Source organism: Iamia sp. SCSIO 61187, assembly GCF_019443745.1.
Classification (GTDB): domain Bacteria; phylum Actinomycetota; class Acidimicrobiia; order Acidimicrobiales; family Iamiaceae; genus Iamia.
Map to the genome: position 1 here is coordinate 4,695,908 of NZ_CP050948.1, position 114,999 is coordinate 4,810,906.

Annotated in this window: 104 protein-coding genes, 2 tRNA genes and 1 other RNA gene (2 of these 107 only partly in view); 60 read left to right on the forward strand and 47 right to left on the reverse strand. The window is 74.9% G+C overall.

Annotated elements, in window-relative coordinates; translation table 11 throughout:
• The 3 genes from HC251_RS22645 to HC251_RS22655 form a co-directional block, all read right to left on the reverse strand.
• On the reverse strand, positions 1-261 hold the 5' end (the start) of the coding sequence (locus HC251_RS22645; RefSeq protein WP_219942891.1) for a beta-glucosidase. Its footprint begins 2,271 nt before the window's first position; 261 of the gene's 2,532 nt are visible here — the first part of the coding sequence; the start codon lies at positions 259-261; the stop codon falls past the left edge of the window.
• A gap of 92 nt (positions 262-353) precedes the next feature.
• The gene (locus tag HC251_RS22650; protein ID WP_219942892.1) at positions 354-1,064 is read right to left on the reverse strand and encodes a S1C family serine protease; all 711 of its coding nucleotides are present in this window, start codon (positions 1,062-1,064) and stop codon (positions 354-356) included.
• Positions 1,064-1,822, reverse strand: coding sequence for a hypothetical protein (locus HC251_RS22655; RefSeq protein WP_219942893.1), 759 nt, complete (start codon positions 1,820-1,822; stop codon positions 1,064-1,066). The genes HC251_RS22650 and HC251_RS22655 overlap by 1 nt, the downstream gene beginning before the upstream one ends.
• 231 nt (positions 1,823-2,053) lie before the next feature.
• On the opposite strand from HC251_RS22655, the gene HC251_RS22660 reads away from it, so the two are divergent.
• Positions 2,054-4,156, forward strand: a complete 2,103-nt coding sequence (locus tag HC251_RS22660) for a bifunctional diguanylate cyclase/phosphodiesterase (protein ID WP_219942894.1) — start codon at positions 2,054-2,056, stop codon at positions 4,154-4,156.
• A gap of 61 nt (positions 4,157-4,217) precedes the next feature.
• On the opposite strand, the gene HC251_RS22665 is transcribed toward HC251_RS22660, so the two are convergent.
• Positions 4,218-4,883 (reverse strand): alpha/beta hydrolase, encoded by a 666-nt coding sequence (locus HC251_RS22665; protein WP_219942895.1) that lies wholly within the window; start codon positions 4,881-4,883, stop codon positions 4,218-4,220.
• The gene (locus HC251_RS22670) at positions 4,880-5,845 is read right to left on the reverse strand and encodes an alpha/beta fold hydrolase (protein WP_219942896.1); all 966 of its coding nucleotides are present in this window, start codon (positions 5,843-5,845) and stop codon (positions 4,880-4,882) included. Before HC251_RS22670 ends, HC251_RS22665 begins: the two co-directional genes overlap by 4 nt.
• Positions 5,846-5,963: 118 nt before the next feature.
• On the opposite strand from HC251_RS22670, the gene HC251_RS22675 reads away from it, so the two are divergent.
• Genes HC251_RS22675 through HC251_RS22685 form a run of 3 tightly spaced genes read left to right on the forward strand, consistent with a single transcriptional unit; the run spans position 5,964 to position 9,042 of the window.
• Positions 5,964-7,349 (forward strand): lipopolysaccharide biosynthesis protein, encoded by a 1,386-nt coding sequence (locus HC251_RS22675; RefSeq protein ID WP_219942897.1) that lies wholly within the window; start codon positions 5,964-5,966, stop codon positions 7,347-7,349.
• Between the two features lie 10 nt (positions 7,350-7,359).
• Complete coding sequence (locus HC251_RS22680) at positions 7,360-8,187, forward strand: RNA methyltransferase (RefSeq protein ID WP_219942898.1); 828 nt, start codon at positions 7,360-7,362, stop codon at positions 8,185-8,187.
• Positions 8,188-8,238: 51 nt separating this feature from the next.
• On the forward strand, positions 8,239-9,042 hold the full coding sequence (locus HC251_RS22685) for a glucose 1-dehydrogenase (protein ID WP_219942899.1): 804 nt from the start codon (positions 8,239-8,241) through the stop codon (positions 9,040-9,042).
• 66 nt (positions 9,043-9,108) lie between these two features.
• On the opposite strand, the gene HC251_RS22690 is transcribed toward HC251_RS22685, so the two are convergent.
• Positions 9,109-10,764, reverse strand: coding sequence for a metallophosphoesterase (locus HC251_RS22690; RefSeq protein WP_219942900.1), 1,656 nt, complete (start codon positions 10,762-10,764; stop codon positions 9,109-9,111).
• A 131-nt stretch (positions 10,765-10,895) separates the two neighbouring features.
• Here HC251_RS22690 and HC251_RS22695 point away from each other — a divergent pair, with 131 nt between their 5' ends.
• The 3 genes from HC251_RS22695 to HC251_RS22705 all read left to right on the forward strand — a co-directional run bounded on the left by HC251_RS22695 (position 10,896) and on the right by HC251_RS22705 (position 14,009).
• Positions 10,896-12,479 carry an adenylate/guanylate cyclase domain-containing protein gene (locus HC251_RS22695; RefSeq protein WP_219942901.1) on the forward strand — a complete coding sequence of 528 codons (1,584 nt, stop codon included), beginning with the start codon at positions 10,896-10,898 and terminating at the stop codon, positions 12,477-12,479.
• A gap of 35 nt (positions 12,480-12,514) precedes the next feature.
• Positions 12,515-12,973, forward strand: coding sequence for an SRPBCC family protein (locus tag HC251_RS22700; RefSeq protein WP_219942902.1), 459 nt, complete (start codon positions 12,515-12,517; stop codon positions 12,971-12,973).
• A 64-nt stretch (positions 12,974-13,037) separates the two neighbouring features.
• Complete coding sequence (locus HC251_RS22705) at positions 13,038-14,009, forward strand: pirin family protein (protein ID WP_219942903.1); 972 nt, start codon at positions 13,038-13,040, stop codon at positions 14,007-14,009.
• Between the two features lie 12 nt (positions 14,010-14,021).
• Here the strand turns inward: HC251_RS22705 and HC251_RS22710 are convergent, their stop codons facing one another.
• Positions 14,022-14,420, reverse strand: a complete 399-nt coding sequence (locus tag HC251_RS22710; RefSeq protein ID WP_255566527.1) for an MmcQ/YjbR family DNA-binding protein — start codon at positions 14,418-14,420, stop codon at positions 14,022-14,024.
• 115 nt (positions 14,421-14,535) lie between these two features.
• Here HC251_RS22710 and HC251_RS22715 point away from each other — a divergent pair, with 115 nt between their 5' ends.
• Positions 14,536-16,557 (forward strand): protein meaA, encoded by a 2,022-nt coding sequence (locus tag HC251_RS22715; protein WP_219942905.1) that lies wholly within the window; start codon positions 14,536-14,538, stop codon positions 16,555-16,557.
• A gap of 141 nt (positions 16,558-16,698) precedes the next feature.
• Here HC251_RS22715 and HC251_RS22720 read toward each other — a convergent pair whose 3' ends face one another.
• Positions 16,699-17,043 carry a CrcB family protein gene (locus tag HC251_RS22720; RefSeq protein WP_219942906.1) on the reverse strand — a complete coding sequence of 115 codons (345 nt, stop codon included), beginning with the start codon at positions 17,041-17,043 and terminating at the stop codon, positions 16,699-16,701.
• Complete coding sequence (locus tag HC251_RS22725) at positions 17,040-17,414, reverse strand: CrcB family protein (protein ID WP_219942907.1); 375 nt, start codon at positions 17,412-17,414, stop codon at positions 17,040-17,042. The genes HC251_RS22720 and HC251_RS22725 overlap by 4 nt, the downstream gene beginning before the upstream one ends.
• 104 nt (positions 17,415-17,518) lie before the next feature.
• Between HC251_RS22725 and HC251_RS22730 the strand changes: the two genes are divergently transcribed.
• The 7 genes from HC251_RS22730 (at position 17,519) to HC251_RS22760 (ending at position 28,486) form a co-directional block, all read left to right on the forward strand.
• Entirely contained in the window at positions 17,519-18,469 is a 951-nt protein-coding gene (locus tag HC251_RS22730) for an oxidoreductase (protein ID WP_219942908.1), read from the forward strand.
• Positions 18,470-18,539: 70 nt separating this feature from the next.
• Positions 18,540-20,141, forward strand: a complete 1,602-nt coding sequence (locus HC251_RS22735; RefSeq protein WP_255566528.1) for a gamma-glutamyltransferase family protein — start codon at positions 18,540-18,542, stop codon at positions 20,139-20,141.
• A 213-nt stretch (positions 20,142-20,354) separates the two neighbouring features.
• The gene (locus tag HC251_RS22740; RefSeq protein ID WP_219942909.1) at positions 20,355-21,725 is read left to right on the forward strand and encodes a hemolysin family protein; all 1,371 of its coding nucleotides are present in this window, start codon (positions 20,355-20,357) and stop codon (positions 21,723-21,725) included.
• On the forward strand, positions 21,722-23,053 hold the full coding sequence (locus HC251_RS22745) for a hemolysin family protein (protein ID WP_219942910.1): 1,332 nt from the start codon (positions 21,722-21,724) through the stop codon (positions 23,051-23,053). Before HC251_RS22740 ends, HC251_RS22745 begins: the two co-directional genes overlap by 4 nt.
• 309 nt (positions 23,054-23,362) lie before the next feature.
• Entirely contained in the window at positions 23,363-25,795 is a 2,433-nt protein-coding gene (locus HC251_RS22750; RefSeq protein ID WP_219942911.1) for a bifunctional diguanylate cyclase/phosphodiesterase, read from the forward strand.
• 148 nt (positions 25,796-25,943) lie between these two features.
• Complete coding sequence (locus tag HC251_RS22755; protein ID WP_219942912.1) at positions 25,944-26,816, forward strand: 5'-3' exonuclease H3TH domain-containing protein; 873 nt, start codon at positions 25,944-25,946, stop codon at positions 26,814-26,816.
• A gap of 515 nt (positions 26,817-27,331) precedes the next feature.
• Positions 27,332-28,486 carry a sorbosone dehydrogenase family protein gene (locus HC251_RS22760; protein WP_219942913.1) on the forward strand — a complete coding sequence of 385 codons (1,155 nt, stop codon included), beginning with the start codon at positions 27,332-27,334 and terminating at the stop codon, positions 28,484-28,486.
• Between the two features lie 74 nt (positions 28,487-28,560).
• Here the strand turns inward: HC251_RS22760 and HC251_RS22765 are convergent, their stop codons facing one another.
• Together HC251_RS22765 and HC251_RS22770 are read right to left on the reverse strand one after the other, a co-directional pair.
• Positions 28,561-29,649: an ATP-dependent DNA ligase gene (locus HC251_RS22765; RefSeq protein ID WP_219942914.1), complete on the reverse strand. Its 1,089-nt coding sequence runs from the start codon at positions 29,647-29,649 to the stop codon at positions 28,561-28,563.
• A gap of 212 nt (positions 29,650-29,861) precedes the next feature.
• Positions 29,862-30,614 (reverse strand): maleylpyruvate isomerase N-terminal domain-containing protein, encoded by a 753-nt coding sequence (locus HC251_RS22770; protein ID WP_219942915.1) that lies wholly within the window; start codon positions 30,612-30,614, stop codon positions 29,862-29,864.
• 105 nt (positions 30,615-30,719) lie between these two features.
• On the opposite strand from HC251_RS22770, the gene HC251_RS22775 reads away from it, so the two are divergent.
• Both HC251_RS22775 and HC251_RS22780 read left to right on the forward strand, forming a co-directional pair.
• Entirely contained in the window at positions 30,720-32,270 is a 1,551-nt protein-coding gene (locus HC251_RS22775; protein WP_219942916.1) for an acyl-CoA carboxylase subunit beta, read from the forward strand.
• The gene (locus HC251_RS22780; RefSeq protein WP_219942917.1) at positions 32,270-32,461 is read left to right on the forward strand and encodes a hypothetical protein; all 192 of its coding nucleotides are present in this window, start codon (positions 32,270-32,272) and stop codon (positions 32,459-32,461) included. The genes HC251_RS22775 and HC251_RS22780 overlap by 1 nt, the downstream gene beginning before the upstream one ends.
• Positions 32,462-32,522: 61 nt before the next feature.
• Here HC251_RS22780 and HC251_RS22785 read toward each other — a convergent pair whose 3' ends face one another.
• Positions 32,523-34,592 (reverse strand): hypothetical protein, encoded by a 2,070-nt coding sequence (locus HC251_RS22785; RefSeq protein ID WP_219942918.1) that lies wholly within the window; start codon positions 34,590-34,592, stop codon positions 32,523-32,525.
• Positions 34,593-34,689: 97 nt separating this feature from the next.
• Here HC251_RS22785 and HC251_RS22790 point away from each other — a divergent pair, with 97 nt between their 5' ends.
• The 5 genes from HC251_RS22790 (at position 34,690) to HC251_RS22810 (ending at position 39,310) form a co-directional block, all read left to right on the forward strand.
• Positions 34,690-35,325 (forward strand): nucleoside triphosphate pyrophosphatase, encoded by a 636-nt coding sequence (locus HC251_RS22790; protein WP_219942919.1) that lies wholly within the window; start codon positions 34,690-34,692, stop codon positions 35,323-35,325.
• Entirely contained in the window at positions 35,322-36,464 is a 1,143-nt protein-coding gene (dusB, locus tag HC251_RS22795) for a tRNA dihydrouridine synthase DusB (protein ID WP_219942920.1), read from the forward strand. Before HC251_RS22790 ends, dusB begins: the two co-directional genes overlap by 4 nt.
• A 79-nt stretch (positions 36,465-36,543) precedes the next feature.
• The gene (locus tag HC251_RS22800) at positions 36,544-37,569 is read left to right on the forward strand and encodes a metallophosphoesterase (protein ID WP_219942921.1); all 1,026 of its coding nucleotides are present in this window, start codon (positions 36,544-36,546) and stop codon (positions 37,567-37,569) included.
• 33 nt (positions 37,570-37,602) lie between these two features.
• Positions 37,603-38,040: a hypothetical protein gene (locus HC251_RS22805; RefSeq protein WP_255566530.1), complete on the forward strand. Its 438-nt coding sequence runs from the start codon at positions 37,603-37,605 to the stop codon at positions 38,038-38,040.
• 97 nt (positions 38,041-38,137) lie between these two features.
• Positions 38,138-39,310 (forward strand): CaiB/BaiF CoA-transferase family protein, encoded by a 1,173-nt coding sequence (locus HC251_RS22810; protein WP_219942922.1) that lies wholly within the window; start codon positions 38,138-38,140, stop codon positions 39,308-39,310.
• Positions 39,311-39,426: 116 nt separating this feature from the next.
• Here HC251_RS22810 and HC251_RS22815 read toward each other — a convergent pair whose 3' ends face one another.
• From HC251_RS22815 to HC251_RS22840, 6 genes are all read right to left on the reverse strand, one after another.
• Entirely contained in the window at positions 39,427-40,497 is a 1,071-nt protein-coding gene (locus tag HC251_RS22815; protein WP_370651249.1) for an IS110 family transposase, read from the reverse strand.
• Positions 40,498-40,873: 376 nt separating this feature from the next.
• The gene (locus HC251_RS22820; RefSeq protein ID WP_219942923.1) at positions 40,874-41,680 is read right to left on the reverse strand and encodes a diguanylate cyclase domain-containing protein; all 807 of its coding nucleotides are present in this window, start codon (positions 41,678-41,680) and stop codon (positions 40,874-40,876) included.
• A gap of 115 nt (positions 41,681-41,795) precedes the next feature.
• On the reverse strand, positions 41,796-42,242 hold the full coding sequence (locus tag HC251_RS22825; protein WP_219942924.1) for a diguanylate cyclase domain-containing protein: 447 nt from the start codon (positions 42,240-42,242) through the stop codon (positions 41,796-41,798).
• Between the two features lie 232 nt (positions 42,243-42,474).
• Positions 42,475-43,176 (reverse strand): leucyl/phenylalanyl-tRNA--protein transferase, encoded by a 702-nt coding sequence (aat, locus tag HC251_RS22830; protein ID WP_219942925.1) that lies wholly within the window; start codon positions 43,174-43,176, stop codon positions 42,475-42,477.
• A 16-nt stretch (positions 43,177-43,192) separates the two neighbouring features.
• Complete coding sequence (locus HC251_RS22835; RefSeq protein ID WP_219942926.1) at positions 43,193-43,978, reverse strand: hypothetical protein; 786 nt, start codon at positions 43,976-43,978, stop codon at positions 43,193-43,195.
• 283 nt (positions 43,979-44,261) lie between these two features.
• On the reverse strand, positions 44,262-45,110 hold the full coding sequence (locus HC251_RS22840; RefSeq protein ID WP_219942927.1) for a 3-hydroxyacyl-CoA dehydrogenase family protein: 849 nt from the start codon (positions 45,108-45,110) through the stop codon (positions 44,262-44,264).
• Between the two features lie 122 nt (positions 45,111-45,232).
• On the opposite strand from HC251_RS22840, the gene HC251_RS22845 reads away from it, so the two are divergent.
• Both HC251_RS22845 and HC251_RS22850 read left to right on the forward strand, forming a co-directional pair.
• A complete protein-coding gene (locus tag HC251_RS22845) occupies positions 45,233-46,048 on the forward strand; it encodes a sulfite exporter TauE/SafE family protein (RefSeq protein WP_219942928.1) in 816 nt (271 codons plus the stop codon).
• A 177-nt stretch (positions 46,049-46,225) separates the two neighbouring features.
• The gene (locus HC251_RS22850) at positions 46,226-46,897 is read left to right on the forward strand and encodes a Type 1 glutamine amidotransferase-like domain-containing protein (RefSeq protein ID WP_219942929.1); all 672 of its coding nucleotides are present in this window, start codon (positions 46,226-46,228) and stop codon (positions 46,895-46,897) included.
• A gap of 57 nt (positions 46,898-46,954) precedes the next feature.
• Here HC251_RS22850 and HC251_RS22855 read toward each other — a convergent pair whose 3' ends face one another.
• Complete coding sequence (locus HC251_RS22855) at positions 46,955-47,875, reverse strand: peptidylprolyl isomerase (RefSeq protein ID WP_219942930.1); 921 nt, start codon at positions 47,873-47,875, stop codon at positions 46,955-46,957.
• A 149-nt stretch (positions 47,876-48,024) separates the two neighbouring features.
• Between HC251_RS22855 and HC251_RS22860 the strand changes: the two genes are divergently transcribed.
• The 6 genes from HC251_RS22860 to HC251_RS22885 all read left to right on the forward strand — a co-directional run bounded on the left by HC251_RS22860 (position 48,025) and on the right by HC251_RS22885 (position 55,248).
• The gene (locus HC251_RS22860; RefSeq protein ID WP_219942931.1) at positions 48,025-48,666 is read left to right on the forward strand and encodes a transcriptional regulator; all 642 of its coding nucleotides are present in this window, start codon (positions 48,025-48,027) and stop codon (positions 48,664-48,666) included.
• Positions 48,667-48,851: 185 nt separating this feature from the next.
• Positions 48,852-50,360, forward strand: a complete 1,509-nt coding sequence (lysS, locus tag HC251_RS22865) for a lysine--tRNA ligase (RefSeq protein WP_219942932.1) — start codon at positions 48,852-48,854, stop codon at positions 50,358-50,360.
• A complete protein-coding gene (locus tag HC251_RS22870) occupies positions 50,360-51,487 on the forward strand; it encodes a hypothetical protein (RefSeq protein ID WP_219942933.1) in 1,128 nt (375 codons plus the stop codon). Before lysS ends, HC251_RS22870 begins: the two co-directional genes overlap by 1 nt.
• 94 nt (positions 51,488-51,581) lie before the next feature.
• Entirely contained in the window at positions 51,582-52,805 is a 1,224-nt protein-coding gene (locus HC251_RS22875) for an aspartate kinase (protein WP_219942934.1), read from the forward strand.
• Between the two features lie 148 nt (positions 52,806-52,953).
• Positions 52,954-53,985, forward strand: coding sequence for an aspartate-semialdehyde dehydrogenase (locus HC251_RS22880; RefSeq protein WP_219942935.1), 1,032 nt, complete (start codon positions 52,954-52,956; stop codon positions 53,983-53,985).
• Positions 53,986-54,045: 60 nt separating this feature from the next.
• Positions 54,046-55,248: an LLM class flavin-dependent oxidoreductase gene (locus HC251_RS22885; protein WP_219942936.1), complete on the forward strand. Its 1,203-nt coding sequence runs from the start codon at positions 54,046-54,048 to the stop codon at positions 55,246-55,248.
• A gap of 60 nt (positions 55,249-55,308) precedes the next feature.
• On the opposite strand, the gene HC251_RS22890 is transcribed toward HC251_RS22885, so the two are convergent.
• The gene (locus HC251_RS22890) at positions 55,309-56,829 is read right to left on the reverse strand and encodes a catalase (protein WP_219942937.1); all 1,521 of its coding nucleotides are present in this window, start codon (positions 56,827-56,829) and stop codon (positions 55,309-55,311) included.
• 94 nt (positions 56,830-56,923) lie between these two features.
• A complete protein-coding gene (locus tag HC251_RS22895) occupies positions 56,924-57,346 on the reverse strand; it encodes a MarR family winged helix-turn-helix transcriptional regulator (protein ID WP_219942938.1) in 423 nt (140 codons plus the stop codon).
• Between the two features lie 38 nt (positions 57,347-57,384).
• Between HC251_RS22895 and HC251_RS22900 the strand changes: the two genes are divergently transcribed.
• Positions 57,385-58,203, forward strand: coding sequence for an amidohydrolase family protein (locus HC251_RS22900; RefSeq protein WP_219942939.1), 819 nt, complete (start codon positions 57,385-57,387; stop codon positions 58,201-58,203).
• A gap of 56 nt (positions 58,204-58,259) precedes the next feature.
• Here HC251_RS22900 and HC251_RS22905 read toward each other — a convergent pair whose 3' ends face one another.
• Positions 58,260-60,353 carry a RecQ family ATP-dependent DNA helicase gene (locus HC251_RS22905; protein ID WP_219942940.1) on the reverse strand — a complete coding sequence of 698 codons (2,094 nt, stop codon included), beginning with the start codon at positions 60,351-60,353 and terminating at the stop codon, positions 58,260-58,262.
• Between the two features lie 83 nt (positions 60,354-60,436).
• Here HC251_RS22905 and HC251_RS22910 point away from each other — a divergent pair, with 83 nt between their 5' ends.
• Positions 60,437-60,601: a hypothetical protein gene (locus HC251_RS22910; RefSeq protein WP_219942941.1), complete on the forward strand. Its 165-nt coding sequence runs from the start codon at positions 60,437-60,439 to the stop codon at positions 60,599-60,601.
• A 27-nt stretch (positions 60,602-60,628) separates the two neighbouring features.
• Here the strand turns inward: HC251_RS22910 and HC251_RS22915 are convergent, their stop codons facing one another.
• The 4 genes from HC251_RS22915 to HC251_RS22930 all read right to left on the reverse strand — a co-directional run bounded on the left by HC251_RS22915 (position 60,629) and on the right by HC251_RS22930 (position 63,744).
• Entirely contained in the window at positions 60,629-61,282 is a 654-nt protein-coding gene (locus HC251_RS22915) for a bifunctional 2-polyprenyl-6-hydroxyphenol methylase/3-demethylubiquinol 3-O-methyltransferase UbiG (protein ID WP_219942942.1), read from the reverse strand.
• Positions 61,279-61,674, reverse strand: coding sequence for a VOC family protein (locus HC251_RS22920; protein ID WP_219942943.1), 396 nt, complete (start codon positions 61,672-61,674; stop codon positions 61,279-61,281). Before HC251_RS22920 ends, HC251_RS22915 begins: the two co-directional genes overlap by 4 nt.
• 37 nt (positions 61,675-61,711) lie before the next feature.
• Complete coding sequence (locus tag HC251_RS22925) at positions 61,712-62,824, reverse strand: AI-2E family transporter (RefSeq protein ID WP_219942944.1); 1,113 nt, start codon at positions 62,822-62,824, stop codon at positions 61,712-61,714.
• Positions 62,825-62,904: 80 nt separating this feature from the next.
• Positions 62,905-63,744, reverse strand: coding sequence for a DMT family transporter (locus HC251_RS22930; RefSeq protein ID WP_255566769.1), 840 nt, complete (start codon positions 63,742-63,744; stop codon positions 62,905-62,907).
• A 128-nt stretch (positions 63,745-63,872) separates the two neighbouring features.
• Between HC251_RS22930 and HC251_RS22935 the strand changes: the two genes are divergently transcribed.
• Entirely contained in the window at positions 63,873-64,472 is a 600-nt protein-coding gene (locus HC251_RS22935) for a helix-turn-helix domain-containing protein (protein WP_219942946.1), read from the forward strand.
• 78 nt (positions 64,473-64,550) lie between these two features.
• Here the strand turns inward: HC251_RS22935 and hrpB are convergent, their stop codons facing one another.
• A complete protein-coding gene (gene hrpB / locus HC251_RS22940) occupies positions 64,551-67,082 on the reverse strand; it encodes an ATP-dependent helicase HrpB (protein WP_219942947.1) in 2,532 nt (843 codons plus the stop codon).
• 266 nt (positions 67,083-67,348) lie between these two features.
• Here hrpB and HC251_RS22945 point away from each other — a divergent pair, with 266 nt between their 5' ends.
• The 3 genes from HC251_RS22945 to HC251_RS22955 all read left to right on the forward strand — a co-directional run bounded on the left by HC251_RS22945 (position 67,349) and on the right by HC251_RS22955 (position 69,232).
• On the forward strand, positions 67,349-67,900 hold the full coding sequence (locus HC251_RS22945; protein WP_219942948.1) for a disulfide bond formation protein B: 552 nt from the start codon (positions 67,349-67,351) through the stop codon (positions 67,898-67,900).
• A complete protein-coding gene (locus HC251_RS22950) occupies positions 67,897-68,616 on the forward strand; it encodes a TlpA disulfide reductase family protein (RefSeq protein WP_219942949.1) in 720 nt (239 codons plus the stop codon). Before HC251_RS22945 ends, HC251_RS22950 begins: the two co-directional genes overlap by 4 nt.
• A gap of 91 nt (positions 68,617-68,707) precedes the next feature.
• Positions 68,708-69,232 carry a hypothetical protein gene (locus tag HC251_RS22955; RefSeq protein ID WP_219942950.1) on the forward strand — a complete coding sequence of 175 codons (525 nt, stop codon included), beginning with the start codon at positions 68,708-68,710 and terminating at the stop codon, positions 69,230-69,232.
• Positions 69,233-69,259: 27 nt separating this feature from the next.
• Here the strand turns inward: HC251_RS22955 and HC251_RS22960 are convergent, their stop codons facing one another.
• The 5 genes from HC251_RS22960 to HC251_RS22980 all read right to left on the reverse strand — a co-directional run bounded on the left by HC251_RS22960 (position 69,260) and on the right by HC251_RS22980 (position 73,563).
• Positions 69,260-70,255, reverse strand: coding sequence for an RNA polymerase subunit sigma-70 (locus tag HC251_RS22960; RefSeq protein WP_219942951.1), 996 nt, complete (start codon positions 70,253-70,255; stop codon positions 69,260-69,262).
• Positions 70,252-70,665, reverse strand: a complete 414-nt coding sequence (locus HC251_RS22965; RefSeq protein WP_255566532.1) for a VOC family protein — start codon at positions 70,663-70,665, stop codon at positions 70,252-70,254. The genes HC251_RS22960 and HC251_RS22965 overlap by 4 nt, the downstream gene beginning before the upstream one ends.
• Before the next feature lie 138 nt (positions 70,666-70,803).
• Positions 70,804-71,763, reverse strand: a complete 960-nt coding sequence (locus HC251_RS22970; RefSeq protein ID WP_219942952.1) for a TIGR03621 family F420-dependent LLM class oxidoreductase — start codon at positions 71,761-71,763, stop codon at positions 70,804-70,806.
• Positions 71,764-71,834: 71 nt separating this feature from the next.
• Positions 71,835-72,815 (reverse strand): hypothetical protein, encoded by a 981-nt coding sequence (locus tag HC251_RS22975; RefSeq protein ID WP_219942953.1) that lies wholly within the window; start codon positions 72,813-72,815, stop codon positions 71,835-71,837.
• 277 nt (positions 72,816-73,092) lie between these two features.
• Positions 73,093-73,563, reverse strand: coding sequence for a MarR family winged helix-turn-helix transcriptional regulator (locus HC251_RS22980; RefSeq protein ID WP_219942954.1), 471 nt, complete (start codon positions 73,561-73,563; stop codon positions 73,093-73,095).
• A gap of 69 nt (positions 73,564-73,632) precedes the next feature.
• Here HC251_RS22980 and HC251_RS22985 point away from each other — a divergent pair, with 69 nt between their 5' ends.
• From HC251_RS22985 to HC251_RS23000, 4 genes are all read left to right on the forward strand, one after another.
• On the forward strand, positions 73,633-74,010 hold the full coding sequence (locus HC251_RS22985; RefSeq protein WP_219942955.1) for a cupin domain-containing protein: 378 nt from the start codon (positions 73,633-73,635) through the stop codon (positions 74,008-74,010).
• A gap of 21 nt (positions 74,011-74,031) precedes the next feature.
• The gene (locus tag HC251_RS22990) at positions 74,032-74,622 is read left to right on the forward strand and encodes a hypothetical protein (protein WP_219942956.1); all 591 of its coding nucleotides are present in this window, start codon (positions 74,032-74,034) and stop codon (positions 74,620-74,622) included.
• Positions 74,623-74,721: 99 nt separating this feature from the next.
• The gene (locus HC251_RS22995) at positions 74,722-75,231 is read left to right on the forward strand and encodes a thermonuclease family protein (RefSeq protein ID WP_219942957.1); all 510 of its coding nucleotides are present in this window, start codon (positions 74,722-74,724) and stop codon (positions 75,229-75,231) included.
• Between the two features lie 389 nt (positions 75,232-75,620).
• Positions 75,621-76,679, forward strand: coding sequence for an IS110 family transposase (locus HC251_RS23000; protein ID WP_219941153.1), 1,059 nt, complete (start codon positions 75,621-75,623; stop codon positions 76,677-76,679).
• Positions 76,680-76,765: 86 nt separating this feature from the next.
• Here the strand turns inward: HC251_RS23000 and HC251_RS23005 are convergent, their stop codons facing one another.
• Both HC251_RS23005 and HC251_RS23010 read right to left on the reverse strand, forming a co-directional pair.
• On the reverse strand, positions 76,766-77,458 hold the full coding sequence (locus HC251_RS23005) for an ABC transporter ATP-binding protein (protein ID WP_219942958.1): 693 nt from the start codon (positions 77,456-77,458) through the stop codon (positions 76,766-76,768).
• A complete protein-coding gene (locus HC251_RS23010; protein ID WP_219942959.1) occupies positions 77,455-79,176 on the reverse strand; it encodes a hypothetical protein in 1,722 nt (573 codons plus the stop codon). The genes HC251_RS23005 and HC251_RS23010 overlap by 4 nt, the downstream gene beginning before the upstream one ends.
• 87 nt (positions 79,177-79,263) lie before the next feature.
• Between HC251_RS23010 and HC251_RS23015 the strand changes: the two genes are divergently transcribed.
• The 3 genes from HC251_RS23015 to mce are packed head-to-tail and all read left to right on the forward strand — an operon-like array spanning position 79,264 to position 82,009.
• Positions 79,264-80,916, forward strand: a complete 1,653-nt coding sequence (locus HC251_RS23015; RefSeq protein ID WP_219942960.1) for a copper resistance CopC/CopD family protein — start codon at positions 79,264-79,266, stop codon at positions 80,914-80,916.
• Positions 80,913-81,536, forward strand: a complete 624-nt coding sequence (locus HC251_RS23020) for a hypothetical protein (protein WP_219942961.1) — start codon at positions 80,913-80,915, stop codon at positions 81,534-81,536. The genes HC251_RS23015 and HC251_RS23020 overlap by 4 nt, the downstream gene beginning before the upstream one ends.
• A complete protein-coding gene (mce, locus tag HC251_RS23025; RefSeq protein WP_219942962.1) occupies positions 81,533-82,009 on the forward strand; it encodes a methylmalonyl-CoA epimerase in 477 nt (158 codons plus the stop codon). The genes HC251_RS23020 and mce overlap by 4 nt, the downstream gene beginning before the upstream one ends.
• Here the strand turns inward: mce and HC251_RS23030 are convergent.
• The 4 genes from HC251_RS23030 to HC251_RS23045 form a co-directional block, all read right to left on the reverse strand.
• Positions 81,987-82,394, reverse strand: a complete 408-nt coding sequence (locus tag HC251_RS23030; RefSeq protein ID WP_219942963.1) for an NYN domain-containing protein — start codon at positions 82,392-82,394, stop codon at positions 81,987-81,989. The genes mce and HC251_RS23030 overlap by 23 nt on opposite strands.
• Positions 82,395-82,398: 4 nt before the next feature.
• On the reverse strand, positions 82,399-83,037 hold the full coding sequence (locus HC251_RS23035; protein ID WP_219942964.1) for a LysE family translocator: 639 nt from the start codon (positions 83,035-83,037) through the stop codon (positions 82,399-82,401).
• Between the two features lie 180 nt (positions 83,038-83,217).
• Positions 83,218-84,558 carry a crotonyl-CoA carboxylase/reductase gene (ccrA, locus tag HC251_RS23040; protein WP_219942965.1) on the reverse strand — a complete coding sequence of 447 codons (1,341 nt, stop codon included), beginning with the start codon at positions 84,556-84,558 and terminating at the stop codon, positions 83,218-83,220.
• 50 nt (positions 84,559-84,608) lie between these two features.
• Positions 84,609-86,306 (reverse strand): RNA polymerase sigma factor, encoded by a 1,698-nt coding sequence (locus HC251_RS23045; protein WP_219942966.1) that lies wholly within the window; start codon positions 86,304-86,306, stop codon positions 84,609-84,611.
• A 357-nt stretch (positions 86,307-86,663) separates the two neighbouring features.
• Here HC251_RS23045 and HC251_RS23050 point away from each other — a divergent pair, with 357 nt between their 5' ends.
• Together HC251_RS23050 and HC251_RS23055 are read left to right on the forward strand one after the other, a co-directional pair.
• Positions 86,664-87,608 carry a DivIVA domain-containing protein gene (locus tag HC251_RS23050; protein ID WP_219942967.1) on the forward strand — a complete coding sequence of 315 codons (945 nt, stop codon included), beginning with the start codon at positions 86,664-86,666 and terminating at the stop codon, positions 87,606-87,608.
• A 179-nt stretch (positions 87,609-87,787) separates the two neighbouring features.
• The gene (locus tag HC251_RS23055) at positions 87,788-88,969 is read left to right on the forward strand and encodes an acetyl-CoA C-acetyltransferase (RefSeq protein ID WP_219942968.1); all 1,182 of its coding nucleotides are present in this window, start codon (positions 87,788-87,790) and stop codon (positions 88,967-88,969) included.
• Between the two features lie 278 nt (positions 88,970-89,247).
• Here the strand turns inward: HC251_RS23055 and recR are convergent, their stop codons facing one another.
• The 5 genes from recR to HC251_RS23080 form a co-directional block, all read right to left on the reverse strand.
• Complete coding sequence (gene recR / locus HC251_RS23060; RefSeq protein WP_219942969.1) at positions 89,248-89,847, reverse strand: recombination mediator RecR; 600 nt, start codon at positions 89,845-89,847, stop codon at positions 89,248-89,250.
• A 17-nt stretch (positions 89,848-89,864) separates the two neighbouring features.
• Entirely contained in the window at positions 89,865-90,344 is a 480-nt protein-coding gene (locus HC251_RS23065; protein WP_219942970.1) for a YbaB/EbfC family nucleoid-associated protein, read from the reverse strand.
• Positions 90,345-90,372: 28 nt separating this feature from the next.
• Positions 90,373-92,334 carry a DNA polymerase III subunit gamma/tau gene (gene dnaX, locus HC251_RS23070; RefSeq protein ID WP_219942971.1) on the reverse strand — a complete coding sequence of 654 codons (1,962 nt, stop codon included), beginning with the start codon at positions 92,332-92,334 and terminating at the stop codon, positions 90,373-90,375.
• An 88-nt stretch (positions 92,335-92,422) separates the two neighbouring features.
• Positions 92,423-92,521: signal recognition particle sRNA small type (gene ffs, locus HC251_RS23075), an RNA gene on the reverse strand.
• 161 nt (positions 92,522-92,682) lie between these two features.
• Positions 92,683-93,915, reverse strand: a complete 1,233-nt coding sequence (locus HC251_RS23080) for an IS256 family transposase (RefSeq protein WP_219942972.1) — start codon at positions 93,913-93,915, stop codon at positions 92,683-92,685.
• A 199-nt stretch (positions 93,916-94,114) separates the two neighbouring features.
• Between HC251_RS23080 and HC251_RS23085 the strand changes: the two genes are divergently transcribed.
• A tRNA-Ser gene (locus HC251_RS23085) sits at positions 94,115-94,202 on the forward strand.
• A gap of 224 nt (positions 94,203-94,426) precedes the next feature.
• Positions 94,427-98,404 (forward strand): S8 family serine peptidase, encoded by a 3,978-nt coding sequence (locus HC251_RS23090; RefSeq protein WP_219942973.1) that lies wholly within the window; start codon positions 94,427-94,429, stop codon positions 98,402-98,404.
• Positions 98,405-98,467: 63 nt separating this feature from the next.
• Here the strand turns inward: HC251_RS23090 and HC251_RS23095 are convergent, their stop codons facing one another.
• Complete coding sequence (locus HC251_RS23095) at positions 98,468-99,022, reverse strand: hypothetical protein (protein ID WP_219942974.1); 555 nt, start codon at positions 99,020-99,022, stop codon at positions 98,468-98,470.
• A gap of 118 nt (positions 99,023-99,140) precedes the next feature.
• On the opposite strand from HC251_RS23095, the gene HC251_RS23100 reads away from it, so the two are divergent.
• From HC251_RS23100 to HC251_RS23135, 8 genes are all read left to right on the forward strand, one after another.
• The gene (locus tag HC251_RS23100; protein WP_219942975.1) at positions 99,141-100,610 is read left to right on the forward strand and encodes a sensor histidine kinase; all 1,470 of its coding nucleotides are present in this window, start codon (positions 99,141-99,143) and stop codon (positions 100,608-100,610) included.
• Positions 100,610-101,260 carry a response regulator transcription factor gene (locus HC251_RS23105; protein ID WP_219942976.1) on the forward strand — a complete coding sequence of 217 codons (651 nt, stop codon included), beginning with the start codon at positions 100,610-100,612 and terminating at the stop codon, positions 101,258-101,260. Before HC251_RS23100 ends, HC251_RS23105 begins: the two co-directional genes overlap by 1 nt.
• A complete protein-coding gene (locus tag HC251_RS23110; RefSeq protein ID WP_219942977.1) occupies positions 101,257-102,168 on the forward strand; it encodes a hypothetical protein in 912 nt (303 codons plus the stop codon). The genes HC251_RS23105 and HC251_RS23110 overlap by 4 nt, the downstream gene beginning before the upstream one ends.
• 272 nt (positions 102,169-102,440) lie before the next feature.
• A complete protein-coding gene (locus tag HC251_RS23115; protein WP_219942978.1) occupies positions 102,441-103,256 on the forward strand; it encodes an ABC transporter ATP-binding protein in 816 nt (271 codons plus the stop codon).
• Between the two features lie 35 nt (positions 103,257-103,291).
• The gene (locus HC251_RS23120; protein WP_219942979.1) at positions 103,292-105,823 is read left to right on the forward strand and encodes an ABC transporter permease; all 2,532 of its coding nucleotides are present in this window, start codon (positions 103,292-103,294) and stop codon (positions 105,821-105,823) included.
• A 209-nt stretch (positions 105,824-106,032) separates the two neighbouring features.
• Positions 106,033-106,479 carry a nucleoside deaminase gene (locus tag HC251_RS23125; protein WP_255566534.1) on the forward strand — a complete coding sequence of 149 codons (447 nt, stop codon included), beginning with the start codon at positions 106,033-106,035 and terminating at the stop codon, positions 106,477-106,479.
• A 58-nt stretch (positions 106,480-106,537) separates the two neighbouring features.
• Positions 106,538-106,624 (forward strand) — tRNA-Ser (locus HC251_RS23130).
• A gap of 76 nt (positions 106,625-106,700) precedes the next feature.
• Positions 106,701-108,653, forward strand: a complete 1,953-nt coding sequence (locus HC251_RS23135; RefSeq protein ID WP_255566535.1) for an ABC transporter ATP-binding protein — start codon at positions 106,701-106,703, stop codon at positions 108,651-108,653.
• Between the two features lie 27 nt (positions 108,654-108,680).
• On the opposite strand, the gene HC251_RS23140 is transcribed toward HC251_RS23135, so the two are convergent.
• Complete coding sequence (locus HC251_RS23140) at positions 108,681-109,844, reverse strand: PQQ-binding-like beta-propeller repeat protein (protein ID WP_219942980.1); 1,164 nt, start codon at positions 109,842-109,844, stop codon at positions 108,681-108,683.
• A gap of 289 nt (positions 109,845-110,133) precedes the next feature.
• Entirely contained in the window at positions 110,134-110,814 is a 681-nt protein-coding gene (locus HC251_RS23145) for a DUF1361 domain-containing protein (protein ID WP_219942981.1), read from the reverse strand.
• Between the two features lie 64 nt (positions 110,815-110,878).
• On the opposite strand from HC251_RS23145, the gene xseA reads away from it, so the two are divergent.
• Both xseA and xseB read left to right on the forward strand, forming a co-directional pair.
• Positions 110,879-112,327: an exodeoxyribonuclease VII large subunit gene (gene xseA / locus HC251_RS23150; RefSeq protein ID WP_219942982.1), complete on the forward strand. Its 1,449-nt coding sequence runs from the start codon at positions 110,879-110,881 to the stop codon at positions 112,325-112,327.
• Positions 112,320-112,568, forward strand: coding sequence for an exodeoxyribonuclease VII small subunit (gene xseB, locus HC251_RS23155; protein WP_219942983.1), 249 nt, complete (start codon positions 112,320-112,322; stop codon positions 112,566-112,568). The genes xseA and xseB overlap by 8 nt, the downstream gene beginning before the upstream one ends.
• 315 nt (positions 112,569-112,883) lie before the next feature.
• Here the strand turns inward: xseB and HC251_RS23160 are convergent, their stop codons facing one another.
• Entirely contained in the window at positions 112,884-113,744 is an 861-nt protein-coding gene (locus HC251_RS23160; protein ID WP_219942984.1) for an SDR family oxidoreductase, read from the reverse strand.
• 121 nt (positions 113,745-113,865) lie between these two features.
• Between HC251_RS23160 and HC251_RS23165 the strand changes: the two genes are divergently transcribed.
• From HC251_RS23165 to HC251_RS23175, 3 genes are all read left to right on the forward strand, one after another.
• A complete protein-coding gene (locus HC251_RS23165) occupies positions 113,866-114,315 on the forward strand; it encodes an ATP-binding protein (protein WP_219942985.1) in 450 nt (149 codons plus the stop codon).
• A gap of 94 nt (positions 114,316-114,409) precedes the next feature.
• Complete coding sequence (locus HC251_RS23170; protein WP_219942986.1) at positions 114,410-114,820, forward strand: ATP-binding protein; 411 nt, start codon at positions 114,410-114,412, stop codon at positions 114,818-114,820.
• Between the two features lie 94 nt (positions 114,821-114,914).
• Positions 114,915-114,999, forward strand: the beginning of a protein-coding gene (locus tag HC251_RS23175) for a SigB/SigF/SigG family RNA polymerase sigma factor (protein WP_219942987.1). It continues 671 nt past the right edge of the window; the window shows 85 of its 756 coding nt (coding positions 1-85); it begins with the start codon at positions 114,915-114,917; the stop codon falls past the right edge of the window.

The window sequence follows — 114,999 nt, forward strand, 5'->3', positions numbered from 1 at the left end:
CTCGAGGAGGTCCACGTCCCACGAGGCGCCGAGGGCGGTCCCGCACGGGACGCAGACGGCGCGGAGCCCGCCCTCGCCGCGCGTGACCGGGCCCCGGGCCCCGTTGGGGCCGTCGGTGAGCCGCACCCGGGGCAGGCCGACCCGCTCGACCGGCAGCGTCGACCAGAAGTCGACGCCGGCGGTGAGCCCCGCCTTCTCGTCGAGCGTCATGGCGGCGACCATCTCGGTCACGCGGGCAGAGGGGCGGAGGGCGTCGGCCATGGTGCGACCCTACGGGCGCATTTCCCTGACCATCAAGTAAGCGAAATGACCTCGGGTCGGAGTGGGTCTGACCCACTCCGACCGCGCCCGGATCAGCAGCCTTGGACCGTCTCCACGCCCTCGTCGTTCTCCAGCAGGCGCTGGAGCGTGTCCACCGGGACGATGAGCGACTTCTCGGTGGCCACCTCGATGGCGTAGACGACGCCCACCACCTCGTTGCGCTCGTTGATGGCCGGGCCCCCGGAGTTGCCGGGGTGGATCTCGACCTCGGAGCGGATCACCTTCGACAGGTTCCCCAGCTGCGGGTCGGCCACGTAGTCCTCGACCTCGCCCTCGGTGACGGTGAGGACGCCGCCCTCGGGGTAGCCGAAGGCGCGGATGTCGTCGCCCGGCTCGGGGTTCACCGGCGCCAGCGTGGCGTGCGGGGCGTCCTCGCCCATCACCTCCTCCATGGAGGACGAGGCGTCGAGGCGCACGACGGCCAGGTCGGCCAGCAGGCCCTGGTTGGCCACCTCGACGGTGAGGTCGACGCCCTCGGACGTCTCGACCTCGAGCGTCTCGGCCCCCTCGACCACGTGGCGGTTGGTCACGATGGTGGTGCTGTCGATCAGGAAGCCGGACCCCACGCCCAGCCCCTCGCAGGTCTGGCTGCGGATGCGGACGGTGTAGAGGCCGGGGTCGACCTCGACCGGGGCGTCGATGGCGGAGGTGTCGACCTCGGGGTCGCTCGGCGGGGCGACGCACCCGGTCGCGACCCCGAGCACGACCAGGGCCACCACGGCGACAGCGAGACGGCGGCCCATCAGATCCCCAGCGCCTCGATGGCGGCCTCGAGCTCCTGGGCCTGGTCGAGGGCGTCCTCGCACACCTCGTTGACCTCGTCGGTGCGCTCCTGGAGGCCGGCGGCGTCCGGGGCGGGGTCGCCGAAGGCGGCGATGATGTCGTTGGCCAGGTCGGTGGTCTGCTGCTGGCAGTCGGCCAGGGCGGCGGTGACCTCGGGGGCCTGGGCGACGATGTCCGAGAGGATCCGGTTGCGGTCGGTCTCGCCCGCGTTCTCGTTGGCCAGGTCGCGCAGCCGGGTCCGGGCGTCCTCGAGCTCGGAGCTGGTGGCGTCGACCCGGTCGAGCGCCTCGCGCAGGTCGGCGTCGGCCGCCTCGCTGCGGTCCCGCCAGCGCTCGGCGCTGGAGCGGTTGACGAAGCCCCACGCGGTGGTGCCGGCCAGGGCACCGATCACGACGAGCACCAGCAGGGCCCGGCCCACGATCCGCCCCCGGGGGCGCCCCGGGCTGGGCCCGGGCGGCGGGGCCGACGACGGCGGGCCGGACGGCGCCTCCCCGGACCAGCCCGGTGCCGGCGCCGGGCCGACGGCGGGGTAGCCCTGCGGGACCGGACCGGTGGGCGGCCCGCCGCCGGCGGCGGACGGGTCCGCCCCCCACGCCGGGGCACCGGGCGTGCTCGGCGGCGGGGGCCCGGGAGGGACCGGCCCGGCCGGCCCCGAGGCGGGGAAGGCCCGGGTGGCGTCGTCGCCACCGGTCGGACCCGGCGCAGGCGGGTAGGTCATGGCTCGGCTCTCCGTCGTGGTCGTCGCCGCGCTCGGCGGCCGCCCGCAGTCTTGCCGCTGGCGACCGGCCCCACCCGCCCCGATGGCCACCTGGGTGCCCCCTCCCCGGCCCGACCCCCCGGCCGCGCCCGGCGCCCCCGCCGTGCGCTCTGCGTGCACCCACCCTCACCCAGCGCGGTCCTCCCCGACGCGTAGCCTGGGGCGCCACCCCGACGACCCAGGAAGACCGCGTTGCCCGCACCCGATCCGTCGCCGGAGACCGGCACCAGCCCGGCCGAGCGCCGCTTCCGCAAGCTCGTCGGCTACAGCTCCGACATCATCGTGGTCGTCGCGCCGGACACCCGGATCCGCTGGATCAGCCCCTCGGTGGAGGCGGTGCTGGGCTACACCCCCGAGGCGCTGGTGGGGATGCCGAGCGACACCCTGATCCACGCCGACGACGTCGGGCGGGCCCGCGAGCGGGTCGCCGGCGACGGCGACACGCCCTCGACCGAGCCGTTCCCGGTGCGGGCGACCGACGCCAGCGGCGGCTGGCACCACCTCGAGGTCCGCTTCGCCGACCTGTCCTCGGACCCCGACGTCGACGGCTTCATCTTCACCATCCGGGACGTCACCCGCGAGGTGGCGGCCGAGAGCGACCGCCAGCGCCTGTCGCTCGCCCTCGAGGCGTCGACGGACCTGGTCGGCACGCTGACCGTCGCCGACGGCCGGGTGTCGCTCAACCGGGCCGGGCTCGACCTGCTCGGCCTCACCGCACCCCAGGCGGACCTCGGCGCCATCGAGGCCCGGGTGCCGCCCTGGGTCCGCCACCGGGTGATGACCGAGGTCGTCCCCGCCCTCGTGGCCACCGGGCTGTGGGAGGGCGAGCTCGCCGTCCACGACGCCGAGGGCGACGCCGTGCCCCTGTCGGTGGTGATGGTCGCCCTGCGCGACGACGACCGCGGCCCGGGCGAGCCGGCGGACGAGACGGGCCGGATCGAGACCGTCGCCATCGTCGGCCGGGACATCAGCGAGCGCAAGGCGTTCGAGGACCAGCTCGAGCACCAGGCGACCCACGACCCGCTGACCGCGCTGCCCAACCGCACGCTGCTGCTCGACCGCCTCCGGGTGGCCGTCGCCCGCGCCGGGCGGCAGCAGACGCTGGCGGCCGTGCTGTTCCTCGACCTCGACAACTTCAAGATCGTCAACGACAGCCTGGGCCACGCCGCCGGCGACGCCCTGCTGGTCGAGGTGGCCACCCGCATCGAGGGCGCCGTCCGGCCCGGCGACACCGTGGCCCGCTTCGGCGGCGACGAGTTCGCCGTGCTGTGCGAGGACCTCACCGACCGGCGCGAGGCGCTCGAGATCGCCACCCGGGTGGAGCGGGCCGTGGCCCGCCCGCTCGTCCTCGAGGGGACCGAGGTGACGGTCACGGTGTCGATCGGCGTGGCCAGCAGCGACGGCAGCCAGGAGGCCGAGTCGCTCATGCGCGACTCCGACGCGGCCATGTACCAGGCCAAGGCCCGGGGCCGGTCCCGCACCGAGGTGTTCGACGCCGCCATGCACGTCCAGGTCGTCGACCGCCTCGAGCTGGAGCAGGGGCTCCGCCGGGCGCTCGACCGCCACGAGATGCGGCTCGTGTACCAGCCCCAGCTCGACCTCCGCACCGGCGCCGTGAACGGGGTGGAGTGCCTCGTCCGCTGGGAGCACCCGGAGCGGGGGATCCTCACGCCGGGCGAGTTCCTCCCCATCGCCGAGGAGACGGGGCTCATCGTCCCCGTCGGCAGCTGGATCACCGCCACCGCGGCGCGGGCCCTCGCCCGGTTCCGCGGCCTGTTCCCCGAGCGCTTCGGGAACCTGGTCATGAGCGTCAACATCTCCGCCCGCCAGCTGGCCTCGCCCCACCTGCTCGACGACGTGGCCGCCATCCTCGACGAGACCGGCCTCCCCCACGGCGCCCTGGTCCTCGAGATCACCGAGACCGACCTGATGGACGTGGAGGTCTCGGGCCTGGCCCTCGGGAAGATGCAGGACCTCGGCGTGCACGTCGCCGTCGACGACTTCGGCACCGGGTGGTCGTCGCTGCGCTACCTGCGCCAGTTCCCGGTCGACGTGCTCAAGATCGACAGGTCGTTCGTGGCCGGCCTCGGGCGCGACACCGAGGACGAGGCCATCGTCGCCGCCGTGATCGACCTGGCCCACGCCCTCGGGCTGAGCGCCGTGGCCGAGGGCGTCGAGGAGCAGATCCAGCTCGACCGGCTCCGAGCCCTCGGCTGCGACTCGGCCCAGGGCTGGCTGCTGGGCATGCCCATGGCCGAGGCCGACCTCATCGAGGTCCTCGAGCGCCAGACCTGACCCCCCGAACCTTGTCCGGAAGTCCCCCTCCTCGGCAGGGTTCCGGACAAGGTTGCGGGGGTCAGGGGGTGGAGTAGAGGGCGAGGGCCTCGTCGAGGGTGACGTCGGCGACCCCTGGGGAGCCGGCGACGGCCAGGAGCCACGGGGGGCGGACCGTGGCGGCGACGGCGAGCGGCGTCTCCAGGTCCGAGCCCTCGATCGCCTGGTGGACCCAGGACATGGCGTAGTCCGGCGGCCGGACGTCGCGGGTGAGCTCGACCAGGGCGAAGGGGTCGGGCGGGCCGTCGGGCAGCACCGCCCCGGCCACGACCATCGGCGAGCCCGGGGCCGGACCGCCACCGGCCAGGCCGGGCCCGTCGAGCAGGATCGCCCCCCGCACCTGCTCGGGGCAGGCGCCGGCGACGAGGAGGGCGACGTAGGCCCCGAGACCCCGGCCGACGACGGTCGCCGTGCCCAGGTGGTCGGTGGCGATGGCGGCGTCGGCCATCAGGATCTCAGCCGTGTAGCCCCCGCCCTGCGACGGGCTCGACGCCCCGTGCCCGGTCAGGTCGAGGCCCCACACCGGGCCCGGCCAGCCGTCGGTCCACGCCGGCGCCGCGTCGGGGGTGCGCTCGCCCAGACCGTGCAGCACCAGCAGGGCCCGCACCTCGTCGTCGACGGCGTCGCGCAGGTGGTGGAGCGCGAGCTCGACCCGGTTGTGCCGCAGCACCACGGTCTCGCCGGTCACGAGAGGTGCTCCAGGACGAGGTCGGCGATGGCCCGCGGCTGCTCGATGTGCACGAAGTGGCCCACGCCCTCCAGCCCGACGAAGCGGCCCCCCGGCGGCAGGTTGGGGACCACGTCCTCCGGCAGGGTGCCCCAGCCCATCACCTCGATCTCGCGGCCGAGGACGCAGAGGGTCGGCATGCCCAGGCTGGGCAGGCGCCACATCGACCACTCCGGCCGCCAGGGCCCGAACCCGCCCATCCGCAGCGTCGGGTCGATCTTCCACCGCCAGCCGTCGGCGGACCGCTCGGCCCCGATGGGCACGAGGTAGCGCAGCCAGGCCGGGTCGAGGCGGGGGTTCATCTTCCCCCGGCGCTCGGCCAGCTCCTCCAGGGTCCCCGGCCGGCGGGTCTTGCCGCCCGCGGCGCGCCGGTGGTCGAGCCACGAGGTCGTCTCCTTCAGGCGCATGCGGGCCCGGTGGTGCTCGGGCACGTCGGGCCAGCTGCGGGAGGAGGGCAGGCCGTCGAGGTTGACGACGGCGCTCACCATGTGGGGGCAGGACTCGGCCAGCTGGAGGATGAGGGCGCCGCCCTTGCTGTGGCCGAGCACCGGCATGGGCCGGGTGCCGAGCGTGGCCATGACGGCGACCGCGTCGCGGACGTCAGCCTCCCACGAGTACAGGGTCGGGTGGGCCGAGTCGCCGTGGCCCCGCTGGTCCCAGGAGACGACCCGCCAGCCGGCGTCGGCCAGGAGCGGGGCCAGGCCGTCGAAGGTCCCGGCGAAGTCGAAGCCGCCGTGGGCGCACAGGAGCGGCGGGGCCGACTCGTCGCCCCACTCCCAGACGCTGAGGCGCAGGCCGTGGCTCTCGAGCCAGCGGTGGCGGTCCGGGCGCCGGGCGCCCGGGTAGGCGTGGTCGACCCCGTCGGGCGGCGGCTCGGAGGCCAGCCGGGCCCGGGCCGGGGCGGACGGGTCGGTCGCAGGCACCGGGCGAGGCTACCCGCCACCCTTGACCCGCCGGTCAAGCCGGTGCCGGCGCGCCACCGGGTCCCCGGGAGGGACAGATGGCGACCGGATGGCCGATGACCGGTATCTTCTGGTGCCTGTGGCATCCGGGATCGCAAGGGCGCGCCTGAAGCGGGCCAAGCGGCACCGCCACCTCCTCGAGGGCTCCGCTCTGCTCGTCGTCGGGGCGGCCATCCAGGCCGGCTCCGGTGCGATCTTCTGGCTGATCGCGGCGAAGCTCGACGTCGAGGCCGATGTCGGCAGCGCCGCCAAGCTGTCGCAGTCGATCCTGTTCGTGACCTACCTCGCGAGCCTCGGCCTGCCCGTTGCTCTGGCCCGCTACGCCGCCGACCGCGACGACGACTCCGACACGACCTTCACCTGGGCGGTCATCGCCACGTCGACGATCGCCGGCATCCTCGGGCTCGGCTACGTCGCCGTGCTGCACTCGTCGGCGACCGACGTCCTGACCGACTGGGACGGGCTCCTGGGACCTCTGGTGTTCGCAGCGACGACCATCGGCGCCGCCCTGTCGATGATCGCCGACGTGCGCTGCATGACGGCCCGCCGCTGGAACCTGGTGATGTTCCGCATCACCCTCGTCGGGCTGGTCCGGTTCCCGCTCCTGTTCCTGGCCCGCGACCACGGCCACCGCGCCCTCTGGCTGTTCGTGTTCTCGTCGGGCCCGGTCGCCCTCTCGGGCTACGTCGGGGCCTTCCTGGCCCCCCGCTTCGCCGGCGGCCGGATGCGCCTCGGGCCCCGCCCCGCCGCCATGGCCCAGGCGATCCGCTACTCGGCCGTGAACTACCTCTCCACCCTGGCCTACCAGGCGCCGTACTTCGCCCTCCCGGTCATCGTCCTGGCCTCGGTCAGCTCCGAGAGCTACGCCAGCTTCAACGTGGCCTGGGGGATCGTCGCCGTGGCCTTCTACGTGCCGACGGCGCTCGGCCAGGCCCTCCTCGCGGAGGGCGGCCGCGACGGCGCCCGTCTCCGGTCTCAGGTGCGCCTCGCCCTCGTCCTGGCGCTCGGGCTGATGGTCGCCGGGGCCATGGTGACCGCCGTGGGCCGCGACATCGTCACCGCCGTGTACGGCGACGGGTACTCCGACGCGGCGCGCGTCCTGCCGGCCATGGTCGCGGCAGGCATCCCGTGGGCCATCACGTCGCTCCTGCTGTCCGAGGTGCGGATCCTCCACCGCCACTCGGCCACGGTCGCGATCACCCTCGCCCTCACCGCCGCCATCGTCATCCCGGCACTGCTGCTCGTGCCCGAGGGCGGTCTGTCCCCCGACGGCATCGACGGGGCGAGCATCTCGTGGCTGATCGGCAACGTGGTGGCGGCCGTGGTCGCCATCGCGGCGTCGCGCATCAGCCACGCCCGGGGCCAGGCCGACCCGACGGTGGACGACGACCCCGCCCTCGACGAGCCCGGCACGGCCGCCGACGCCACCGAGGTCGGGATCACCCTCGACGTGCACTCCGCCTGACCGGCGCCCCGTGCTGGACGACCCGACCGACCCGCGCCTGGCGGTGTTCATGGGCCTGCGCGACCACGACCTGCGCCGCCGCCGGGAGGCGCCCGGCGGCGACATGCAGGGCGTGTTCGTGGCCGAGGGCGAGCTGGTCGCCGGCCGAGCCCTGACCGCCGGCTACCAGGCCCTGTCGGCCATGGTGGACGGGGCGCGCGACGACCCGCTGCCCCCGGGGCTGCCCGCCGACGTGCCCGTCCACCGGGTCGGGCCGGCCGTCGTCGCCGCCGTCACCGGCTACCAGACCCACCGGGGCGCGCTGGTGGCGTTCGCCCGCCGCCGCCTGCCCGACCCGGCCGAGGTGCTGGCCTCGGCCCGGCGGGTGGTGGTGGCCGAGGGTGTGGTCAACCCGACCAACATGGGCGTGATCCTCCGCAGCGCCGCCGCCCTCGGCGTCGACGCCCTGCTGCTCGACCCGGCGTCGTGCGACCCCCTCTACCGGCGGGCCAACCGGGCGTCGATGGGGCTCGGCTTCGCCCTGCCCCACGCCCGGCTGCGGCCGCTGCCCGACGGCCTGGCCCCGGTGCGGGACGCGGGCTTCACGGTCGTCGCCCTGACCCCCGCGCCCGACGCCGTCGACCTCCACGCCTGGGCCGACGCCGTGGACGCCGACGCCCGCGTCGCCATGGTCCTCGGGTCCGAGGGCCCCGGCCTGACCGAGGCGACCGAGGCCGCCGCCGACGTGCGGGCCCGGATCCCGCTCGCCGTCGGGGTGGACTCGCTCAACGTCGGCGTCGCCGCCGGCATCGCCTGCTACGTGCTGGGTCGGGCCCGGTTCGACGGCCGAGCCCGTTAGGGTCCGCTCGACCTGACGACCCGTCAGATCGGCTCGACCCGGAGGTGCCCCGTGATCCTCGACCGCTTCCGCCTGGACAGGAAGGTGGCCATCGTGACCGGCAGCGGCCAGGGCATCGGCCGGGCCTGCGCCCTGGCCTTCGCCGAGGCCGGGGCCGACGTCGTCGTCTCGTCCCGCACCCCCGCCGACGTGGAGGCGGTGGCCGCCGAGGTGGAGGCGCTCGGCCGCCGGGCCCTCGCCCTGCCCGCCGACGTGATGGACGACGCCGCCCTGGAGGAGCTCGTCGGCCGGGCCGCGACCGAGCTGGGCCGGCTCGACATCCTGGTCAACAACGCCGGCGGGACGCCGCCGCGGGCGGCCATGGACACCAGCGCCGGCTTCATGGAGCGGGCCTTCCGGTTCAACGCCGTCCAGCCCTTCCAGCTGGCCAAGCTGGCGGCCCGGGCGATGGTCGACACCGCCGGCGAGGGGGCGATCCTGAACGTGTCGTCCCGGTCGAGCCAGCAGGTCGTCCCCGGCTTCACCGCCTACGGCACGGCCAAGGCCGCCCTCAACAAGATCACGACGAGCCTGGCGGTGGAGTGGGCGCCGCGGGTCCGGGTCAACGCCCTGTCGGTGGGGGCGGTGGCGACCCGGTCGCTCGACGTGGTGATGACCGACGAGGGCATGCGCACCGCCCTCGAGGCGGGGACGCCGATGGGTCGGGCCGGCGAGCCCACCGACATCGCCGCCGCCGCCCTCTGGCTGTGCTCCCCCGCCGGCGCCTGGATCACCGGCAAGGTGGTCGAGGTCGACGGCGGCGCCGAGACCACCGTCCTGTCGCTCCCCACGCCCCCGCTCGAGCCCACCCCCTGACGAGCTCGGGGGCAGATCCGGGACGAGCGTCAGACATCTGCCACCGACCGCGGCGGGCGACGGCGCTCAGCCCTCGGTGGTCGTGGTGGCGTCCCCGTCGTCGGGGTCCGGGCCCTCGTCGTCGGCCTGCGGGTCGTCCCCGTCGGCGTCCTCGTCAGGCGGGGCGACGACCTCGCGCTCGATGCGGACGTCGCTCTGGGCCACGCCGGCCACGGTGATGCCGTCGACGGCCCGCAGCGTCCCGTCGGTCCGGTCGAAGTAGAGGATCGAGGCCTGGAGCGGCACCGGCTCGTCCCGCTGGAGGCTGCGCAGGCCGGCCCCGCCGGTCGACCCCTCGACCCGGAGCAGGGTGCCGTCGCCCAGGTCGTCGACGGCGCGGCGGTGGGTGTGGCCGGCCAGGACCAGCGGCACGAGCCCGCCCAGCTCGGCGGCGGTGCGGGGGTCGTGCACCAGGGCCACGTCGACGCGCTGGACCCCGGCGGAGTCGCGCAGGCCGGCGGCGGTGTCGTCGGCGAAGGCGTCGGCCACCTCCTGCTGGTCCTCGCCGCTGCCGGCCCGCTCCTTGTCGGGCGTGAAGCGCGGGTCGCCGATGCCCCAGAAGCGCAGCCCGCCGACGGTCACGGTGCTGTCGTCGAGGACGAAGGCGTTCTCCTGCCGGCCCACGGCGCGCTGGGTCGCCAGCGAGTCGTGGTTGCCCCGCACGTAGAGGTAGGGCGCGCCCACGTCCTCGATCAGCTCGACGAACCGACCCTCGAGCTCGGTGCCCCAGTCGTTGATGTCGCCGGTGTCGACGACCACGTCGACGGCGAACTGGGCGACGACCCGCTCGATGAGGGTGAAGGCCTGCGGGTTGAGGTGGAGGTCGCTCACGTGGAGCACGGCCACGGTGCTGCTGTCGCGCTGGAACGAGCGGATCGAGTCACCCGCCTGGTAGAGCACGGCCACGTTCTCGACCAGCCCGGCGAGCTGGGCGCTGTAGTCGTCGAGCCGATCGAGCACGTCCCGGGCGTCGCCCACCGCCGTCGGGGCGAGGGCGAGGACGCCCGAGTAGCGGGGCTCGGCCAACGACTCGGAGCGCCACGTCCGGGCGGCCACGCCCATCGAGCCGACCGTGGCCAGCAGGGCCACGAGCCCGCCGATCAGCACCTCGCGAGGCCGGAACCGCCGCAGCCCGGACAGGACGGCCCCGCCGACGGTGGCGGTGACGACGATGCGGAGGGCCAGCCGCTGCACGGCCGACCGCACCTCGTCGTCGAGCTCGGCCTCCAGCCCCTCGAGCAGCGTCGGGTCCTCGGCGATGGCCCGGGCCTCGTCGGCCTGGAGCTCGTCGACCCGCAGGTCGAGGCCGAGCGGCCCGCGGTGGGAGTCGAGGGTGATCCGCCCCAGCGGGGCCAGGTGGACCTCGGTCCCCCCGGCGAGGGACGGTCGGGCCGAGAAGGTGGCGTCGAACGGCCCGACCTCGGCCGGGGTGTCGCCGAAGGCCATCACGCCGATGGTCCCGCCCACCACGGCGATGGCCACGGTGAGGGCGATCCGGCCCAGCCGACGGAGCCAGGCCGGCGGCGACGGGAGGCGGTCCCGCCGGGGCAGCCACCCCGGCCGCGACGGGAGGCTGTCTCGCCGGGGCAGCCACCCCGGCAGCGACGGGAGGCTGTCTCGCCGGGGCAGCCACCTCGGGAGCGACGGGACCCAGCGCCTGCGGCGGTCGTCGGCGTCGTCCACCGCCCCTGCCTACCGCACCGCCGCCGGACCTGCGATCGCACGTCCGGTGCCGATCGACGCCATCCCGGTGGCGTGAGGCACCGACCGGGGTGGACGCCACCCCGCCAGGTGCGGGCTGCCAGGCTGTCGCCATGCCCGTGCCGGTCACCGACGACGCCGTCGTCCACCCCGAGCACCGGCCCGGTCGCAACCGACCGGTGTCGACGGAGGCGGCGCAGGAGGGTCGCCTCCTGGTGTGGCGGGTCTCCACCGGTGTCGCCCTGTCGGTCGGGCTCACCAACCTGCTCGGCGCCGTGGCCGTGTTCGCCTTCGGGGTCTGGGTCCTGCCGTCCGGGCCGATCCCCGACGAGGACCACGCCGTCGCCGTCAACCTGGTGATGGTGTCCATCTGGGTGCCGATCGCCGTCCTGACCGGGACGCTGTGGGGCTCGCGCAGCCTGCGCCCGGCCCGTCGGTGGCTCCTGGAGGGGAGGAGGCCGACGCAGGCGGAGGAGGAGGCGGTCCTGCGCGGCCCCATCCGGCTGTTCCGGGTGCAGCTCCGGCTGTGGCTGGCGTCGGCGGTCGTCTTCGCCACGGTCAACGGCCTGATCGCCCCCCGCCTGATCTGGCGCGTCGGCCTCCCGATCGTGCTGGGCGGCCTGACGACGAGCACCCTCACCTACCTCATCACCGAGCGGAGGTTGCGACCGCTCGCGGCGCGGGCCCTGGCCGAGGGCAGCCTCGACCGGCCCCGGCTGCCCGGCGTGATGGCCCGCCAGCTGCTGACGTGGGCCCTGGGCGCCGGCGTGCCCGTCCTCGGGCTGGTGATCTCGGGGACCTTCGCCGCCGTCGAGTCCGACACGTCGCGCCTCTCCCTGGCCGTCACCATGATCACCCTCGGCAGCACCTCGCTGGCGGTCGGGCTGTGGGCCACGCTGCTGGGCGCCAAGGCCGTCTCCGACCCGATCCGCTCGGTCCGCCAGGGTCTGGCCCGGGTCGAGGCGGGCGACCTCGACGCCGAGATCCCCGTGTACGACGGGAGCGAGGTCGGCCTCCTCCAGGACGGCTTCAACCGCATGGTCGGCGGGCTGCGCGAGCGCGAGCGGATCCGGGACCTCTTCGGCCGCCACGTGGGCACCGCGGTGGCGGCCGAGGCCGTCGACCACGAGTCGTCGCTCGGCGGCGAGGTGCGCGACATCGCCGTCCTCTTCGTCGACATCATCGCCTCGACCCGGCTCGCCTCCGAGCAGCCCCCGGCGGTGGTGGTCGAGGTGCTCAACCGGTTCTTCGCCGTGGTCGTGGCGACCGTCGACGACCACGGCGGGTGGATCAACAAGTTCCAGGGCGACGCCGCCCTGGCCGTGTTCGGGGCACCCGGACCCCACGACGACCCGGCCACGTGCGCCCTCGCCGCCGGTCGGGCCCTGGCCGAGCGGCTCGCGGCCGAGGTGCCCGACTGCCGCGCCGGCATCGGCATCGCCGCCGGGCCGGCTGTGGCCGGCAACGTCGGGGCCGAGGAGCGGTTCGAGTACACGGTCATCGGGGACCCGGTGAACGAGGCCGCCCGCCTGACGGAGATGGCCAAGGAGGTGCCGGGCGGGATGGTCGCCTCCGGGTCGGCCGTGGCCGCGGCCGCGGACGCCGAGGCCCGGCTCTGGGAGGCGGTCGACACCGTGACCCTGCGGGGCCGCACGGCGCCGACCGTCCTCCACGTGCCCCGATCGGCCGACGGTTGAGGGTTGGGCCCGGCGGTCCGGGGGGAGCGACCGCCATGGCCCGCTACACCACCACCCAGACCACCGGCTGGGACCCCGACACCGCCTTCGCCTGGATGGCCGACCTCCGCCACCTCGCCGACTGGGACCCCAGCATCGAGGCGTCGGAGCAGGTCGTCGGGGACGGGCCGGGCGTCGGCTCCGAGTACGACGTGTCCGTGCGCGCCGCGGGCGGTGTGCGGACCATGCGCTACCGGATCGAGGAGTGGGAACCGGCCGCCCGTCGCCTGCTGGCGGTGTCGGAGACCCCGGTGCTCACCTCCTACGACCGGATCTCGGTCGAGGCGGTCGAGGGCGACGTCCGCACCACCGCGGTGACCTACGACGCCGACCTGGTCATGAAGGGCCCGGCCAAGGTCGCCGACCCGCTCGTCGCCCTCGGCTTCCGGAAGATGGGCGACGAGGCCGCCGTCGGCCTGGCCGAGGCGCTCCACCGGGCCGCCCCGCCGACCTGACCGGGAACACCGGGACCCTCCGGGACGTTAGTTGTCTGTGCAACTACTGTCCAGGAGGCCCCTGATGCCCGCCACCACCGTCGACGACCTCACCACCCTCGAGCGCATCCCGGCCGCCGACCGGGCCCACTCGCGCCCCGTCCGCTCGGTCACCACCGCCCCGACCGGCTACGAGGGCGAGGGGTTCCCCGTCCGGCGGGCCTTCGCCGGCGTCGACCTGGCCGACCTCGACCCCTTCGTCCACATGGACCAGATGGGCGAGGTCGAGTACGCCCCGGGTGAGCCCAAGGGCACCTCGTGGCACCCCCACCGGGGCTTCGAGACCGTCACCTACATGATCGACGGCACCATGGAGCACCAGGACTCCGAGGGCGGCGGCGGCGTCATCACCAACGGCGACACCCAGTGGATGACCGCCGGCTCGGGCCTGCTCCACGTCGAGCGCCCGCCGGAGGCGCTGGTGGCCAGCGGCGGCCTCTTCCACGGCATCCAGCTGTGGGTGAACCTCCCCAGCGGCCAGAAGATGGCCACGCCCCGGTACCAGGACCTGCGCTCGGGTGAGGTGGCCCTGGCCGGCTCGCCCGACGCCGGCGCCCTCGTCCGGGTCATCGCCGGCACCGTCGCCGGCCACCGCGGCCCGGGTTCGACCCACACCCCGATGGCCATGGTCCACGCCACCGTCGCCCCCGGCGCCGAGCTGGTGCTCCCGTGGCCCGAGGGGTTCAACGCCCTGGGCTACGTCCTGGCCGGCGAGGGCGACGTCGGCCCGGACCGCCGCCCCGTGTCGGCGGGCCAGACCGTGGTCTTCGCACCCGGACCGTCGGTCGCCGGCGAGCATGCGAGCGGCGCAGGTGGTCTCGCGGTGGGGGCCGCCGCCACCCAGGACAGCCGGACCGACGCCCTCGAGGTCCTGTTCCTCGGCGGCCGTCCGATCCGGGAGCCGGTCGCCTGGATGGGCCCGTTCGTCATGAACACGCGCGACGAGCTGCGGCAGGCCTACGAGGACTTCCAGAGCGGACGCTTCGGCCGCTTCTGAAGACGGAGGGGGTCAGACCCCGTCCGTCCGGTCGGGGCGGACCTGGCGGGCCAATGCCTTGGGGGCGACGCAGCAGTAGGCGTCGGCGACGATCCCCGCCACCTCGTCCCAGTCGACGTCGCGGTCGAGCCGGACGCCCAGCCAGCCCCGGTGGCCGACGTAGGGCGGGCGAAAGAACCGCTCCGGCTCGGCCTCCACGAGCGTGGCCTGGACCCCGTCGGGCGCCGCGCACCAGATCCCCAGGATGCCGTCCCCGTGGTGGTCGTCGAGGTACATGACGAAGGTCTTCTTCTCGCGGATGAAGAAGGTGGGCGAGCCGTGGCTCAGCCGCTCCGAGGTCTCGGGCAAGGCCAGGCAGATCTCCCGCAGCCGGGCGAGGGCACGGTGGTCGGTGTCGAAGGTCCACTCCACACCCCGATCATCGTCGCGACGGCCGGGTCTCCGCCGGGGGTGCGGGCGTCGACGTCCTCCGACCCCGCCCCCCGCCCTCTGGGGGCCGGCGATGCCGACGCCGTACTCTCGGACCATGAGCGAGGCACCCGAGCGCCAGGCCCACCAGCTCTACGACGCCGAGGGCAACCCCACCCGGGAGCGGCCGTGGATCATCCGCACCTACTCGGGCCACTCCAGCCCGAAGGCGTCCAACGCCCTGTACCGCCAGAACCTGGCCGCCGGGCAGACCGGGCTGTCGATCGCCTTCGACCTCCCGACCCAGTGCGGCTACGACTCCGACGACCCCATCGCCCGCCCCGAGGTCGGCAAGGTCGGGGTGCCGATCAACAGCGTCGACGACATGCGCGTGCTGTTCGACGAGATCCCGATCGAGGACATGAACACCTCGATGACCATCAACGGCACGGCCATGTGGCTCCTGGCCCTGTACATCGCCGTGGCCCGCGAGCGGGGCGTCGACGTCAGCCAGCTCACGGGCACGACCCAGAACGACCTCATCAAGGAGTACCTGGCCCGGGGGACCTACATCTTCCCGCCGGCCGACAGCCTCCGGATCATCGCCGAGATGTACGAGTTCTGCCTGGAGGAGGTGCCCCGCTGGAACGCCTCCAACATCTGCTCGTACCACCTGCAGGAGGCGGCGGCGACGCCGGTCCAGGAGCTGGCCTTCGCCCTGGCCAACGCCATCAGCCTCCTCGACCTGATCAAGGAGCGGGGCCACTTCGACGACGACCAGTTCGCCCGGGTCGTGGGGCGCATCAGCTTCTTCGTGAACTCGGGGATCCGGTTCGTCGAGGAGATGTGCAAGATGCGCGCCTTCGGCGAGCTGTGGGACGAGTACACCCGCGACCGCTTCGGCGTCACCGACCCGAAGTACCGCCGCTTCCGCTACGGCGTGCAGGTCAACTCCCTCGGTCTCACCGAGAGCCAGCCCGAGAACAACGCCTGGCGCATCCTGATCGAGGCCCTCGGGGTCACGCTCAGCCGTGACGCCCGGGCCCGGGCGGTCCAGCTCCCGGCCTGGAACGAGGCGCTGTCGCTGCCCCGCCCGTGGGACCAGCAGTGGTCGCTGCGCCTCCAGCAGATCCTCGCCTACGAGACCGATCTGCTCGAGTACCCCGACCTGTTCGAGGGGTCGGTCGTCGTCGAGTCCAAGGTGGCCGAGCTCAAGGAGCAGGCCCGGGCCGAGATCGAGTCGATCCTCGGCATGGGCGGCGTGATCCCCGCCATCGAGTCCGGCTACCTCAAGTCGGCGCTGGTGCGCTCGATGAGCGAGCGGATCAGCCGGATCAACAGCGGCGAGCAGATCGTCGTGGGCCTCAACAGGTGGACCGACGGCATCCCCTCCCCCCTGCTCGGCGGCGAGGACGGCGGGCTGTTCAAGATCGACGAGACCGCCTACGCCGACGCCGTCGAGGGCCTGGAGCGGGTGCGCGCCACCCGCGACGCCGCCCGCGTCGAGGCCGCCCTCGACGCCCTCAAGGCCGCCGCCCGCGACGGCAGCTCGATGATGGAGCCGTCGATCGAGTGCGCCCTCGCCCGGGTCACCACCGGCGAGTGGGCCGGGGCCCTGCGCGAGGTGTTCGGCGAGTACCGCCCCGCCACCGGCGTCGACGGCCAGCGCCTGGGCCTGGCCGGCGACCGCGTCGACGCCCTGCGGACCCGCATCCAGGCCCTGGCCGACGGGCTGGGCCGGCGGCCCAAGATCCTCGTCGGCAAGCCCGGCCTCGACGGCCACTCCAACGGGGCCGAGGTCATCGCCGTGTCGGCCCGCCACGTCGGCTTCGACGTCGTGTACTCCGGCATCCGACTGAGCCCGGAGGACATCGTGCAGTCGGCCGTCGAGGAGGGCGTCGACCTCATCGGGGCGTCGGTCCTGTCCGGCAGCCACGTCGAGCTGGCCCAGCAGATCACCGACGGCCTGGCCAAGCACGACGCCGCCCACATCCACCTGGTGGTCGGCGGGATCATCCCGAGCAGCGACGTCCAGAAGCTCGAGGCCGCCGGCGTGGCCCGCGTCTACACGCCGAGCGACTACGAGATCATCGACATCATGGAGTCGATCACCGACGTGATCGAGACCGCCAAGAGCTGACCCGCCTCGACCCCATCCCGTTCTGTCGCGGCAGGCGCTCATCCGTGAGCGCTCAGCGCGACAGAACCGAGAGCACCCGGGCCGACGGCGGTTCTGTCGCGGCAAGCGCTCATCGGTGAGCGCTCAGCGCGACAGAACCGATCAGGTCAGGGCCAGGCCGAGGGCGGCGGCGCCGAGGCCGAGGGCCAGCGAGACCGCCACCCGGGTGGCAGCGACCCGCCGCTCGCCCGCCCGCAGGTCCTCGGCGACGCCGTGGGCGAAGGCGGACCAGGTCGTCAGAGCACCGCAGAACCCGGTGCCGAGGACGGTGAGCGTCGAGGTCGAGAGGCGGCCGTCGAGCTGGGCGCCGACGAGAAGGCCCAGCAGCAGGCTGCCCACCACGTTCACCACGACGATGCCGGCCCCGTCGCGCCGGACCGCGGTCGCGACGAGGTGGCGGGCCACGGCCCCCAGGCCCGCGGCCACCGCGACGGCGAGGACCGTCACCGGTCCCCCGCTCCCACCCGGGCGCCGAGCGCGGCCAGCCCGACGCCGCCCACAAGGGAGGCGGCGAGCACCGCGAGCGCCAGCCCCGGTCGTCCGGCGGCGATGCCCCGGTCGGTCTCGACGGCCAGCGTCGAGAACGTCGTGAACCCGCCGAGCACGCCGGTCCCCAACCCGAGCCGGATCAGGCTGTCGGGCCCGAGCCGGGCGGCGAGCACACCGATCAGGAGGCAGCCGGCCAGGTTGACCGCCAACGTCCCCCACCCGACCCCACCCGCGGCCGTGGGCCACGTGGCCGTGATCGCCCACCGGGCCAGCGCCCCGGCCGCACCGCCGGCGCCCACCACGGCGAGCGCGGCCGGCCGGGTGTCCACGGGCCGAACCTACCGGGCGCCCTGCGGCGGACGTCCCTCGACGCGTCGGGACGGGCACGGCGCGCCGGCTCGCAGGGGGCGAGGTCCGGTGCGAGGCTCGGACCATGAGCGCACACCCGTGGACGGTCGACGACATCCCCTCGCAGGAGGGACGGACCGTGGTGGTCACCGGCGCCACCAGCGGGCTGGGCCTGGAGTCGGCCCTCGCCCTGGCCGGCGCCGGGGCCCGGGTGCTCCTGGCGGCCCGCAACGCCGAGAAGGCCGAGCGGGCGCGGTCCCAGGTCGCGGCGGTGGCGACCGGGCCCGAGCCCGAGGTGGTCGCCCTCGACCTGGCCGACCTGGCCTCGGTGCGCTCGGCGGCGGCCGACATCGCCACGCGGGCCCCGCAGCTCGACGTCCTCATGAACAACGCCGGCGTCATGGCCCTCCCCCACGCCGAGACGGCCGACGGGTTCGAGATGCAGCTCGGAACGAACCACCTCGGCCACTTCGCCCTCACTGGCCTGGTCCTCCCGCAGCTGCTGGCCGCCGACGCCCCCCGGGTCGTCACCACCTCGTCGGGCGCACACAAGGCCGGGCGCATGCGCTGGGACGACCTCCAGAGCACGAAGAGGTACCAGCGGTGGGTGGCCTACTCGCAGTCGAAGCTGGCCAACCTGCTCTTCACCTACGAGCTCGACCGTCGAGCCCGGGCGGCCAAGACGGCGCTCGCGTCCGTCGCCGCCCACCCCGGGTACGCGGCGACCCACCTCCAGGCCGCCGGGCCGGAGATGAGCGGCAGCACGGTCGGGGTCCGGGTCATGGAGCTGGCCAACCGGGTCGCCGCCCAGTCCGCCGCCGACGGTGCGCTGCCCCAGCTGTACGCCGCGACCATGCCCGACGTCCGCGGCGGCGAGTACTTCGGCGCCAGCCGGCTCTTCGAGACCCGCGGGGCCCCGACCCGGGTCGAGAGCACGAAACGCTCGCACTCCCGCGCCGACGCCTCCCGCCTGTGGCACGTCTCCGAGCAGCTCACCGACGTCCGCTACCCCTGGCCCGAGGGCGCGACCGCCTGATCCCAGCCCTGGCCGGGCCCGCCCCACGTCGGAGGCGAGCCGGGCGCGGAGGCGTCGGTAGCGTCGGGCCATGACGACGACACCCCCGACGACCCGGCGCTGGCCGACCACCTACGGGCCGGGAGGGATGGTCTGCTCGGTCGACCACCTCGCCTCGTCCGCGGGCATCGAGGTGCTGGCCGCCGGCGGGTCGGCCGCCGACGCCGCCATCGCCGCCAGTGCCGTCCTCACCGTGACCACGCCCCACATGTGCGGCATGGGCGGCGACCTGTTCGCCCTGGTGCACCACGAGGCGGGGCCGCCCGAGGTCCTCGACGCCGCCGGGCGCGCCGGCTCGGGCGCCGATGCCGCCCGGCTCCGGGCCGAGGGCCACGCGGTCATGCCCTTCACCGGCGACGTGCGGGCGGCGACCGTCCCCGGCTGCGTCGACGGCTGGGTCGCCCTGCACGAGCGCCACGGCCGGCTCACGCTGGCCGACGTCCTCGCCCCGGCCATCCGCCTGGCCGGCGACGGGTTCCCCGCCTCGCCGCTCCTCGTGTTCACCCTCGACCGGCTGGCCGGAGTCGAGGGGTGCGACGAGCTGGTCACCGCCCGCCCGGCGGTGGGCGGGCGGGTCGTCCGGCCCGAGCTGGCCCGCACCCTCGTCTCGGTGGCCCTCGGCGGGCGCGAGGCGTTCTACGAGGGCGCCTTCGGCCAGGCGCTGGTCGAGGTCGGGCGGGGTGAGTACGACCCGGCCGACCTGGCGACGCCCGGGGCGACGTGGGTCGACCCCGTCGGGCGCCGGGTCTGGGGCCACGACCTGTGGACCGTGCCGCCGGTGTCGCAGGGCTACCTGACGGTCCTGTCGGCGGCGATCGTCGAGGCCCTCGTCGGCGACGACCTGCCCGCCGCCACCACCCCCGAGTGGGCCCACCTCCTGGTGGAGGCGACGCGCCTGGCCGCCCACGACCGCCCCCGGCTCCTCCACGACGGGGCCGACGGGGCCGCCCTGGTGGCCGACGATCGGGTGGCGGCCGCTGCGGCCCGCTTCGACGCCGCGGCGCGCGCCGACGTCACCGCCCCCACCGCGGGCGGCGGCACGATCTACCTCTGCGCCGTCGACGGCGAGGGCATGGGGGTCAGCCTCATCCAGTCGAACGCCTCGGGCTACGGCGCCCACGTCGCCGTCCCCGGCACCGGCATCCTCCTCCACAACCGGGGCATCGGGTTCTCGCTCGAGGAGGGCCACCCCGCCGAGTACGCGGCCGGCCGCAAGCCGCCGCACACCCTGTCGCCCGCGCTCGTGACCCGGCCCGACGGGTCGCTCCGCCAGGTGATCGGCACCATGGGCGGGGACTCCCAGCCCCACGTGGTCCTCCAGCTCCTCGCCCGCACGCTCGTGGGCGGCGAGGAGCCCGGCACCGCCCTCGAGGCCCCCCGGTTCGTCCTCGCCTCCGGGACGGGCCAGGGCTTCGACACCTGGACCGCGCCCGACCAGGTCGTCCGGGTCGAGGCCCACGCCCCCGACGCCTGGGGCACCGGTCTGGCCGAGCGGGGCCACACGGTCGAGCGGGCGGCCCTCGACCCGGCCGGATTCGGCCACGCCCACGTGATCGAGGTCGGCGAGGACGGGATGCGCGCCGGCGCGGCCGACGTGCGCAGCGTCATCGGCGCCGCCGTGGCCACCACCTGACCGCTCGGCCACGGATGGTGCCAGGCACCATCCGTGTGCGGCGGCCGGATCGCCCCGACGCCAGGACGCACGGGTCCGACCGCGCCCGGCGCTACCGTGGCGACGACCATGCCAGCGACGACGGCCGCAGCCGCAGGCGACGAACCCCCCAGTCCCCAGCTCGCGCCGGATCCGGCTCGCGCCGCCGTCGCCCCCGCGGGGTCGTAGCGCACCGTGTGGACCGCCCTGGGCCTCCTGGCCGTCGTCGCCCTGATCCTGGCCAACGGGTACTTCGTGGCCGCCGAGTTCGCCTTCGTGGCGTCCCGGCGGGCGAAGCTGGAGGAGCGGGCCGAGGACGGTGACCGGCGGGCGCGCCACGCCGTCCGGGTCCACAAGCGGCTGAGCTTCATGCTCTCCGGTGCCCAGCTGGGCATCACGGTGACCTCGCTGGTCGTCGGCTTCATCGCCGAGCCGACCCTCGGCCAGGCCCTCGAGCCGGTCATGGGCGCCGTCGGCGTCCCCGAGCGGGCCCAGGCCGGCGTGGCCCTCTCGGTCGGCTTCGTCCTCGCCACCGCGGCCCAGATGGTCGTCGGCGAGCTGGCCCCCAAGAACCTGGCCATCGCCAAGCCCGAGCCCATCGCCCGGGCCCTGGCCGGCTCCACCCTGGTCTTCCTCCGTCTCGCCGGCCCGCTGATCCGGGTGTTCGACGGGTCGGCCAACCGCCTGCTGCGGGCCGTCGGCATCGAGCCCGTCGACGAGCTGGTCGGCGGGATCTCGGTCGAGGAGCTGGACATCATCGTCGAGGAGTCGGCCGAGCACGGGAAGCTCTCGGTGCGCCAGGCCGCGCTCATGGAGCGGGCCATCGACTTCGGCACCCTGCTGGCGGCGGCCGCCATGGTCCCGTGGAACCGGGTCAGCACCATCCCGTCCACCGACACCTGCGAGGACCTGCGGGGCAAGGTGCGCGAGGCCCACTCGCGGTTCCCGGTGGTCGACGAGGACGGGGGCGTCTTCGGCGTCGTCCACGCCAAGGACCTGCTCGACGTGGACGACGACGCCCTCCACACCACGCCCGTGGCCGCCCTGACGCGCCCGCCGCTGGTCGTCCCCGAGACGGCCACCCTCCGCACCGTGCTTGGCGAGCTGCGGAAGGAGGGCACCGAGATGGCCATCGTCGCCGACGAGCACGGCGGCCCCGCCGGGGTGCTCACCCTCGAGGACATCGTCGAGGAGCTCGTCGGCGACATCAGCGACGAGTACGACCCCGCCCTGCCCGAGGCCGAGGACGGGGGCGACGGCACCTGGACCGTCCCGGGCCGGCTGCGCCACGACGAGATCGCCCGCTCGACCGGCATCGAGCTGCCCGAGGGCGAGGGCTACGACACCGTCGCCGGGCTGGTCATGTCCCAGCTCCAGCGGCTCGGCCAGGTCGGCGACCGGGTCGAGGTCGCCGGCGTCGCCATCGAGGTCCTCGCCCTCGAGGGGTGGGCCATCACCTCGGTGCGCCTGACCCCGCTCGTCGTCGACGACGAGGGCCGGACGACACCGATCGCGGGCGCCTCGGCCCACGGCGCCTCGACCCCCGACGCGAAGGTGAGCCGATGAGCGCGCCACTGGCGCTGGCGGCCGCGGTCGTGCTCCTGGCCCTGAACGGCTTCTTCGTGGCGGCCGAGTTCGCCCTCCTCGCCGCCCGCCGCTCCCGCATCGAGCAGCTGGCCTCGGAGGGCGATCGACGGGCCCGCCACGCCCTCAACGGCATCCGGGAGCTGTCGCTGATGCTGGCCGGGGCCCAGCTGGGCATCACCGTGTGCTCGCTGCTCCTCGGGGCCGTGGCCGAGCCGGCCATCGCCCACCTCCTCGAGGATGTCATCGAGGGCATCGGCGAGGTGCCCGACGGGGTGCGCCACGGCATCGCCTTCGCCATCGCCCTCTCGATCGTCGTCTTCCTCCACATGGTGGTCGGCGAGATGGCGCCCAAGTCGTGGGCGATCGCCCACCCCGAGTCCTCGGCCCTCACGCTCGCCCGCCCGTTCCGCGCCTTCGCCCTGCTCTTCCGACCGGCGATCGCCCTGCTCAACCTCATGGCCAACGGGCTGGTGCGCCTGGTGGGTGTCGAGCCCCAACCCGAGCTGGCCACGGCCCACGCCCCGTCCGACCTCCTCCTGCTGCTCGAGGAGTCCGCCGGCCACGGCTCGATCGCCGCCGAGGAGCACCGCCTCCTCAGCCGGTCGCTCGAGCTGTCCGGCCTCGACGCCGGGGCGGCCATGACCCCCCGACGCGACATCGTGGCCGTCGAGGAGTGGGCCAAGGCCAGCGACGTGGCCGTCCTGGCCCGCACCTCGGGGCGGTCGCGGATCCTGGTCCACGGGGGCGACCTCGACCACGTCGTCGGCGCCGTCCACGCCAAGGACATCCTGCTCGTCGACCCGCCCGACCGGGCCGGGGTCACCGCCGGCGAGCTGGCCCGCCCCGTGCCCGCCACCCACGAGCACCACCGCCTCGAGGACCTGCTGGTGGAGATGCGGGCGGAGTCCCAGATGCTCACCGTCGTGGTCGACGAGCACGGTGTGGTCGTGGGCATCGTCACCCTGGAGGACGTGCTCGAGGAGCTGATCGGCGACTTCGAGGACGAGACGGACCGTCCCGGCCATCGCTCCCGCCGCCTCGGCGAGGGTGTGTTCGGCCTCGACGGGGGGCTGCGCCCCGACGAGCTGGAGGAGGACACCGGCGTGCGGCTCCCGGACGGTGACTGGGACACCGTCGCCGGCTTCCTCATGGCCACGCTCGACCGCGTGCCGGTGGTGGGCGACGAGGTCGACGTCGACGGCTCGACGCTGCGGGTGACCGGGGTCGACGGCTACGCCATCACCGAGATGCGCCTGGAGATGGGTCCGCCCCCGCCGCCGACGGAGCCGGACGACGAGGACGGCTGAGCGCCTCGACGGGGCGGTCCGGTCGGGACGGACCCCACCGACCGCCGAGCACCTAACGTGGGGACCCTCCTACGCGGAGCGTTGTGTCACTAGGTTGGACAGCACGCGACGTCCCCATCTGACCGTGGCCGCCCGATTGGTGCTGGCCGTCACCGTCCCCACCCTCGCGCTCTCGGTGATGGGCGGCCGCGTGATGGCAGACCGCCAGGACGAGGCGCGCACGGCGTCCGCTGGGCCGTCACCGAGAGGGTCCTGGTCGTCGACCAGCTGATCAACCTGCGGGCCGCGCTGTTCGCCGAACGGGTCGCGGTGGAGATCCTCGTCCCGGAGCGACGCCCGCCCGATGCCGTGCTGGCCACGACCGAGCTGGGACGGCAGATCCTCGACGGGCCCGCCCCGCTGGCGTCGGCCACCGACGACGCGCTCGCCCGGCTGGCCCCGGAGCACCGCCCGTTCGACCCGGAGGAGCTGGCTCAGATCCGAGCCGAGAGCGACGAGTGGGTTCGCTCTCCGGACACGATCCGCGCCCGGCTGGGGCCGCTGACGACCCGGACCGAGAAGGTGATGCTCCGCTACGCCACCGCGACGCGGTTCGCCGCGGTCGAGCTCGGCGACCTCGACCTCATCGCGGCCGGCACGACGTTCCAGAGGTCGATCCGCCTCCCCGACGCCGCCGGTGAGGTCGTCGCCTCGCTCAGCGACCTCTGGGCCGCCGGACCCGAGGACCGTCCGCGCCTGCAGTCGCAGGTCGCCGCGGGGGTGGCCCGCTTCACCACCCTCTCCGAGCTGTTCGCCGACTCGGTGACCGACCCGGACGGACCGGTGGCCGCGTACTGGTCCAGCACCGTCCAGGTGCCGCCGACCATCCGGAGCGTGCTGGACGAGGTGGAGTCCGCCTCCCTGTCCTCCCCGGACCGGCGCCCGGGCGAGCCTGCTGCGGTCGGCGCGGCCCTGCTCGAGGCGATCGACTGGACGATCGAGGCCGACGCGCTGCCCCTGATCGCGGCCGAGGTGATGATCGGCGTGGCCGACGACGTGGCCGACGAGGCCCGCGCCAACGAGCGCCTCACCGGTGGCCTGGTGCTCCTCGCCATCGCCCTGTCGGTGACGGCGGCCGTGCTCTTCGGGCGGTCGATCGTCACCCCGGTGCGCCGCCTGACCGACCACGCCGAGCGGATCGGTCGTGGCGAGCTGACCCTCGACCCGCTCCCGCTCGGGGGGCCACCAGAGGTGGCGACGGCCTCCGTCGCCTTCAACGACGTCGTCGGCACCCTGCGCCTGCTCGAGCAGAAGGGGCGAGCCCTGGCCGACGTCGACCTCGACCACCCGTCGCTGCACCAGGCGCTCCCGGGGGAGCTCGGCGCCGCCCTGCAGCGGTCCACCGAGGTCTTGTCGACGTCCATCGTCGAGCGCGAGCACCTCCGCTCCCAGCTGTCCCACGACGCGACGCACGACTCGCTCACCGGGCTCGCCAACCGCGCCGCGCTCATGGACGCTCTCGCCCAGCAGTGTGCGGGGCAGAGCCCCCGTGCCGCCGCGATCTTCATCGACCTGGACGACTTCAAGCGGATCAACGACCGGCTCGGCCACGCCGGCGGTGACCTCGTCCTGCAGGTCGTCGCCGATCGGATCGCCGCCCTCGCCCCGACCGGGAGCACCGTGGCCCGCCTCGGCGGTGACGAGTTCGTCGTCGTCCTCTCCGGCGCGACCATCGACGATGCGGCCGAGAGGGCCCGAGCGATGGTCGCAGCCGTCGCCCAGCCGATCCGCGCCGGTGGTCAGGCGAACAGGATCAAGGCCTGCGCCGGGGTCGCCGCCGAGGACGAGGCCTCGTCACCGCTCGCGGGTCCCACCGACCTGCTCCACCGCGCCGACCTGGCCGTCTACGACGCCAAGCGGGTCGGGCCCGGGACCGTGGTGTGCTTCGACGCCGGCTTCGGAGACCGGGTCGCCCACCAGAACGACGTGGAGGAGGCCCTCGCCGCCGCCCTGCGCCCGGGGGCCGACGAGCTGCGCCTCGTGTTCCAGCCCATCGTGGCCACCTCGACGGGGGCGCTCGTCGGCGTCGAGACGTTGATCCGCTGGCGTCGCGACGGCGCCTGGGTGATGCCCGACGACTTCATCCCGATCGCCGAGCGCTCGGGCCTCGTCGTGCGGCTCGACCTGTGGGTCCTGCAGGCTGCGACCGCGCAGATGGCGGCGTGGGCCGACGTCCCCGAGCTCGCAGACATGACCGTCTCGGTGAACCTGTCCGGCCGGACGCTGATGCGGCCCACCTTGCCGGCCGAGGTCGAGGCCGCCCTCCGCGCCTACGACCTCGCACCGAACCGCCTCATCGTGGAGGTCACCGAGACGGCCCTCATCACCGATCTCGACCTCGCCGCGGCCCAGATCGACCGGGTCCGGGCGAGCGGTGTGCGCGTCGCCATCGACGACTTCGGGACCGGCTACACCAGCATCGCCCAGCTGCGGGCGCTGCCGGTCGACGAGCTGAAGATCGACGGCAGCTTCATCCGCGGCCTCCCCGAGACGACCGACCGGGTCCTGCTCCAGATCGTCGAGGACCTGGCCGATCACCTCGAGCTGTTCACCGTGGCCGAGGGCGTCGAGACGGCGGGGCAGGTCGAGGAGCTCGCCGCCATCGGCTGCGGCGCCCTCCAGGGCTACTTCTTCTCCCGCCCGCTCGATCCCGACGCCCTGGCTCGATGGGCCGCGGGACGGATGGCCTCGTCGCCCCGGTGAGGTCGACGCCGCCCGAGAAGCCCGGCACGGGGGTCCACGCCACGCGGCCCCGAGCGACGGGTCGCCACCGCCGTAGGGTTCGGACCCGGGCCCCGGGCCCGGCTCCGCGCCGGTGGGGTGGATCGCTCGCAGAACAAGGACACGCGTCATGGAAGTGCACCTGGTCGACGGGACCTACGAGCTGTTCCGGCACTTCTTCGGGGCGCCACCGCACCTGACCGCCGACGGGCGGGAGGTGGGGGCGACCCGGGCGACGGTGGGATCGGTGCTGCGCATGCTGGAGGAGGGGGTGACGCACGTGGGGGTGGCCACCGACCACGTCATCGAGTCGTTCCGCAACGACCTGTGGCCGACCTACAAGGACGGCTCGGGCATCGACCCCGCCCTGACGTCGCAGTTCCCCCTCCTCGAGGAGGTGCTGGAGGCGGCGGGCATCTGCACCATGGCCATGGTCGAGCACGAGGCCGACGACGCCCTGGCCGCCATGGCCCTCCGGGCCGCCGAGGACGACGCCGTCGAGCGGGTCGTGATCTGCACACCGGACAAGGACCTGGCCCAGTGCGTGGGCGGCAAGGTCGTGCAGATGGACCGCCGGAAGGGGACGACCATCGACACCGCGGGGGTGGAGGAGAAGTACGGCGTGCCGCCGGCGTCGATCCCCGACTGGCTCGGCCTGGTCGGCGACTCGGCCGACGGCTTCCCCGGCCTTCCCGGCTGGGGCGCCAAGTCCGCCGCAGCCGTCCTGCGGGCGTTCGGGCGCATCGAGGACATCCCCGACGATCCGGCGCACTGGCACGTCAAGGTGCGGAGCGCGGGGGCGCTGTCGGCGACGCTCGAGGAGCGTCGGGCCGAGGCCATGCTGTTCAAGCGGATCGCCACCCTCGAGCTCGACGCCCCGGTGCCGACCTCGGTCGAGGCGCTCCGGTGGACAGGGCCCCGGGACGACTTCGCCGCCGTGGCCGCCGCCATCGACGCCCCCGGCCTGGCCGAGCGGGCCGAGGCCCTGGCCGCCTCCCGCTGAGGAGGATCCGCGCCGCGGCTCGCTCGGCGCCGGGGTGACCACGAGGGCGGTGGCTCGGAGCTCCCCTCCCAGCTCCACGCCATCGCCCTCGTGCTCGTCCCCCTGGTCCCCCCGGATCCCCCCGCGAGGTGCAGCTCGGTGGTGGAGTTGCCTCCACCACCGATCGACCGTCTCGGATCCCCCGAACCAAGATGATCGGATGGGCGGTTCGTGCATTGCGTGCGCTGCGTCACACCCACCTGCTGCGCACACTGTGCAAGAACCCGGCGGCGAATCCCATGGCTCGAACGGGTGGTTTCTGAACTAGTCATCAGGTTCGCGCACCTGTCGCCCGGCGCGCCACAAGCCCGACCTGGACCGGGTCGACGCACCGTGCACGATCAAGTACGGATCGTGGTGGAAAGTGGCAGTTTGTCGCCACAGACGGTGTGCCTGCGCCGGCGGGAACCCACGGTGAGCGTCGGTGTACGACGCGCGCGACGCTGGGGGGACCTCCGATCCCCCGAGGAGGGGCCATGCGCCCGACCCCCTGCCGCCTCACCCCCGCCCGGCGGCGCCCCCGCCGGCGGGCCCTCGCCCTCGCCGTCACCGCCGCCCTCGTGGCCGGGGCCGGCCTGGCCGGGTGCGAGCCGCCGGCCCTGGCGGCCCAGACGGTCGTCTCCGGGCGGTCCCACGTCTGGGAGATCGCCTTCACCCCCGCCGGGACCATGCTCTGGACCGAGCGCGGCGGACGGATCATGAAGCGCACCACCGGCGGTGCCGTCACGCAGGTGAGCGCCGACATGTCCGGCCTCTTCGTCTCGGGCGAGACGGGGCTGATGGGTCTCGCCGTCGACCCCGAGTTCGCCTCCAACCGGCGCATCTACACCTGCCAGGGCTGGACCGACGGGACCGCCCGGGACGTGCGGATCATCCCGTGGGTGTTCAACGGTCCCGGCACCGCGGTGGCCCGCCAGGCGCCGATCGTCACCGGCATCCCCGCCACGTCGGGGCGCCACGGGGGGTGCCGGCTCCAGTTCGACCAGTACCGGCGGCTCTACGTCGGCACCGGGGACGCCGTCGTCGGCACGAACCCCCAGTCCCTCGCCAGCATGGGCGGCAAGATCCTGCGGGTCGACCCCGACACCGGTGCCGGCAGCCCGCGCAACCCGTTCCGCACCAGCGCCAACGTCGCCACCCGCCGGATCTACAGCTACGGCCACCGCAACGTCCAGGGCCTGGCCTTCCGTCCCCGCGACGGGCTGCTCTGGTCGGCCGAGCACGGTCCCGACCGCGACGACGAGGTCAACCGCGGCACCGGCGGCAACTTCGGGTGGAACCCGGTCCCCGGCTACAACGAGGCCGTCCCCATGACCGACACGGCCGAGTTCCCGGACGCCGTCCGGGCCCGGTGGTCCTCGGGCTCCCCCACCGTCGCCCCCGCCGGCATCGCCTGGCTCGACGGCGAGCGGTGGGCGGCGTGGAACGACCACCTCGTCGTCGCCACCCTCAAGGGCCAGAGCCTGCTGCTGATGCGGGCCGAGTCGAACGGCCAGCTCACCCTGGTCCGCCGGCTCTACCAGGGCACCTTCGGCCGCATCCGCGCCGTGCGCCTCGGTCCCGACGGCAACCTCTACATCGGGACCTCGAACGGCTCCGGCGACCGCATCGTCCGCATCACCCCGAGCTGAGGCGAGCATCCCAGGAACGTCCTCCGAGAGCGCGCCCGTGCAGGAGGTTTCGGTCGAGGTCCGCGAGCACCTGATCAGGTGCGGCCCAGGACCTCGGCCAGCTCGACGGGGGGGACGACCTCGAGCTGGTCGTAGCGGCACGACTCGGGGTCGCGGTCGGGGCGCCAGCGGACGAAGGTGCTGGTGGCGCGGAACCGGCCGTGGTCGACCCGCTCGTAGGAGACCTCGGCCACCCGCTCGCAGCGGAGCGGGACGAACGACAGGTCCTTCTTGCCGTTCCAGCGCGACGGGCTGCCGGGCATGCGGCCGTCGGCGTGGGCGGCGGGGTCCATCCACTCGCTCCAGGGGTGCTGGGCGAAGGCGGCGTCGTCCGACGGGTCGATCACCAGGGGGGCCAGCTCGGCCAGCAGGGCCCGCCGGTCGGCGGCCTTGAACGAGGCGGCCACGCCGACGCTGTGGAGGCGCCCGTCGTCGTCGTGGATGCCGAGCAGCAGCGACCCGACGCCGTCGCCGTCCTTGTGGAGGCGGTACCCGGCGACGACGACGTCCGCCGTCCGCCGGTGCTTGACCTTCACCCAGCCCCGCTTGCCGGGCGTGTAGGTGCTGGCGACCGGCTTGCCGATCACACCGTCGAGGCCGGCGCCCTCGAAGCGGACGAACCAGTCGTGGGCGACCTCCCGGTCGTAGGTGCCCTGGTTGAGGTGGACCTGGGCCCCCGGTGCGATGGCCGCCTCCAGCCGGGGGCGGCGCTCGGTGAAGGGGAGGTCGATGAGGCTCTCGTCGCCCACGGCGAGGACGTCGAAGGCCACCACCTCCGCCGGCGTCTGCTCGGCCAGCATGTTGACCCGCGACTGGGCCGGGTGGATGCGCTGGCCGAGGAGGTCGAAGTCGAGGCCGTCGGGCGTCGGGACCACGATCTCGCCGTCGACCACCGCCCGGTCCGGCAGCGCCGCCTTCAGCGGCTCGAGGACCTCGGGGAAGTAGCGGGTGAGGGGCCGCCCGTTGCGGGAGGCCAGCTCGACCTCGTCACCGTCGCGCAGGACCAGCACCCGGAAGCCGTCCCACTTGGGCTCGAACCACCAGTCGCCCTCCTCGCCGGGTGGCAGCTCGCGACTGGCCTTGGCCAGCATCGGCGTGATCGGCAGGTCCAGCGGGAGGTCCACACAGAGAAGGTAGGGGGTCGGCGGAGCCGACGCCGTCAGGGCGGCGGGCGGGGTCGGAGGACGTGGTACGGGGTCGGCGGAGCCGACGCCGTCAGGGCGGCGGGCGGGGTCGGAGGACGTGGTACGGGGTCGGCGGAGCCGACGCCGTCAGGGCGGCGGGCGGGGTCGGAGGACGTGGTACGGGGTCGGCGGAGCCGGCCGCGCCGGGTCCCTCAGGTGACGTGGATCAGGTCGAGGACCTGCTGGGCCCGGTCGGCGTCGCCGACGACGTCGACATCGGCCAGGCCGGTCCGGTGCCAGACCGCGAGGAGCAGGTCGGAGGCGGGGCCGCGGAGGGCGGCGTCGCCCTTGGCGTGGGCCCGCTCGACCTCGCAGCCCTCGGCGGTCAGGCGCAGCAGCCACTCGCCGGCGCCCTCGGCCCGGTCCTCGTCGGTGCAGTGGATGTGGAGCGTGGCGCCGACCAGGTCGGCGGGGGTGCCGGCGCCCTTGTCGACCAGGAACCGGGGGACGAACAGGTGCAGCCACTCGTCGATGGCGTCGGCGGCCTGGACCGCGTCGAACGGGGCCGCCTCGCCGGGGGTGATGGCGTCCTCCGCGTCCCAACGGTGGACGGCGATCTCGTGGGCCTGGCGCCGGAACCAGAAGGCCACGTCGGCGGGACCGGCGAAGGTCGAGGCCGGCTCGGACGGGTCGTGCCGATCCAGCTCGGCCAGCAGGAGGTCGAGCGACTCGCGGTACCAGGCCAGCAGGTCCTCGCCCTCGGGCGGCCGCGGACCGCCGCTCGGCGCCTCGTCCCCGGCGAGGTGCCCGGCCGCCCAGCGGTGCACCCGACCGGTGTGGCGGACCACCTTGGCCACGTCCCAGCCCGGGCAGGCCCGGACCTCGGCGGCCAGACCCGAGGCCGGCACGGACGCGAGGGCGGCCCCCTCCCTGACGATGGCGGCGCGGTGGGCGGCAGGGTCCATCGTCGGCACACTACGAGGCCCTCACGGCCACCGGTCGCGACGATGGCGCCGTCTCCGGGCCGGCGGCGTTTCGTGAGCGCTCGGCGGCGGCGTAACGTCCGAGCCATGACCGCCCAACCGCTCAGCGAGCAGATCGCCGACCTGGCGAAGCTCAAGGAGGAGGCCCGCCAGCCCGGGTCCGAGCGCTCCATCCAGCGCCAGCACGACCGGGGCAAGATGCTGGCCCGGGAGCGCATCGAGTACTTCCTCGACGAGGGCTCGTTCCACGAGCTCGACATGCTCGCCCGGCACCGCAACCCGGCGATCCCCGAGCGCCCCCTCACCGACGGCGTGATCACCGGGTGGGGGACCGTCGACGGCCGCAAGGTCTTCGTGTTCAGCCAGGACTTCACCCTCTTCGGCGGGGCCCTGGGCGAGGTCTTCGCCGAGAAGATCCACAAGGTCATGGACCTGGCCCTGAAGGTCGGGGCCCCGGTCGTCGGTCTCAACGACGGCGCCGGCGCCCGCATCCAGGAGGGCCCGGTCAGCCTCGCCTCCTACGGCGGGATCTTCTACCGGAACGTCAAGGCCTCCGGCGTCACCCCGCAGATCAGCGTGATCATGGGCCCGTGCGCCGGCGGCGCCGTCTACAGCCCGGCCATGACCGACTTCGTGTTCATGGTCCAGGACACCTCGTACATGTTCATCACCGGCCCCGACGTGGTGAAGACGGTGACCGGCGAGGACGTCACCCAGCAGGAGCTCGGCGGCGCCCACGCCCACTCGGCCAAGTCCGGTGTCGCCGCCTTCACCGCCGCCGACGACCGGGCCGTCCTCGACGACGTCCGCTACCTCCTCGGCTTCCTCCCCGCCAACAACATGGAGGAGGCCCCCCGGGCGGTCCCGACCGACGACCCGGACCGCAGCTGCGACGAGCTGGCCGCCATGATCCCGGACAGCCCTAACCAGCCCTACGACATGCGCAAGGTCATCGAGGTCATCGTCGACGACGAGGACTACGTCGAGTACTTCGCCCCGTGGGCCCAGTCGATCACGTGCGGGTTCGCCCGCATCGACGGCCAGCCCGTCGGCATCGTCGGCAACAACCCGATGTTCTACGCCGGCGTCCTCGACATCGACTCCAGCGAGAAGGCGGCCCGCTTCGTCCGGGTGTGCGACTCGTTCAACGTCCCGCTCATCACCTTCGTCGACGTCCCCGGCTTCCTGCCCGGCGTGGGCCAGGAGCACGGCGGCATCATCCGCCACGGGGCCAAGCTCCTCTACGCCTACTGCGAGGCCACCGTGCCCCGCATCCAGGTCATCACCCGCAAGGCCTACGGCGGCGCCTACGTGGTGATGAACTCGAAGTCGATCGGTGCCGACCTGGCCTTCGCCTGGCCCAACGCCGAGCTGGCCGTCATGGGTGCCACCGGCGCCGTCGAGATCCTCAACCGGGCCGAGATCAACGCGGCCGAGGACCCCGAGGCCCGCAAGGCCGAGCTGGTCGAGGACTACTCCGAGATGTGGTGCAACCCGTACGTCGCCGCCGAGCGGGGCTACGTCGACGACGTCATCGACCCAGCCGAGACCCGCCGCAAGCTGGTCGAGGGCCTGGCCATGCTGCGGACCAAGCGCGAGGAGCTCCCGCCCCGCAAGCACGGGAACATGCCGCTCTGATGGCCGGGCACGGGGCGGCCCGCTCCATCACGCCGGATCCCACCGACGAGGAGGCGGCGGCCATCGTCGCCGCCATCGAGGGGGCCTGGCCCCGTGCGGCCGTCGCCGCCGAGGAGGCCCCGCAGCGATGGCGCTGGAGCGGGCGCTGGTGGTCGAAGCCGGTGCCCCTCCGCCGCCGTCGGCCCTGGTAGCTCCTCCTGCGACACTGGCACGTCCGGTTCCACCGACGTCGCGACGTGGTGCGGACCCCGGTCAGGTCGGGCAGCCGGCGGCGGCGAGCGGGCCCTCGATGCGGTACACCGAGGCGGCGTCGTCTCGGGCGACGAGGACGGCATCGGGGTCTCCGGACAGGACGACCTCCGGGGGGACGGGGTCGGGCACGAGTCCGAAGGCGGCGATGACGACGACGTCGTAGCGCTCGTCGAGGAGCCGGCGCCACCCGGCGCAGTCGCGCCGGGCCGGAGCCGCCCCGTGCTCGACGTGGTTCGACAGGTCGAGGCCGAAGAGCGGGTAGGTCTCGACGCTGCCGTACAGCGCGACGCGCTCCCCTGTGACGTGCCGCAGCGACTCCATGGGCACGTCGCTGGGCGGGAGCCCGGCGTCCACGTAGCGCTGCTCGGCCTGGTGCTCCTGGAGAGGCCAGCCCACCGCGCCCACCGCCACCACGAGGGCGACGGCGACGAGACGGGGCCAGGCGCCGGCCGGGTGGCGCCGGCGGAGCACGACGAAGGCGCTCGCGGCGAGGCCGGCGACGGCGACCGCAACCAGCGCCGCTGGGGTGGCGTCGGGCCAGGCCTCGACCCGCTCGACGTGGCCCTCGGTGGCCCCGGCGACGACCAGGGCCAGCCCGGCGCCGCCGACGACCAGCCGGGCCCGCGCTCCCTGCGGGGCGAGCAGCGGCACCGTCGCCGCGGCCACCACGAAGCCCGGGGCCAGGTAGCGGAGGTTGAACCCGAAGGTGACGCCGGCGGTGAGCGGCGTGGCCAGGTAGCCCACGACGGCGGCGACGACCACGACGCCGACGATGCGCTCGGCACGGTCACGGCCCCGGACGGCGAGAGCGGGCCCGGCCAGCACGATCGCCACCAGCAGCAGCGGCCAGGCCCGACCGAGGCCCTGCTCGAGGCCGGGCTGGTAGATCGTGTCCCAGACGTCCCGGCCGACGTCTCGCGCTCCGAGGAGCGACGGCGACCGCTCGTCGGCGACGGCCTCGCCGAACGGCGGCGGGAGGTCGAACCACGGCAGCGGGCTGCCGGTGATGACCCAGTTGCGACCGAACCAGAAGGTCCCGGTGGCGAACGAGCCCGCCAGCCATGCGATCGTCGCCGGCGCGCTCCGGCGGATCCCCGCCGTCACGGCCACCACGAGGAGCACGAGGACGGCCACCGGCACCGCGAGCGACACCTTGGTGCTGAGGGCGAGGCCGGCCGCCGCCCCGGCCAGGGCGAGCGGCGCCGGGCGCCACCGGCTCTCGAGGATGAGGGCCAGGGCGGCGAGGAGCAGGGCGCTGCACGCCATGTCGGTCGAGGCCTGCCCCGGGTGGGTGGCGGCCAGGATCGGAAGTCCGGTGGCGACCGAGGCCCACACCAGCGCGAGCGGCCCGGCGTGGCGACGCTCGCCGATGCACCACGCCGCCAGCAGGGCCAGCGCCAGCCAGGCCAGGTTGACGTAGGGCGAGAGCCAGTCGCGCCCGTAGGGCATCAGGAGCACGGTGTGCAGCAGGTGGGAGTCGAAGGGGAACCACCGGGCCGCCTCGTAGCCGACGCCGTCGAGGGTCGGGAAGGCGCCCTCCTGGGCGAACCGGGTCGAGAACGGCATGTGGTACCAGAGGGTGTCGGGGTGGACCATGCCCCGGCCGACGGCGTCGAGGGTGTGGCTCACCCACTGGGTGACCAGCACCCCGAGCGCCACGACGGCGGCCCCCACCTCCCACCGGTTCCGTCCGGCGAGCACATCCTCGTGGCCGTCCGCCGTCGGCCCGACGGCGTCGTCCCGACCCCCGGCGGCGGCCCGGTCCCCCGAGGGCCCGACCGCCTCGGCCGGTCCTCGCCGGCGGGCCACGAGACCGGTGGCCACCCCGACCACCCCTTGGCTGACCAGCACGACCGCCGGTCGCAGGAGGCCGACCGCCCCGGCGGCCTGGGCCACGCCGAGGCCACCGGCGAGGGCGAGGACCGCCGTGGCCAGGGCGGTGGGGGCAGCCCGCCACCCGGGCAGCAGGGACCGGACCACCGACCTCGCCCCCCACCCCAACGCTGCGAAGGCCGCACCCAGGCCGAGGGTGCCGAGCCCGTAGGAGGCCAACGACACGCCGTCCGCCACGGCGGCAACCTACCAACGGGTGCGGCGGGCCGCTCGGGCTGCGGGCCGGCCGGCGGCGGACGTCGGAGGACGGGCGGTGGGACGCCATCATGGGGCGGTGCCCGCCGCCCACCTCGTGCTCGCCTCCGCCTCCCCCGCCCGCCTCGCCCTCCTGCGCAGCGCCGGCATCGAGCCCGAGGTCGTCGTCAGCGACGTGGACGAGGACGCCCTGACCGCCGAGATCGGCACCGCCGAGCCCGACGTCCTGGTCAGCGCCCTCGCCCGGGCCAAGGCCGACGCCGTCGTGGCCGGGCGGGAGCCGGCGGCCGAGCCGGCCCAGCCCACCGTGGTGGTGGGCTGCGACTCGCTGTTCACCATCGACGGGACGACGTGGGGCAAGCCGGCGAGCCCGGCCGAGGCGGTGGAGCGGATCCGGGCCGTGCGCGGCGGCGAGGGCGTCCTGCGCACCGGCCACCACGTCGTGGCCGCCACCGACGGGCGCTTCGTCCACGGCGTGGCCCAGACCACGGTCCGGTTCGCGTCGATGACCGACGCCGAGATCGATGCCTACGTCGCCACCGGCGAACCGCTCCGGGTCGCGGGCAGCTTCACGCTCGACGGCCGCTCGGCCCCGTGGGTCGAGGGCATCGTCGGCGACCACACCAACGTGGTCGGCCTCTCCCTGCCGCTGCTGCGGGACCTGCTGGGCCGGCTCGACATCTCGATCGTCGACCTCTGGGACGACGCGCCGTGACCGCCGTCGGGACCGTGACCCGCGGCCTGCGGATCGGCCCGCTGGAGCTCGACGCGCCCGTCGTCCTCGCCCCCATGGCGGGGGTGACGAACCGGGCCTTCCGGCGGCTGTGCCGGGACTTCGGCGCCGGTCTCTACGTCAGCGAGATGATCACGGCCCGGGCCCTGGTCGAGGGCAACGCCCGCACCCTCGACATGGTCCGGTTCGACCCCGACGAGCGGCCGCGGAGCGTCCAGCTGTACGGCGTCGACCCCGGCGTGATGGCCGAGGCGGTGCGGATCCTCGTGGGCGACCACGGGGTCGAGCACATCGACCTCAACGTGGGCTGCCCGGCCACCAAGGTCACCCGCAAGGGCGGCGGCTCGGCCCTGCCCGTCCGACGGGTCCTCTTCGGCGCCATCGTCGAGGCCTCGGTGGGGGCCGCCGGGCCGGTGCCGTTCACGGTCAAGATGCGCATGGGCATCGACGACGAGCGCCTCACCTACCTCGAGGCGGCGCGCATCGCCGAGGACGCCGGCGCCGCCGCCGTCGCCCTCCACGCCCGCACCGCCGAGCAGCTGTACTCCGGCGCCGCCGACTGGTCGGCCATCACCCGCCTCAAGGAGACCGTCACGACGATCCCGGTCCTCGGCAACGGCGACATCCTCGAGGGCGGCGACGCCGTGCGGATGATAGCCGAGACGGGCTGCGACGGCGTCGTGGTCGGGCGGGGGTGCCTGGGCAAGCCGTGGCTGTTCCGCGACCTGGCCGACGCCCTGGCCGGCCGGCCGGTGGCCCCCACGCCCCGGCTGGGCGAGGCCGTCGCCGTCCTCCGTCGCCACGCCGACCTGCTCGTCGAGGTCTTCGGCCCCGTGCGGGGGGCGCGCGAGGTGCGCAAGCACACCGGCTGGTACCTGGCCGGCTACCCCGTCGGGGGCGAGGTGCGCCGGGCGCTGTCGCAGGTGGCCTCGATCGAGGAGATGAACGCGCGCCTCGACGCCCTCGACCCCGACCTCGTCGTGCAGCCCGGCTCCGAGCGCACCGTCCGAGGCCACACCGGCGGCCCCCGGCGGGTCACGGTCCCCGACGGGTGGTTCGCTCGCGTCGACGACCCGACCCCTCCGGGCCGCGACGCCGAGGCCGCCCTCTCCGGCGGCTGACCCCACCCCCGGCGATCTCGGTGGCAGATGTGGGATGGACACCCGACGGATGCCACCGCGCTCGCCCTAGGTTGCGGCCGTGACGACGATCCCGGTGGAGTCGATCGGCGAGCTGACGACGGTGGCCAGCCGGCACGCCGTCGTCCACGTCGGCACCGCTGTCCGCCGCTACGACGACCTGGAGCCCGACGCCGAGCACGACATCGACGGCTACGCCTTCCGCACCCTGCCCGAGCCGGGCGAGCTGCTGAGCGTGGTCGCCACCGTCAACGACGTCCACTTCGGCGAGACGGTGTGCGGCGTCATCGACGGCACCGACATGGGGCCGACCTTCTCCGTCGCCCCCGGCGACCCGCCGTACCCCGAGGTGATGAACGGCGGGGCCGTGGCCGAGATCGGTGCCCTCGACCCCGATGCCGTCATCGTCAAGGGCGACCTCACCGCCGCCGGCACCGACGCCGAGGTCGACGCCTTCCTCGCCGCCTACGCCCCCCTCGCCGACCGCCTGACCTGGGTGCGGGGCAACCACGAATCGCACCAGCACCTCCAGCGGGGGGCGACGCCCGTGCAGACCGTCGACCTCCCGGGCGTCCGCATCGTGGTGCTCGACACGTCGGTCGACGGGGTCGAGTACGGCGGGCTCGACGCCGACCAGCTGGACCAGCTCGACGCCCTCGCCGCCGACGCCGACCGGCCGGTCGTGGTGATGGGCCACCACCACGCCTGGAACCCGGACTCGGCCGAGCGCCCCGAGCGGTACTTCGGCATCACCCCCGACGACTCGGAGCGGCTCGTCGAGGTGGTCGCCCGCCGGCCCCGCATCGTGGCCGTGACCGCCGGCCACACCCACCGCAACCGGGTCCGCCGCTTCGCCGCCACCGGTGACGTGCCCTGGATCGAGGTCAGCTGCGTGAAGGACTACCCGGGGGCGTGGGCCGAGTACCGGGTGCACGAGGGCGGCATCCTCCAGGTGTTCCACCGGATCTCGACCCCCGAGGCCCTGGTCTGGAGCGAGTCGACCCGCCACATGTACGCCGGCCTCTACGCCGAGTACGCCTTCGGCACCCTCGCGGACCGCAACCTCGTGGTCACCCTCGACCGCTGAGTGCCCCGCCGCGGGGTGGATAGTGCGGCGGCCATGTCCGCCCAGGATCTCCCGCCCGACGACCCCCACCGCCGCCCCGACCGGGTCGACGACGCCACCGTCGAGGCCGTGGGCAAGGTCAGCGAGGCCATGGAGTGGGTCGAGCGGGCGCGCGGCCACCTCTACGAGCTGCACCAGCTGCTCGGCCACGCCGACCTCCTGTTCGGCGAGGCCGCCGACATGCTCGACGACGCCGGCCACGCCGCCCAGGCCGACGGGCTCCGCGAGGCGGTCGTGGGCCGCAACGTCATCGAGGGGCGGTGGACGTTCCAGCTCGTCGAGGACTTCGACGACGGCTACTGGAGCGACGCCCGCGACCAGGAGCGACGCATCCGCGACGACCTCATGGCGGGGCGGCGCCACGTGTTCGAGTCGGAGATGAAGGAGGACCGCCGGACCAAGGGCCGCCGCCACCACGAGTCCCGCCCCTGACGTCGGCCTCCCCTCCAACCTTGGCCGGCACCCCGCAGCATGGTGCGGTTGCCGTCCAGAGTTCGCCGCCGGCGGCGAGAGCGGCGAACATCGGTCGGTGGACGAGAGCCGGGACCGCTTCGCCGACGGGCCGTTGACGGGCCTGCGCGTGGTCGACTGCTCCACCGTGGTGGCCGGGCCGGGCTGCGCCCGCTACCTGGGCGACTTCGGGGCCGACGTGATCAAGGTCGAGCGGCCCGACGGGGGCGACACGACCCGGGCCATGGGGTGGCGGGACCCGGCCGACGACGTCACCCTCTGGTGGAAGTACGAGGGCCGCAACAAGCGGGCCATCGTGCTCGACCTCAAGGACCCGGACGACCTCGCCGTGATGCGACGGCTGCTCGCCACCGCCGACGTGCTGGTGGAGAACTTCCGGCCCGGGACCCTCGAGCGGCTCGGCCTCGGACCCGACGACCTCATCGCCGCCAACCCCCGCCTGGTGGTCACCCGGGTCACCGGCTTCGGCCAGGACGGGCCCTACGCCGGGCGGCCGGGCTTCGCCACCCTGGCCGAGGCCATGAGCGGGTTTGCCGGCGTGAACGGCGAGCCCGACGGCGGCCCGCTGCTCCCCCCGATCGCCCTGACCGACGAGATCACCGCCGTCGTCGCCGCCTTCGCCACCCTGGCCGCGGTCCACACCGGGGTGGGCCAGGTCGTCGACGTCAACCTCTACGAGTCGCTGCTGCAGATGATGGGCCCGCTGCCCGGCGCCAAGGCCCTCCTCGACTACGACCAGCCCCGCCTCGGGTCGGGCATCCCCTACTCGGTGCCCCGCGGCACCTACGAGGCCGGCGACGGGAGGTGGGTGGCGATCAGCACGTCGGCCGAGTCGGTGGCCCAGCGGGTCATGGAGCTGATCGGCCTGGGCGGCGACCCTCGCGTCGCCTCGTTCGCGGCCCGCGTCGAGCACCGCGAGATGGTCGACGAGGCCCTGGGGGCCTGGGTCGCCGAGCGCGACGCCGACGAGGTGCTCACCGCCTTCGAGGCGGCCCACGCCGCCGCCGCGCCGGTCCACACCATGGGCGACATCCTGGCCGACCCCCACCTGGCGGCCCGCGACGCCCTGCCCGTGCTCGACGGCGTGCCCATGCAGGGCCTGATCGCCCGCCTGTCGGCCACCCCCGGCCGCCTCCGCTGGGCCGGCCGTCCCCTCGGCGCCGACACCGAAGCAGTCAAGGCCGAGCTCGACGCACGAGACGACCCCCCGCTCCCCGGCGCCGCCGTCTGACCCCTGAAGCGGGTGCGGCCGAGCTGACCAGGTCTTCGCCCCAGACGGCCCATGCCGCCGACCCGGCCGCGTCTCCCGCGAGGCCCAGCCGCCCGGCGCAGATGCTCCTATGGATGTCAAGGCGAGGGGCAGGGGGCGGGGGTTTGTGTGAGGAGGCGCCAGATGCGGCGGGCGAGGTGGCGTTTGAGGGCGCGGATCGCTTCCTTCTTGGTCTTTCCCTCGGCGATTCGGCGGGCGATGTAGGCCTGGGTGGTGGGGTCCCATCGCATGCGGCACAGGGCGACGATGTAGAGGGCCCGGTTGGCTTGGCGGTCGCCGCCGCGGTTGAGCCGGTGTCGCTGGTGGAGGCCGCTGCTGGCATCGACGGGGCTGGCGCCCCAGGCGGCTGCGGCTGCTGCGTCGGTGGCCATGCGGTCGGGGTTGTCGCCGAGGCTGACGATGAAGACCGACGCAACATCGACGCCGATGCCGGGCTCATCGAGCAGTTGGGGGGCGGCGGCTTCGACGATGACCTTCAAGTCGATGTCGACCTCGTCGCGTTCGACGCTGGCTGCGAGCCACCGCCGAGCAAGGCGCCGCAGGGTGATGGCGGCCATGACGTCGGGGTTCGTGACCTCGCCCCCCGGGCGGGACCGGGCGGCCTCGGTGGCGATCTGCGAGATCGTCTTGTGCCGATAGCGGTCTCGGAGCGTCTCCGAGGCGGTGCTGTCGATCACCGCGTGGATCTGGTTGGCCAGCTTGGTGAGCTCCCGGGTGAGCGAGTCTCGGCTGATGCGAGCGAGACGGGCGGCCTCAGCAGGCCCGGTCCGGTCCTTCGGGACCGCCAGGCCGTCACCGGCCTGAACAGCCCGGGCAGCCGCCACAGCATCGGCAGGGTCGGACTTGCCGGTCCTGCGACGACGTTGACGGTTCGGGCGCCAGACCTCATGGACGGTGACCTGGGCCTCGCGCAGCGATCGACACAACCCGGCCCCCCAGGACCCAGTTCCTTCGACCCCGACAGCGTCCACGGTCCCGAACGAGCCCAACCAACCCCGCAGATCGACATGACCTGCACCCGTGGCCGGGAACTCCCTCACCCCCAACACCCCGCCCCGGCCATCGAGGGCGGCGGCCACATGGACGTGCTTGTGGGTATCGACGCCGCCCGTGACGCGCACCGGGTCGTCTGTCATCGTGGTCACCATTGCTGCTCCTTGTTCGAGGGACAGCGCCCGCCAGCCGGCAACGCGGACAAGACGGTGATGGGACCAGGCCAGGCTCCTATGAAGTCACGGACGCCAAGCCAGCAGGCGCAACCGGAGAAGCCCCCCGGGCGGCCGACAGATCTGCGCCAAGACACCCCCACAAGGGAAGGTCAGCCGCTGGGAGAGTCAGACCGCCCGGAGGGGCCTCTCCACCCACATCATCACCGCCGCTGGGGCGTGGGGGTCTCCCCCACACGAAGCGGCGTGGGCCCGAGGGACGAGGGCTCCGCCGCTGGGAAGGTCTTCAGCGCCGAGCGCAGCGAGGCACCTTCAGCTCGAGGAGCGGAGCGAGGCGCAGCCGAGCGAGTGACGAGACCTACTCATCCGGCAGGAGGGCGACCTCGATGCGGTCCTGGCGCCAGTCGCGGGCGGCGACGAGAGCGTCCTGGGCGGCGCCGAAGAGCTCCTCGGCGTCGAAGGCGTGGGCCGGGTAGCAGGCGATCCCGGCGCGGAGGGTCACGCCGCCGGCGCTGGCCGCCAGGCGTCGGCGCACCCGCTCGACGGTCCACACGGCGCCGTTCTCGGGGGTGTCCTCGAGGATGACGGCGACCAGGCCGGCGTCGAGCCGGCAGGCGATGTCGGAGTCCCGGAGGGTCTCGACGAGGCAGTCGGCCACGGGGCGACCGACCGCGGGCGACGGGTCGTCGTCGGCGACGCCGGTGACCGGTTCGAGCAGGGCCAGGGCCAGCGGTCGGAGGCCGCGCCGGGCGGCGGACACCCGCTTGTCGAGCGTCACCGCGAAGAAGGCGGTGTTGAACAGGCCGGTCTCGACGTCGGTGACCCGGGTGAGGTCGGCGGCCGAGGGCACGGACCCGGCGCCGCCGCCGGTGACGTCGACCGGGGCGTGCTGGCGGGCCAGGAGGGCCTCGGCCTCGAAGTGGGCGGCGCGGGCAGCCATGTCGGCGCTCTCGGCCCGGGCCGCCTCGGCCTCGCCCTGGGCCGCGTCGGCCTGGGCCCGGGCCCGGGCCAGGCGGTCGGCGAGCCCGAGCGTGAAGAGGCCGGCGGCCAGCGCGGCCACGCCGGCCGCCCCGGCCAGCCAGGCCTGCTCGGTGGTCATGGCGAGCACCGCCAGGACGAGCCCGAGGCAGCCGGAGATCACCCCCGGAGCAGCACGATGCGTCACGCGATGAGCATCGGCCGCATCACCCCGGACTCAAGCACTCGGCCCGGTCGGGTGGGGCGGCTCGTCCGGGCGCCCGAAGAGACTGGCGCACCCCCGGAGCGCCCACTGTCCTCGGTCAATCGGGGATGGGGGCGATGGCCACGCTGCCGTCGTGGGCCCGGGCCAGGGCCTGCTGGGCGACGTCGACGAGCTCCTCGGCCGAGATGGCGTGGGCCGGGTAGCAGGCGATCCCCGAGCGCATGTGGGCGTCGGGGTGGTCGGCGGCGATCTGGCGCTGGAGCCGCTCGACGACGACCAGGCAGCCGTCGCTGGGCGTGAACTCCAGCACGATGGCCACGGTGCCGTCGTCGAGGCGGGCGGCCATGTCGGAGTCGCGGATGGCCCGGCGCACCTCGGCGGCGACCTCGTCGGGGGTGGGTCCGCCGGTCACCGACACGAGGATGAGCCCCAGCTGGCGGAGGGTGCGGCGGGCCGTGGCCACCCGTGAGGGCAGGAGGGCCCGCAGCATCGCCTCGCTGAAGAGGCCCGAGATCGGATCGGAGACGAGTTGATCGGTGGTCATGGCTCTCCCGTGGCCGCCGGGGGTCGGCGTCGCACCCGTGATCTTGCCACCCTCGGGCGCATCCCCGGAGGTTCCCCGCCGACCAGGGGGACCGGGCGCCCGCCGGGGTTGCGTAGTCACTACTCATGTGAGGGGGATGGGACGTGCGTACCGTCACCCTCGTCGACCGGGTCGGTCGTGCGGGTCCGTCCGGCGCCTCGTGCGGGAGGTGTCGGGCGGGCCCGTCGACCGATCAGGGGCGGGAGGGCGGCGGCGGCCGGTCGGGGCGGGCCAGGGACGCCGGCGGCGGGCGGTCGACGGCGGCGGCCAGCCGGGCCAGGTACCCCGACCGGGGCACGTCGACGGCACCCAGCGAGGCCAGGTGGGGCGTCGTCCACTGGACGTCGAGCAGCGTGGCCCCGCCGTCGCGCAGCCGGTCGACCAACCCGACCAGGGCGACCTTCGAACCGTCGGTCTCGCGGTGGAACATCGACTCGCCGGCGAACAGGCCGCCGATGGACACCCCGTAGAGCCCCCCGGCCAGACGTCCGTCCTCGGTCCACGCCTCGACGCTGTGGGCCCAGCCCAGCTCGTGGAGACGGGAGTAGGCCCGACGGACGCCGCGGGTGATCCACCCCCCCGGGCGCCGGGGGTCGGCGCAGCTGGCCATCACCACGTCGAAGGCGGCATCGACCGTGGTGCGGTACCGGCGGACCGACCGGGCCAGCGACCGGCTGACGTGCAGCCCGTCGAGGGGGATGATCCCCCGGGGGTCGGGCGACCACCAGGCGAGCGTGCGCCCGCGGTGGACCGGCATGGGGAAGACGCCGGCCCGGTAGGCGGCGAGGATCGTGGCCGGCTCGAGGTCGGCGCCGATGGCCACCGGCCCCTCGGGGTCGGCCTCGAGGGGCGAGCCGAAGGCCCACCGCGACGGCCCCGGGTCCACCGCGCCCATCACGTCGCGCCGGGGGTCACGGGGGCGGGATGCCGAGGGTGCGGGCCATGTCGACGCCGAAGCGGCGGGTCAGCCGGCGGTTGAGCTCGCCGCCGGCCACGGCCCCGGCGAGCAGCGGCACGAAGGTGACCGTGTTCCGCCCGGCGCGGCGCATCAGCCGCCGACGGATCTGGAGGGCCAGCTGGTCCCGCGCCGACCGCCCCAGCATCTCCGATGCCGCCTGGGCCGCCATCCCCGTGCCGCCGGGGCGGACGAGCCGGGCCAGGTCGTCGGGGTCGATGCCCCGGGTCTCGGACCAGGCCCGGGCCAGCAGGGGGCCGTGGGCGCGCAGGTCGTGGGCGACCCGGTAGCCGGCGGCCTCGTGGAGCTCGCCGGCCAGCTTCATCTCGACGGCGACGACGATGAGCGTCTCCACGGCCAGCTCGAGCGGCAGCGTGGCCCACGTCGCCGGGCTGGCCTGGGACGCCGCCGCCAGCGCTCCGGTCGACGCCCCGACGGCACCCGACGCCAGGCTGGCGTTCCGGATGAGCGGGCGGGCCAGGTAGGAGCCCGACAGCCCGTCGTGGTGGGCGCGCAGCGTCGCCAGGTCGCGGAGGGGGATGTGGGCGGGGACGTCGACGGCGACGTCGGCCAGCCACCGCCCGGACGCCACCGCCCGGCCGCCGGCGGCCCGGGCCGATCGTCCGGCCAGGGCGGCGATGCGGCGGAGCTGCCCGGCGCTCAGCCGCTCGTCGCCCCCGGTCGCCTCGCCCAGCGCCCGGGCCAGCTCCTGGTCGGCCTGGGGGTCAGACGTCGGCTCCACGCCCCGCATCCTGCCCCCACAGCGATCCCCCGATCAGATCCGCCGGCGCATGCCGATCCACCATCAGATGGGGCGGGGTCCTCGACCAGGCCCGGCGACGAGACCGGGCGAGCAGCACCGAGGACCCGTCGCCCGGCGTAGCCGCTGGGGGTCTGGGGGTCTCCCCCCAGGAGGGACGGCCGGAGGCGAGGAACGAGGCGGAGGCCGTCAGAACGGCGCGAGCGCAGCGAGCCCCCTGAGTTCGAGGAGGAGATCGAGCGAAGCGAGATCTCCGACGAGAGGGTCAGTACTCGTAGAAGCCCTGGCCGGACTTGCGGCCGAGGTGGCCGGCGGCGACGAGGCGGCGGAGGGCGGGGGCCGGGCTGTAGTTCGGGTCGGCGAACTCGGCGTAGAGCGCCTCGAGGATCGACAGGGAGGTGTCGAGGCCGACCAGGTCGAGCAGGGCCAGCGGCCCCATCGGGAAGTTGCAGCCGCCCTTCATGGCCGCGTCGATGTCGTCACGGCTGGCGGTGCCGTTCTCGAGCATCCGGACCGCGTTGTTGAGGTACGGGAACAGCAGGGCGTTGACGATGAAGCCGGCCCGGTCCTTCACCTGCACCGGGTCCTTGCCGCAGGCCGAGGCGAAGGCGGTGACGGCCTCGACGGTGGCCTCGGAGGCGGTGAGCGGGGCGATGACCTCGACCAGGCTCATCATCGGGGCCGGGTTGAAGAAGTGCACGCCGACCACCTGGTCGGGGCGGCGGGTGGCGACGGCCATCTCGACGACCGGCAGGGTCGAGGTGTTGGTGGCGAGGATGGTCTCGGCCTTGCACACGTCGTCGAGCTCGGCGAAGAGGGCCCGCTTGACCTCGAGGTCCTCGACGACGGACTCGATCACCAGGTCGCAGCCGGCCAGGTCCCCGATGTGGTCGGTGGCGCTGACCCGGCCGAGCACGGCGTCGCGGTCCTCGGGGGACAGGCGCCCCTTGTCGACCTGCTTGGCCAGGCTCTTCTCCAGCCCCGCCACCATGGCCTGGGCCGTCTCCTGCTTGCGGGACCGCAGCACGACGGTGTGGCCGGCCTTGGCCGCCACCTCCGCGATGCCGGATCCCATGATCCCGGAGCCCACGATGCCGACGGTCTGGATGGCCATGGGCGACGAGGCTACCGATCGGTAACCCGGCGTTCCCAATGGCGGCCCGCACATCGCCCAGCCCGACCGTTCGTGATCGGCTCCCGTTGCGCGCATCGACCAGCCCGGCCCAACGTGGGCGGGTGACGACCGCCGCTCCCGCCCCGGCCCAGCCCGAGCGGGAGGCCATCCCGTGGGGGGCCGTGGTCGGGGCCGGGCTCGTGGCCGGGTTCACCTCCGGCCTGTTCGGCGTGGGCGGGGGCGTCGTCGTCGTGCCCGCCCTCACCCTGCTGGCCCGGTTCCCGCCCAAGCTCGCCACCGGCACCTCGCTGACCGCCATCGTCCCCATCTCGCTGGCCGGGGCGGTGGGCTACGCCACCGCCGGCGAGGTCGACCTGGCGGCGGCGGCCCTGGTGGCCATCGGCGCACTGGTGGGGGCGGTGATCGGCACCCGCTGGCTGGCGTCGATCTCGGCGCCGGTGCTCCAGCTGGCGTTCGCGGCGCTGATGGTGGTCACGGCGGTGCGGCTGGCCGTCGGGGGGGAGGCCGACGGCGCCGGGCGGGCCGAGCTCGACCTCGGCGCCATCGTCGCCCTCGTCGGCCTCGGCCTGACCGCCGGCATCCTGGCCGGTCTGTTCGGCGTGGGCGGCGGGATCGTCATCGTGCCCGCCCTGACCCTCGGCCTCGGGCTCCCGCTGGTGCTGGCCAAGGGCACCTCGCTGGTGGTCATCATCCCGACCGCCATCGTCGGCACCCTGCGGAACCGGAGGTCGGGCCTCACCGCGCTGCGCCCCGGCGTCGTGGTCGGCCTGGCCGGGGTGGTCTCGGCCGTGGGGGCGTCGCAGCTGTCGCTCGACCTGGACCCGACGCTGTCGGCCCTGCTCTTCGCCGCCCTCCTGGTGATCGTCGCCGCCCGGCTGGCCGTCACCGCCCGCCCGGCCGACGACGACGACACCTGACGACGCCGGCCTCGCACCCACCACCCTGACCGTGTCGGCTGCGCCGACGCCGTACCACGTCCTCCGACCCCACCCGCCACCCTGACCGTGTCGGCTGCGCCGACGCCGTACCACGTCCTCCGACCCCACCCGCCACCCTGACCGTGTCGGCTGCGCCGACGCCGTACTGTCGCTCGCATGCCTGGACCCCTGGCCCTGGTGGGCGGATCGCCGTTCCACGCCGACACCGCCGTCGAGGCCGAGCTGGCCGAGGCGGCCGGCGGGGGCGAGGTGCTCGTCCTCCCCACCGGCGCCGCCTACGAGCACCCGCAGCGCCTGGTCGATGCGGCCGTCGAGCGCTTCGCCGGCCTGGGCGCCACCGCCCGCGGGCTCGACGTGCTGCGCCGCCCCGACACCGCCGACCCGGCCAACGCCGAGGCCGTCCGCGCCGCCCGCGTCGTCTACCTGGCCGGTGCCTCCCCCATGCACGTGGTCTCGGTGCTGAAGGAGACCCCGGTGTGGGACGCCATCGTCGCCGCCTGGCAGGGCGGGGCCACCCTCGCCGGCACCGACGCCGGGGCCATGGTCCTGTGCGACCCCATGGTCGACCCCCGGGGCGGGGCCTTCACCGTCGGCCTGGGCCTCCTGCCCGGCGTGACGGTGATCCCCGGCTTCGACACCTGGTCCGAGGACGCCGTCCACCGCACCCGGACCCTGTCGCCGTCCGACGTGGCCATCGTCGGCGTCCACGCCGGCTGCGCCCTCGTCCGGGACCCCGACGGCTCGTGGCGCGGGTCGGGACCGGTCGCCCCGACGGTGTTCGTCGGCGGTGAGCCGGCGACCCTCGCCGACCTCCCCACCGGGGCCTGACCCACCCCTGCGGCGGGGGTCGGGGTTCGACCCGGTCGCGCCTCGCGGCAGGCGCCGTCAGGCGGGGCGGATGGTGATGTCGCGGATGACGTAGAGGGCGAGCGGTCCACCGTTGGTGGCGGGGTCGCCCTGGCTGGCCATCTCGGCGGCCAGCTCCAGGCCCTCTGTCACCCGGCCGAACCGGGGGTAGTTCCCGGCCTGGTCGAGGGCCTGGAGGGCGCTCTCGCTGGTGACGATGAAGAACTGGCTGCCGGACACCGTCTCGGCCCGGGCCATGGCCACGTCGCCCACGGCGTAGCCGTCCTCGGGGTGCTCGACGTCCTCGAGGTCGTAGCCGGGCCCGGTCGTGCCGTAGTCGGGGGCGCCGTCGGCGCCGGGGGCCCCGCTCCCGCCCACCTGGGCCACGAAGTCGGGCACCAGCCGGTGGAACGGGATGCCGTCGTAGAACTGGTAGCGCGACAGCACCACGAAGTTGTTGACCGCCTGGGGGGCGGCCTCGGCGTCGAGCTCCACCACGATGGTGCCCGCCGGCGTGGCCTCCCCGGCGTCGTCGACCAGGTCGACGGCGATCTCGGCCACGAGGGCCTGGCCCTCCTCGATGCAGGTGGGCGGGGCCTGGGCGAAGACGGCGACCCGCTCCTCGCTCCCGTCCTCGGCCGGGCACGGCGTCTCCCCCTCGATGGTGGCCCCCTCGGGGCCCGGCGGCAGGACGACCGGGGTCACCGGCACCGTCGTGCCGGCGTCGTCGGGCGCGGTGGTGTCGGTGGTCGTGGTGGCGTCGTCGGCGGACTCGTCGCCCGGGGGGTCGTCCTGGAGCAGCACGGCCACGACGGCCACCCCGAGGACGACCACGAGGATCCCGACGAGGATCCGCAGGACACGGTTGCGACGCCGGGCCCTGGCCGCGGCGATGCGGGCCTGCTCGACCCGCGACCGATGGCCCTCCTTGTGGCGCTGACGCTTCTCCAGGGATGTCACGGGCGGCGACGGTACCTCGCCGGCCGGCGCCGACGGGGCCGCCCCGGGCCCCCGCCCCGCCCACCTCGCGCTGCCCACCCAGCGCGCGCGAGCGAGCATCAAGGCACGAAGCGTCGCCGAACGGCCACCCGATGCGGCAGAATGGGGACATGGACACCGACCAGGGCGACGACCGGGGGGCCGACGACACCGCCGCGGACACCGCCGGCGACGCGGTCGACGCCCCGCACGACGAGGCCGTCAGCGAGGAGGACGCCTTCGCCTACCGGGTCGGTCAGCGCCTCCGGGCGATCCGCCAGGCCCAGGCCCTGTCGCTGTCCGACGTCGAGGAGCAGTCCGGCGGCCGCTGGAGCGCCTCGGCCGTGGGCGCCTACGAGCGGGGCTTCCGCAACCTGTCGCTCCCCCGCCTCAAGGCTCTGGCCGACTTCTACCGGGTGCCCGTCAGCGTCCTGCTGGGCGAGACCGGCCCCGCCGGCCAACCCGCCGACCGGCGCAAGCTGGTCCTCGACCTGGAGGCCCTCCGGGAGGTCGACACGGCCGAGCCCGTGCAGCGCTTCATCCAGTCGATCATCGAGGCGCGCGGCGACTTCAACGGCAAGGTCCTGTCGCTCCGCACCGACGACCTCAAGTCCCTGTGCGTCCTGTGCGGCGGCGACATCCCGACCGGCGTCGCCCAGCTCCGCGCCTGGGGCGTCTTGATCGACGGCCCCGAGGTGGCCGACCCGCCGCCCGACTTCCGGGCCCGCCCCACCAAGGGGCGCGAGCGGCGCATCACCGACCGCCCGGCCTGAAGCCCTGTCGCCGGGCCGGCGGGTGAACCCCCGACCCCCGCCGGGCCCATCCCCGCCGAAGCGGCTCCGCCGGCTCGGGTTGGCGCCGACGTCGACCGCCACCGGGGCTGCCGCCCGGCCCACCGCACCCGCTCGGCGGCCCGACGCCTTTCCGGGCGGCCATCCGGCGGCGGTACCGTCGGCCGATGGAGCCAGGCCAGACCACGTCCGACGTCGGACCCCGGGCGGACCGGGAGCGGAAGCTGGCCGAGCTCAAGGCCCTGGGCGTCGACCCGTACCCGGCCGACGCCCACCGCACCCACCTGACCCAGGAGGTCCGGGACCGCTACGGCGAGCTGGAGGGCACCACGGCCACCATCGCCGGGCGGCTCATGGCCCGGCGGGGGCACGGCAAGCTGCTGTTCCTCGACGTCCAGGACCGGACGGGCAAGCTCCAGGCCCTGGTCGACTCCAGCCTCCTGGGTCCCCTCGAGCCCCGGTCGGGCGCCCTCGGCTTCGAGAACGTCGACCGGCTGGTCGACCGGGGTGACCTGGTCGAGGTCACCGGTGAGGTCACCACCAGCCGGCGGGGCGAGATCTCGCTCATGGCGTCGCGGGTCCGGATGCTGGCCAAGGCCATCGAGCCGCTGCCCGACGCCTGGCACGGCGTCACCGACCCCGAGACGCTGGTCCGCAAGCGCTACCTCCAGTCGATCGTCGAGCCCGAGACGCGGGCCCGCTTCGCGGTCGTCTCCGAGCTGCTGTTCGGGATCCGGTCGTTCCTCCACGACCGCGGCTTCCTCGAGTTCCAGACGCCCGTCCTCCAGCCGCTCTACGGCGGGGGCAAGGCCCGCCCCTTCACCACCCACGTCAAGGCCCTCGGCCGGGACTACTACCTGGCCATCTCCCACGAGCTGTACCTGAAGCGGCTGGTCATCGCCGGCTTCGAGGACGTCTTCACCATCGGGCGCTACTTCCGCAACGAGGGCATCGACAAGACCCACAACCCCGAGTTCTCGATGCTCGAGACCATGTCGGCCTTCCACGGCTACGAGTTCAACATGGACCTGACCGAGGCCCTCTACAAGCACCTCGCCGCCGACGTCGTCGAGAAGCCGGTCATCGAGGTCAGGGGCCGCCCCGTCTCCCTCGTCGGCGACTGGCGCCGGGCCTCGATGGTGGAGCTGGTGCGGGAGGCGTGCGACGTCGACTTCCGGGAGGTCACCACCCTCGACGAGGCCGAACGCATCCTCACCCGCCACGGCGCCCCGTCCCAGCCGACGGTCGGCCACGCCCTCGTCGCCCTGTTCGAGCACGTGGTGGAGGAGACCCTCGTCGAGCCGACCATCGTCCACGGCCACCCGGTGGAGATCTCGCCGCTGGCCAAGGCCACCGCCGACGACCCGCGCTACGTCGAGCGCTTCGAGGTCTTCGTCGGCGGCACCGAGCAGGGCGACAACTGGACCGAGCTCAACGACCCGGTCGAGCTGCGGCGGCGCTTCACCGCCGAGCAGGACCGGCGGCGCGCCGGCGACGACGACGAGGCCCACCCCCTCGACTTCGAGTTCATCGAGGCCATGGAGCACGGCATGCCCCCCACGACCGGCCTGGGCCCGGGCATCGAGCGCCTCGCCATGCTCCTCACCGAGACCGACGACATCGGCGACGTGATCTACTTCCCGCTCGTCCGACCGCTCCCGCCCCCGACCGCCTGATGGACGGCCCGGGCGGTCCCCAGGTGCAGGGCGACGGGCTCTCGTCCGACGAGCGGGCCGCGGTGCGGGCGTACCTCCAGCGCAGCGAGGTGCGGCTGTCGACCGTCCATCGCGTCGCCAGCGCCCTGCTGTCGGGGGCGGGCCTGATGGTGCTGCTCCCGGCCGTGGCCCGCGACTCCGTCGTCGACGTCGTCCACGCCCTCGTCCGCGGCTCGGTGACGGCCCCCGACGTGCTCTTGCTGGTGGCGGTGGGGACGTCGCTCGCCCTGCCGGTCACGGCCCTGCTGTTCCTCCTGCGGGACCTGACCCAGTTCTACTTCCACGCCAACCACATCCGGCACGAGACCGGGGAGACGTTCACCCCCCGCCTCACCCTCACCGCCCTGCGCCTCCCGGCCGACGAGCTCGGGCCCGAGGCCGCCGCCCGGCTCGACGCCGCCCGCCGCACCGACGCCGCGGTGGAGCTGCTGGTCCCCGCCAACGTGGCCGCCCGGGCCCGGGTCGACCGGCGGCTCACGGTGTACGGGCTGGGCGACGCCGCCGGCGCGTCGGACGTCGGGCGGGCCGGCGCGCTGTTCACCCTCGCCGCCTCGCACCCCCGCGACCTCCTCGAGGAGGTCGCCAAGGTCGAGCACGGGATGGTGCGCCACGTCCTCCGGGGCCAGACGATCGTCCTCCGCTACGTGAAGGCCCTCCTGGCCCTGCTGACCACGGCCATGGCGACGTTCGCGGCGGCCGCCGTCGTCGACCGGTCGGGGCCCCTCGGCGTCGGCGACCGGGCCTGGCTGGCCGGCATCCTCCTCGTCTGGGCCCCCGTCGTGGTCGTGGCCGTGACCGCCCCCGTCCGCTGGCTCGAGAGCCAGCTCCGCAGCGACGGGGCGACCCACACCGCGGTGTCGGACGACCCCGAGCTCACCCACGTCGAGGTGGTGGCGATCCGCCTGGCGCTGGTCGGGCTGGTGGCCGCCGGGGCGGCGATGGCGCTCTCGCTCGGGGACGGGGCGCTGAGCGACCAGGCCCAGGTGTGGGGTGCCGGCGCGCTCGCGGGGTCCGTCGTCGTCACGTTCGCCGCCCTCTGGGGATGGGCCGGGTCGTCGGCACCGGCCCGGTTGGTGTCCCGCACCTGACCCCGCGCTCCTGCGTCGCCCACCGGGCTCCGGCGCCGCCGGCGATGCCCGATCGCTGGGGGCAGGTTGCCGGCGGTCGGTAGGGTCATCCCTCGTGGCTCTGGTCGTGCAGAAGTTCGGAGGGACGTCGGTCGCCGACCCCGACCGCATGCGCGAGGTCGCGGACCACGTCGCCCGGACGCGCCGGCGGGGCGACGAGGTCGTCCTGGTCGTCTCGGCCATGGGCAAGGAGACCGACGACCTGCTGTACCTGGCCAGCCAGATCTCGTCCCGGCCCGCCGGCCGGGAGATGGACATGCTCATCACCGCCGGCGAGCGCAAGGCCACCGCCCTGGTCACCATGGCCCTCCACGAGCTGGGGGTGGAGGCCGAGTCCTTCACCGGCAGCCAGGCCGGGTTCATCACCGACACCACCCACATGAACGCCAAGATCGTCGAGGTCCGCCCCGACCGGATCCGCCAGGCGCTGGCCGAGGGCCGGGTGCCCGTCGTCGGGGGCTCGCAGGGCGTGTCGACCGAGCGCAACGTCACCTTCTTCGGCCGGGGCGGCTCCGACACCACGGCCGTGGCCCTTGCCCAGGCCCTGGGCGGGGTGTGCGAGCTCTACACCGACGTGTCGGGGATCTTCACCACCGACCCGCGCGTGGTGCCCGAGGCCCGGCGCCTGGCGCGGGTCAGCTTCGACGAGATGCTCGAGATGTGCGCCTGCGGCTGCCCCAAGCCGGCCATGCGCGCCGTCGAGTACGCCCGCACCCACAAGGTGCCGCTGCACGTCCGCTCGGCCTTCACCTGGGAGCCGGGCACCTGGATCGACGAGGAGGACCCGCTGATGGAGCAGGCCATGGTGTCAGGTGTCGTCGGCGACGCCTCCGAGGCCAAGATCACCCTGGCGGGCGTGCCCGACCAGCCCGGCATCGCCGGCCGGCTGTTCCGCAGCCTCGCCGGCCGGGACGTCAACGTGGACATGATCGTGCAGAACGTGTCCGAGGCCGGGCGCACCGACATCTCGTTCACGCTGCCGAAGGCCGACCTCCCCGCCGGGCAGGCGGTGTGCGAGGAGCTGGCCGGCGAGATCGGCGCCGAGGTCGTCACCCCCGACGACGGCATCGGCCGGGTGAGCCTCGTCGGCGCCGGCATGAAGTCCCACCCCGGCGTGGCCGCCACGGTGTTCGAGACGCTGGCCGCCAACGGCATCAACATCGAGATGATCTCGACCTCGGCCATCCGCATCTCGTGCATCGTCCGCGAGGCCGACCTCGACAAGGCCGTCGCCGTCCTCCACGCCGCCTTCGGCCTCGACCAGACCCCCGTCGGGTAGTCGGGGCGTCATCGGTCGCTTGCGGGTGGCGACCGCACCCGGGACGCGACGTGCCAGGCACGTCGCGTCCGGATCGCCGACCACCGGGGCCCCGGCCCCGGGAATCGGCCACCGGGTCGGCGGCGGTCCGCCGGTAGCCTTGCTCCCCATGAGGATCGGGATCGTCGGAGCCACCGGCCAGGTCGGCGGCGTGATGCGCACCATCTTGCAGGAGCGGGCCTTCCCCGCCGACGAGGTCCGGTTCCTGGCCTCGTCCCGCTCGGCCGGCACGGCGCTGCCGTGGCGGGGCGGCGAGATCACCGTCGAGGACGTGGCCACCGCCGACCTGTCGGGCCTCGACATCGTGCTGATGTCGGCCGGCGGGGCGGCCAGCCGGGCCACCGCCGAGGCCATCGCCGCCTCCGGCCCGGTCGTGATCGACAACTCCTCGGCGTGGCGGATGGACCCGCAGGTGCCGCTGGTCGTCGCCGGCGTGAACGACGCCGCCGCCGCCGACCGGCCCAAGGGCATCATCGCCAACCCCAACTGCACGACCATGGCCGGCATGGCGCCGCTCAAGGCCCTGCACGAGGTGGCCGGGCTCGAGGCCATGGTGATCTCCACCTACCAGGCCACCTCGGGCCAGGGGCTGGCCGGCGTCGAGGCCTTCGCCGCCCAGGTCGCGGCGGCCGGCGACAAGGCGGTCGAGCTCACCCACGACGGGTCGGCCGTCACCTTCCCCGAGTCCGACAAGTTCCCGACGACGATCGCCTACAACGTCATCCCGCAGTGCGGGACGTTCGTCGACGACGGCCTCGACGAGACCGGCGAGGACCAAAAGCTCCGCGACGAGAGCAAGAAGATCCTGGGCATCCCCGGCCTGCTGGTGTCGGCCCTCTGCGTGCGGGTCCCGGTGTTCACCGGCCACTCGCTGTCGATCAACGCCCGCTTCGCCGACCCGATCACGCCGGCCGAGGCCCGCGAGGCGCTGGCCGCCGCCGGGCCCGAGGTGGTGCTGACCGACGTGCCCACGCCGCTCCAAGCCGCCGGTGCCGACCCCACCTTCGTGGGTCGCATCCGGGTCGACGAGACCGTGCCCGACGGGCGGGGCCTGGCGTTCTTCGTGTCCAACGACAACCTCCGCAAGGGCGCCGCCCTCAACGCCGTCCAGATCGCCGAGCTGGTCGCCGCCGGCGGCTGAGGCCCCGGCCGGCAGCTCCGGCCACGCGCCGAGCGGACGCGTCGGGCAGGCTGCCCGACCATGGCTGATCCCTCACCCGGACCCCACGCGCCCGGACCCCGCCGCTTCGGCATCTTCCTCGCCCCGTTCCACCCCGTGGGGCAGAACCCGACGCTCGCCCTGCGCCGGGACCTCGAGCTGGTCGAGCACCTCGACCGGCTCGGCTTCGACGAGGCGTGGATCGGAGAGCACCACTCGGCCGGCTTCGAGATCATCGCCTCGCCGGAGGTGTTCATCGCCGCCGCCGCCGAGCGGACCCGACGCATCCGCCTGGGCACGGGTGTGTCGTCGCTGCCGTACCACCAGCCGCTGATGCTGGCCGACCGCATGGTGCTGCTCGACCACCTCTCCGGCGGCCGGGTGATGCTCGGCGTCGGCCCCGGTGCCCTGCCCTCGGACGCCTACATGATGGGCATCGAGGTCGCCCGGCAGCGGGACATGATGGAGGAGGCGCTGGAGGCCATCTTGCTCCTCCTCCGCGGCGACGAGCCGGTCACCTACGAGACCGACTGGTTCACCCTGCGCGACGCCCGGCTGCAGCTGCGGCCCTTCCAGCGACCGCACATGGAGGTGGCGGTGGCGGCCCAGGTCTCACCGGCGGGGCCGCGCGCCGCCGGCCGGTTCGGCACCGGGCTCCTCTCCATCGGGGCGACGAGCCAGGGCGGGTTCGACGCCCTCGGCTACCACTGGGACGTCGTGGAGCAGCGGGCGGCCGAGTTCGGCACCGTCGCCGACCGGGACGCCTGGCGGCTCGTCGGGCCCATGCACATCGCCGACACCCGCGAGCAGGCCATCGCCGACGTCGCCTTCGGCCTCGGCGACTGGGTCGACTACTTCCAGCGCGTCGCCGCCCTCCCCCTCGCCCCCGACACGACCGACCACGACAGCCTGGTCGACGCCCTGAACGCCTCGGGCTTCGCCGTCATCGGCACGCCCGACGACGCCATCGCCCAGCTCGAGCGGCTCGGCACCCAGTCCAAGGGGTTCGGCACCTTCCTCCTGATGGCCCACGAGTGGGCCGACCGGGTGGAGACGCTGCGCTCCTACGAGCTGTTCTCCCGCTACGTGATGCCGGTGTTCCAGGGGTCGGCGGCCTCGCTCACCGCCAGCCGGGACTGGGCCGCCGAGAACCGGCCCACCTTCATCGGCGAGGCCGGCGCCGCCGTCATGTCGGCGATCCAGTCCCACCAGGCTGAGCAGGCCGAGCCGAACGAGCAGGCCTGACGCCGACGCGGGGCCGGGCGCCACGGAAGGTGCCAGGCACCTTCCGTGGCCGGCGGGTGGCTAGGCCTTGGCCTGGGCGTCGCCGCGGGCGGCGTTGCCCTGGTCGGCGGCCTTGGGGTCGGTCTCGTCCTGCTTGTCGCGGACGCCCTGCTCGATCTTCTTGCCGAGGTCGGCGTCGACGTTCGACCAGTACTCGAAGGCGCGCACCAGGACCGGCTCGGACACGCCGTTGAGCAGGTGGCCGACGACGTTGTCGACCAGGCGGCCGCGGGCGTCGTCGTCGAGCACCTCGCGCACGAGGGTGCCGGGCTGACCCCAGTCGTCGTCCTCGGCGTGGGCGACGTACGCCGCCCGGGTGATCTCGCCGTCGGCCTCCCAGCCGGCGGGCTCGCCGTAGCGGGCGACGTCGGCCGCCGGCCCGCCGTAGGAGTTCGGGGCGTAGACGGGGTCCGAGACGTTCTCCACCCGCATGGCCCCGTCCTTGCTGTAGCTGTGGACAGGGCACTGCGGCTTGTTGACCGGCACCTGATGGTAGTTGGCGCCGACCCGGTGGCGGTGGGCGTCGGCGTAGGAGAACAGCCGGGCCAGCAGCATCCGATCGGGGCTCGGGCCGATGCCGGGCACCAGGTTGTTGGGCTGGAACGCCGCCTGCTCGATCTCGGTGTGCATGTCGGTGGGGTTCCGGTCGAGCGTCAGCCGCCCGACGTCGATCAGCGGGTAGTCGCCGTGGGGCCACACCTTGGTCAGGTCGAACGGGTTGAACCGGTAGTCCTTGGCGTCCTCGTACGGCATGACCTGGACCTTGAGCGTCCAGCTGGGGTGCTCGCCGTCGCGGATGTGCTCGAACAGGTCGCGCTGGTGGTAGTCGGTGTCGATCGAGGCCATCTGGTCGGCCTCGTCCTGGGTGAAGGTCTCGATGCCCTGGTCGGTCTTGAAGTGGTACTTGACCCAGGAGCGCTCGCCGTCGGCGTTGACCCACATGTAGGTGTGGCTGCTGTAGCCGTTCATGTGGCGCCAGGTGCGGGGGATGCCCCGGTCGCCCATCAGCCAGGTGACCTGGTGGGCCGACTCCGGGGAGAGCGTCCAGAAGTCCCACTGCATGTCGTGGTCGCGCAGGCCGTTGTCGGCCCGCCGCTTCTGTGACCGGATGAAGTGCTGGAACTTCATCGGGTCCTTGACGAAGAACACGGGCGTGTTGTTGCCGACCATGTCGTAGTTGCCCTCGGTCGTGTACAGCTTGAGGGCGAAGCCACGGGGGTCCCGCCAGGTGTCGGGGCTGCCGCGCTCACCGGCCACGGTCGAGAACCGGATCAGGGCGTCGGTGGTGGTGCCGGGCTGGAAGACGGCGGCCTTGGTGTGGCGGCTGACGTCCTCGAGCACCTCGAAGCGTCCGAAGGCCCCGCTGCCCTTGGCGTGGGGCTGGCGCTCGGGGATGCGCTCCCGGTTGAACTGCGCCATCTGCTCGATCAGGTAGTGGTCCTGGAGCAGGATCGGGCCGCCGGGTCCGACGGTCAGGGAGTGCTCGTCGCTCTCGACCGGGATCCCGGCGTCGGTCGTGGTGTGCGGGGTGCGGTCGGCCATCGTTCGACGTACCTCTTCCTGGGTCGCGGACCCGAGCCCTGCCCGCCCTCGGCCGTCGGACACCGACCGGGGGGCGGCAGCGGTCCGGGCGACGTCAGGTCCCGGCGAGCAGCCGCAGCCGGGCGGCGAGGGACGCCACCTCGTCGGGGTCGAGCACGGCGTCGATGCGGTCGTTCACGGCGCCGAAGGCCACCTCGACCTGCGCCAGGGCTCGGCGGCCGGTCGGGGTGAGGTCGAGGGCCCAGGCCCGCCCGTCGGCGGCGCTGGGGGTGCGGGTGACGAGGTCGGCCGCCAGCAGCCGGCGGACGAGGGTCGTCACCGCCGACTCGGCCTGGTGCAGGGCCCGGGCCACCTCCTTCTGGGTCGTGCCCGGCCGGCCCGCGACCACCGCCAGGGCGGCGGCCTGGGCGGTGGTGACCCCGGCGGCGTCCAGGCAGGCGCGGTCGGCCTCGGCCCGGAGCCGCCCGGCGGCCAGCTGGAGGTGGAAGTAGAGGCGCTCGGTGTGGGCGGCGGACACCGCGCCACATTACTTCACATGTTCAGTATCTTGGGGGGATGATCATCGACGCCTGGGCCCAGCAGCCCAACCCCACGTTCGCGGCGCAGCCCTGGCTGGCCACCCTCCTCCGCTGGACGGGCCAGGAGGACGGGATCTCCACCTCCGACGAGGACACCCTCGGGGCCATGGACCGGGCCGGGGTCGACCTGGCCCTGATGGCGGCGTGGTGCGGCCCGCAGGGGATGCTCGTCGACAACGACGAGGTGGCCGCCCTCGTCGCCCGCCACCCCGACCGCCTCCGCGGCGTCGCCACCGCCGACCTCCGCGACCCGGTGGCCGCCGTGCGCGAGGTCCGCCGGGCCGTCACCGAGCTCGGCTTCGTGGCCGTGCGGGTGGTCCCGTGGCTCTGGGACCTGCCGCCGAACGACCGCCGCTACTACCCGCTGTACGTGGCCTGCGTGGAGCTGGGGGTCCCGCTCTGCACCCAGATCGGCCACACCGGGCCGCTGTGCCGCTCGGAGCCCGGCCGGCCCATCCCCTACCTCGACGACGTCCTGCTCGACCTCCCCGAGCTCGTCGTCGTCGGCGGGCACGTCGGCTACCCGTGGATCGACGAGGTGCTCTCGCTGGCCACCAAGTACCCCAACCTCTACGTCGACACGTCGGCCTACGTCGTCCACCGGCTGCCGGCCCCGCTCGTCGACTACATGCGGGGCCGGGGCCGCGACCGGGTCCTGTTCGGCACCAACTGGCCCATGCTCAGCCCGTCGCGCGCCCTGGCCCGCCTCGACGACCTCGGCCTCGACGACGAGGCCCGGGCCCTGTTCCTCGGCGGGAACGCCGAGCGGGTGTTCGGGCTCGCCGCGGCGGCCTGACGGGTCTCGTCGACGCGGCGGCGGCCTGACCGGCGTCCAACGGCGCGCCCGGGCTCTCAGCGGCGCGCCAGGGCGAGGGGGAGCACGGGCCCGGTGCCCGCGCCGCGCAGGAGGTCGGCGACGACGGTCATCGTCCACCCCGAGTCCCAGACGTCGTCGATGACCAGCACCGGGCCGGTCCGGACGTCGACGCCGGGCAGGGCGGAGCCCTCGACACCGAAGGCGCCCCACACGTTGGTGAGCTTGTGGGCGGCGTTGTGCTGCTCGCCCTGCGGTGGGCCGGGGCGGAGCCGGACCACGGCCCCGGCGACGGGGAGCTTCCCCAGCTCGCCGATGCGGTGGGCCACGGCGGCGAGGAGCGCCTCCCGCCGGGGGCGGGACGACGGGATCCACGTCACCCAGGTGGGCCGCTGCTCCCACGGCCAGCGCTTGAGGGTGCGGGCGATGCCCAGGACCATCTCGTCGTCGACCTCGCCCGACGCCAGGGCGCGCTGCACCACCGGCCACCACCCGGCGTCGTCGACGCGGGCGAGGGCCCGGCCCTCCTCGGCCCGGCGGTCGGCCTTGACGTTGCCCCGGGGCTCGGCCAGCCCGCGAGCCCACTGCTTGCGGGGCTCGATCGGGATGTCGACGCCCCGCAGCAGCTCGGTGGCCCGGCGCACCACCGCCGGGTCGAGGGCGACCGGGTCGCCGCCGCCGGTGCACACCGCGCACCGCCCGCACGGGCCCTCCGCCGCCACCAGGGGGTCGTCGAGGGCGTCGCGGAGGAAGGCCATGTGGCAGCGCTCGCCCCGGGCGTAGGCGAGCATGGCGTCGGCCTCGTCGTCGCGCGCCTGGCGGACGCGCTCGACCCGCTCGCGGTCGTAGGTCCACGGCCGGTCGGTGCGGACCCAGCCGCGGCCCTCGCGGGCGACGGCGCCGTCGACGTCGAGGATCTTGAGCAGCGTCTCGAGCCGGCCCCGGCGCAGGTCGACCTCGCGCTCGAGCTCCATCAGCCCGAGGGGCTCGCCCCCGGCCGCCTCGAAGGCGTCGAGCACCCGTCGGCACAGGTCCTCGGGCGGCAGCCCGACGCCGGCGAACCAGGACCAGATGGCCTGGTCCTCCTCGCCCGGCAGGAGCCAGGCCTCGGCGTAGGGCACGGCCCGCCCGGCCCGTCCGACCTGCTGGTAGTAGGCGATGGGCGACGGCGGGGCGCCGAGGTGGAACACGAACGACACGTCGGGCTTGTCGACCCCCATCCCCAGGGCGGAGGTGGCGACGAGCGCCTTGAGCCCGTTGCCCTTGAAGTCGTCCTCGAGCCGCAGGCGGTCGTCGGGGTGGGTGTCGGAGGAGTAGGCGTGGGCGTCGAGGCCCTCGGACCGGAGGAAGTCGGCCACCAGGGCGGTCTGGGCGACGGTGAGGCAGTAGACGATGCCGGTGCCCTCGACGGCGGCGACGCGCTGGGCGATCCAGGCCAGCCGGTGGGCCATCGACGGCAGGGCCGCCACCCCGAGGTGCAGTGACTCGCGGTCGAGGGTCCCCCGCATGGTCACCACGTCGGCCCCGAGCTGCTCGGCCACGTCGGCGCAGACCCGCTCGTTGGCCGTCGCCGTGGTGGCCAGCACCGGGGTGCCGGGCGACAGCGAGGCGATGGCGTCGCGGATGCGCCGGTAGTCGGGGCGGAAGTCGTGGCCCCAGTCGCTGATGCAGTGGGCCTCGTCGACCACGAGGAGGCCGAGCCCGGCGCTGAGGCGGGGCAGGACACGGCGCACGAAGCCGGGGTTGTTGAGCCGCTCCGGGCTGATGCACAGCAGGTCGAGCTCGCCCCCGGCGATCTGCTCCTCGATGGCATCCCAGTCGTCGAGGTTGGTGGAGTTGATGGTGGCTGAGCGGACCCCGAGCCGCTCGGCCGCCGCCACCTGGTCGCGCATCAGCGCCAGCAGGGGCGACACCACGAGGGTGGGGCCGGCGCCGGCGTCGCGCCGCAGCCGGGTGGCGATGAAGTAGATGGCCGACTTCCCGAAGCCGGTGCGCTGGACGACGAGGGCGCGGCCGCCGTCGGTGGTGACCGCCTCGATCGCCGCGGCCTGCTCGGGGCGGAGCACGGCCTCGGGGCCGGCCAGCCGCTCGAGGAGCTCCTGGGCCCGGTCGGGGGCGGCGGTCGTCGTCATCCCCCCATCATGGCCACCCCCCGCGACACCGCCGCGGCCGGGGTTAGCGTGCCCCGTCCACCGATCGACCCTGGGGGGTCCCCATGTACCGGTACGAGTACCACGCCGAGGTCAACAAGGGCAGCATCAACATGCGCTCGCTCACCGGCGACCTGAACAAGAAGGGCGCCGACGGCTGGCGCCTGGCCCACGTGTACTCCCAGGACGGCAACACCATCCTCATCTTCGAGCGCGCCGTCTCCGCCTAGGGAGCGCCGTCGCCCGCCTGGGGCGGCTCACGGTGGCGACCAGTCCTCGGGGCGGGTCCAGACGAGCGAGTACCGGAACAGGGCGTGACGTCGGTAGCGCACGCCGGGGAGCAGCAGGGTCGCGACCCGCAGCACCTCGGTGTAGGAGTCGCGCCCGTCGGCGGTGGGCGCCCGCACCTCCCACAGCCCGCGGCGGCGACGGAGGACCCGCGTCGCCACCGCGCCCACGGCGTCGTGGGCCAGGTCGAACCCGGAGCGGGATCGGGCCAGGCCCACCACGCCGAGGGTGCCCCCGGGGGCGACCAGGGAGGCGAGGCGGGCCAACCCGGGTCGGAGCCCGAGGTGGTGGACCACGGCGACGGCGAGCACGGCGTCGAACGATGCGGGTGCCAGGTCCGCGGTTATGACGTCGGCCCGGAGGACCTCGACGTGCTCGCGCCCGGCCACCAGCGCCCGGGTCCGCTCGACGCTCGCGGCGTCGACGTCGACGGCCACCACCTCGGCCGCCCGGTCGGCCAGTGCCCAGGTCAGCACCCCGTCGCCGCAGCCGACGTCGAGAGCCCGCCCGCAGGGGTCGGGCAGGGCATCGAGCAGGAGCGGGTGCCGGTGGATGTTGTGGTTCCACCGCTCCTCGACGGGCGTGTCGGCGGCGGCCTCCCACGACTGGCCGGAGCGGCTCACCCGGACGCGGCCTCGGGCGCCACCAGCTCGACCTCGAAGCCGTCGGCGTCCTCGATGTAGGCGGTGGTGGACCCCGACGGGAGCGGGTGGCGGTCGCCCTCGAGCGAGGTCCACCCGTGGCCGGGGGCGGCGGCCACGAGGGCCTCCAGGCTGGCGGCGTCGTCGACGTGGAAGGCCACGTGGTTCATCCCCGGGCGCAGCCGCGAGTGCAGCATCCCCGGCACCATGTCGGGCGACTGCTCGATGACGATCCCGGTCCCGTGCTTGCGCCACACCCGGCCGTGGACCCAGGTCCGGGTGAGGACGAACCCGAGCTCGTCGAGCAGCCAGCCCCACGAGCGCTCGGCCCGTCCCAGGTCGGGGACCCAGATCTGCAGGTGGTGGATGGCCACGGGCGCAGGGTACGGGGTGGCGGTCGCCGCCCCCCGGTCAGGCCGGCTCGGCCGGCGGCGCCGGCCCCTCTCCTGCCGTCTCCTTCGGATGGTCGGCGGCGCGGGCGTCGCGCACGGCGATGACCGAGCTGACGACGGTGGCGGTCAGCGGGACGGCCAGCACCGTCCCCACGAACCCGAACAGGGCCGTGCCGGCGGTGATCGCCACCAGGATCGTGGCCGGGTGGAGCTCCAGCGACTTGCCGTAGATCCACGGCGCCAGCAGGTCGTTGTCGAGCTGCTGCACCAGGACGGCCACGACGGCGACGATCAGGGCGGGCACCAGGCCCCCGGCGGCCAGCGTCACGAGGACGGCGATCACCCCGGCCACGGTGGCACCCACGATGGGCACGAAGGCGGCGGCGAAGGTGAGGATCATCACCGGGATGACCAGGCCGGAGCCGACGATGGCCATGGTGGCTCCGATCACCACGGCCTCGACCAGGCCGAGCAGGCCGGCGCCGCGCAGGTAGCCACCGAGGGCGTCCCACGACGCCTGGGCCACGGCGCGCACCGACGTCCGCTTGTCCTCGGGTGTCTTCTCGTCCATCCAGGCGACGAAGCGGGGCCCGTCCTTGAGGGCGAAGAAGGTGAGGATCAGGGCGAGGAGCAGCCCGGCCAGCCCGGCCACGGCCGCCCTCGCCCCCCGGGTGACCTCCTCCTCGGAGCTCGCGAGGGCCTCGCGGCCGCGGTCCACGATCTCCTCCTCGGCCTCCTCGACCTCCTGGCGGGTCACGTCGAACGGGCTGTCCTCGACGATCCAGTCCTCGATCTCGCTGATCCCGTCGTCCACGGTGGGCCCCAGGTCGCTGAACTCCTCGACCATGGGCGGGGCGATGACGGCGACGATCCCGGCGACGACGAGGAGGGCCCCGACCATCGTGGAGGCGGCAGCCGGCGCCGGCCGCCAGCCCCGACCCCGCAGCCAGCCGGCGGGGATGCTCAGCGCACGGGTGGCGAAGAGGGCGACGCCCAGCGGGAACAGGGCGAGGCCCAGGCGGCCGAGCACGACCAGCACCATCCACGTGGCCACGCCGACCACGACGAAGCAGGCGGCGTAGGCCGTCCCGCGCAGGACCGTCGGGTGGGGGGACCAGTCGGGAGCTCGCACCGGCCCCCCCTACCCCGATCCCCCGCGCGGACCCAGCCGGACGCGACGTGCCTGGCACGTCGCGTCCGCGAGGGCAGGGATCAGACGGCGACGAGGGTGGCGGCGACGGCGGCCACGGCCAGCCCGGCGACCTGGGTGCGGTGCATGCGCTCGTCGAGGACGGTCTGGGCCAGCAGCACGGTGGTCGCCGGGTACAGGCCGGTCACGGCGGAGACCACGGCGAGCAGGCCGTGCCGCAGGGCGACGAGGTAGAGCACGTTGGCGGCCATGTCGAGCACGCCGCTGGCGATGATCGTCGTCCAGCCCCGGCCGGCGAGGGCGTCGCGGACGCCGCCCCCACGGGTCACGAGGAGCACGGCCAGGAAGGGGACCGACGCCAGCCGGGCACCGAGCAGCGGGTAGAGCCCGGCGTCGTCACCGGTGCCGTGCAGGCAGACGAAGAAGAGCCCGAAGAGGGCGCCGGCGGCGAGGGCCGTGGCTGCCACCCGGAGGACGGCGCCGTCGAGCGGGGCGGCCCGCCCGCTGCCCTCGCGGGTGATGAGGAAGACGGCGACCAGGGCCACGGCGATGCCGACGAGGGCGGAGGGGCCGGGCCGCTCGCCCTGGATCACCCCGGCCAGGATGGGCACGACCGAGGCGGTGAGGGCGGCGACCGGGGCGACCACGCTCATGGGGCCCTGGGCCAGCGACCGGAACAGCAGGACCACGCCGCTCGACCCGAACAGGCCTCCGAGGGCGCCGAGGGCCAGGTCTCGCGGGGCCACCGTGGCCGGGCCGAGCATCGGCAGCACGGTGACGAGGGCGACCAGCCCGGCGAGCTGCGACAGCAGGGCGACGGCCAGGGCGGCGCGCCGGCGCGACGCCAGCCCGCCCAGGAAGTCGGCGGACCCGAACACGACGGCGGCGCCCAGGGCGAGCATGACGGACACGGACGACCCTCCTGGATCACTGCGTTGGACCGGTCGGTGCAGTGTAGTGATGGACTCCCACACTGCACCAGAGGTTTCACCCAAGTGGTCCGAGGTGTCGGTGGCGGTAGCCTGCGGGGGTGCCCGAGCCCGACGTCGTGGCGGCCGCCATCGCCCGCAACACGCGGAAGCTGCGCGCCGAGCGGCAGTGGTCGCTCGAGCGCCTGGCCGAGCGGTCCGGCGTGAGCAAGGGGATGCTCGTGCAGATCGAGCAGGCCCGCACCAACCCGAGCATGGGGACGCTGTGCCGCGTGGCCGACGCCTACGGGGTGACCCTCGCCCAGCTGGTCGAGCTGTCCGACACCGCGTCGGTCCGGGTCGTCGAGGCCGACGAGGTCATCCGCCTGTGGTCCGGCGAGGAGGGCTCGGCCGGGGACCTCCTGGTCGGGGTCGACCGGCGGGAGCACGTGGAGCTGTGGCGCTGGACGCTCGCCCCCGGCGATCGCCACGACTCCGAGGGCCACATGGAGGGCACCCGCGAGATGATGGCGGTGCTGTCGGGCACGCTCACCCTCGACGTCGCCGACCAGACCTACACCGTCCGCAGCGGGGCCGCCGTCCTCTTCGACGGCCACCGCGACCACGTCTACCGCAACGCCCACAAGCGCCCGCTCGACGCCGTGCTCGTCGTCATCCAGCCGACGACCGGCGACCCCGCCCTCCCCAGCCACCCGGGGTAGGCCGGCCGCTCCTGCGGCGGGATCCGCTCCTGTCGCCGCGACGGGCGGTCTCGTCCCAGGGGCTACCGCACAGGCGCGTCAACGGGTCGACCGGCGCCGGGGCGGCGGCGGGGTCGCCGAGGCGGGGTCGGCCGGCCAGGGGTGCTTGGGGTAGCGGCCGGCCATCTCCCGGCGGACCTCGGCCCAGGATCCGGCCCAGAAGCCGGGCAGGTCGGCGGTGACCTGGACGGGCCGGCCGGCGGGCGAGAGCACGTGGACGACGACGGGCACCCGGCCCTCGGCCACCGTCGGGTGCACGGTCGTGCCGAAGAGGTCCTGGGCCCGGACGTGGATCGCCGGCTCCGTGCCGCCGGCGTCGTAGGCGACGGCGACCTCCTGCCCCGACCCCAGCCGGACCGCCCGGGGGGCGACGGCGTCGAGCCGGCCCAGCCACGGGTGGCCCAGCCGGGCCCGCAGGGCGGCGAGCACGTCGACGCCCTCGAGGTCCCGGCGCCCCCGGGCGCCGCCGAGCAGCGGGGCCAGCCAGGTGTCGAGATCGGCGACGAGGGCGTCGTCGGACAGGTCGGGCCAGCCGTCGCCCACCCGGGCCGCGAACACGGCCCGGGCCTGGAGGGCGCGGGCCCCGTCGGTCCACCCGAGCACGGCGAGCCCGGCGGCCCGGACCCGGTCGAGCAGGGCCGTCGTGGTCGCCGCCCCGGGCTCGGCCCGATCCTCGGACCGGGACAGGACGAGGGCGCCGAGGCGGCGCTCGGTCACGGCGCGCAGGTCGTCGCGCCCGTCGTCCCAGGTGACGATCGACCGCCGCTCGACCTCGGCCCCGCCCAGCTCCACGACGTCGGCCTCGTCGAGGGCGGCGGCGATGCGGACCCGGCCGTCACCGCGACCGGCCTCCCGCCGGCCGGTGTCCAGGTCGGCGATGACCAGGAAGGGCTCGTCGCCGAGGGGGTCGCCGTCGGGCACCCAGGCCCCGATGCCGTTGCGGAGCCGGTAGCGCCGGCCGCTGCGGGCCTGGGCGATGCGGTCGGGGTAGGCGAGGCCGAGCAGGGGTCCGGCTGCGGTCAGGTCGACGCCGGGCTGACGGCGGATCCCGGCCCGGCGGGCGACCTGGGTGGCGCGGCGGCGCACGGTCCGGACCGCGTCGCGGTCGGCCCGGGGGTGCGACGCCCGGTCGTCGGCCAGCAGGCGCAGCCGCTCGGCGGCGTCGACGGGCACCTCGTCGGGCCGGCCCCGCAGGACGTCGCGCTCCTCGAGCAGGCAGGCCAGCAGGCACGCCTCCCAGCCCCGCCCGGCGCCGGCCCCGGCGAGGACCATCCGGGCCAGCCGGGGGTGCAGGGGCAGGTCGGCGAGGGCCCGCCCGCGCTCGGTCACCCGGCCGTCGGCGTCGAGCGCACCCAGGGAGCGGAGGAGGGCGCGCCCCTCGGCCAGGGCCGGCGGAGGCGGGGCGTCGAGGAACCGCAGCTCGTCGTCGGCCGCCGCCCACACCGCCAGCTCGAGGGCGAGGGGGGCCAGGTCGACCTGCTCGATCTCGGGGGTGGCGAACCGCGGGCGGGCGGCGTGCTCGACCCGGGACCAGAGCCGGTGGGCCACGCCCGGCTCGGTGCGCCCGGCCCGACCGGCGCGCTGGTCGGCCGAGGCCTTCGAGGCCGTCACCGTGACGAGCCGGGTGAGCCCTGTGCGCGGGTCGAGGCGGGGCACCCGCGCCCGCCCGGCGTCGACGACGATCCGCACCCCGGCGACGGTGAGGCTGGTCTCGGCGATGTCGGTGGCCAGCACCACCCGGCGGCGGCCGGGCGGGGACGGGGCGAGGGCCCGATCCTGGTCCTGGCGCGGCAGGGACCCGAACAGCGGCCGCACGTCGACGCCCGCCCCGAGCCCGGCGCCGCCCAGGGCGGTCGCCGCCCGGCGGATGTCGGCCGCGCCGGGGAGGAACACGAGCACGTCGCCGGGATCGTCGCGCAGCGCCGCCGCCACCACCCGGGCCACGTGGGCGTCGAAGCGCTCGCGGTCGCGTGGTGGCACCCACCGCACGTCGACCGGGTGGGCCCGGCCCTCGCTGGCGACCACCGGCGCCGGGTCGCCGTCGGCGCCGAGGGCGGCGGCCACCCGGCCGGTGTCGATCGTGGCCGACATGGCCAGCAGCCGCAGGTCCGGGCAGAGGGCGGTGCGGGCGTCGAGGGCCAGGGCGAGGGCCAGGTCGGTGTGGATGCTGCGCTCGTGGACCTCGTCGAAGACCACGAGACCGGTCCCCTCGAGCGACGGGTCCCGCTGGAGGCGGCGGACGAGGATCCCCTCGGTCACCACCTCGACCCGCGTCGCCCGGGAGGTCACGTCCTCGTCGCGGGTCCGGTACCCGGCGGTGCGCCCGACGTCCTCGCCGAGCAGGTCCGCCATGCGGCGCGCCGCGGCCCGGGCCGCGAGCCGCCGGGGCTCGAGCACGACGATCCGGCGGCCGGCGAGCCACGGCTCGTCCAGGAGCCGGAGCGGCACCACGGTCGTCTTGCCGGCCCCGGGAGGGGCGCGCAGGACCGCGACGCCCGCGTCGGCCAGCGCCGCCCGCACACCGGGGACGACCTCCTCGACCGGGAGCCCGGTGGGCGCCACGGTCGTCACGGGCGCCTCCGGCCGGGCCGGGGGGCGCCGGCTCGGGTGCGGGGGGTGGGACCGGGCACGTCGTCTCCTGTTCCGACCCCGCCGCCCACGGGGCCCGGCGAACCTACCGCTCCGCGATGTCGCCGCCGCCCCTCCGGGCCGTAGGTTGCCCCTGTGGACGGCGCCGACATCCGCAGCACCGGGACCCCCGACCCGTCGCCGGCCGGCCCGCTCCCCGGAGGCCCCCGACGGGCCACCGGCCGCCGGCGCCGCCCCCCGGCCGCACCGTGAGCACCGGCGACGTCACCTCGATCCTCGCCGTGCTGGCCACCGTCGGCGCCGTGGCCGGGATCGGCGGGGCCGTGGCGTCGGTCCTGCCCGGGATCGGTCCCCGGCTGCGGGCCGCCGTCGCCGGCCAGGGCGTGCCCCTCGCCTGGCTGGTCGCCGTCGTCGCCACCGCCGGCAGCCTGCACCTCTCGGAGGGCGCGAGCTTCGTGCCGTGCCGGCTCTGCTGGTTCCAGCGCATCGCCATGTACCCGCTCGTGATCGTGCTCGGCGTGGGGTGGGTGCGCCGCGAGGCGGGGGCCCGGCTCACCGGGGCGGTGCTGGCCGGGCTCGGCCTCCTCGTCAACCTCTGGCACGTGGCCATCGAGCTGCGGCCGAGCCTCGAGGGCAGCTCCTGCGACCCGGCGACGCCGTGCTCGTTCCGGTGGATCGAGGTGTACGGCTTCTGGACCATCCCCCGCATGGCCACCGTCGCCTTCGGCCTCGTCCTCCTCGCCCTGGCCCTCGACGGGCCCCTTCGTCCGCGTCCCTCCCAGGAGGTCTCCGCCCCATGAGCCACAAGCCCCCCAAGGGCCGCCCCCTCGCCGGCGCCAGCCGCATCGAGTCCGCCCGCACCGGCCCGCAGATCCCGCTCTTCGCGGTCGCCGTGGGCGTCTTGGTCCTCGTGCTCGTCGCCGCCGGGATCGTCATCGCCGTCGGTGGCGGCGACGACGGCTCGGACGGGGGCACCCTCGCCCCCGGCGACCAGGCGTTCGGCCCCGTCACCGCCACCGGGAACCCCCTCCCCGAGTACGACGACCAGGCCGCTGAGGACCCCGCCGTCGGCCTGCCCGCCCCCGAGCTGGTGGGGGAGACGCCCTCGGGCGAGCCCATCACCATCGACCCGTCCGAGGGCCCCATGGTCGTCGTCTTCCTGGCCCACTGGTGCCCGCACTGCCAGGCCGAGGTGCCCCGCATCGTCGAGCTGGCCGACGACCAGGCGGAGATCGCCGGCGTGCCGTTCGTCGCCGTCCTGACCGGCAGCGACCCCAACGTCGAGAACTTCCCGCCCGGCGAGTGGCTGGCCCGCGAGGGCTGGCCCGCCGGCGCCATGGTCGACACCGAGCCCGAGCCGGGCCAGGTGCCGGTCGCCCTGTCGGCCTACGGGCTCTCGGGGTACCCGTTCCTGGTCGGCATCGACGCCGAGGGCAACGTGGCCGCCCGCTCGTCGGGCGAGCTGGGCGAGGACGGCTTGCAGGACTTCTTCGCCCAGCTGGCGCCCCCCGGCTGACCGTCCGCCGCACCGTCGGTGGGCCCGGGCTCGCCGGGGTGTCCCCAATCACCCGTCGACAGGTGAAACGGGCTGAAATACGCTCACGTGCATGAAGAGCACCCCCCATCGTGCCCGCCCGCTCGGAGCCGCCCTCGTGCTCGCCGTCCTCCTCCTGGCCGCCGCCGGGTGCGGGGACGGCGAGACGCCCGAGGACGCCCTGCGGGACGCAGCCCCCGGCGACTGCCTCGCCGCCCCCGAGGACCTCGACGACGACTACGAGGTCGTCGCCTGCGACGAGGCGGCCGACTACGAGGTCCTGCTGACCGTGGACGAGCGGCTCCCCGACGACCCCACCGGCGAGACCCCCACCCCCTGCGACGGGGAGCAGGCCTACGACTACGGGCTCTCGCTCACCCAGGGCGACCCGTTCAGCCTGTGCCTCCAGCAGCTCCCCCAGGAGGGGGACTGCGTGTACCAGGGCCGCTACATCGCGTGCGAGGACGGCGGCGGTGACGTCGTCGCCGCCGTCCTCCCCGACACCACCGACCCGGCCGCGTGCCCCTCGCCCGGCGCCCGGGGCCGGGTGTACGAGGAGGACGAGGTCGTCGTGTGCCTCAGCGCCAACGCCCCCTGACCGGCGGGCACCCGAGCCGGGACCGCTTCAGACCCCGGGGAGCTCCGGGGGGAGGCCGAACCGGGCGAAGTGGGACCACCCGAACGTGGTGATCTCGGCGATGCGCTCGCCCTCGACCCGGATCACGTCGAGCTTGAAGGCGCGGAAGCGGGTGTCGCCCGGGCGGCGCAGGTAGCTGCCGGCGGCCGGGAGGCGGTTGGCCCGGGTCGGCAGGGCCCGCCAGTCGCCCTCGCGCTCGGGCCCGAAGGCCCGCTCGAGGAGGGTGCGCAGGTCGTCGAGACCGGTGAAGACCGCAGGGGCGGGCGGCATGGTGATGCGGATGTCCTCGGTCGCGCAGGCCAGGGCGAGGGCGGCGTCACCCTCGTCGTTGGCCCGGACGAACCGGGCCAGCAGGTCCCGCTCGGCCGCGCCGACCTCGGGGGCCGACCAGTCGGCCCGCCGCTCGGGCAGCCGCTGCTGGAGCGTGGCCCGGGCCCGCTGCACGGCGCTGTTGGCCGCGGCCACCGTCGTCTCGAGGGCCTCGGCCGTCTCGACCGCGCTCCACCCGAGGACGTCGCGGGCGATGAGCGCGGCGCGCTGCCGGGGCGGCAGGGCCTGGAGGGCGACCAGAAACGTGAGCTCGATGGTCTCCCGATCGATCACCGTGGCGTCCGGTCCGTCGTCGGCGGCGGCGGCCTCGTCGAGCAGGGCGTCCGGGTAGGGCTGGAGCCAGGCCACCTCGGCGGCGGTCCCGGTGATGGGCCGGCGCCTCCGGCGCCGGATCTGGTCGAGGCACACGTTGGTGCACACCCGGTAGAGCCAGGCCCGCAGGTTGCCCCCTCCGGCGGCGATCCGCGCCCGGTGGCTCCAGGCCCGCAGCAGCGCCTCCTGGACGGCGTCCTCGGCCTCCTCGTAGGACGCGAGCATCCGGTAGCAGTGGACGTGGAGCTCGCGGTGGTGGCGCTGGGCCACCGCCGCGAACGCCTGGTCGTCGCCGGCGAGGGCGGCGGCGACGACCGGGTCCGGTCCGCCGGGGTCGCTCACGACGCCGCCCGGCTGGCGATCTCCTGGAGCAGCCAGACGTTGCCGTCGGGGTCGGACAGCTCGGCGAAGGTGGCGTAGTCCTGGCGCCGGGGGTCGACGCCGTCGGCCCGACCCTCGGCGCCGAAGTGGAACGGGTCGCCGACCTCGACGCCCCGGCCCCGCAGGTCGGCCACCGCCGCCTCGATCTCGGTGACGACGAGGTGGAGGCCCTGGGCCGAGCCCGGCTCGGCCGTGGTGATCCCGGTGCCGAACCCGACCGAGCAGGCCGAGCCCGGGGGCGTCAGCTGGACGATGCGGAAGTCGCCGGCCCGGTGGTCGGTGTCGCAGGTGAACCCCACCTGCTCGTAGAACGCCTTGCTCCGGTCGATGTCGGTCACGGGGATGATGACCAGCTCGAGCTGCATGTCCATGGGTGTGCCTCCTGGGGACGGGCGGGCGGGTGCCCGCTCACCTCGTGCAACGACACCGAGCACGAGGACTCATCGGTCGCCCGATGACCTCGTGCGACGCAGGCGAACCTGCGCCCCGCCGACGACATCGACCACCTCCTACGCGCCGGCGAGGCGCTCGATCACGGGCTCCATGGCGTCGAGGTCGGCCAGCGACAGCCCGATGCCGCTGATGCCGAGCGTCTCGCGCCGCTCGACCAGGTCGTCGACGATCTGCTCGACCGTGCCGCACAGGGCGTGGGGGGAGCGCAGCGACTCCTCGGCCGGGATGCCGAAGGCGGGGGCGAGCGCCTCGGCCGTCCCCTGGCGGTCGTCGGTGACGACGACGACGTGGATCCGGGTCTGCAGCTCGAGGCCGGCGTAGCGGTCCCCGGCGGCGGCGTGGATCCAGCGCAGCTTCTGGATCGTCGCCGCCTCGGTGGCGCTGGGGCCGGCGGCGGCGTCGATCACGCCCTTGGCCAGCTTCGGGTTGAGCCCGACCACGTCGGCGTGGCGACCGGCCACCTCCAGCACCCTCCTCCCCCCTCCGCCGATGACGATGGGGAGGTCCGACGACGGCTTGGGGCTGCCGGACAGGCCGTCGATCCGGTAGTGCTCGCCGTGGAAGGTGCACGGGCCCTCGGAGAAGAGGCCGCGGACGACCTGGACCGCCTCCTCCAGGCGGTCCACCCGCACCGGGGCCGGGTCCAGGGCGATGCCGGCGTGCTCGTAGTCCGTCGTCATCCACCCGGCGCCCAGCCCCAGCTCGAAGCGCCCCTCGGAGAGGATGTCGAGCGTCGCCGCCTCCTTGGCCAGCACCGCCGGGTGGCGGAAGTCGTTGCAGAAGACGAGGGCGCCGACCCGGAGCGTGGTGGTGGCGTCGGCCGCGGCCATGAGGGCGGCGATGGGCGCCAGCTGGTCGTCGAGGTGGTCCGAGACCGTCATCCGGTAGGCCCCGATGCCCTCGAGCCGGCGGGCCAGGGCCGTCCACGACGCCTTGTCCATCTCGGGCGGCGAGGAGCACTGCACCCCGAACCGGAAGGGCTTGGGGTCGGGCAGCGGCACGGCGGTCTCGGGCACGAATGCATTCGACCACGCCGCCGCGGTCCGGGTCACAGCCCTCCGCCGGCCGCCGGTCGGTGCCGGCCGGATCAGCCGGCGGCGAGGGCGGCGCGGATGCTGCGGTCGAAGGCGACCTGGGCGGCGTCGAAGCCCCCGCTGCCGGCCAGGTGGGCGGGGGCGCCGCCCAGGGCGTCGACGAGGTGCCGCCGGCCCTGGCGGCCCCACTCGTCCTCGACCCACCGCTCGAGGAAGTGCGGCTCGCGCTCGGCGTGGGTCCGGGGCCGGGTCGTGGCGATGGCCGCGAGCATCGCCTCCGTCAGCTCGGGGATGCCGGCCCCCGTGCGGGCGCTGGTGCGGTGGATCTCGGGCGGGTCGGCGTCGAAGGGGCGGGCCAGGCCGAGGCTCCCCTTGAGCTGGTGGTAGCTGCTCTCGGCGCTGGGCTCGTCGCACTTGTTGAGGATGAAGGCGTCGGGGACCTCGATGATCCCGGCCTTGAGGAACTGCACCTCGTCGCCGCCGAGGGGCTGGAGCACCAGGTAGACCCGGTCGGCCAGGTGGCGGACGTCGGCTTCGCTCTGGCCGATGCCGACGGTCTCGACCACCACGCACCGGAAGAGACGGGTCAGCAGCCGGCAGACCTGGAACGTCGAGGGCGACAGCCCACCCAGCTCGGTCGCCGACGCCTGGCTGCGGAAGTAGAGGCGGCGCTCGTCGAGCGGGGCGCGCATCCGGGTCCGGTCGCCGAGGAGCGACCCGCCCGAGATGTGGCTCGAGGGGTCGACGGCGACGACGGCGATCGACAGGTCGGGGTCGGCGGCGAGGGCGTCGAGGGTCAGCCGGGCCAGGAGGGACGACTTGCCCGACCCGGGCGTGCCGGTGACGCCCAGCACGACGCACTCGGGACCAGGGTCGACGTCGAGGGCCGCCAGCACCCGGGCCCGGTCGTCGGCGGCCGCCGGCCGGGAGTCCTCGAAGACGCCGATGAGGCGGGAGACGGCGGCCTTCTCGCGCTCGCGGGCCCGGGCGACGAGGTCGGCCAGCTCGTGGTCGGCGGCGGGGAGGGCGCTCACCCGACCGACCGTAGGGGCTGCCGCCCGGGCTCCCGAACCCGTCGCGTCCGGCTCCTGCCGCGCCGGGCCGCGTGGGCGGCCATCGCCGTTCTGACACCGCTCCCGGCCAGCCGTGTCGCCTGGCGCGAACAGAACCGAGGATGGCGACGGAGGTCGATCGATGAGCAAGACCAGCCGGCTTCGTGGCCGGGGCGCCCGGACCCGATGGGCTCCGCATCGGCGAGACCCACCGCTCTCCAGTGTCGTTCGGGGCAGGCAGACATCGTGTGACGCGGCGCTACGACCCGGCGAACCAGCCGGGGACGTCGAACCGCACCGCTCCGCCGTCGGGGCCGAGGAGGGCACCCAGGGTCCGTTCCAGACCGGCGATCCGCCGCTCGCCCACCTCGGCGATCCAGCGGTCCCGCAGCTCGCCGAGGATCCGCCCCGACCGGACGAGGCAATCGTGCCCGGCGGGGGTCAGGACGATCACCTGGCGCCGCCCGTCGCGGTCGTCGGCGGTGCGGTCGACGTAGCCCAGCTGCTCGAGCCGGGCGACGGTGCGGGCGGCGGCCTGCTTGGTCACGCCGAGGGCGTCGGCCAGCGTGCCCGGGCTCGTCGCCCCGCGACCGATGGCCTGGAGGGCGAACCCGTGCGTGGGGCGGACGTCGGGGTGGCCCTCGGCGGACAGCTGGGCGTGGAGGTCGTCGATCAGGGCCCGGAAGCCGGCCAGCAGGAGGAGGGGCAGCTCGGCTCCGGGCTCGCTCACGCTTGACACGATATCGACAACGCGCTTGTCTAGATAGACACCCATGTTGTCGATATCGAGGAGGCCGTCGTGGCCGTCATCCCTGCCGGCGAGCGCCGGGTCACCACCACCCCCAACGCCACCATGACCACGTGCTGCAGCCCGGAGCAGGGCGCCGCCGGGATCACCCTCTGGCTCACGGCCATGGCTCCCGGCGCCCAGGGCCCGTGGCACCGCCTCGACGGCGAGCAGGTCCTGACCGTCCTGGCCGGCGCCGTGAGCCTCGAGCACGCTGGCACGACCGTCCGGCTCCTGCCGGGCGACACCGCCGTGATCCCCGCCCACGACGAGCGCCGCCTGACCGCCGACGCCGAGGGCGGGACCGAGATGGCCTGCGCCGCCACCCGCCCGCTCCGGGCCCACGACGGCGAGGGCACCGACCGCGGCATCCCGGACTGGATGCGCTGAGGGCGGACCTACCCTGGCGCCGTGCTGGTCCAGATGCGGCTCCGGGAACCGATCGAGCGGGGTGAGGTCGACCTCCTCTTCCGCCGGTGGAAGCGGCTCCAGGCCGTCGTCGGCCACACCTACCGGACCGCGGCGGGGCGGCTGCGGGTCACCGCCATCGACGTCGTCGACCCCGCCGACCTCACCGCCGACGACGCCCGCCGCTCGGGCCACGCCGACGTCGCCGCCCTACGGGCGTCGCTCCGCGGCGACGAGGCCCTCCCGACCTACCGCATCGCCGTCGAGGTCGACACCGACCCCGACCCTCGCTCTCTGCTGGCCGCCGACGACGCCCTCGACGACGACGCCGTCGCCGAGCTCGACCGCCGGCTCGCCCGGCTCGACGCCGCCAGCTCGTGGGGGCCGTGGACCATGGCGACGCTGCGGCTGATCGCGGCCCGGCCGGCCACGGTGTCCACCGTCCTGGCCGAGACCTTGGGCCGGGAGCGCCAGCCGTTCAAGCTCGACGTGCGCAAGCTGAAGGCCCTGGGCCTGACCGAGAGCCTCGAGGTGGGCTACCGCCTGTCGCGGCGCGGCGAGGCCTACCTCGCCCGCACCACCCGCCCCGGCTGACGCGACGGATCACCTCGGAGGTGATCCGTGTTCGGCTGCACGCCTCGGAGGCGACGCGTGATCCGTCGCTGTCGCACCCCCTGCGTAGGGTCGAGGGAGATGGGACGGCTGCTGCTCGTCCTCGTGCTGCTGCTCGGCGGGTGCGGGGTCGTGCTCGACGACGGAGGGGGCGGGGAGCCGGCGGCGCGGGCCGCGGCGCCGGCTCCGGAGGGGCTGCCCGAGGGGCGCGACGTCACCGTCACCTCGATCACCGACGGCGACACCTTCCGCGCCGGCGAGGAGAGGGTCCGGCTGATCGGCATCGACACGCCCGAGGTGTCCTTCGGCGTCGAGTGCTACGGGCACGAGGCGACCGCTGCGCTCGAGCGGCTGATCCCGGTGGGGACCGAGGTCCGCCTCGTCGGCGACGTCGAGCCCGTCGACCGCTACGACCGGACCCTGGCCTACGTGTACCGGCGCGCCGACGGGCTCCACGTCAACCTGCGCCTGGCCGAGGAGGGCTACGCCCTGCCCCTCACCGTCCCGCCCAACGTGGCCCACGAGCGGGCCTTCGCCGACGCCGCCGCCCGGGCCCGCCAGGCGAACCTCGGCCTCTGGTCCGCGTGTTGAGATCTCAGTCACTCGTTCGCTGACGCTCACTCCGTTCCTTCGAGCTTGACGTGCTCGCTGCGCTCGCCCTGAAGACCTTCCCAGCGACGGAGCCCTCGTCCCTCGGGCCCACGCCGCTTCGTGCGGGGGAGACCCCCGCACCCCCAGCGGCGGTGATGATGTGGGTGGAGAGGCCCCTCCGGGCGGTCTGACTCTCCCAGCGGCTGACCTTCCCTTGTGGGGGTGTCTTGGCGCAGATCTGTCGGCCGCCCGGGGGGCTTCTCCGGTTGCGCCTGCTGGCTTGGCGTCCGTGACTTCATAGGAGCCTGGCCTGGTCCCATCACCGTCTTGTCCGCGTTGCCGGCTGGCGGGCGCTGTCCCTCGAACAAGGAGCAGCAATGGTGACCACGATGACAGACGACCCGGTGCGCGTCACGGGCGGCGTCGATACCCACAAGCACGTCCATGTGGCCGCCGCCCTCGATGGCCGGGGCGGGGTGTTGGGGGTGAGGGAGTTCCCGGCCACGGGTGCAGGTCATGTCGATCTGCGGGGTTGGTTGGGCTCGTTCGGGACCGTGGACGCTGTCGGGGTCGAAGGAACTGGGTCCTGGGGGGCCGGGTTGTGTCGATCGCTGCGCGAGGCCCAGGTCACCGTCCATGAGGTCTGGCGCCCGAACCGTCAACGTCGTCGCAGGACCGGCAAGTCCGACCCTGCCGATGCTGTGGCGGCTGCCCGGGCTGTTCAGGCCGGTGACGGCCTGGCGGTCCCGAAGGACCGGACCGGGCCTGCTGAGGCCGCCCGTCTCGCTCGCATCAGCCGAGACTCGCTCACCCGGGAGCTCACCAAGCTGGCCAACCAGATCCACGCGGTGATCGACAGCACCGCCTCGGAGACGCTCCGAGACCGCTACCGGCACAAGACGATCTCGCAGATCGCCACCGAGGCCGCCCGGTCCCGCCCGGGGGGCGAGGTCACGAACCCCGACGTCATGGCCGCCATCACCCTGCGGCGCCTTGCTCGGCGGTGGCTCGCAGCCAGCGTCGAACGCGACGAGGTCGACATCGACTTGAAGGTCATCGTCGAAGCCGCCGCCCCCCAACTGCTCGATGAGCCCGGCATCGGCGTCGATGTTGCGTCGGTCTTCATCGTCAGCCTCGGCGACAACCCCGACCGCATGGCCACCGACGCAGCAGCCGCAGCCGCCTGGGGCGCCAGCCCCGTCGATGCCAGCAGCGGCCTCCACCAGCGACACCGGCTCAACCGCGGCGGCGACCGCCAAGCCAACCGGGCCCTCTACATCGTCGCCCTGTGCCGCATGCGATGGGACCCCACCACCCAGGCCTACATCGCCCGCCGAATCGCCGAGGGAAAGACCAAGAAGGAAGCGATCCGCGCCCTCAAACGCCACCTCGCCCGCCGCATCTGGCGCCTCCTCACACAAACCCCCGCCCCCTGCCCCTCGCCTTGACATCCATAGGAGCATCTGCGCCGGGCTGGACTGCTGTCCGTGCGCCCGTCTCGTCGCCGAGATCGGGGCCCCACCGCGAGACGTGGCTAGGCGCCGACGAGCCTGAGGACGTCGGCGGGGGTGGCCTTGCCGTCGAAGGTGACCGAGCCGTCGCGGAGGGCGACGACCCGGTCGACCCGGGTGACGAACTCGGGGTCGTGGGTGGCGACGACGACGGCCGCCCCGTCGTCGTGGACCTCGTCGAGCAGCTCCAGCAGGGCGGCCCGCCCCGGCGCGTCGAGCCCGACGAAGGGCTCGTCGACCAGCAGGAGCGAGAAGGGGCGGGCCAGGCCGAGGAGCAACGACGCCTTCTGGCGCAGGCCGCGGCTGAACCGGCTCGGCAGATCGTCGATGCGGTCGGCCAGGCCGAGGCGCTCGGCCACACCCTCGGCGTAGTCGTCGAAGCCGTCGCCGCCGAACAGCCGGGAGACGTACTCGACGTGCTCGACGACGGAGAGGTCGTCGTACAGGACCGGGTCGTCGGGGAGGTAGGAGGTGGTGGCCCGGGCGTGGACGTCCCCGCCGGGCCAGCCGGCGACCTCCACCGTGCCGCCGTCGGCGTCGAGCAGGCCGGCCACGATCCGCAGGAGGGTGGACTTGCCCGACCCGTTGTGGCCGACGAGGGCGATCCGCTCCCCCGCCCCCACCTCGAGGTCGACGGGCTCGAGGGCGGGCACGCCCCCGTAGGCGCGGTGCACCCCCTCGACCCGCAGGGCGGGGTAGGTCTCAGGCTCGCTCATCGTCGATCGTCCTCCTCGGACCCCGCGTCATCGTCATCGTCGCCGTCGGACCCCGTCGACGCGCTCCGCTGCGCCTCCTGGGCCTCGTTCCACCACCGGGTGATCTCCTCGCGCTGGTGGACCCATCCCAGGACCAGCCCGACCAGGACGATCACCCCGGCCCAGGCCGTGGTCGTCCCCTGCATCTGGGGCCGCCCGGCCTCGATGTTGGCCTCGACGATCAGCAGGGGCAGCGCCCCCACCACCGCCACGGCCAGGGGCAGCACCGACTTCAGGACCAGCCCGATGCCGGCCACCTCGGGGGCCATCAGGGCCAGGTCGCTCTTGTGCGAGGGCTGGCCCGACACCACGTTGCCCACCGCCCCGGCCACGCCGGCGACGGCCGCGACCACCCCGGTGACGAGGGCCGGCCCGAGGGGGACCTGCCCGGCGCCCGGCAGCGCCGCCACCGCGCCCACCAGCAGGCCGAGCCCGGCGGCCACCACGAACGAGGGGATGAGGAGGGAGATGAACAGCGCGCCCTCGGGGTGGCGGTAGAGCTCGCGCCGACTGGGGTGGTCGACCTCCTGGGCGAGCGGCTCGACCAGGTCCAGGCCGGCCAACCACAGCGCCGCCCCGACGGCGATCACCAGCGGGGCGGTGCCGCTCCACATCCCGCGCAGGGCGGCGCCGGCGACGAGGGCCAGGAGCGCCAGCCGGGCGACCCGGCTGGCGGGGAAGCGGAGGATGCCGTGCCAGGCGCGGAGGCCGATCGGCGAGAGCCATCCCGCCACCCGCCCAAGCCGGATCCACGGACGGTCACGAGGCCGGTCGGCGGCGAGCTGGCGGCGCAGGACCAGCACGGTCCGCACGTCCTGCAGGGTCGCGGCGAAGCGGATCTGACCGACGAGGGCGGTGCGCCGCTCGGCCGCCTCCACCGACAGCCCACCCACGCCGATCAGGCCGAGGACGAGCAGGACGAGGGCGGCGACGACGGGCAGGACGGCGACCGGGTGAAGGTCGAGCGGGGCCAGGGCCAGCCACCCCACCGCTCGGCCGGGCGAGGCCGGGATCGCCGTGCCGCCGACCTCGGCCCCGGCCACGTCGGCGACGGCCCAGCCGACGAGGGCGAACCCGATGGCGGTCGCCGCCGGGCGGGGCAGCCGGCGACCGGACGCGACGAGGGCGGCGCCGAGGCTGAGCCCGACGACGGTGGCCATGGCGGCGGCGCCGGCGAGGATCCACTCGACGGCCTCCTGGTCGGGGAACCGCCGGTCGGCGAAGAGGCCGATGGTGGCGCCCAGCAGCACGGCCGGGAGCAGCGAGGAGCGGACCTGGCGCCACGCCGGGCCCCGCAGGGCCCGGCCCCGGTCGACGGGGGCGAGGAGGACGTGGCGCACATCGGCCGCCTCCACCGCCAGGGGGCCGCCCCGGCTGCCCGACCGGAGGCCGACGGCGAAGGCGACGGTGGCGATCAGGCCCACCACGGCCGGTCCGTCCCGGGTGACGTCGACGACCTGGGCCCGACTCAGCGGGGCGTCGCCCACGGCCCCGGCCACCGCGACCACCGCCACCGAGCCGATGATGGCCGCCACGTAGACGCGGTAGAGGGCGTCCACCCAGTGGATCTCGGCGACCCGGCGCTGGCGCCGGGCCCGCCGCAGCTCGCCGAGGCGGGCCGGGTCGACCGGGAGGTCGTGGACGTCGTCATCCGGGGCGGCGGCGACGTCCGTGGGCACGGCTCGCGACGCTACGCCCGCCGCCACCCCCGGTCCCAGGCAGCCCGAGGTCCGGGCGGCGGGGCGCCCGCCGTAGATTCGAGTCCCGTGCTCCCTCTGCCCCGGCGTCGCGCCCTCGCCCTGCTGGCCCTCGTGGTCGGCATGGCGCTGGGCGTCCTCGCCGGATCCACGCCCGCCGGGGCCCACGCGACCCTCCAGGGGACGAGCCCCAGCGACGACGCCGTGGTCGACGAGGTCCCGGCGGCGATCGTCTTGACCTTCGACGAGCCGGTCAGCGCGTCGACCGGTGCCGTCCAGGTCATCGCCCCCGAGGGCGGACGGGTCGACGGGTCGGTCGATCGGACCGACGGGGGCCGGAGCGTCTCGATCGGCGTCGACGGCGACGCCCGGGGCACCTACACGGTCGCCTACCGGGTCGTCAGCGACGACGGCCACACCATCTCGGGCTCGTTCGTGTTCCACGTGGGCGAGCGGACCGGGGCGGCGACGATCGACCAGACGATCCCCACCAGCACCTCCGCGGTCGGCGGGGTGGGACGGTGGCTGGGCTACGCCGGGGCTGCCGTGGCCGTGGGATCGGCCCTCCTCCTCGTCCTCCTCCGCCGCGGGCCGGCCCCGGCCGCGACCGCGGCGACGACGGCCCTCGGGACGCTGGTGGTCGGCGGGGCGGCGGCGAGCGCCCTGGGCACGACTGCCGCCCTCGTGGCCCAGACGGCGACGACGACCGGGCGCTCGCTGGTCGGGGCCCTCTCCCTCGTGCCCGACGTGGCCGGCGACAGCCGGTCGGTGGCCGTCGCCCTCCTGCGGGCGGCCGTCCTGGTCGGCGCCACCCTCGTCGGCGTGGCCGGGCGGGCCCGACGCCTGCCCGGCGTCCTCGTCGCCACCGGGGTGCTGGTCGCCGCCGCCGGCCTGCTGGCCCCCGTCGCCGGGCACCCGTGGACGGCTGACCCCCGAGGCCTCGCCGTCCCGGCCGATGCCCTCCACCTGCTGGCCGCCTCGGTGTGGCTGGGGATGCTCGTCGGCCTGGCCGTCGTGGCGCCGCGCCTGGCCGACCCCGACCACGCCGTCCGCCTCGTCTCCCGGTCGGCGGTGGTGGCGGCGGCGGTGGTGGTCGTGACGGGGGCGACGTCGGCGTGGCTCCTGCTCGGCTCGGTCGAGGCCGCCACCGACACCGGGTCGGGCCAGCTGGTGCTGCTGAAGGTGCTCGGCTTCGGGGTGCTGGTGGGTCTCGGGTGGGTCAACCGCAGCCGGCTCGTGCCGCTCCTCGGGCGGCTGGCCGACGACGGCGCCCCCGACCGGCGGAGCGCCGTCGCCCGGGGTCGCCTCCTCCAGGTGGTGCGGGCCGAGGTTCTGGTCGGGGCCCTGGTCCTGGCCGTGACCGCCGGCCTCGTCAACCAGCCGCCCGGCCGGGACACGCTCGCCCAGCCCTACTCCGACGTCCGGACGGTCGAGGACCTGACCCTCCTCCTCGAGGTGACCCCGGCGCGAGCAGGGGACAACACCATGCACCTCTACCTGACCGACGCCGCCGGCCAGCCCGCCAAGTACGACGCCCTCGAGATCACCGTCTCCCGCGACGGCATCCCGCCGCGCCGCCTCGACGGCGTCACGCCCATCAGCCCCGACCACGCCAGCGTCTACGGCGCGTCGCTCCCGTCCCCGGGAACGTGGACGGTGGCGGTCACGACCGTCACCGACACCACCCCCCGCCAGTTCTCCTTCGAGGTGCCCCTCCGATGACGACCCGTCCCGCCCCCCGCGCCCTCGCCGCCCTCCTCGGGCTGGTGGCCGTGCTCCTCCTCGCCGTCCCCCCCGCCGGGGCCCACGGGGGCGAGGGGCTGCTCGAGGTCACCTCGGTGACCCGCGATGGCGGCGAGGTCACCGTCACCGCCCGCCTCACCTTCGTGGCCGACGGCCACGGCGTGCCCGACGCCACGGTCACGGTGGTCGTCGCCGACGGCACGCCGGTCCCGATGACGCCGGCCGCGGCCGAGGGCGACTACCAGGCGACGGTCTCGGCCGCGCCCGGCTCCTCGATCCGGGTCACCTCGGTCGAGCCGGCCGCGACGGCCGAGGCGGTGGCACCGCCCCTGGCGGTGACGACCACCACCGCACCGACCACCACCACGGCTCCGCCGGGCACCGACGACGACCAGACGACGTCGACCACCGAGGAGGCGGCCGTGCCCACCACCTCGGCCGCGGGCTCCGACGGCGACGGGGGCGGCGACGACGGGGGCACGAGCCCGGTCGTGATCGGGGCGATCGCGGCCGTCGTGCTCGCCGCCGGCGCCACGGCCGCCATCCTCCTCTGGAAGCGCCCCGACGGGGCGGCCGACGACGGGGGCACCGGGGCATGAGCCCCCTCCAGGCCCGCGACCCCAACGAGTCCGAGGACCTGCAGGACGCGTCCCAGGCGGGAGAGGGGGTCCCGGGGCTCACCGAGATCGACCACATCGCCATCGCCGTCCACGACCTGCCCGGCGCCCTGGACACCTACCGCGAGGCGTTCGGGGCGGTGGTCGAGCACCGGGAGGAGCTGGTCGACGAGGGCGTCGAGGTGGCCCTGCTGAAGGTGGCCGAGAGCTACGTGCAGCTGCTCACGCCGACCCACGACGACTCGGAGCTGTCGGTGTTCCTCGAGGAGCGGGGCGAGGGCCTGCACCACGTCGGGTTCCGGGTCGACGACGTGGCCGCCGTGCTCGACGTCCTCGCCGCCCAGGGCTACGAGCTGGTCGACGAGGAGCCCCGTCCGGGCAGCCGCGGCACGCTGATCGCCTTCGTGCACCCCCGCGCCATGCACGGCACGCTCATCTGCCTCGTCGAGGAGTAGGGCGACCGATGCCGAGCCGGGTGCGGAAGCGGCCGGCCCCCTCCACCTCGACGCCCGGGGGCAGGCGGGCGACCAGGCCCCGGTCCGAGGTGACCACGGTGAGGGCGGGCTCGTCGGCGTAGGTCTCGTCGACCACCTCCACGATGCGATCGTCGGCGGCGTCGCGCCCGGCCCGCCGGGCGAAGTCCACGGTGAGGTTCCCGCCGGCGAGCTCGGCCATCCGGGGCTCGTGGCGCCCGTCGAACACCACGGTGACAGCGTCGTCGTGGGTCCGGGCCCACTCGGCGATGGCCTGGGTCAGCCGGACCGACGCGCCGACGGGATCGTTCCACCAGCCGTCGGCGCCCGCCCCCATGACGTTGTTCCCGTCGACGAGCCAGAGCACGGTCTCAGTCGGCCCGACCGGAGAGGGCGAGGCGCACGCCGAGCCCGACCATCACCAGTCCGCCGGTGCCGCCGAGGGTCGACAGCCGGCGCGGTGATCGGGCCAGCCAGCCCCGGGCGGTGCCGGCCATCAGCCCCCAGGCGCCGTCCGAGACCAGGGCGATGCCGACGAAGATGAGACCGAGGACGGCCATCTGGAGCGGCACCGGGCCGCCGTCGGGGTCGACGAACTGGGTGAGGATGGCGGCGAAGAAGACGATCACCTTGGGGTTCGCCACGCCGACGACGTAGCCGTCGAGCAGCAGGCGCCGGTAGGACCGGGCCGGCACCACCCCACCGGCCGTCAGGTGGAGCGCACGGCGGTGCCGGAAGGCTTGGACGCCGAGGTAGACGAGGTAGGCCGCGCCGACCAGCTTGACCGCCGTGTACACGGCGACCGACCGCTGCACGAGGGCGCCCAGCCCGGCGGCCACCAAGATCACCTGGGTGTAGGCGCCGGCGGCGTTGCCGACGACGGTCAGCACCGCGGCCCGCCGCCCGAGCGCCACCCCGCGGCTGACCACGAACATGACGCTCGGCCCGGGGACGACGATCAGCAGGGACGCCGTCGCCGCGAACGTCACCAGGGCGTGCGTCGACACCATGGCGCCGGACCGTACTGGCGGCGTCCGGACCGCACAGCCTCGTTTCGGGTCGCCGGACCGCCCGCGACGTGCACGGTCGGCCTGGCGGCAGCCTCAGGGGCTCGGGAGGTCAGCGCCAGCCCGAGCCGGCGAGGGCCGCGAGCCCCGGCGGGAGGGAGTCCGGCCCCATCCGCCCGGGCCCTACGACGCGGTCCTCCGGAAGAGCGTGATCTTGTCCTCGCCGACCTTCTCCCGGAACTCGGGGTCGTCGATGCCGAGGCCCTCCTCCGGGGCCAGGCACAGGACACCGGCCTTGCCCTCGATCTCGTTCTTGTGGACGGCGAGGGCGGCGGCTCCGGTGTCCTCGAGCGAGTACACCTTCGACAGGAGGGGCTGGATCTTGCCGTCGGCGATGAGCTGGTTGGCCGCCCACGCCTCCTTGTAGTTGGCGAAGTGCGAGCTGACGATGCTCTTGAGCTTCATCCAGAGGTGGCGGTTGTCGTACTCGATCATGTAGCCGCTGGTGGCGGCGCAGGTGACGATCTTGCCGCCGCGGGCGGCGGCGAACACCGAGGCGCCGAAGGTCTGGCGGCCGGGGTGCTCGAACACGGTGTCGACGTCGCGGCCGATCAGGTCGCGGATGTCCTTGCCCAGGCGCCGCCACTCCTTCTCGTCCTGGGTGTGCTCGTCCTTCCAGAACTGGTAGCCGGCGGCCTTGCGGTCGATGACGTGCTCGCAGCCCATGTCCCGGAGGAGCTGGGCCCGCTCGGGCGAGGAGACCACGCCGACGGGGATGCCGCCACCGTTGAGGACGTACTGGACGGCGTAGCCGCCGATGCCGCCGGTGGCGCCCCAGATGAGGACGGCCTGGCCCTGCTTGAGGTCGCCGGCGTGGGGGCTGACGATCATCCGGTACGAGGTCGAGTTGCACAGGGCGTTGCAGGCCGCCTCCTCCCAGGTGAGGTGGGCCGGCTTGGGCATCAGCTGGTTGGCCTTGACGACGGTGAGGTCGGCGAGGCTGCCGAAGTTGGTCTCGAAGCCCCAGATGCGCTGGTTGGCGGCGAGCATCGAGTCGTCGTGGGCCGAGGGGTCCTGGTCGTCGACGTGGTTGCAGTGCACGGTGACCTTGTCGCCCGGCTTCCAGTTGCGCACCGCCGAGCCGACCTGGACGACGACGCCGGCGGCGTCGGAGCCGACGATGTGCTCGTCGCGGGCGTGGCGGGCGCCCCACACCGACTCGCGGCCGAGCCGGTCGAGGAAGCCGAAGGTCGGGAGCGGCTCGAAGATCGAGGTCCAGACCGTGTTGAAGTTGATGGCCGACGCCATGACCGCGACGTAGACCTCGTCGGGGGCCAGCTCGGGCGTGGCGACCTCGTCGACGTGGAGCGACTTGCGGGGGTCCTTGTCCTCGGACGCCACGCCGTCCCACATGCCCGTCTCGGAGCGCTTCACGAACGCGGCCCGGTACGACTCCGGCACCTTCAGGCCGGCGATCTCGTCGCCGGACGCGCCGGACTGGATGGCGTTCAGGATCTCCTGCATGGCCCGGGAGACTAGGTGTCGCACCGGGTCCCCCTCCAAGGCCCGGACCGTCAGCCGGCGCAGGGGTCGACCGTGAACGGCTGCGGCGCGCTGGTGGTGGTCGAGGTGCCGTCGGACGCCGTCACCCACCAGGTGTAGGACCCCGGCGTGGTGAACCCCTGCAGGGTGGCCGTGCGGGTCGATCCCGCGCCCCCCATGGGGACGCCGGTCGCGCCCCCGGGACCGGAGTGGTGCAGCCGCACCGACAGCGCACCACCGGTGTCGGTCACCGTGGCCGACGCCACCGCGCTGTCGTTGTCCGGGTTGCAGGTCGTCTGGAAGCCGCCCGGCGAGAGGTGGAGGGCGCCGATGGTCGGCGGCGGGTTCGGCGGGGCGGTCGGGGCCGGGGCCGGCGCCGGGGCGGGACCCGGGCTGGGAGAGGGCCCCGGTGCGGGGCCGGGGACGACGGGGCCACCGGGGTCCGGTGCGGTCGGCCCGGCGGCGGGGCCACCGGGCCCGCCGGCGAGCGGTGGGCCCGTCGTGGACGTCGGGCCGGGCTGGACCGGGGCGGTCCCCACGGTGGGCGGCACCGCCGTGGAGGACGGGTCGGCGTCGGCCCCCTCGTCCGCGGCGGTCGTCGTGGGGTCGGCCCCCGGCGCGCCGGGCGCGGGCGCGGCGTCGGGGTCGGCGTCGGACGCGGTGGCGACCCCGTCGGCCCGGACGTCGCCGTCCCCCGACCCGGTGGCGGCGGCGCCGGCCACCAGCCCGCCGACGACCAGCACGACGGCGGCGGCCACGACCAGCGCCCCGCGTCGGCGGGCCGACCCGGACCGCAGCCCGGTGCGGTCGGCCGAGGGCGGGTCGGGCGGGAAGCCGTCGCCGTCCCAGGTCGCCACCTCGGTGACGTCGGGGGCGGGCTCGCCGCCCCAGATCCGCCCGGCGCCGGCCACGACGGCGGTGCGCAGGTCGGCGGTCGCCAGCACGGCGGGGGCGCCGACGGCGAGCGTGCCGAGCGGGGCGACCAGCCCGGATCGGCGCTCGTCGCACACCTCGCAGCGGTCGACGTGGCGGGCGACCCGCTTGCGCAGCAGGACGGTCAGGCGCCCGTCCCAGTCGCCCAGGATGGCCCCGAGCTCGGCGCAGTCGCGTCGGCCGTGGCGGGCCACGAGGAGGGCGCCGAGGGCCCGTTCGAGGCGCTGGCGCATGCGCCCGGTGACCATCGAGATCTGACCGGGCCTGACCCCGGCGGCCGCGGCCAGCTCGTTCCCGGAGAGGCCCTGGCGGAGGTCGAGCTCGAGCAGGACGCGGTCGCCCTCGTCGAGGCCCTCGGCCGCGGCCCACACCAGCTCGGCCGCCTCGGTGCCCTCGGCGACCCGGGCCCCGTCGCCGTCGGGAGCGGTCTCAGTGCCCATCGGCCGGCCTCCGACCAGCACCGTCGGGTCCTCGGCCACCGCCGTGCGCTCGCGCCGACGCAGGCGGGCCAGGCACTGCGTCCGGGCGATGGCGTAGAGCCAGGGCCGCAGCCGTCCGGGGTCGCGGAGCTGTCCGATCCTGTCGGCGGCGACGAGGATCGTGTCGTGGAGGGCGTCGGCCGCCTCGTGCGGGTCGCGCAGCATCCCGGTGCAGAACCCCAGCAGCCGTTCGGCGTAGCGGTCGTAGAGGTCGGCGACCGCCGCCGGGGCGCGGTCGACGAGCCCCGCCACCAGGGCGGCGTCGGCCGTCGGTGTGGCCTCCGGGGCCGCGGCCCCCTCGATGTGCAGCCCGCTCATGGCGTCCTCTCCCGGCCCGGCCGGCCCTCACCGACGAGGTGGACTGGTGGTCAGACCATACCTCTCGTCGGGCCGGCGTGTCCGTGCGCATGGGGACGTGACGCGCCCGCGGCGCCGCATCGCACACCTTTCGCGCCCGGGCCGCCGCCCCGCGATCCGCGACCGGACCACCACGGGGAGCGGTGGACAGGGGGCCTACCGCTCACCCTGCGCCGCATCTACCATGTTCTCGGGCCGTCGTGGCGGATCCTGGGGGGATTCTCCTCACAGTTCGCCCCCCCACCGCCGATCAGGTGGGGGTCGCCCCGGCGGCAGAGGCGCGATCGCCCGGAGTCGATCGCCGACACGAGGAGAGACATGACCGGCAACGAGACCCGCATGGGACCCGACGATCTCGTCGGCCGCGAGTTCGCCATCGGCCTGCGCGGCTACGACCGCGACGAGGTCGATGCCTTCCTCCTCCGGGCCGCCGAGGCCTGGCGCGAGTCGATGGCGTCCACGCCGTCGATCAACGGCCTCTCGTCGTCGGCCATGGCCGCTCTGGCCGAGAGCGAGGCGCCGCCGGTGGAGTCGTTCTCCCCGCCGCCGGCCGCCCCCGCCGCCCCCGCCGCCCCCGACCCCTTCGCCGCCCCGGCCCCGGTCGACCCCTTCGCCGCCCCGGTGGCCCACGATCCCTTCGCCGCCCCGACGCCGCCCGAGCCCGAGGCCGCCGCCGAGCCGCCCCGTCCGTTCGCGTCGGAGCCCAACCCCTACCTGGGCCAGCCCGAGGCCGTCCCCACCGAGACGGCCTCGGCGCCGTTCGAGGCTGCCGCCCCGGCCGAGGCCGAGGCCGCCGACACCGCACCGTCCGAGCCCGAGGCCCCGGCCCCGGCCCCGAGCCGGTCCGAGGTCGAGCGGGACCGGGCCACCGCCTACGCCGAGCGCGTCGCCGCCGAGCTCGACCGGGCCAGCGCTCGCACCGAGCTGGCCCAGGCCCAGGAGGAGGCCCTCCGGGTGGTCGACAGCGCCCAGCGCCGGGCCGAGGCCGTCCTCACCGGCGCCCGGGCCCGGGCCCAGGCCGAGGCCGAGTCCATCCTCGAGGACGCCCGCACCCGCCTCACCCCGCTGCTCGAGCAGGAGCGTGCGGTCCGGGCCCGCCTGATCCGGCTCCGCCAGGACCTCGACAGCCTCACCGACGAGGCCCCCGCGGGGGCGGCGCCGACCCTCCCCAGCGCGGCCGACCTGGTCACCACGACCGAGGACGACCCGTCGACGCCCGAGGCCACCTTCCCGGTCGGCTACGGGTCCGTCAGCGTCGGCTGACCCCCATCCTCCCCCGCGTCGGCGAGCCCCGGTCCCCGGACCGGGGCTCGTCCGCGTCCGGGCCCGGACGATCGGCCCGGCGTCCGTCGATCGCGGCCGTCGGCGTGGCATTGGTCGCACGGGCGACGTCCCCGTAGGCTCACAGCGTCTCGTCACGCAACCTCACCCGGGAGATCACCATGGCCGGATCCGTCATCATCGGCGGTGCTCGCACCCCCATCGGAAAGCTCTCGGGGGCCTTCGCCTCCTTCACCGCCATGGAGCTCGGCAGCAAGGCCATCACGGCCGCCCTCGAGCGCGCCGGCGTCGCCCCCGACGCCGTCGACTACGTCTACATGGGCCACGTCATCCAGGCCGGCCAGGGCCAGATCACCGCCCGCCAGGCCGCCTCCGGCGCCGGCATCCCGATGGACGTCCCGGCTACCACGATCAACAAGGTGTGCCTCAGCGGCCTCAACGCCATCCACCTGGCCGACATGCTGATCCAGACCGGCCAGGCCGACGTCGTCGTCGCCGGCGGGATGGAGTCGATGACCCAGGCCCCGTTCCTGCTGCCGGGCGCCCGCGCCGGGTACCGGATCGGCGACCAGAAGGTCGTCGACTCGATGATGCACGACGCCCTGTTCTGCGCCTTCGACCAGTGCGCCATGGGCGCCGGCACCGAGAAGTACGCCGCCAGCGCCGAGCTCGAGCGGGCCCCGCAGGACGAGATGGCCGCCGCCAGCCACCAGCGCGCCGCCGAGGCGGCCAAGAACGGCCTCTTCGACGACGAGATCGTCCCGGTCGAGGTCCCCCAGCGCAAGGGCGATCCCATCGTCGTCACCACCGACGAGGGCGTCCGGGGCGACACCACCGTCGAGAGCCTGGGCAAGCTCCGCCCCGCCTTCGACAAGGCCGGCAACATCACCGCCGGCAACGCCAGCCAGATCAGCGACGGCGCCGCCGCCGTGATCGTCACCTCCAAGGCCAAGGCCGAGGAGCTGGGCGCCACCGTCCTGGGCGAGATCGTCGGCTACGGCCAGGTGGCCGGGCCCGACCCCTCGCTGCTCACCCAGCCGTCCCGGGCCATCAAGCAGGCCGCCGAGCGCAGCGGCACCGCCATCTCCGACATCGACCTGTTCGAGCTGAACGAGGCCTTCGCCGCCGTGGGCCTGGCGTCGATGGACGACCTCGGCATCAGCGATGACATCGTCAACGTCAACGGCGGCGCCATCGCCCTGGGCCACCCCGTCGGCATGTCCGGCACCCGGGTCGCCCTCACCTTGATGCTCGAGCTGGGCCGCCGCGGCGGTGGCCTCGGCGCCGCCGCCCTGTGCGGTGGCGGCGGGCAGGGCGACGCCCTCATCGTCCGGGTCCCCTGAACGGGCGACAGGCGTCGACCAGGACGCTCCCGACGTGTCATCGACGAGGTGACCGGGTAGCGTGATCCTCACGTCGGAGCAGCCCTCCGACACCCCTTCGCTCGGGGCATCGCTTCCACAACGGTGGGTCGGTTTGACCGCCCGCACCCGGCTCGCCGGGAGGTGATGCCCCGAGTGTTCCTCGTTTGCCGGGGCCCTGCGCCGCGTGTCCCACCGAACTCGGTGGCAGACGTCGGACGGACATCCCACATCTGCCGCCGAGTTCGGGGGGGTGAGGGCTAGACCGCCCGGCGGCCCTCCAGGGCGCGGCCGAGGGTCAGCTCGTCGGCGTACTCGAGGTCACCGCCGACGGGGACCCCGCTGGCGATGCGCGTGACCCGCAGCGGCAGGTCCTGGAGCATCTTGGCCAGGTACATGGCCGTCGCCTCGCCCTCGACGTTGGGGTTCGTGCACAGGATCACCTCGGTGATCTCCTCGGCCCCGATGCGGGCGAAGAGCTCCCTCATGCGCAGCTGGTCGGCCCCGATGCCCTCGAGGGGGTTCAGGGCTCCGCCCAGGACGTGGTACCGGCCCTTGTACTCGTGGGTCTTCTCGACGGCGACGACGTCGCGGGGCTCCTCGACGACGCACACGACGGTGCTGTCCCGGCGGTCGTCGTTGCAGATGTCGCACAGTCGGGCCGACGCCACGTTGAAGCAGCGCTCGCACCAGCTCACCTTGTCCTTGGCCTCGACGATGACGCCGGCCAGTCGCAGGGCATCGTCCCGGGGCAGCTGCAGCAGGTGGAAGGCGATGCGCTGGGCCGACTTGGGGCCGATGCCCGGCAGCTTCCCCAGCTCGTCCACCAGGTCCTGCACCGGCCCCGTGTAGACGGCCACCTACTCTCCCGCCTGGCTCACTCGGAGCCGCCCAAGATGCCGCCGAGGCCGCCCATGGCGTCGGCCTGGAGGGCCTGGATGCGGGCGGTGGCGTCGTGGAGGGCGGCGAGGACGAGGTCCTCGAGCAGGGTGACGTCGTCGGGGTCGACGGCGCCGGGGTCGATGGTGACGGACCGGAACTCACCCGAGCCGGTGACGGTCACCTTCACCGCGCCACCCCCGGCGACGCCCTCGAGGACGGTGCGGGCCGCCTCGGCCTGGGCCTCGGCCATCTGCTGCTGCATCTGGGTGGCCTGCTCCATGAGCCCGCCGAGGTCGAGGCCGCCCCCGCCGAGCAGGTCGCCCAGCCCGAAGGGGTCGTCGTCGTCGTCGTCCTCGTCGTCGACGAGGTCGGGCACGGCGACCGGACCGGTCGCCTGGGCGGGGAGCGTCGGGCCGGAGGCGGTGGGGCCGGCGTCGTCGTCCTCGTCGTCGCCGGGAGGTGGGGTGTCGGTCATGGTGCGTCCTCGTTCGGGTCGGGGGAGATCAGGGTTCGACGATCTGGGCGCCGGGGAAGGCCTCGGTCACCCGGTCGACGCCGGTGAGCTGCTGCGCGGGGGCGTCCACCAGCTCGGCGGGGTCGATGGACTCGTCGGCGGCCGGTCCCGGCGGGGCCGACCCGCCGGGTCCGCCCGAGGAGCCGGCGCCGTCGTCGTCGTCGCCCCCGACGACGAGCACCAGCCGGACGGGGCGGCCGGCGGCCTTGGCCACCGCCGCCTCGACCTCGGCCTTCTTCTCCTGGCAGCGGGCGAGGTGGGCCTGGTTGGGCAGGCCGATGGTGACCGAGTCGCCGTCGACGCCGACGACCTGGCCCAGCTTGTAGAGCGCCTTGGTCATGCCCCGGAGCTCGTCGGGCACGACCCGGTCGGCCCACAGCGTGGCCAGGTCGGGCCCGGCCTCGGCGGCGACGGCGGGAGCGGCATCGGGGGTTGCCGCGCCCGGCGATTCCGTCGGCGCCTCGGGCTCGGCGGCCGGCTCGGCGGCGGGCGGCGGGGCGGCGGCGGGCGGGGCCGCGGGCGGACGGCTCGCGGCCGGGCGCGGCGGCGGGGGCGGCGCTTCGGCGGGCGCCCGCCCGGGGCGAGGCGACGAGGACCCGCCCCCGCGCTTGGCCGCCTGGGGGATCGCCGCCCGGGCCGCCTCCCGGGCGCTGGCGGTGCTCAGGGGGGCGGCCGGCTCGGGCTCGGGCGCCGCCGTCGCCGGAGCGGGCGCCGGGGTCGGGGCGGCCGGGGGCGGGGACGCTGCCGCGGCCGGCGACGGGGCCGAGCTCGCCGACGGGCCCGCGGACGCCTCGGCCCCGCCGCGGGTTCCGTCGGGCCCGCCTCCCGTGCGGACGGCGGCCTCGAGCCGGGCGACGCGCCCCGCCAGCTCCTCGAGCGCCTCGCTCCCGCCGTCGCCGCCGGCGCCGGCCGCGGGGGCCGAGCGGGTGATGCGGACCAGCGCCACCTCGAGCGGGATGCGGGGGTCCGGGGCCTGGCGCATGGCGAGGAGCGCCTCGCCGACCTCCTCGAGGGCGCGGGTGACGCTCCGGTCGGTGGTCCGGCCGGCCCAGCCCTCGACCCGCCCCCGGGCGGCGTCGGACAGGTGGCCCAGCGGGCCGCCCATGCGGAGGAGGAACACGTCGCGCAGGTGGGCCAGCAGGGCCTCGCCCAAGATGCGCGGGTCGCGCCCGGCGATGGTGGCGGTGGCGACGGCCGACAGGGCGGCGGCGGTGTCCACGGCCACGACCGCCTCGGCCAGGGCCTCGGCGTGGTCTCCGTCGACGTTGACCCCGCCGGCGGCGGCCTGGTCGAGGTAGGAGAGCGTGTCGCGGGCGGAGCCGCCGCCGGCGCGCAGGACGTGCTCCACCGCGCTGTCGTCGACGTCGAGGCCGGCGTCGGCGATGACCCACCGCACGTGGTCGGCCAGCTCGTCGGCCGGCAGGAGGTGGAACTCGAAGTGCTGGGTCCGGCTGCGGATGGTCGGCAGGACCTTCTGCGGGTCGGTGGTGGCCAGCACGAACACGACGTGGTCGGGGGGCTCCTCCAGCGTCTTCAGCAGGGCGTTGGACGCACCTGCCGACAGCATGTGGACCTCGTCGAGGATGTACACCTTGGTCCGGCCGGGGCTGCCCAGGGCGACCCGCTCGATGAGGGCCCGGACGTCCTCGACCTTGTTGTTGCTGGCGGCGTCGAGCTCCTGGAGGTCGTAGGAGGTCCCGGCCTGCATGGCCACGCACGAGGGGCAGACGCCGCACGGCTCCCCGCCCTGGAGGTCCTCGCAGTTGAGCGCCTTGGCCAGGATCCGGGCCGTCGAGGTCTTGCCCGTGCCCCGGGGCCCGCTGAAGAGGTAGGCGTGGCCGACGCGGTCCTCGGCGACAGCGGCGCGGAGGGCGCCGACGACGGTGTCCTGGCCGCGCACCTCGGAGAACCGCTGCGGGCGGTAGCGGCGGTAGAGCGACTGGTGGGCCATCGGCGGCGACTCTACCGAGGCGGGCCCACCGCTGGTCCCGCCCTCGGGTGAGGTCGGGGCCCGACGAGAAGGGCCCGCCCCCGCAGGTGGCGGCCAGGTGATCTGCGGCGCACCCGGCGGTCCGCTGAGAGCTGCTGCCTTCCGGCCCTGACTCGGTTCACGGCGCCTGGTCGCACAGGACCCGGCCGCCCCTGCGGGGGCGGGCGAGGTGGTCAGGGTAGCGGGCGCGCCGGCCTTCGTCACCGCAAGGCCCCCCGTCTACCCACGCCACTCGGCTGACGGTTGGCGTCCCGCGAGGTGGTGTAGGTCGGCGTCGGTCTGGTCCTCGACGCTGGCTATCAGTGTGGCTCAGGCGGTGATGGCCAGGGGCGGCTCCTCGGGATCGGTCGTGTCGGCGGTGGCGTAGAGCTTGGCCATGGAGGCTTCTGAGAGGTAGCGGCGTTCGGCGACGGCCCATTCGTCGTGGGTCTCGACGACCACGGCGGTGATGAGCCGGGCGACCGATGCGTCGTTGGGGAAGATCCCGACGACGTTGGTGCGACGCTTGATCTCGCCGTTGAGCCGCTCGAGCGGGTTCGTCGACCAGATCTTGCGCCAGTGCGCCTGGGGGAAGGCGGTGAAGGCCAACAGGTCCTCGGCGGCGTCGCCGAGGAGGGCCGCAACGTCGGGGAACTGGGCGGCAAGCATGGCCTGGACTTCGTCGAGCTGGGCGCGGACGTGGGCGGCGTCGGGTTGGGCGAACACGGTCCGGATGGCGGCGGCGACCATCTCGACCGACGCCTTCGGCACGCGAGCGAGGACGTTGCGCATGAAGTGGACCCGGCAGCGCTGCCACGCCGAGCCCACGAAGGTCGACTCGATCGCGGCCTTGAGGCCGAGGTGGTGATCGGAGATCACCAGCTGCACCCCGGCCAGGCCCCGGGCGCGGAGGCCCTTGAAGAACGCGGTCCAGAAGGCCCCGGACTCACTGTCGCCGACCTCGACGCCAAGGACCTCCCGGTCGCCGTTGGCGGTCACGCCGGTGGCGACCACCACGGCTCGGGACACGACGCGGCCGTTGATGCGACCCTTGACGTAGGTGGCATCGGCGAACACGTACGGGAACTCGACATGGCCCAGCGAGCGGGTGCGGAACGCCTCGAGGTCCCGGTCGAGCTCGGCGCAGATCCGCGACACCTCTGACTTGGAGATCCCCGAGCTGACACCGAGGGCGGCGACGAGGTCGTCGACCTTGCGCGTCGAGACGCCGTGGACCCAGGCCTCCATGACCACTGCGAACAGGGCCCGGTCGATGCGGCGGCGCCGCTCGAGCAGCGACGGGAAGAACGACCCAGTCCGCAGCTTGGGGATCTTGAGCTCGACGTCACCGGCCGGGGTCGCCAACAACCGGGGGCGGTGCCCGTTGCGCTGCGCGGTCCGGGCGTCGGTGCGTTCATGGGGCGCGGCGCCTATCACGGCGGTCGCTTCGGCCTCGATCAACTGCTGGAGGATCCACTCCAGGCTCGTGCGGATGGTGTCGGTCAGCTCCCCGGCGCGCAACGCGTCGAGCAGCTCGGACAGGTCAGACTCTGAGAGGGCCACCGGCGGTGTCTCCTTGTTCGTATCCCGGCTAGGACACGTCGAGGATCTCGCCGGTGGCCCACCCAAGTGGTGGACCCCGCCGACCTACACCACCCCAGGGGACACGATCGGCTGACGCCTCGCCGGCGCCTACCCACGCCACTCGGCTGACGCCTCGCCGCCGCCTATCCTGGGCCGCCGCCCCGCTGTGCGGGGACGAGGAGGGTTGCGAGAGCGGCCGAATCGGCACGCTTGGAAAGCGTGTGTGGGGCAACCCACCGTGGGTTCGAATCCCACACCCTCCGCCACGCGCCACCCGGCGGGCCCCCGGGGACCGGACCACCTGTCCGGTGATCGGGGGTCCGGGGGCGCAGGATGACCGGTGGCTGGTCCGGTCGGTGAACGCTGCGTGTCGAGGCGCTCCAGCCGGTGCACACCTTGACGACAGGGTCTACTGTGCCCGCCGGCACGCCGGCGGACACGGCCCTGTGCCCCCTCATCCCCCCACCCCACCGCCCTTCGGGAGGCACCCATGAGGAGTCGAGCGCTCCACCTCGCGGTCGCGGCCGTCACCGCGGCGACCCTGGTCCTGGTCGGCGCCTCGCCGCCCTCGGGCGCCCAGAAGGGGCCCCGGTCCCCGGAGGGCTTCACGGTGACGCCGCTCGACGTCGCCGGCCGCCACGAAGGGGCCAAGACGCCGACCAGCCGCATCGCCGAGAGCGACCCCGACCTGATCGGCCGCACCGACGCCACGCCCGTCCCGGTGGTCATCAAGCTCGACTACGACTCCATCGCCACCTACCAGGGCGACCGCCCCGGTCTGGCGGCCACCAGCCCGGGCGTCACGGGCCGCCCCCTCACGGTGGAGACCGTCACCCGGAGCGCCTACGCCCGCGAGGTCGCCCGCCGCGAAGGCGTGATCACCGCCGCCATCGCCGCCGCCGTGCCCGCGGCCCGCATCGGGCGCCCGTTCCGGGTCGTCTACGGCGGCGTGGCCGCCGTCGTCCCCGCCAACCAGACCCGCGACCTCCTCGCCGTGCCCGGCGTGGTCGCCGTGCAGGAGGACACCCTCAACCAGCCCCTCACCGACTCGAGCACCGACTTCATCGACGCGCCCGCCGTCTGGGACGCCGTCGGGGGCCAGGCCACCGCCGGCGAGGGGGTCCTCTTCGGCTCCCTGGACTCCGGGCTCTGGCCCGAGCACCCGTCGTTCGCGGCCAACCCCGACCTCCCGGCCCGCCCCACCCGCCCCGACGGCCGCGCCCTCGTGTGCGACTACGGCGACAACCCCCTCACCGAGGAGGAGGACGTCTACGCCTGCAACAACAAGCTGGTCGGCGGGCGTCCCTTCATCGACACCTACCTCGCGGTGAACCCCGACCTCGACGAGGTCTACCCCGACTCCGCCCGGGACTCGAACGGCCACGGCACCCACACCGCCACCACCGCCGCCGGCGGCGTGGTCGACGAGGCGCCCGTCTTCGGCGTCGACCGGGGTCCCGTGTCCGGCGTCGCCCCCGGCGCCTGGGTCATGGGCTACAAGGTCTGCGGCGCCCTCGGCTGCTACGGGAGCGACACCACGGCGGCGGTCGAGGCCGCGATCCTCGACGGCGTCGACGTGATCAACTACTCGATCTCGGGCGGCACCACGCCGTTCACCGACCCGACCGAGATGGCGTTCCTCGACGCTTACGCCGCCGGCGTCTACGTGTCGGCCTCGGCCGGCAACGAGGGCCCCGGCGCCTCCACGGCCAACCACCTGTCGCCCTGGACCACCTCGGTCGCGGCGTCGACCCAGCTCCGCGAGTTCGGCTCCGACCTCACCCTCACGGCCGACGGCGAGACCTTCGAGGCCGCCGGCGTGTCGATCGGCGCCGGCGTCACCGAGGAGACCCCGGTGGAGCTGGCCGCGGACGTCCCCGGCTACTCCGACGTCCAGTGCGCCACCGAGCCACCGGCCGAGGACACCTTCGCCGGGCTCATCGTCGGCTGCGAGCGGGGCAACCCCGCGGGCCGGGTGGCGTCGGCCTACAACGCCTTCCTGGGCGGCGCCGTCGGCGTCATCCTCTACAACCCGACCCGGGCCGACGTCGAGACCGACAACCACTGGCTGCCGGTCGTCCACCTGGCCGACGGCACCGACTTCGTCGCCTTCATGGGCGAGCACGCCGACGACGAGGTGCTGGGCACGTTCACCCCGGGCATCGCCCGCGACGGCGTCCCCGACGTGATGGCCGCCTTCTCGTCGCGCGGCCCCGCCGGCGACTTCCTCAAGCCCGACCTCACCGCCCCCGGCGTGCAGATCCTCGCCGGGCACACGCCCACGCCGGAGTCGATCGTCGAGGGCCCGCCCGGTGAGCAGTTCCAGGCCATCGCCGGGACGTCGATGTCGTCGCCCCACGTCGCCGGCTCCGGCCTGCTGATGCTGGCCGAGCACCCGGACTGGACGCCGGGCCAGGTCCGCTCGGCCCTCATGACGACGGCCACCACCGACCTGCTCAAGGAGGACGAGGCGACCCCGGCCGACCCGTTCGACATGGGCGCCGGCCGGATCGACCTCGGCGCCGCCCGCCAGCCGGGCCTGACCCTCGACGAGACGGCCCGGCGGTTCCTCACCCTCACCGCCGACCCGACGACGTCGATCGACCTCAACCTCCCGTCGGTCAACGCCCCGGTGATGCCCGGCTCGGTCACAACCACCCGGACCGTCACCAACGTCAGCGGCTCGACCGCCACCTACGGGGTGACGACCACCGCCGGCGAGGGCAGCGCCATCACGGTCACGCCCAGCCGCTTCACCATCGCCGCCGGCGCCTCGCGGGCCCTGACCATCACCATCGAGTCGACCAACACCGAGGGCCAGGAGTTCGGCGAGATCCGCCTGGCGGCGTCGGGGCGCGAGACCCTGCACCTGCCGGTGGCCTTCGCCCCGTCGCAGGGCGGGGCCACCGTCACCAGCGACTGCGCCGCCGCCGAGGTCGCCGTGGGGGTGGGCACCACCTGCACCATCACCGCGGCCAACGACAGCTTCGGCCCGACCACCGTCGAGGGCACCACGTCGGTCAACGACCGCCTGAAGATCACCGGCGCCGCCGGCGAGGGCGTCTCCGTCGCCGGACCCCGACGCGTCGAGGTCGCCGCCACCGAGCTGTCCGGCCGGTCGCCGGGCACGCCGAGCATCGAGCCGCTCGGGTTCGACGGGTACCTCCCGCTGGAGGCCTTCTCGATCCCGTTCGAGCCGATCGGCGACGAGGAGATCGTCGACTTCGCGATCGACCCGTTCCTCTACAACGGCATCCCCTACGACGCCATCGGCGTCGACTCCAACGGGTACCTGGTCGTGGGCGGCTCCTCCGGCAGCTCCGACAACGTGTGCTGCCCGCCCCAGGTGATCCCCGACGTCTTGCCACCCAACAACGTGATCGCCCCGTTCTGGAGCGACCTCGACGGCACCGACGCCCCCGGCATCGCCGTCGCCCTGCTGACCGACACGGCCACCGGTGACGCCTGGACGGTCGTCGAGTGGCAGGTGGACGCCTACGGCTCCGACACGCTCAAGACGTTCCAGGTCTGGCTCGGCCACCAGCCCGAGCAGGACATCACCTTGAACTACCCGGTCGACGACCGGCCCGACCTCACCGACCTCAGCGAGCCGCTCGTCATCGGCGCCGAGAACGAGACCGGCGAGGGCGGCGAGTCGGTCGTCGACACGCCGCCGACCGAGGACCTCGACATCGTCAGCACCGATGCCGTCCAGGGCGACTCGCTCACCTGGACCGTCGACGTCGAGGGCGTCACCGGCGGGGCGGGCGACGTCCGCACCGACGTGACCGCCACCGGGATCCCCGGGACCACCGTGGTGCACACGCCGGTCACGGTCACGCCCGAGGACCTCGACGACCTCGCCGCGTACGTCGATCGGGCCTACCAGGACGTCCTCGGCTTCCCGCCGAGCGAGGCCGACCGCGCCTACTGGGTCGGCCGGCTCCAGTCCGGGACGATCAGCGTCCGCCAGTTCGCCACCATCCTGGCCCGGTCGAACGAGTGGCTGCGGGGCGTCGTGGTCGGGCGCTACGAGCAGCTGGTGGGCCGCACGCCGGCCGACGCCGAGCGGGACTACTGGGTCGGCCAGCTCCGGGCCGGCCGCCCCGAGAAGCTCCTGGTCGCCCAGCTGATCGGCTCGCCGGAGTTCTTCGACACCGCCAACCGGGAGGTCGAGGCCTTCGTCGACCAGGCCTACCTGGCCGTGCTCGGACGGGTGCCCGACGACGCCGGCCGGGCCTACTGGGTGGGTCGCATCGAGGACGGGCTGAGCCGCTCGATGGTGGCCCAGCACTTCTTCCAGTCCTCGGAGAACCGGACGAACCGGGTCGAGGCCCAGGCCGACCACTTCCTCGGACGGCCCCCCACCCCGGCCGAGCTGGAGGCGTGGAAGGAGATCATCCGCACCCGGACCGACCTCCTCCTCACCATCACCATCGTGAGCAGCGAGCAGTACCGGAGCATGTAGGTCTCAGTCACTCGTTCGCTGGCGCCCACGGGGGCGGGGCGCCAGCGAAGGAGTGGCCGAGGATCACTCCACCGGCTTGCGGAGGGCGGGGACGAGGGCGATGGCGCAGGCGTCGAGGGCCAGGCGCTCCTGGTCGCGGACCAGGGTGGCGTGGAACGGCCCGGCGACGGCGAGGCCGGCGGCGGTGAAGGCCAGCCCCAAGGGGTACAGGGCGGGGATGCCGGCGAGGGCGAAGGCGGCGAACCCGGCCAGCGCCGGCAGCGTCGACGCCGCGGCCCGACCGAAGAAGCGGTTGCGCCACGACCGGGCCAGGACGAGCTCGTCGGCGCAGTCGAGGGGCAGGGGCGCGAGCCGGACCAGGGCCAGGCCGACGACACCGACGACCACGACGCCGACGGTCGCGGCCAGGCCCGAGACCCGGCCGTCGCGCTGGGCGACCGAGTCGGCCATCAGCCCCACCACGATCCCGACCACCCCGAAGGCGGTGCACAGGGCCAGGAACGACATCCGCAGCCCGACCAGCCCGTCGGGCCGGCCCTCCCGACCGGTCGGCCTCCACCCCGGGTCGTCGCCCAGCCGGAACGGGTCCTGGGGATCCTCCTCGGGGACGTCGGCCACGAGACGATCTTGCCCGGGAGGGACCCGGGGCGACGACCCGTGACGGGGGACAGCCCCACCTCCCGGCCACCGGCGGACGGGATGGTCGGCGCCCGCCGGCATCCGTAGGTTGGCCGTCATGGCCACCGCCGCGACCTCACCCCCCCGCACCGGGTGGCTGCGCGTCCTCGGCCTCGGGGCCTCCGCCCCGGTGGCGCCCCGGACCCTCCAGGCCCTGGTGCACGTGGTGACGGACCTCTTCGCCGCCCTGGTGACGTCGTCGACGATCATCGCCCTGGCCGTGCTGGCCGCGGTCACCCTCCCGATCGTCCCCCTCTCGGTCATCCTCTTCGCCCTGCTGCTGGTGGCCTCGTGGCTGACCGGGCACGTCGAGCGGTTCCGGATCGCGGCCACCACCGGGATCGTGCTGTCGAGCCCGCACCGCCACCACGACGGGCCCCTGGCGTCGCGGGTCTGGCGCTGGCTGCGCTCGGCGGCGACGTGGAAGGAGCTCGGCTACCACCTGGTGCACCTGCCCAAGTCGGTCGTCTTCGCCACCATCGTCGTGGGGGCGTGGAGCGTCGGCCTGGCCCTGCTCACCCTGCCGCTGTACCTCGGGAGCGTGCCCGCCGAGGAGGCCCGCCTGGGCTGGTGGCGGGTCAACCCGGGGAGCGAGGCGCTGCTCGCCGCCGCCCTGGGCGCCGTCATCCTCCTCACCGCCCCGTGGGTCACCCGGGGTCTGAGCCGGCTGTCGCTGGGCATGGCCGAGGGCCTCCTCGCCGGGGGCGAGGCCGAGGTGCTGCGCCAGCGGGTGGCCTCGGTCGTGGCCAGCCGGGCCGAGGTGGTCGACGCGGCCGAGGCCGAGCGACGCCGCATCGAGCGCGACCTCCACGACGGCGCCCAGCAGCGGCTCGTCGCCCTGGCCATGAGCCTGGGCCTGGCCAAGGAGAAGATGGAGTCGGACCCGGCCGCGGCGCGGGCCCTGGTCGACGAGGCCCACCGCGAGGCCAAGAACGCTCTCGTCGAGCTGCGCGACCTGGCCCGTGGCCTGCACCCCCCGGTCCTCACCGACCGCGGCCTCCACTCCGCCGTGGCCGGGCTCGCCTCGCGGGCCCCGGTGCCCGTCGAGGTCGACCTGCGGGTGGCGCGCCGGGCCCCGCCGTCGATCGAGGGCATCGCCTACTTCGTCATCTCCGAGTCGCTCACCAACGTGGCCCGCCACAGCGGCGCCCACCGGGCCCGCGTGCTGGTGGCCGACGAGGGGAGCCGGCTCGTGGTCGAGGTCAGCGACGACGGCATCGGCGGCGCCTCCGCCGACCGGGGCACCGGCCTGCGGGGCCTGGCCGACCGGGTGCGGGCCGTCGACGGGACGTTCCGCGTGACCAGCCCCACCGGCGGGCCCTCGACCATCCGGGCCGAGCTGCCCCTCCCCGCCCCCCTGGGCCGGACCGGCACCACCGAGACCCCGACCGGCACCACCGGACCGGGTGCCGTCCCGCCACCCCCGCTCACCGTCGACCCCACGTCCCCCTCGGCCGGGACCGTCCCGCCCGGGCCCGACCGTGACGACGACCCGACCGACCTCCACCCCTCCCCGGGAGCCCCCTGATGCGCATCGTGATCGCCGAGGACTCGGTCCTGCTCCGCGAGGGGCTCATCCGCCTGCTGGTCGACGCCGGCGAGGAGGTCGTCGGCACCGCCGGCGACGCCGAGGAGGCCATGGCCGTCATCGAGGCCGAGCGGCCCGACATCGTGGTGATGGACGTCCGCATGCCGCCCACCCACACCGACGAGGGCCTCCGCGCCGCCATCCGCACCCGCGAGCTGTGGCCCGACATCGCCGTGCTGGTGCTGTCGCAGTGGGTCGAGGAGCGCTACGCCACCGAGCTGCTGGCCGGGTCGACCACGGGCGTGGGCTACCTGCTCAAGGACCGGGTGGCCGACGTCCGCGACTTCGTCGACGCCGTGCGCCGCGTCGGCGCCGGCGGGACCGCCCTCGACCCCGACGTGGTCTCGCAGCTGCTCGCCACGAGCCGCCACCGCAGCCCGCTCGAGGCCCTCACACCCCGCGAGACCGAGGTCCTCCGGCTCATGGCCGAGGGGCGCAGCAACCGGGCCATCGCCGAGGCCCTCGTCGTCTCCGACGGCGCCGTCGAGAAGCACGTGTCGAACATCTTCATGAAGCTCGACCTGCCCATCGCCGACACCGACCACCGCCGCGTCCTCGCCGTCCTCCGCTACCTGGAGGCGGCGCCGTGAGCCCCGACGCTCCGGGCGACCGGCCCACCACCCCGCCGGTCGTCCCCCCGGTCGTCCCAACGATCCCACCGGCGGCGGCGGCGACGGGGCGCAGCGGCGCGGCGCGCCCGCCCACCGCCCGGCCGACCAACCCGGCGACGTGGGGCCGTCTCCCCTTCGTCCGGATCCCGGCCCTGGCCCTCGGGGGCCTGGTCGTGGTCCTGCTGCTCGGCCTCGGCACCTTCGCCGCCGCCAACGTGATGGTGCGCACCACCGAGAGGGACTCGACGACCCTCACCGGCGAGGTCCTCCGGGCCGAGGTCCACGTCACCGGCAAGGTCACGATCCGCACCGGCCCGGCCGACCGGGTCGAGATCGACCGCCGGTCGAGCTTCGGCGTCCGCGAGCCGCGCGTGGTCGAGACCCTCGTCGACGGGCTCCTGACCGTGCGGGTCGAGTGCATCGGCGGCATCTCCATCATCTGCACCAACCGGGTCGACCTGGTCGTGCCGTCCGACGTGTCCTTCACGATCTCGGCCCTCGGCGCGTCGGTCTCGGACGTCGAGGGCGACATCGAGCTCGACAGCGGAGCCGGCGCGGTCGACCTCGAGCGGGTGAGCGGCGACCTCCAGATGAGCGTGGGCGGCGGGTCGATCACCGGCCGCGACCTGCGCAGCACCCGCGTCGACGCCACCGCCGGGGCCGGCAGCGTGGACCTGTCCTTCGCCGTCCCCCCCGAGGACGTGGAGGCGACGAGCGGGGCCGGTTCCGTCGTGGTCGAGGTGCCCCCCGGCGACGAGGCCTACCGGATCGACGCCGAGTCCGGGGCCGGCAGCACCGACATCGCGGTGCGCACGGACCCGACCAGCGACCGGGTCATCCGCGCCGCGGCCGGTGCCGGCAGCACCGACGTCCGCTACACCTCCTGACCCCTGGCCGGCACCACGTCGCTCACCGCGGAGTCCGGTCCGTTCTGAGCCAGGAGCGGGCCACCCCTGGCGCTCTCCTGGCTCAGAACCGCGCCCGGGCGGGGCATCCGCCGTTCTGAGCCAGGAACCGGCCACCGATGTCCCCTACGTGGCTCAGAACGGCGCAGCTCGGCTCACCCCTTCGGGGGGCTAGCCCCACCCCCGGTCGTGGGCGGGCTCCACCCCCGGTCCGGTGGCCCGGCCCATTCCGGCGTCGGGCCAGGTCACAGACGATGGGTGCACACCCCGAGAGACCCGTCCAGGAGGACACCGTGCCCACCATCGCCCCCCCTCAGCCCGCCGCCCAGCCCGGGCAGGCCACCGGCGGAGCCGCCGTCCGGGCCTTCGCCGTCCGCAAGGTCTACGGCACCGGCCCCGCCGCCGTGACCGCCCTCGACGACGTGACCGTCGGCGTCGCCCGCGGCTCGTTCGTCGCCGTCATGGGTCCGTCGGGCTCGGGCAAGTCGACCCTGATGCACTGCCTCGCCGGCCTCGACACCGTCACCGCCGGGTCGATCGAGATCTCCGGCGTCGACCTGTCGGGCCTCAACGACCGCCAGCTCACCAAGCTCCGCCGGGACCGCATCGGCTTCGTGTTCCAGTCCTTCAACCTGGTGCCCACGCTCACCGCCGAGGAGAACATGACCCTCCCGGCGACGCTGGCCGGCCGCAAGGTCGACCCGGCGTGGATGGCCGAGATCGTCCAGACCGTCGGCCTGGCCGACCGCCTGAGCCACAAGCCCTCGGAGCTCTCCGGCGGCCAGCAGCAGCGCGTGGCCGTGGCCCGGGCGCTGCTGAGCCGGCCCGAGGTCACCTTCGCCGACGAGCCCACCGGCAACCTGGACTCCCGCTCGGGCGCCGAGGTGCTCGGCTTCCTGCGCCGGGCCGTCGACACCATGGGCCAGACCGTCGTCATGGTCACCCACGACCCCACCGCGGCGGCCTACGCCGACCGCGTCCTGTTCCTCGCCGACGGCCGCCTCGTCGACGAGATGGCCGACCCGACCGCCGCCACCGTGCTCGACCGCATGAAGCGCTTCGGGGACTGAAGAAGAAGACGAAGAAAGCACCCGAGGAACCACCCATGTTGCGCATCTCCCTCCGCACGCTCCGGGCCCACGCCCGCCGCTTCACCTCCACCATCATCGCCGTCGCCCTGGGCGTGGCGTTCCTGTCCGGCGTCCTGGTCATGGTCGCCACCTTCCAGCGCTCGTTCGACGACATGTTCACGACCGGCACCGCCGGCACCGCGGCCGCCGTCCGAGCCGACACCTCGATCGACCTGGGGTTCGGCGACGTCGCCCGGGGCGAGATCGACGAGTCGATCGCCGCCACCGTCGAGGACGTCGACGGCGTGGCCGCCGTCCAGCCCGTCCGGACCGGCACGGCCCAGATCGTCGGCGCCGACGGCGAGATCATCGGCGGCGGCGGACCACCGCAGGTCGGCTCCCAGTGGATCACCGTCGACGACCTCAACCCGTGGCGCCTCACCGACGGTCGCGCCCCCGAGCAGCCCGAGGAGGTGGTGATCGATCGGGCCTCGGCCCGCCAGGGCGACCTGGAGGTCGGCGACACGACCCGCGTCTTCACCCCGGAGCCCCTGGAGGTCACCGTCGTCGGCATCGCCAAGTACGGCACGGCCGACTCCCCCGGCCCGCTGACGACCGCCCTGTTCGACGAGGAGGGCGCCATCGCCCACCTGGGCGGGACGCCCGGCAAGGTCGACAGCTTCCTCGTCGCCGCCGACGACGGCGTGAGCCAGGAGGCCGTCACCGCCGCCATCGCCGAGGCCCTGCCCGACGGGGTCGAGGCCATCACCGGCGAGGAGCTGACCGAGGAGTCCCAGGCGATCGGCCGCGACTTCATCAGCGTGATGCGGCCGGCGCTGCTCGCCTTCGCCCTCATCGCCCTGCTGGTCGGGACGTTCAGCATCTACAACACCTTCGCCATCGTGGTCGCCCAGCGGACCCGGGACGCCGCCCTCATGCGGGCCATCGGCGCCTCCCGCCGCCAGATCATCACCTCGACCCTGCTCGAGGCCGGGATCGTCGGCCTCGTCGGTGGGCTCATCGGCCTGGCCCTCGGCATCGGGCTGGCGGCCGGCCTGGGCGCCGTGCTGTCCAGCTTCACCGGCCTCAGCTCGTCGGCCCTGGTGATCAGCGCCAGCACCGTCGCCGTGGCCCTCGGGGTCGGCGTGGGCGTGACCGTCGTGGCCGCCCTGCTTCCGGCCCGCCGGGCGTCGAAGATCGCCCCCGTCGCCGCCCTCCGCGACGCCGCCGTCGACGGCGGCCAGGTCGGCCGCCTCCGCCCGATCATCGGGACCGCGGTCCTGGCGCTCGGCGTGGGGCTGGGGCTCACCGCCGCCTTCGGGAGCGGTGGGGCCACCATGGCCGGGTCGGGGGCTGCCCTGCTGCTGCTCGCCGCCATCGTCCTGGCCCCGAGCGTCGCCGGCCCCCTCGTCCGGGTGATGGGCGCCCCCGTGTCCCGGTTCAAGGGCGTGTCGGGCCTCATGGCCCGGCGCAACGCCATCCGCAACCCCCGCCGCACCGGCAGCACCGCCACCGCTCTGGTGATCGGTGTCGCCGTGGTCGCCCTGTTCACGGTCGTGGGCGCCTCGGTCCGGGCGTCGCTGGACGAGATCATCGATCGCCAGATCGCCGGCGACGTGGTCGTCCAGGGTCCCGACGTCGACGGCTTCGTCGGTCTGGCCCCCAGCCTCCAGGAGCGGCTCCGGGACCTCCCCGAGACGGGGGCCGCCGCCGGGGTGGGCGGCATGCCCGGCACCGTCGCCGGCGAGGACACGTTCCTCAACTTCACCAACGCCGCCAGCATCGACGAGGTCATCGACCTCGACGTCAGCGAGGGCGACACGGCGAGCTTCGGCGCCGGGCAGGTCGCCGTGTCCGAGGACTACGCCGAGGACAACGGCCTGGCCCTGGGCGACTCCGTCCCGGTCACCTACATCGACGGCGTCGAGGAGGACCTCACGGTCGGCCTCGTCTACGGCACGACCACCCTGGCCGGGCCCTACTTCGTCGACGTGGAGACCGTCGCCCCCCACGCCCCGCAGGTCGGCCCCAACGTGATGATCCTCAAGGCCGCCGAGGGCGTCACCGCCGAGCAGCTCGACGAGGCCGCCCAGGCGGCGGCGACCGACTGGCCCGGCTCGACCATCGAGACCCGGGACGAGTTCGCCGAGACCCAGGGCCGCAGCGTCGACCAGATGCTGATGCTCATCTACGTGCTGCTCGCCCTGTCGATCGGCATCGCCCTGATGGGGATCGCCAACACCATCTCCCTCTCGACGCTCGAGCGGAAGCACGAGCTGGGCCTGCTCCGGGCCGTGGGCCAGACCCGCCGCCAGGTGCGGTCGATGGTCCGCTGGGAGGCCGTGATGGTGTCCTCGCTGGGGACGCTCTTCGGCCTGGCCGTCGGCGTCGGCGGCGGGGCCATGGTCATCCGGGCCGCCGGCGAGGACTTCGACACCGTGGCCGTCCCGGTCGGGACCCTGCTGGTGGTCGTGCTCATCGGCGCCGCCGCCGGCGTGCTGGCCTCGGCCCGGCCCGCGGCCCGGGCGGCCAAGACCGACGTGCTCACCGCCATCGCCAGCGCATAGCCGGTCCTCCGGCGGGCCTGCGCCACCCGCAGGCCCGCCCGCGTTCGCCCCTCCCCGCCGGTGCCTCCCCATCCCCGGCGGGGCGGGGACACCCTCTGCCCCGGTCGCGTCCTCCTCGGGTGTGCGGCCGGGGCAGAGCACATCCCGGGGCCGGTGGTCGGATCTCCTGACGGGGATCCGACCACCGGTTCGTCGCGTACGGTCCTCGGGTGGACGACGACGCGCTGATGGGCCTGGCCCTCGACGAGGCCCGGGCCGCGGGGGCGGCGGGCGAGGTGCCGGTCGGGGCCGTCGTCGTGGTCGACGGAGCGGTCGTCGCCCGACGGGGGAACGAGCGGGAGCGCAGCGGGGACCCGACCGCCCACGCCGAGGTCCTGGCCCTGCGGGATGCAGCCGCCGCGGTCGGCGACCGGCGGCTGCGCCAGGCCACCTTGGTGGTCACCCTCGAGCCCTGCCCCATGTGCGCCGGGGCGGCGTGGGCCGCCCAGGTCGGCCGGATCGTCTTCGGCGCCGACGACCCCCGCGCCGGGGCGACCGGGTCGCTCTACAACGTCGCCGTCGACGTCCGCCTCAACCACACCTCGGCCGTCACCGCCGGCGTCCGCGCCCCCGAGTGCGCCGCCGAGCTGACCGCCTTCTTCGCCACCCGCCGCTGACGCCGCTGACCGCCAACGGGTTCCCGGTCCGTGGAGGGGTCGCGTTACATTCGCAGGCGGAGGGTTGCCAGAGCGGACGAATGGGACGGTCTCGAAAACCGTTGTGGTGTCACAGCCACCGTGGGTTCAAATCCCACACCCTCCGCTCGGAGCGAGGACCGGGGTCACCAGGCCCCGGTCCTCGTCTCGTCTCGGGCCGCCGCCCGTAGCCTGACCGGACCATGCGCCAGGGACCCCACATCCTCTGGGGGATGTCCCGCTCCGACCCGTCGGCGCTGAGCGGCGTCCACCTCGACCGAGGTCTGATCCGGCGCGTCTGGGCCTTCGCCCGGCCGTACCGGCCCCGCACCTTCGCCTTCCTGGGCGTCATCGTGATGGCCGCCCTGCTCGGCCTGGTGACCCCGCTCCTCGTCAAGAAGATCATCGACGACGCCCTCCCCCAGACCCCCGGGGGACCGACCGACGCCGGCATCTTGACGTGGGCCGCGGGCGGGATGGCGGCCGCCGCCGTCGCCGGGGCCGCCCTCTCGCTGGTCGAGCGGTGGCTGTCGTCGAGCATCGGCGAGGGCCTGATCTACGACCTGCGGGCCGCCCTGTTCGACCACGTGCAGCGCATGCCGATCGCCTTCTTCACCCGGACCCAGACGGGCGCCCTCATCTCCCGGCTCAACAACGACGTGATCGGTGCCCAGCGGGCAGTGACGCAGACGCTGGGCTCGGTCGTGTCCAACGTCATCGTGCTGGGCACGACCCTGACCGCCATGGCCATCCTCGAGTGGCGCCTCACGCTGCTCTCGCTCGTGCTGCTGCCCCTGTTCCTGCTGCCGGCCAAGCGGGTCGGGCGGAGGCTCCAGTCGATCACCCGCGAGTCGTTCGACCTCAACGCGTCCATGAACGCGACGATGACCGAGCGGTTCAACGTGGCCGGCGCCATGCTCGTGAAGCTCTTCGGGCGGGCCGACGACGAGTCGGCCGGGTTCGCCGACCGGGCCGGGCGGGTGCGCGACATCGGGATCCGCTCGGCCATGTACAGCCGCACCTTCATGGTCGCCCTGACCCTCGTGGGGGCGGTCGGGACGGCGGTCATCTACCTGGCCGGCGGGCGGATGGTGATCTCCGGCACCATCACCCTGGGCACCCTCGTCGCCCTGGGCACCTTCGTGGTCCAGATCTACGCCCCCCTCACCCAGCTCACCAACGCCCGCGTCGACCTGATGACCGCGTTCGTGTCCTTCGACCGGGTCTTCGAGGTCCTCGACGCCCCCCGCGCCGTGGCCGACCGCCCCGGGGCCGTCGACCTGGTCGAACCCGAGGGCCGGATCGAGCTGGACCACGTGTCGTTCCGGTACCCGGCGGCGGCCGACGTGTCGATCGCGTCGCTCGAGGCCGAGGCCGGCATCCCGCTCGGCGAGCTCGAGTCCCGCGAGATCCTCCACGACATCCACCTCACCGTGGAGCCGGGCCAGACCGTGGCCCTGGTCGGGCCATCGGGCGCCGGCAAGAGCACGCTCGCCACCCTCGTGCCCCGCCTCTACGACGTCACCGACGGTGCCGTCCGCATCGACGGCACCGACGTGCGGGACCTCACCCAGGACAGCCTGCGCGACGCCGTCGGCGTGGTCAGCCAGGACCCGCACCTGTTCCACACGTCCATCGCCGAGAACCTGCGCTACGCCCGCCCCGACGCCACCGACGCCGAGCTCGAGGCGGCGTGCCGGGCGGCCCGCATCCACGACACCATCGCCGCCCTGCCCGACGGCTACGCCACCGTCGTGGGCGAGCGGGGCTACCGCATGTCGGGCGGCGAGAAGCAGCGCATCGCCATCGCCCGGATGCTCCTCAAGGACCCGCGCATCGTCATCCTCGACGAGGCGACCAGCCACCTCGACACCGAGAACGAGACGGCCGTGCACGCCGCCCTGGCCACCGCCCTCCAGGGCCGCACCGCCCTGGTGATCGCCCATCGCCTCTCGACGGTCGTCGACGCCGACCTCATCCTGGTCCTCGACGACGGCCGCATCGTCGAGCAGGGCCGCCACCCGTCGCTGCTCGCCGCCGACGGCCTCTACGCCGACCTCTACCGCGCCCTGCTGCGCGGTGACGCCCCGACCTCGCCGGCCACCTTCCTCCCCGACGACGCCGCCCTCCCCGAGCCCCAGCGAGCCGACGGCTAGCACGGATGGTGCCAGGCACCATCCGTGTCACGGGTCGAAGGGGTAGAGCCGGACCTCGTCCCGGGTGGTCACCACGACGTGGGTCGGCGTCGCCGCCGCCCGGCGGACGTCGGGGAGCGGCAGCCGGCGGGCCCGGGTGAGCTCGGCCGCCGAGGCGACGAGGACCTCCTCCGCCCCCCAGGCGACGAGCCGGTCGCCCTCGATCACCACCTCGACCGGCCCGGGGAACGGCAGCTGTGGCCCGGGGGTGCCGTCAGGCCCGAACCAGGCGGCCCGGTCACCGGGGGTCGCCACGGCCACGCCGCCGGCGACGGGCGCGACGACCAGGTCGCGCCCACCGCCGGCGGCGTCGAGCGACCACAGGATCGAGAGGGTCGGAGCCGCGGCGTAGCCCTCGATGCGGTCGGCTGCGGCAAGGACCACGGTGCCGTCCACCACCTCGAGCCGCCGTGCGATCCCGTCGTCGGCCACCGGCAGGGCCGGCACCCGTCCGGCCACCGCCCCCGAGGACACGTCCCGGGCGACGAGCTCGCCGCCCTCGACCGCCACGGCCAGCCGGTCGCCGCACACGATCGGGTCGAAGCGGTGGTGGTGGACTGCGCTCTCGACCGACCACCGCTCGGCCCCGTCGAGCACGGCGTGGGCGGTCAGCCTCCCGCCCTCGCTGACCACGACGAGCCCCGCCTCCCCGCAAGGGTTGACGTAGAGGCCCTCGGCCGGTCCCGACCGGCTGAAGGTGGCCCCGCCCGTCTCGGCGTCGACGACCGTCATCGTCGAGCGCTCCGACGCTCCCTCCGGGACGAGGTGGTCGAGCAGGACGTGGTCGCGGCCGAGCGGGGCGACGGGGAAGCCGGGGTGCGTCCACCGCACCGTGCCCGTCTCGGGATCGACGCCGTGGGTGTCTCGCGGGCCCCGCACGACCAGCAACGAGGGGTAGCGCAGCACCGTCCGGGCGCCGCCGGGCAGGGCCACCGCCCACTCCTCGCGGCCGTCGCGGGCACCGAGGGCCACGACCGTCGACACCGGGCCGCCCCCGGGGGCGTCGTCGCGCTCCTCGACGACGAAGACGCGCTCCTCGTCGGCGGCCACGGGGCACGCCGTGGTACGCCGCTCGGGGGTGACCTCGAGCCGGGGGCACACCACCTCGGTCGCCCATGCCGGCTCCCACGGCGCCAGGGTCGTGGCCGTCACGGGATCCCCGGCCGGCGGGGATCGTCGATCGGGGCCCCGTTCGTCGTTCCTCCCGGTCACCACGACGACGGCGATCGCCACCACCGCCACGGCCGCACCGCCCGCCACCAGCGCCCGCCGCCGCCCCCGCCGGCCCGGACCCTGCGCCCCACCCGGTCCCCCGGGCGCCGCCGCCGGTCGATCGACGGGGACGGCCCGGGCACTGGCCTTCCGGCCCCACGTGGCCTCGAGCGCGCCGGCGTCGTCATCGTCCTCGTGCGGTGCCTCGCGGCGACGGGGCACCGCCGACCTACCCGGGGAGCCGCCGGAGGGCGACGGCCTGGGCCCGGCGGCGGGCCGTCTCCCCCACCTCGACGGTGCGGGCCCACGCCGCCCGACCGACGGCGGTCACGGCCGCGGCCGCCAGGGCGAAGGCGAGGGCGAGGGCGACCACCAGGGGGACGGCCAGCGGGTGGAGGACGGCGACGATGCCGTCGACGGTGGCGGCGGGCCGGGTGACCACGTGCCACGAGTGGAGCCGGGGGATGCGACCGAGCACCACCCCGAAGGCGCACAGCAGGTGCACGCCGGCCCGGACGGTGAGCCGACGACGGGCCAGCCCCGGCACCCGGGCGATCTGCCGGTCGAGCTCGGCCAGGGCGACGGCGTAGCACCCGACCCCCCACACCACGAGGAGGGCGAGGACACCGGCCGGGACCATGTCCGACACCCGGGTGCCCGGGTTGGCGTCCAGCACGCGGCGCAGGTGGATCAGGTCGGTCACCACGTAGGGGGCGTTGGGCAGGAACAGCACGAACAGCACGACGCCGAGGGCCCAGGCCGCCGTGGTCGGGCGACGCCGGTGGAACAGGGCGACCGCCAGCACGGCGGGGATCGTCGCCAGGGTCGCGTTGAAGGCCAGCCACGGCCCCGACCCCAGGGCCACGCCCCGGATCAGGTCGAGGTACCGCTCCACCAGCTCGAGGACCATCGGACCATCGTCGCACCCCCCGCCGCCCCGCACGCCGCGGGGTCGGCCCCGTAGGTTGGCCGGGATGCAGGACGCGCTGTTCGGGGACGAGGAGGTCGTCGACCCCACGTGGTCGGTGGCCGACTTGTCCAAGGCGATCGGGTCGGTCCTCGAGCAGGCGTTCCCCGGGGAGATCTGGGTGCGGGGCGAGATCCGCGAGCTCCCGCCCCCGGGCGACGGCCGCCGGGCCCGGCCCCACCTCTACTTCGACCTCATCGAGCCGGCCCCCCCGGGCCAGCGCCCCCGCGCCGTCTTGCCGGTCGTGCTGTGGAGCACCGACCGCAGGCGGGTGAACGCCGACCTGCGGCGCTCGGGGGTCCGGGTCAGCGCCATGGACAACGGCGTCGACGTGCGGATCCGGGGTCGCATCCGCTGGTGGGCGCCGGGCGGCCGCCCGCAGCTCCAGATGACGGGCATCGACCCGGAGTACACGCTCGGCCGCCTCGCCGCCGACCGGGCCGCGGTCCTCGCCGCCCTCGACGCCGACGGCCTCCTCGACCGCAACGGCCGCCTGCCGCTGCCCCCCGTCCCGACCCGCATCGGCCTGGTCACGAGCCTCGGCAGCGCGGCCCAGGCCGACGTGCGTCGGGTCCTGGAGGCGGCCGGGCTGTCGCACCTGCTGGTCGAGGCCGACGCCCGCACCCAGGGGCCGGCGGCGGCCGACACCGTGCCCGCCGCCATCGAGGCGGTCGTGGCCGCCGGGGCCGAGCTGGTGCTCCTCGTGCGGGGCGGGGGCTCCCGGGTCGAGCTGGCCGCCTTCGACGTGGAGGTGATCGCCCGGGCCGTGGCCACGTGCCCGGTGCCCGTCGTGACCGGGATCGGCCACGAGATCGACGACAGCGTCGCCGACCGCGTCGCCCACACCGCCTGCGCCACCCCGACCGGCGCCGCCGCCCTCGTCGTCGCCGGCGTCGGCGCCGCCCGCGACCGGACCGAGGCCCTGTGGGCCGCCGTCGGGGCCGCCGCCCGGCGGGCGGCGCGCGCCCAGGACGAGCAGCTGGCCCGGCGGGGGCGCCAGATCGTCAGCCACGCCGGGGGGTCGCTGCGCGCCGCCGAGGCCGGCCACCGCTCGCTGTCCGCCCGCCTCCGCCAGCGGGGCCCGGCCGGGCTGGCCCGGGCCGACGCCCGGCTCGACGCCCTGGGGACGAGCCTCGGCCGCGGGGTGCGCCGCGACCTGGGCGAGGCCGACCGCCGCGTCACCGCCGCCGCCGCCGTCCTCGCCCGCCGCCCGGGCCCGCTGCTCGACCGGGCCGGGCGCGAGCTCGTCGGCGTCGAGGCGCGGGTGCGGGCCGTCGACCCGGCTCGGGCCCTGGCCCGGGGCTGGTCGATGACCTACCGGGCCGACGGGACCCTCGTGCGCGCGGCCGCCGAGGTGGCGGCGGGCGACGAGCTGGTGACCCACCTCGCCGCCGGGCGGGTGCGCAGCCGGGTGGTCGGCACCGACGCCGGTGAGGGAGGATCGGACGATGCCTGACCCTGCGCCCTCGCCCGACGCCGGACCCGACCCGGCCGGCTACGCCGAGGCCATGGCCGAGCTGGAGGCGATCCTCGCCGAGATCGAGGACGAGGCCGTCGACGTCGACCTGCTCGCCCGCAAGGTCGCCCGGGCCGCCCACCTCGTGCGCTGGTGCCGGGGCCGCATCGACGGCGCTCGCGTCGACGTCGAGCGGATCATCGCCGACCTCGACCCCGAAGCCAGGTCACAGACCGAGTAGCGGTTCATCGCCCGGCTCGCGCCGGACCCCCTCCCGCCGAAGCTCGCTCCGCTCGCCGGCTCGAGCTGGCGCTCACCCCCACAACCCCCGGGGCTGCCGCCAGGCCCAGCGGACCTCCACGCGGGCGATCGGCCCACCCTCATCGACCGCACCCCTGGGGCCGACCCGTTCCCGGTACCGATCAGGCACCGGCGGGCCACGATCCGTACCGAGAACGGCACCCGCCCGGGCCACCCCCGTTCCTGGTACCGATCACGCACTCCCGGGCCACGATCGGTACCGAGAACGGCACCGGTCCGGCCCGACCCGGGGCGTTCAGGCGTCCGGGAGGATGGCGGGCTTCCGGCCGTCGAGGGCCTCGTCGCCGTAGAGCATGCGGGCCATGCTGTCGAGGTCGGGACCCCGGCGCACGTGCATGCCGCCGTCGACCGAGAGGGCGACGCCGGTGACCCAGCTCGACTCGGGCCCGCAGAGGTAGCGCACGGCGGCGGCGACGTCGTCGACGTGGCCGACCCGGGACACCGGCATCTGGGCGAGGTAGTCGTCGAGCACGTCGGGGACGCCGATCAGGTGGTCGCCCAGGTCGGTCTGGACCACACCGGGACGCACCGAGCACACCCGGATGCCCTGCCGCCCGAGCTCGTCGGCCGCCACCTGGACGAGCATGTCGATGCCCGCCTTGCTGGCGCAGTACGGGCCCATCCACCGGTGGCTGCTCACGCCGGCGATCGACGAGATGGCGACGATCGCCCCGCCCCTGCCGGTGGCGATCATGGCGTTGGCGGCGTGCTTCATGGCCAGGAACGTGCCGGTGAGGTTGCTCTCCACGACCCGGTGCCACTCCTCGAGCGGCAGCGCGGTGATCGGCCCGAGCGTGCCCGTCCCGGCCGACAGGACGGCGATGTCGAGGCCGCCGCCCTCGGCGGCGGTGGCCACCGCCGCCTGGACCTGGGCCTCGTCGGCCACGTCGGCGCTGGCCCACCGGACCTCGGCTCCCTCGGGGGCGGTGGCGCCGATCTCCTCGGCGGCCGCCTCGAGGACGTCGGCGCGCCGGCCGACGAGGGTCACCGAGGCGCCGTCGGCGACGAGCGCCTCGGCCGAGGCGCGGCCGATGCCGGTGCCGCCACCGGTGACGAGGGCGGCGCGACCGGCGAGCGGGAGCGAGGGAGCGGTCACGGGGACCTCCGGGGACGAGGGGCGGGACGGCGGACGATAACGCCCCTGGTCGCGCCGGACGGTGGTGGCGCGCGGCGCCGACGACAGTTTGCTGCGCAAGGACCGCGGGTAGCCCACCCCCATGGCCGACGACCTGCTCGCGACGCCGGTCGCCGCCGACGCTCCCTCCTCCGCTCCCCCGACGTCGACCCCCGATCCCCACCACGTGCTGGTCGCCGTCAACCTGGGGTCGAGCCCCGAGGCCGCCTCGCAGGCCCGCAGCGTCGTCCGCGACCTGCTGCGCCAGGGGCGGCGGCCCGACCTGGTCGACACCGCCTGCCTCCTCACCAGCGAGCTGGTGGCCAACGCCGTGGTCCACGCCGGGTCGCCCGTCGAGCTGGTGGTCGACCTCGACGACGCCCGGCTCGCGGTCGAGGTCATCGATCCCTCGAGCGCCGCGCCCGAGCCCGTCGCCGCCGAGCCGATGTCGGTCAGCGGCCGGGGCCTGGCCATGGTCGCCGACCTGGCCGACGCCTGGGGCGTGACCCGGATCGTCCCGGGCAAGGCGGTCTGGTTCTCCCTCACGACCTGACGGTCCGTCACCTCGCCACCGGTCCAGCGCACGCCGCGAGCGGGTGCGGCGACGAGATGTACCCTCCTCGGCAGTCCCCGACGGAGAGCCACCAATGCCCCCCATCGCCGCGGCCGACGAGGTCGTCCTCACCCTCCCCGCCGCGCCCGAGTTCGTCCGCCTCGCCCGGCTGACCTGCGCCGGGCTCGCGACGCGGATCGGCATGGGGTACGACGAGGTGGAGGACCTCCGCATCGCCGTCGGCGAGGCGTGCTCGCTCCTCATCGGTGCCGGCGCCCGGGCGGGGACGCTGACCCTCACCTTCGGGGTGGCCCCGGCCGCCCTCGGCGTGACGATCGTCGGCGGGTTCGAGGACGCACCCGCGGCCGGCGGCGACGAGGACACCAGCCTCTCGGACCAGATCCTCGACGCCGTCGTCGACGAGCACGAGGTGGACCTGGCCGCCGATCGGGTGTGGATCTCCAAGCGCCTGGCCCCGCCCGCGAGGGAGACCGATCCGGCGTGACGGTGTGGGGGAGCGCCACCGGCCGGGGCGGGGTCGAGATCCCCGCCGGTCGGCGCGCGCCCGGGCCCGACCGGGGGAGCCGGGAGGGCCGGGCGTGAGCCTCGACGACGCCGAGCGCGAGCACCTGCGGGAGCGCTTCCGGGCCTACCAGGAGACGGGGGACCGGACGATCCGCGACG

Bases quoted from the DNA above. Each gene is read 5' to 3' on its own strand.
- HC251_RS22650 (WP_219942892.1), bottom strand. From the start codon at position 1,064: ATGGGCCGCCGTCTCGCTGTCGCCGTGGTGGCCCTGGTCGTGCTCGGG.
- HC251_RS22655 (WP_219942893.1), bottom strand. From the start codon at position 1,822: ATGACCTACCCGCCTGCGCCGGGTCCGACCGGTGGCGACGACGCCACC.
- HC251_RS22695 (WP_219942901.1), top strand. From the start codon at position 10,896: ATGCCCGTGCCGGTCACCGACGACGCCGTCGTCCACCCCGAGCACCGG.
- HC251_RS22700 (WP_219942902.1), top strand. From the start codon at position 12,515: ATGGCCCGCTACACCACCACCCAGACCACCGGCTGGGACCCCGACACC.
- HC251_RS22705 (WP_219942903.1), top strand. From the start codon at position 13,038: ATGCCCGCCACCACCGTCGACGACCTCACCACCCTCGAGCGCATCCCG.
- HC251_RS22715 (WP_219942905.1), top strand. From the start codon at position 14,536: ATGAGCGAGGCACCCGAGCGCCAGGCCCACCAGCTCTACGACGCCGAG.
- HC251_RS22730 (WP_219942908.1), top strand. From the start codon at position 17,519: ATGAGCGCACACCCGTGGACGGTCGACGACATCCCCTCGCAGGAGGGA.
- HC251_RS22735 (WP_255566528.1), top strand. From the start codon at position 18,540: ATGACGACGACACCCCCGACGACCCGGCGCTGGCCGACCACCTACGGG.
- HC251_RS22745 (WP_219942910.1), top strand. From the start codon at position 21,722: ATGAGCGCGCCACTGGCGCTGGCGGCCGCGGTCGTGCTCCTGGCCCTG.
- HC251_RS22755 (WP_219942912.1), top strand. From the start codon at position 25,944: ATGGAAGTGCACCTGGTCGACGGGACCTACGAGCTGTTCCGGCACTTC.
- HC251_RS22760 (WP_219942913.1), top strand. From the start codon at position 27,332: ATGCGCCCGACCCCCTGCCGCCTCACCCCCGCCCGGCGGCGCCCCCGC.
- HC251_RS22770 (WP_219942915.1), bottom strand. From the start codon at position 30,614: ATGGACCCTGCCGCCCACCGCGCCGCCATCGTCAGGGAGGGGGCCGCC.
- HC251_RS22775 (WP_219942916.1), top strand. From the start codon at position 30,720: ATGACCGCCCAACCGCTCAGCGAGCAGATCGCCGACCTGGCGAAGCTC.
- HC251_RS22780 (WP_219942917.1), top strand. From the start codon at position 32,270: ATGGCCGGGCACGGGGCGGCCCGCTCCATCACGCCGGATCCCACCGAC.
- HC251_RS22805 (WP_255566530.1), top strand. From the start codon at position 37,603: ATGTCCGCCCAGGATCTCCCGCCCGACGACCCCCACCGCCGCCCCGAC.
- HC251_RS22815 (WP_370651249.1), bottom strand. From the start codon at position 40,497: ATGGTGACCACGATGACAGACGACCCGGTGCGCGTCACGGGCGGCGTC.
- HC251_RS22825 (WP_219942924.1), bottom strand. From the start codon at position 42,242: ATGACCACCGATCAACTCGTCTCCGATCCGATCTCGGGCCTCTTCAGC.
- aat (WP_219942925.1), bottom strand. From the start codon at position 43,176: ATGGGCGCGGTGGACCCGGGGCCGTCGCGGTGGGCCTTCGGCTCGCCC.
- HC251_RS22840 (WP_219942927.1), bottom strand. From the start codon at position 45,110: ATGGCCATCCAGACCGTCGGCATCGTGGGCTCCGGGATCATGGGATCC.
- HC251_RS22850 (WP_219942929.1), top strand. From the start codon at position 46,226: ATGCCTGGACCCCTGGCCCTGGTGGGCGGATCGCCGTTCCACGCCGAC.
- HC251_RS22860 (WP_219942931.1), top strand. From the start codon at position 48,025: ATGGACACCGACCAGGGCGACGACCGGGGGGCCGACGACACCGCCGCG.
- lysS (WP_219942932.1), top strand. From the start codon at position 48,852: ATGGAGCCAGGCCAGACCACGTCCGACGTCGGACCCCGGGCGGACCGG.
- HC251_RS22870 (WP_219942933.1), top strand. From the start codon at position 50,360: ATGGACGGCCCGGGCGGTCCCCAGGTGCAGGGCGACGGGCTCTCGTCC.
- HC251_RS22880 (WP_219942935.1), top strand. From the start codon at position 52,954: ATGAGGATCGGGATCGTCGGAGCCACCGGCCAGGTCGGCGGCGTGATG.
- HC251_RS22885 (WP_219942936.1), top strand. From the start codon at position 54,046: ATGGCTGATCCCTCACCCGGACCCCACGCGCCCGGACCCCGCCGCTTC.
- HC251_RS22890 (WP_219942937.1), bottom strand. From the start codon at position 56,829: ATGGCCGACCGCACCCCGCACACCACGACCGACGCCGGGATCCCGGTC.
- HC251_RS22900 (WP_219942939.1), top strand. From the start codon at position 57,385: ATGATCATCGACGCCTGGGCCCAGCAGCCCAACCCCACGTTCGCGGCG.
- HC251_RS22905 (WP_219942940.1), bottom strand. From the start codon at position 60,353: ATGACGACGACCGCCGCCCCCGACCGGGCCCAGGAGCTCCTCGAGCGG.
- HC251_RS22910 (WP_219942941.1), top strand. From the start codon at position 60,437: ATGTACCGGTACGAGTACCACGCCGAGGTCAACAAGGGCAGCATCAAC.
- HC251_RS22930 (WP_255566769.1), bottom strand. From the start codon at position 63,744: ATGCTCGCCCTGGGCGCCGCCGTCGTGTTCGGGTCCGCCGACTTCCTG.
- HC251_RS22950 (WP_219942949.1), top strand. From the start codon at position 67,897: ATGAGCCACAAGCCCCCCAAGGGCCGCCCCCTCGCCGGCGCCAGCCGC.
- HC251_RS22955 (WP_219942950.1), top strand. From the start codon at position 68,708: ATGAAGAGCACCCCCCATCGTGCCCGCCCGCTCGGAGCCGCCCTCGTG.
- HC251_RS22965 (WP_255566532.1), bottom strand. From the start codon at position 70,665: ATGGACATGCAGCTCGAGCTGGTCATCATCCCCGTGACCGACATCGAC.
- HC251_RS22995 (WP_219942957.1), top strand. From the start codon at position 74,722: ATGGGACGGCTGCTGCTCGTCCTCGTGCTGCTGCTCGGCGGGTGCGGG.
- HC251_RS23000 (WP_219941153.1), top strand. From the start codon at position 75,621: ATGACAGACGACCCGGTGCGCGTCACGGGCGGCGTCGATACCCACAAG.
- HC251_RS23005 (WP_219942958.1), bottom strand. From the start codon at position 77,458: ATGAGCGAGCCTGAGACCTACCCCGCCCTGCGGGTCGAGGGGGTGCAC.
- HC251_RS23020 (WP_219942961.1), top strand. From the start codon at position 80,913: ATGACGACCCGTCCCGCCCCCCGCGCCCTCGCCGCCCTCCTCGGGCTG.
- mce (WP_219942962.1), top strand. From the start codon at position 81,533: ATGAGCCCCCTCCAGGCCCGCGACCCCAACGAGTCCGAGGACCTGCAG.
- HC251_RS23035 (WP_219942964.1), bottom strand. From the start codon at position 83,037: ATGGTGTCGACGCACGCCCTGGTGACGTTCGCGGCGACGGCGTCCCTG.
- ccrA (WP_219942965.1), bottom strand. From the start codon at position 84,558: ATGCAGGAGATCCTGAACGCCATCCAGTCCGGCGCGTCCGGCGACGAG.
- HC251_RS23045 (WP_219942966.1), bottom strand. From the start codon at position 86,306: ATGAGCGGGCTGCACATCGAGGGGGCCGCGGCCCCGGAGGCCACACCG.
- HC251_RS23050 (WP_219942967.1), top strand. From the start codon at position 86,664: ATGACCGGCAACGAGACCCGCATGGGACCCGACGATCTCGTCGGCCGC.
- HC251_RS23055 (WP_219942968.1), top strand. From the start codon at position 87,788: ATGGCCGGATCCGTCATCATCGGCGGTGCTCGCACCCCCATCGGAAAG.
- HC251_RS23065 (WP_219942970.1), bottom strand. From the start codon at position 90,344: ATGACCGACACCCCACCTCCCGGCGACGACGAGGACGACGACGCCGGC.
- dnaX (WP_219942971.1), bottom strand. From the start codon at position 92,334: ATGGCCCACCAGTCGCTCTACCGCCGCTACCGCCCGCAGCGGTTCTCC.
- HC251_RS23090 (WP_219942973.1), top strand. From the start codon at position 94,427: ATGAGGAGTCGAGCGCTCCACCTCGCGGTCGCGGCCGTCACCGCGGCG.
- HC251_RS23100 (WP_219942975.1), top strand. From the start codon at position 99,141: ATGGCCACCGCCGCGACCTCACCCCCCCGCACCGGGTGGCTGCGCGTC.
- HC251_RS23105 (WP_219942976.1), top strand. From the start codon at position 100,610: ATGCGCATCGTGATCGCCGAGGACTCGGTCCTGCTCCGCGAGGGGCTC.
- HC251_RS23115 (WP_219942978.1), top strand. From the start codon at position 102,441: ATGGGTGCACACCCCGAGAGACCCGTCCAGGAGGACACCGTGCCCACC.
- HC251_RS23120 (WP_219942979.1), top strand. From the start codon at position 103,292: ATGTTGCGCATCTCCCTCCGCACGCTCCGGGCCCACGCCCGCCGCTTC.
- HC251_RS23135 (WP_255566535.1), top strand. From the start codon at position 106,701: ATGCGCCAGGGACCCCACATCCTCTGGGGGATGTCCCGCTCCGACCCG.
- HC251_RS23145 (WP_219942981.1), bottom strand. From the start codon at position 110,814: ATGGTCCTCGAGCTGGTGGAGCGGTACCTCGACCTGATCCGGGGCGTG.
- xseA (WP_219942982.1), top strand. From the start codon at position 110,879: ATGCAGGACGCGCTGTTCGGGGACGAGGAGGTCGTCGACCCCACGTGG.
- xseB (WP_219942983.1), top strand. From the start codon at position 112,320: ATGCCTGACCCTGCGCCCTCGCCCGACGCCGGACCCGACCCGGCCGGC.
- HC251_RS23165 (WP_219942985.1), top strand. From the start codon at position 113,866: ATGGCCGACGACCTGCTCGCGACGCCGGTCGCCGCCGACGCTCCCTCC.
- HC251_RS23170 (WP_219942986.1), top strand. From the start codon at position 114,410: ATGCCCCCCATCGCCGCGGCCGACGAGGTCGTCCTCACCCTCCCCGCC.